We start from the raw sequence: 111,983 nt of genomic DNA on the forward strand, positions 1-111,983 counted from the left end.
GCTCTTCGGCCCCATCGGCAACATTCCACCTGCCGAGGCAGAAGCCGCTTACTATGCAAATCTCGCTGAGTCTGTCACTGTGGCATGACGCAAGCAAAACGGTCTCCGGAAAACCCGGGGCGCTTCACAATCTTTGTTGGTCGATGGCCGTTGCCGAGGATTCCGCTTCGCCCTCGCAGCGGAGCGACTACCTGTCGAAAAGTCCCTGCAGTCACTTGCCATCAGGAATTGGACGCGCAGCGTTTCGTCTGCGCCGCTTTATCGCATGTCACGCAAACGATTGAGCCGGGAAGAAACCCGCAAGCAGACCCGCAGGCGCCTGCTCGACGCAGCGGCCTCGAGCATTGCCAGGAAGGGGCTGGCCGCAACGAGCGTAGAGGATATCGCCGCCCGGGCCGGCTATACCCGTGGTGCGTTCTACTCGAACTTCGACAGCAAAAGCGACCTGTTCGTCGAACTGCTCCGTCGCGATCACCAGAACACCCGGGAAAACTTGCGGAAGCTGTTAGAGGACGGCTCGTCCAGCCAGGACCTGCGAAAGCAGCTCACCATGTTGTACGCGCAGCGCTATCGCGACGACGACAACTATGTCATGTGGGCCGAGGCCCGCCTGCATGCCATACGTGATGCGAAGTTTCGACAACAGATGAACGTCCTTTGGCTAGAAGAGCGCGATATGATCGCCTCCCTCATCGAGCAGTTCTGCAAGCACGTCAATATGCAAGTCCCAGGCGCGTGTGCCGCCCAGGCACTTGCCACGATCGCATTGATGGACGGCGTCCTCTATTTCACCATTACCATGCCCAACGAGCTGCCGAAGACTTCAGCCGAAGCGGTCGTGAGCAAGATCCTGACGAGAATGTTCACAAGTTCATCACCCTGAGTGAACCTTGCTTGGCGCAAGGTCCGTTCTAGCGGGCTGATCAATCCGTACCCGACGACGACGCGAAGCAGCGGTCTACGCGTACGAGATCGAGTTGGATTTCAGTAACCTCTTCCGCACGTTGGGTGCGAATCGCATCGTCGATGCGTTCGTCGGCCCCATAACGACGTGTCTTGTGGCCACTACCCGTTCATCGCAGAGACGCGCCGATTTAGCACGTGGCGGCGCAAGGTGGAAAGCGCAAAGATCTTTGCGCCCCGTAGCCAGCAAAAGCCTCCCGCGCAAACGTCCCCATTTTCGAGGCAGGCAGCGAATCCGCGCACGCGTGTGGGCCGTTAACCGCGTCTTTCGGACAGGCATAGGCAAACCTCCGAGGCACATGGACTGCTTGGGAAACATGCATCGAAGCGTAGAAGCCAGAGAGGATCGAGTGCACCGTCTGGGCGCTAATGGCTCATGGTCGAACGTATCAACCCGGTTACGCGGTTTGCGCCGCGTAGAAGACCCACTTACTACGGAGATTGGTCGCACCCGGCAAACGGGGAGGCGTCCATATAACTCAGAATGACCGACGTATCATTGCAGGTGACGCATCGGGAGTGGGTGATTCGTTCGTCACCGGACAAGAGAGGCTTTCACTACCACGCTCGCGTGGAGGTTGAGCGCCGCCCTCAGGACTACGTGGACAATCGCCAGGTCTTTCGCTTCATCGACATCGGCTATTTCGACACCGAGGCCTCCGCAAATGAGCGCGGTGTGGCCTGGGCGAAGGCATGGCTCGACGTCAACTTCTAAGCGTTGGCGATTCCCCTCACATCACGCAAGTCTCTGGATGCGTGCCGCTCGGTCTCGGGCATATTCGTTGCGCCAGTGAGGGCTCCGAACAACCTTTTAGGAGCTCACAAATGTCACAGCGAAAGACGGTCGATGATCTGTTCGTGCACATGCTTTCCGATATCTATAGCGCGGAGAAGCAACTGACACGAGCGCTGGCGAAACTCTCCCGCGCCGCTTCCGACCCGGCGCTAAGCGACGCATTCAAGACTCATCTTGAAGAAACGCAAGGACAGGTTGAACGGATCGACAAGGTGGTGGAAACCTGTGACATCCGCCTGAAGAGAATGAAGTGCATCGCGATGGAGGGATTGATAGAAGAAGGACAGGAACTGATCGACGAGATTGAAAAAGGGCCGGTCCTGGATGCGGGCCTCGTGGCTGCCGCGCAGAAGGTCGAACACTACGAGATCGCCACCTACGGTAGTCTCTGCGCCATCGGCAAGCAACTAGGTTTCACCGAAGCCGTGAAACTGCTGACAAAGACGCTGGACGAAGAAAAGGCGACGGACCTCAAGCTTACCGAGTTTGCGGAAAGGGCCGGTAACAAGAAGGCGACGCAACAGTAAACCATGAGGACACAGCGCAGGCGTACCGGTCGAAATGGTCTGCCTGCGCTTGCCATCTTGTGATTTACCTTCGATTTATGCCAACCACATTCGTCCGTGGGTGTGATGCTTCCATGCATCACTGGCCGTTTTGCTGCTTGCCATCCGTATTGTCGTTCGTGCCGTGGCCGGTGTTGGGACGGGTGCTATTGTTCATCCCGCTCGACCGATCCCTCGACGGGTTGTCAGGCGCAGCGCCAGTTCCGGTTCCTGTCGCACCCGTTGCCATCCCTCCAGCGCCCCCAGCATTGCCGCCGTCAGCGGCCACACCGTTACCGGTTCCGCCGCCGCCACCGGCCCCGCCCGCTCCGCCTCCGCCGCCACCCTGCGCGTAGGCGCCGCCCGACAGTGCCGTCACCAGCGCAGAAGCCAGCATCGCTTTAGTCATGAACTTCATGGTTCGCCTCCATTCCATTGGATCGATGTCGCCAGCTGTCGGGCGCAACGCCGTAGTCGCTTCGTCACTTTCGACAGCCCGCTACTGCCGAAGGTCAGTCCCGCGGCAGCATCAACTGGAATGAGCAGGGGTTATTCCCGGGATTGCAGCAAAGAAATCCGAATGGGGTATGCCCTTGTGTCGTGCCGTGGCATGCCGAATGCGCGATCGCGATACATTCGTCGGCATTGAACGAGTCATGTCGCGGATTGCTCACTGCGCGAGCATTGGAAAGATCGACCGGCCGATGCCGCCGGGAGGAAGGGAGCCCCTTCCCCGTGGCAAGCGAACAGGTGAACCTGCTAATCCACATGACGATTCGCCTCGCGGACAGGTCAGGCCTTCTGCTGCTATTCCGGGCGTTGCACGACGGCGATGCGCAACTTGCGGGGGACGTCAGGCAGTTCGACGACCAGACCGTTGAACTGTGCATTTTCGCCACATGCTCGTCCGACGTGACATGGTTATGCGGAGAACTCGTCAACAGACAGCTTGTGGAAACCGTGCTGGTGCGACGACTCGACATCGACGCGACAAGCGGAATCTGATGAGCGCAAGCAGCCGCTTTGCGAGTACCCCCCATGCGTCAAGATACCCACGGATTCGACGGGCGCGAATGCCGGGGGCTTTCGTGAAGCCACGTTGCTTGTCGATCTCGCAAAGACCGCCACTGCTCTACCAATTGAGCTAACGGCCTGGCCAGCCAGAAAGTCGCCCGCCGCCGGGCAATTCTGGCGGCGGTGCTAACCGATATCGATGGTTCGAGTAGCGGACCGTGCCGGCTCCGTTTTTGGCACGGTCAATGTAAGAATGCCGTTGTCGAACTTTGCCAATGCATGGTCTGGGTCGGCATTGTCCGGCATCGGAATTCTGCGCACGAAGCTTCCATAGGCGCGCTCCAACCGATAGCATCCGTCTTCCTCGCTGCGCACGTCCTGCTTCTTTTCGCCACGCAGCACGATTGCCCCTTCCTCGACGCTCACGTTCAAGTCCTCGCGTACCATCCCGGGCAGTTCCGCAGTTACGCGAAGCACCGGCCCTTCGTCCACGACGTCGATGCGCGGCTGGAAGCGCGAGGAACTGAAGTCGCCAAACCATCGTTCAAACGGACCACCGCCTGCAAATGGGTCACGAAAGAATTCCTCCACGGCGCGCCACGGTTCGCGAAGAGATAGTCGTGGAATGTCAGGCCATGCGGCCCGCCACTCATCCGCGCGCCGACCGTCTGAGTCGTCCGCATCGGATTTGCGGGCGGTTCCGCGAAGGAACTTGAAGGGGTTCCATTTTTTCGGATCAGTGTTCATCGTGTGCTCCTTTCCTATCATCGACAAAACGGGATTCCGGTCTCCGCGCCACGACTGCTTCGACTCGACAGCCGAAAGGCGGTGGCTGGAGGACAGCATCCAGCTTCTTGCTACTGCTGTCCCCCTCCCCCGGCCGACTTCAGTCGGTACGCACCTCGATGAGGCGAGGTCGCGCTTCGTCATGGCGCGGTATCGTCAGCTTCAATACGCCGTCCTTCAGATTGGCTTCGATTTTCGACGCATCGAAGTCGGCGCTCATCGAGAACGCCCGCGCGAAGTGAGGCTCACGGATCTCCGCATGCTGCAGACGCAGTTCCGCCGGGGTCGGCACCATCGCCTCGGCTTCGATGTACAGGTTGCCATCGTGGACCTTGACCTCCAGCCGCTCCCTCGTCACGCCCGGCAGATCCGCCCACAGCGTGATGCCGTGGCTGTCCTCGAAGATGTCGACCGGCGGCGTCAATGTGATCCGGCGTTGCGATGCCTCACCGTCGCGCTGGGTCACCGCCGTTTGCTCCTTTCTGGCGAGTTCAGTCGTGTCGTTCATGATGTCCTCCGTAGTTCTGTCGGTGCTCACTGAACGGTAATCGCGCGCGGCTTCGACGCCTCGCTTTTGCCGATGCTCACCATCAGGCATCCATTGGTGTACCGCGCGCTCACCTTGCCAGGGTCCGCGTTTTGCGGAAGCTCGACCACGCGCCGGAAACTGCCGGCGAATCGCTCCTGTGCATAGGTGCGCGCATCGTCGCCGCGGGTTTCCGGTTGCGAGCTCGCGCGCTCGCCGCTGATGGTCAGCAAGCCCTTGTCTAGCGATACTTCGAGCCTGGCCGGATCGACCCCCGGCGCGAACGCGACGACCTCGATCGAGTCGTCGGTCGAACCGATGTTGATCTGCGGGAAGGCGCCCACGCGGCCCGAACGGATACTGGAAGGGAAGCCGCCGAAGAGGCTCGCCATCTGCCGTTGCAGACGGTCGAACTCACTGAACAGATCGGCCCCGAAGTAAAGGTCACTCATGATCGTTTCCTCCTTGGATGCAGCACGGAAACGAACCGGCCTACGCGCTCCAGTCCGTCTGCCGGGCTGCGGCAAACAAATCGAAACACGCAGCGCGCCGCATGGCGGGCGCGACTGCCTGAGCGGAATTTAGAATAGTATGCACGGTGAAAATTTCAAGGTGGGTGGCGTGAGTTGCTGTTCTGGAATTCGGCTCGCGTGCTGAGCGCTCCGGCCGGCATTCGCCGAAGGCTCGGGCGCTGCCCCTCGCCTCGATGCACTCCCGGCACAGTATCGGCCCGGAGGCGCCCTGCATCGTCCTTCACCGATCGGGAACCCGGACTCTCTGTTCCTAACTCGACATTTACGGACGGCTCAGCGCAATCGCGAACCGACATGCACCGGGCCCGACAAGCTCGCAATCGCCAACAAGCGGCATTCGTGGCACGCCGGTTGCACACCCACGATGCCGCGCATCGCGCGCGGGCATGGTGGCAGTGCCCGGTCGCAACAGTGCGTTGGAGAGACCGCTGCAAACTAGCTCAATCTGCCACCATCGCACCAAGGATGACGGATGAGTCAACGTCGGGCCAACACAAGCAGCACACGGGCCGCGAACCCGGGCGCCCGTTCTCGCGACGATCACTGCGATGTCGACCGCACGGAAGCGGGCCACCCGCGTATGCATCCCAAGATCGCGCTGGTTGCCAGCGCCATCGCCGGGAGTGCCGCCGCCGTCGCGCTGCTGCACTACTGGGGCCGCCTGCGTCAAACGCCGGCGCTTACTGAAGGAAGCCGGCTCGCTGGAATTCGAGGGCGCTGGGTGCAGGCGGGTCCGTACCGGATGTTCGCTCGGACCGCAAGCCCGACCGACGCCACCGCCACGAATACATTGGCCGCTCGCCCGCCAGTGATACTCGTCCATGGTCTCGTCGTCTCCAGCCGCTACATGGAACCGCTTGCGCTAGCGCTAGCCAGGTGGTTTCCAGTGTTTGCTCCCGATCTACCTGGCTTCGGTGAAAGCGCATTGCGCGGCCGCTGGCTCGATCTGCCCGGTCTCGCCGATGCTTTGCACCTGTGGCTGGTTGCCACCGGCCTCCGACCCGCCATTCTGGTGGGCAACTCGTTCGGCTGCCAGATCCTGACCGAGCTCGCCGCGCGTCATCCCGGCGACGTCAAGGCATTGGTGCTGCAAGGGCCCACCGCGGATCGCGGGGCCCGGCATCTGCCGGTCCAAATGTGGCGCGCCTTGGTCAACGGCCGCCGCGAGCGGCCTCATTCGCCGGCCGCGCCAGCGCGCATCGACTACGCCAAGGCCGGACTGCTGCGCGCACTGGCCACGATGCGCATCATGATTCGTGACCGCATCGAGAACCGGCTGCCGGTCGTTCGCGCGCCGGTCCTCGTGGTGTGCGGCTCACGGGACCCTGTGTCGCCGCGCGAGTGGGCCATCGAGGTGACCGCGCGGCTGCGCGCTGCGCAACTGGTCGTCATCGACGGCGGCACACACACCCTGAACTATGTGTATCCGCACAGTCTTGCGCTGGCGATCCGTCAGTTCGTCGACACGTTACCCGGCGAACCTTCCGGGCGAATGGAGCAGCCATGAGCGGCGCACCGCGAGGAATTGCGCGATTCGATTCGGCCGCCGCGATGGTCGGTGCACTGGGCGCCTGCCTGCATGGCAAGCCTTTTAGCAGCCCGAGCGGGTCACCACTGCTCGACCGCAGCATGCCGCTGATCAATCTCCTGCCTCGCTTCGCTCGCGAATGGGCGTACTCCATCGGCGGCGCAACCGAGGCGATAGGTGAGCGCGCGGCGCGGCGTCTCGACGTCGAGACCATAGCGACGTGGCTTGCCGATCGTTATCCGCGCCGCCAGTACCCGGCCGCCTTCGTTGGCTCGTCCAACGGCGCGCTCGTGCATCTGGCCGCCGCCATGGGCGTGCCCTGGCTGCCACAGACTTTTCTCTGCCCCGTCCGTGCGCCCGGCAGCGATCCCGATGATGCCGCAGCAGGCCTGCGCGACGGCAGACGTGCGCGCGAGGCGCTACTCGCAGCAGACGGACGAATCGCCGTTCACCACATGCACGATCCGAATCAGGACCGGCTCATGTTGCGCACGATGCGCTACTACCGCATCAAGCAGCGCGCGCTGGCGCTCGGGTTTCGCGAGTTCCTGCTACGCAGTCTGCCCGCCGGCGCGACGCTGTATGTAGACATATGCACGTTGCAGTGGCCCGTCACGCGTATCGGCGAGCGCGCCTTCTTTCAGTTTGGCGCGGCGGGTGGCGCGACACGCGACGAATACTTCGGTGGCGGCCCGCGCGTGCGGGAATACCTGGCCCGTTATGGCAGCGCCCGCACTTGCTGGGAGCCGCCCTCGCCGGATGCGCTCGCGCCTGAAGCCGAATGGGGCTTCGACATGAACCTGCTCGACTCTCTGCGTGCCCTCGCCCGGCAGGCCGACTGGCGTCTAGTCGAGTTTCGCTTCGAGGAACCCGAATCGCTGAGCTTTTTCGCGTTCGACACGCTGCGCGAATGGTACGGATTTGAAGGTATCGAGCCGCAGCATCTCGTCGTCGATAGCTTCGTCCTGCTCGATCCATACACGACGATGCATCTTGGCGCGTTGCCGTTCTGGCTGGTGTTCTGCACCGAGCCATCGGCACACAACCTCGCGCGGCTGCTTCAACGGGAAGGCCGTTTCGAACATATTGACCTGATGCTGTTTTCGCACGGCACCGAAGGCGTCGGCGTGGTGCCCGCGCGCGAGTGGCAAACGATCATCGCGGCGGCCTCGCCCGACGCGCGTCTGTGCGGCGTCGACGCGCAACGTTTTCCTCTCGACTTTGCCACCTTTGTGCGCTTCGACGAAGCACTCGCTCAACGCGGCAGCGAAAGGCCACGCATGCCCTCACCGGCGCCGCTGACCGTGCAAGCATTCGACGCCGCCCTGCTGCGTCACGGGAGCCGGTATGGCGTCGCCGCGACGCTGCCGGGTGCCGAGCAGGTGTCATGACCGGCGCCACCGCGCTGCTGGCCTGGTTTTGCGGGGCCTGCGCCGCGACATATGGCGCGGCGGCCGCCACACTATTCTGGATACAGGGACGCCTGATTTATCCGGGGGAATGGCGGCGGCGTGAGCCGAACGAAGCGGGACTCGCCGACATGTCGGTCGTGACCGCCACCACAGCGGACGGACTCGATCTGCGTGGCTGGTACAAAGCGCCGGCATCGTCTCGACGCTTGACCGTCGTGCTTTTTCACGGCAACGGCGAAGACCTCTCGCAACGCGGGCATATCGCGCGCGCACTGCTCGACTGCGGCTACGGAGTCTACCTCGCCGAGTATCGCGGCTACGGAGGCAATTCGGGCATACCTCACGAAGCGGGCCTTTACGAGGATGGGCGCGCAGCACTTCGCTTCGTCGAGCGTACGAATGCGCGCATCGTTCTGCACGGCTATTCGCTCGGCTCCGGCGTGGCGGTGCAACTCGCCGCCGAAGCACAGTCTCAAGGGCAGATCGAAGGCCTGATCCTCGAAGCGCCCTTTACACGGATCGCAGATGTCGCGGCACAGGTCTTCTGGTTCATGCCAGTGGGCCTGCTGGTTCGCGATCAGTATGACAATCTCGCGAAGATCGCGCGGGTGCGGGTGCCCGTCGTGATCTATGGCGGCACCAATGACAACGTGATCCCACCGCAGCATTTCGCCCACCTATATGCGCACACTGCCGCGCCGCGGCGACTATTCATGCTGGAGGGTGCGGATCACACCAATTGCTGGGAACGCGGCGGCGGCGAAACCGTACTGAGACTTCTCGAGGATATCGAAAAGGCTTCCGGGACAGGCCGATAGCAGCACAGGACAGGAGCTTGTGCGCCCCTAGGCGGCCGTGCGCAAGGCGCCGATCGAAGGGCGCGACTCGCCCGGTGGGAAGATGTACCAAGCGCCATCGTCGTGACGGAAGAAGAACATCCCCACTTCGCCCATGGCGCCGGCCGCGCTAACGTAGACGCACGACCCCCGCCAGCGTCGGCCATGCGCTAACCGCTTTGCGCGTACCTGCTTCTCTGGCTGCAAGCCGAGCCATTTGTCCGCCATGGCATGCAGCGACCGCGGCTTCCTCTCCATCATCGTCTCCTTCACCGCGCGGTGCAAAGATGGGGCGGGTCGACGGTATCGTCGCCGAATTACGGCCGGGGCGCCCGCCCGAATTGGTTGCGCTCGAGACCGGATCAGTCGCGATGGCGCGACGCATTGGCGAGCACGCCGGGCGTCGGGTAGCGCGACTCGCTGGCAAAATCGGCGGCGCGCGTTACGTCGAACCGTACCGGATTCCGTGGAGTCGGGTCCGTCGCATGGAGGTCGACATCGAGGTGGACCTGGATGCGCGCGATACCCCGCTTGGCAACTGGCAGCGCTGGCTACGCGAGCACATCGTCGAGCGTATTCCGGGATCGCGATAATGGCGCAGATCAACATCGATCTGATCGTCGGTCGGCAAGTGCTGACGCGAGACGGCTCATCACTAGGCCGCATAGAGGCGATCAAGGTGGTTCGCGACCACGACGCCTGGATGATCAGCGAATTTCACATCGGTCCCAGTGCATTGGTCGAGCGGCTCGCCGTCCGCTGGCTGCCAAGGCTGTTGCGTGAAGTGGCACAGCGCAAGGGGCGCTGGCGGTATCATCGGATTGCGTGGAACCAGATCGACGTCTCCGATCCTAGGCACCCGCGCCTGCTGTGCGATGTGGCTGAGGTTCACGGACTGGCGTAGCCGCTGAAATCTCGACCGGAGGCCGGAACGCGGCACAGAGCGTGCTTCCCGCTTAAGCGATAGAAAAAAGGACGGGGCGCCAAATGGCCGAGTATCTGAGCGCAATCTTTCGCTCGTATCGCGATGCTTCCGACGCACGCCAGGCTCTCGCTGAGTCCGGTTTATGTGAGCTGGACGTGTTCGTTTTCTCACTCGCGGCTTCGCCTGGCGCCGCGAAATGGGTGCTCCCGACGCACGAAATGGATCATGCGGAATATGCGGCTCACGGGGAATGGGGGTTGAACGCCGTCAACCGGTTCGTCGAGCCGCAAGCCGACTGTTTCGTGGCGAGCCTGCGTGAGGACAGCCGTGCCGCCCACGCATTGCTGGTCGCCGCCGATCCGCCGCCGGCACTGCTGGTACAGATTTGCGCAAGGCTGAAAGACTGCGGGGCGTTCGCCCTGAGGCCGCCGGGCTCCCGCTGGCGACTTTGCAACTCGCACTGACGTCCCGGGGCCAGCCGCCCTTCTGCTGAAACACATGAAGGGTCGGCTGCGCGCCTTTGTTGTCGCCGCCGATACGAAATGAAGAAAGTGCCTGGAAGTTCTACGGTTTCATCACCACCTTGATGCAGCCGTCTTCCTTCTCCCGAAACACGCGGTACATGTCGGGCCCTTGTTCGAGTGGAACCGTATGGGTGATCACGAACGACGGATCGATATGCCCATCCTGGATCCGCTTCAGCAGATCGTCGGTCCAGCGATTCACGTGCGTCTGCCCCATGCGAAACGTCAAGCCCTTGTTCATCGCGGCGCCGAACGGGATCTTGTCGATCAGGCCGCCGTACACGCCCGGAATCGACAGCACGCCCGCCGGCCGGCATACGTAGATCATTTCGCGCAGCACATGCGGACGGTCCGTTTCGAGCATCACCGCCTGCTTTGCGCGGTCGTAAAGCGCATCGAACGAGCGCGTCGCATGCGATTCCATACCGACCGCGTCGATGCATTTTTCCGGACCCTTGCCCTGCGTTAGTTCCTTCAACCGGTCGAGCACGCTCTCGTCCTCGAAGTTGATCGTGATCGCGCCGACGGCGCGCGCCATGTCGAGGCGCTCGGGAACGCGGTCGATCACGATCACCTGCTTTGCGCCGAGCAGGATCGCACTGCGGATCGCGAACTGGCCGACCGGGCCAGCGCCCCAGATCGCGACAGTGTCGGTCGGCTGTATTTCGCATTGCACCGCGGCCTGCCAGCCGGTCGGCAAAATATCGCCAAGAAACAACACCTGTTCGTCGGTCAGGCCGTCGGGAATCTTGACCGGCGTGACGTCCGCGAACGGCACGCGCACGTATTCGGCTTGCCCGCCCGGATAGCCGCCCGTCAGATGCGAGTAGCCGAAAAGGCCAGCGGTGGTATGGCCGAACACCTTGTCGGCCATCTCCTTGTTGCGGTTCGAACGCTCACACACCGAAAAGAAGCCACGCCGGCACTGATCGCACTCGCCGCACGCGATCGTAAACGGCACGACGACGCGCTCGCCCACTTTCAGCCTCGCGTTGCCGGAGCCGACTTCAACGACCTCCCCCATGAACTCATGGCCGAGGATGTCGCCCGACTTCATCGACGGCATAAAGCCATCGAACAGATGCAGGTCCGAGCCGCAGATGGCGCAACTGGACACCTTGATGATCGCATCGCGCGGATGCTCGATGACCGGGTCCGGGACGTTGTCGACGCGGACGTCTTTCTTGCCGTGCCAGCAAAGGGCTCTCATGTCGTGCCTCGTAGTCGATGGGCCCGTCGCGCGGGCCAACAGGGTCGGGATTCGCGGATACGCGTGCGACGATGCGGCGTGTCGATCGCGCCGACGCCATCGCAAGCGCCACCGTGTAGGAGCAACGGACGTGCCGTCGTCAAACGGGTGTCCGAACCTATCGCACCACCGCGACGGAAATCATCAACATCCCCATGGGCGCGCGTGGTACAGCCATTGCTGAACCGGTTTATTCATCAACGGAGGAGTCAACATGGCAGGCGATAACTCTTTCAAGCCGGGCGAGATCGTCAAAACGTCCGGCATCTATTCGGTCGTCCATGACGATGGCAAGGGGACTTTCGAAGTAACGTGCGTGGAGGGAGAGCATTTTCCCCCGACACGCAGCGGCAAAGGAGCTCACTACGAGCTCAAGTACGCAGCGACGCATTCGCACCGGCACGCTGAGCTGAAAGGCACCGAGCAGCGCGGCAGCTAGCGCTTCATGCCCACGGCGCGGCGCATTGCGGCGGTGATTCCCTGCCGCGTGCGCCAGTAGTCTTCCCATGGATCGAACTGCAGCGAACGCTGACGTTCGATCGCCTTGCGCATGGTCCATTCGTCGCCTCGGCCGACCCGCCGCAATTCGTCCCACGACACCGGCATCGAAACCGCCATTCCGGAACGCGCCCTGACCGAGAAAGGGGCAACGGTGCTCGCGCCGCGGCCATTGCGAAGATAGTCGATAAAGATTTTGTCGATGCGATTTTTAGGACCAAGGACCGCCGAAAAGCGGTCCGGTACCACCCGCGACATGTGACGGGCAACCGCCTGCGAGAACCCCTTCGCTTCACTCCAGGCCTGTCGTCGCGTCAACGGCACGACGACGTGGAATCCTTTGCCTCCGCTGGTTTTTGGGAATGACCGCAGACCTATCTCGTCGAGTACCACCTTCAGCAGCTCGGCCGCTTCCAGCATTGCACTCCATGGCAGGTTCGGGTCGGGATCGAGGTCGAAGATGATCCTGTCGGGATGCTCGAGGTCCGGTGCCGCGGCGTTCCAGCAGTGCAGTTCGACAACGCCCATCTGGGCGAGACCGACCAGCGCCTCCGGTTTGTTGGCAACCAGCAGCGGCGGATGCCTCGGATGCAATTCCGGCGGCAGTTCTTCCACGCCGGGAATCTGGAACTTTTCGCTGTGTTTCTGGAAGAACAACTCGCCTTTAATTCCGTTTGGCGCGCGAACCAACGCCAACGGCCGATTATGCAGATGCGGCAACGCCCATTCGGATATCGCAGCGTAGTACTCGACCATGTCGCGCTTGGTGTGCCCGGTCACCTCATCCATGACCCGCTCCGGGTTGGATATCCGGATGCCGCCGATCGTCACCGCACCTTTCGGCCCTGGACGCTGGCGAGTCGAACCCGCATCGGCCTCGAGCGGTTCGTCCGACTCGACGGCGATCATCGGTTCTTCGGTGATCGAGCCAGCGGCCTTGTCTTCCCGGATCGCGTGAAAAACCGGATGTCGGACTTCGCCCGCGGGCGTCCATTCGAGGAACGAACACTCGACGACGAGCACCGGCTCCAACCAGAGGTAGTCGCGGTTTTTTTCCGGTTTGGGAGGGTTGTAGAACGCTGTTTTACTAGCGGTGACCGTGCCGGCACGCCGCAGGAAAGCGTTCGTGGCGCGACTGGACAGGTATGGCTTGACGTTGCCCGCGTAGCGCAGCGACCCATCCTGTTCGTACACGCCGAGCAGCAGGGAATGAACACCTGAGCGCGCACCTTTTGTCCGCGTGAAGCCGCCGACCACGAATTCCTGGCGCAAATTGCATTTGAGCTTGATCCACTCGGTAGACCGTCCGGAGCGGTATGGCGCATCGCCGCGCTTGCCGATGATCCCTTCGAGCTTCATGCGGCAAGCTGAAGCGACCAGCGACACCGGGTCTTTCGCGAAGTCTTCCGACAATCGCAACACATCGGCGTCCGTTTCATGCATCAATGCGCGAAGAAGCTTGCGACGCGCACGCAACGGGTGTTCACGCAGATCGGTGCCGTTCAGCCAGAGGATATCGAAGACGAACAGGACGATGTCCGCGGTGCTGCGCCGGTCGAAGGCATTCTGAAGCGCATTGAAGTCGGGGCGACCCTCCGCGTCCAACACGACCACCTCGCCGTCGAGCCACACCTCCTCGACTGGCAAAGCCGTGAGTGCGTCGGTCAGACTGGGCAAACGCGAAGTCCAATCATGTCCGTTGCGGGTAAAGATCTGGACGGTGCCACGCTCGATCCGGACCATCATCCGATAGCCGTCGAACTTGATTTCGTAGGACCAGTCGCCGCCCGCCGGTGCGCGATCGACCAGCGTAGCGAGCTGTGGCTCGATCAGAACGGGGAACGTCCCTGGCTCACCCACAGGAGCATGGGCGCGACGGGTCCGCGAGGAGTTCCACCGGCTGCTCATGTCATGGACCCACCTATTCGGCTTCGTTAGCGACGGTCAATTCGATCGGCATCGCCACATCGATCTGCGCCGCCTTGCCTGCCGGTCGGCCAACCAGCCTCTTCACCTCCCGCGGCAACGAGCATCTTTTCGAAGCAGCACGCATCGCACTGTTCTATATAGGAACCGTACCGTTGAACGGCCCTGAAGCCGTTGCGCTCATAAAATCGGATCGCGCGCCGGTTCACCGCGCGAGTCTCGAGGACCAGCCTTTTATAACCGGCTGCCGCCGCGTTGACTTCAAGCTGCTGCAGAATCACTTTGCCGACACCTGAATAATGCGGCCTGCTGTAGATTCTCTTGAGTTCCGCCGTGCGCGAGTCGAAATGCCAGAATGCGCCGCACCCAACCGGTTCACCGGCAAGGGTGCGGGCAACAAAAAACCGTCCGTGCGATGAGTGAAAATCGGCGAGACAAAACCTCGACTGCCCGCCATCGCCTGAAAATACCGCCAGCGTGGCGCTGAGTTCATCAAGCAGGATTTGTCCATCAAGCGAGGCAGGGTCCTCGCGGCGGACAGTTATGGCAATGCATGACTGAGTCATTGGTCCTCCGTTGGCGCGGCTTCGGCTTCAGCCTGTTTTCGTTGCATCAGTGGTCATTCCTTGAACCCCCATGCGTCCGCCGTCGGGATGCAAAGATGCGACTGACAGAACGAGTACACGAGTAAGCAGCTCATCGGACATCGCCTCGCTGTGCCTGTTTACTGCGCACCTGATGCAGCCGTGTCCGACGCGCCTTTAGCGTGTGAGCCTTTCTGTGGGAGTCGGGTCGGCGAGCTCGCCGTCGAACCTTTCGACATGGATGTCGAACCACTGGTCGCGCCTGTGTTCGGCGCACTGATTCCCGCACCACCCTGGCCCGCTCCGTTGGCTCCTCCCGCCACGCCAGCACCAGCGCTCGTCCCGCCGCCTCCACCGCCTCCACCGCCCTGCCCATAGGCCGCGCCGACCGACGCTAGCGCCAATGCAACACATACGGTTGCTGTCTTCGTTGCTTTCATGATTGCCTCCCTTCAGTGACCGCAATCTCGCGGCAACGACGTGGGACGAAACTGCGCTATACCCGGTGGGGTGCCAGATTTCGCACGCCGGCATTTCCCGAAGCGCAACGACTATGCCAGACACGCGTCATGAGTAGCCGCACCTCAGGTGCTGCCCAACCGGAAGCTCCCATCGACGCCCACCGCGCGGTCAGTATGGCGTCCTTGACGCGAGGTTGACGACGATATGGAAACATTGACCGCGTGGGGCGCCCTCTGCGCCGCCGACGGGTTTGAAGTAAGACGCGCTCGCGACGGCCGATCGGCACCACGAATATTTATCGACTTTCAGTTGATGTGGTTGTCGCCGACTGACGGATGTCAGCCTTGGCCCGGCTCAGTGTCTAAGATGAACCATTGTCCTCAAACGCGGGCCCAAGAGACTTAAGAAGTTTTGCAAGCCTTGCTCGCTGCTCCGGAGCCAGCCCCGGTGTCGCGCTTACCTGTTCAAGCCGCGCACGCCAGTAGGTCCGGCCGAATAGCGAGTTTGCGCCATCGGCTGACAGGATCCGTTCGAGATGGGTTATCGCCGCTTCGGCAGTATGTGGGGTATAAGGACTCGTCCTTTCCGCAGGCCCTTTCCTGAATGTTTTTGTTTTCATCCATCTTTCTCTTGTGCTAGCCGACTGAGTCCGGTCATACCTCGGCTCTCTCGTCGAGACCGATTCTCTCAACCAACTCATGACGGTGCTCTCCGTTGTTATCTTTAGACGCTCGTCGCGTTTCCACGCGCGACGGTGCAATCACATTCGCCGATGCGTTTGATGCCACCATTCATGATGATTCAGATGTCGTAGCATTCTTGACCGCGACCGCTCACGCCGATAGTGGCCAACCACCATGAGCGCGGCGATGCCAAGGGAGGAGCCTCCGATAATGAGGCCCATGCAGGTTTCACTCATGACTTATTCCCCTGATGGAAGCGCGAGGGTATGCGTGAGCCGGCTCACTTAACCGGGTTTGAAAATGGTCGATCCATTTCCGTTTGCCTGCAAACGACATTAACTCACGGCGTGTGAATACCGCTCACACTCGCAGACGAGCTGTCGGCAGCCGCGTTGCCGACGGTTGCAGGATGCGATCGATGAGCTCGATGCGCTTCCACCGCCAAGCACACTCAGCCGGAAACGACGCTGGCTGGCCAGCCGGCCGACGCAGCCCAGGCTGCGATCGACTGTTCAGTGTCCTGGCCTTCCTTCAATAGCCATTCGTAAAAGCTTTCCGTCACAGGGTTCATGTGGCTCGCGCACGCAAAGTACTTCCGGTACCGCGCTGCGCGCGGACCAAAAGGAACGCATAATCGGTTCGAAACGATCTCGTCGATGGCGAGAAAAAGCGGCACCAGGGCGATGCCTAGCCCCTCGGCGGCCGCGTGCAACGCAAAGTACATCTGTTCGAACTTCAGTTGGCCGATTGGCTTCAGACCTGGCACACCGGCCTCATCAAGCCATTCCTCCCATGGGTACGGCTCCGTCACATAGTGGATGAGCGTGTGGCCCGCGAGGTCACCGGGTTCGCGCAGACATCCTCCCTCAAGCAGATCACAGTGGCAAAGCGGCACGATCACCTCGGTCATGAACGGCAATGACACGCAGCCCTGGATCGGCTCGCACGCACCGCGAATCGCAATATCGTAGGCATTTTCATGGAAATTGACCGGTGCGATCGACGTCGTGAAGCGGATCTCGACGTCGGGCCGCCTGCGCTGGAAACTCGAGATGCGCGCAATGAGCCAGCGCATCGTAAAAGTGGGTGGCGCATTGATGGTTAGCGCGCTGGGTACCACCTGGTCCACGAGATGCATCGACGCGACGGCAAGGCGGTCTAGCACCGCGGTCGCCTCGGCGAGATAGCACCGGCCTGCTTCTGTCAGCACCAGCTGCGAGGCAGTGCGCATGAATAGCGGCACGCCGAGCCATTCCTCCAGCGACGCAACCTGTCGGCTGACGGCGCCATGGGTCACGTTTAGCTCCGTGGCGGCCCTCGTAAAGCTCACATGCCTGCCCGCTGCTTCGAAGGCTCTCACAGCGTTGAGCGGAGGGAGTTTTCTTGTCATCTCGGGAAGTCGCCGATTTAGCGTCGCTAACGATCCTTGCCGCGGGTGCGCAACGAGCATTCCCGCGCAGCCTGTAGCGGAAGCGAACCGGCAGATCGAGGCCGATAGAAGTTCCGAGGCTTAAACGGAGAGGTTTTCTGCGCTTGAGAGGTCGAAGCCGCCGGCCGCGATGAATGAACCGGAGGGTCATTCGTCGGACCAAATCCATGAATGGAAGGGCCTGCCACTCGGCAATCCCGGAGCACTGCGATCGCTGGCTGATTTCGTTCGCCTGGCGTTGATTTGCCTGCGCCACCCGGCGGGGAACGGGAATTGCTGCCATGAAGGCGTCATGCGTGCACCTGAGACGAACTGCCCCCGATGGAAGGAGGACACATCATGTTGTATTACGCCCTTGTATTTTTCATCATTGCGATCATTGCCGCAGCGTTCGGCTTTGGCGGCATCGCCGCAGGCGCAGCCAGCATCGCAAAAATACTTTTCGTCATATTCGTCGTGATTTTCCTTGTTACGCTCGTGATGGGCCTCATGCGGCGGTGACACACGAGTCGTTGCAAACGCGGGCGCCGCCAGGTGCGGCGCCTGCGAGCTTGTCTGTCGCACGCATACGTTTTGATCACGTCCGTATGGGTCGCAACACGGCGAGTTATCCCGTTGCCGATCGACTTCAATTCGCAACTGCCAGCGTCATGGCGCTTGCCAACGCCTTTGGCGAGTGGACGCCCGACAGCTAGTAGCGCGTGTTGAACACGAAATGCGGCACACCGCTCGCCTGCGTGTCGCCGAACGAGCTTCGCTGGCCGGGGAGGTCCGCGGCACGCTTTGACGCCGCCTGGTGTGCCGTCAGACTCGTGTACTCGAGGCCGCATTCGAGGCTAAGACGCGCGAGAACCTCGGCACGTCTCGCCGCAACAGCTTGCGCACTCCCAAGACGATCGCGATAGAACGCCTGGTACGGCAAACCCTCGACAGGTATCCCGGGCAGCAACTGGTGAGAACGCCACTGCACCGATACTCCCACATTGGGCCGCGAGCTTGCGAAACGCGACACCGCCGCATCCATTTCGATCTCGAGGACGGATCGCTCGCCACTTTCATCGCAGGGTTGCCCATTCAGGGTTTGGTCAGACGTGTCATCGCGGAGTATCCTCGCAACCGGCCTGCACCAGCAGGCCGCTGCGTGTGAAAGACAAAATCCTTTCGTATGGTTTGCCAGACTCGTTAGTACCGCGCATCTCCGATAATGCCGGCTCGCTTCATCTGCATACCCAGTACTCAGGAATACCACGGCTCTACCGTGGTGGTGCCAGAGCGTGAGGGGCGATCGAACGTCCATTCGTGCCCTCGCCGTTATCACACCAGCGAACCACTTGTTGCCGACTTCGGTGTGTGAGTCGATTGCGCGGTCACCGACGACATCTGTTCGCAGTACACGTGTTATCGCCGCGGGCAGTTCGACCCTCAACAGATCTTCGCAGCTCTCCAAAACGGACACTCAGAGACTCGGTGTATGTGGCTTCACATTAGAGTATCGGTCGTGACACTGCAGTGCGCGACCAATGGCCGGCCGTGTCTCGCACAACGTTGCAGACCTGCATCTGGCGCAAAGACACTCAGCAGCCCAAGGTCGGTGCCCTGGCAAGTCTGCTTCAGGAAATCCAACGAAAATGAATAAAGGCGTTTCGGACAATTTCGATAAGGCCGACCATTGTCACTAATCAGTTCTCGCTACAGATCGTCGGCGATCTGGATGTGGGCATCGACTTGCGCAATTTGGCCGATTGTCCCCTGACGCTATTGGCAGAGCGGTAGTCAGCACTCAGCTCGCGGACCCCGCTTCCATAAGCTTGCTGACGACCTGCTTAAAGCTTGGCAGCAGAAGCCTGTTCGCATAGCCGCTGAGGTGATCGCCATCGAAGACGAGCGGCCGGCCGTCGGCGGTGTGCGTTGAGCAGACCGAATCTGGGCACAGTGGTGGCAACGGGTCCCATACGCTAACTTCAGGGACCGCCTGCACGATGTGAGCATACGATTCGAGCACCGGCGCCCGCAAGGCTTCCAGATCCTCACGCGCGATGCTGTCGCCGCCGGAACAGATCGGATTGTCGCGATTGAACCAGTCCGAGCATCGGAACGGCTGGCTCCGAAACTCGGGTGTGGGTCCCTCCAGGATGACCTTCGCCCCTTTGGCTGCCAGTTTCTGCAAGATTGGAATGGCCTCTCGCACGCCGTCTACCCGGCTTTTCACGGCCTCTGGACCAAACATGTAGTCCCGGGCGCTCGAGTCGTCGAAGCGGGCCCACTCGTCGGAGAAACGTGGCAGTCGCAGCGAAGGCAGGAAGATCACGTCACCTGGCCTGACCTGTGCCTCGATTTGAGCGAGTGCCGCATCTGTCTCCGGCGCACAGCTCTCCACCTCATCCTGTTTGCGCGGCAGCAAAACCATGAACGGACAGCCGCCATTGTTGTACGCGAAGACCTTCACGCCAGTATCCCGGGCGAATTCGCGCAACATCCTGTTGTAGGCCATCGCATGCGAATCGCCGATCACGTACAGGCGCCCGCGATAGGTCGCCGGAAGCGAACATCCCGCACGTGAATACGTCCATAAGCGCCCCCCGTTGAGCTTGGTCCTATCCCACGTGTCCAGACATCCGTCAGTGCTGGCCTCAAGGGGGCGGCTCGGATACCAGTCGTCGGCACGTTGTGACACCACGCTCAGCGACAGATTCAGCTGGGCTACCTGAATGCCTGCCCACAACAGCGCTCCGCACATCAACGCAGCTACGCCCGCACCTACGACAGCGGGACGCCGCATGCCTTTGAGGACCGCCGAGCGCCGCACCGGATTCTCGACGTAGTACCAGGACGCTGTCGCCAGTGCGAAGGTCAGTACGGCCGCAAGCACCCGCCAGACTGGCGCATCGAGCCCCGTCGTCCACCGCAGCAGCACGATCACAGGCCAGTGCCAGAGATAAAGCGAATATGAGATCTTGCCGACGAAAGTCACCGCTGGTGAAATGAGCAGCTTGTGCAGCCAATCCCGCGGCTCTCTTCCGTGCAGCGCATACAGTACGCCAAGCGTGCCGGCAACCGGCAGCAGCGCACCCGGAAAAGGAAGCTGCTGCGGGCGCAAGCCGTTGAAACCGGCCGCAAGCAGCACCAGCGAACCGCCGAGCAACGCCATCGAAACCAGCGTCCCATTGCGGTCGATCACGCCGAGCGGGCGCTTCGCGAGCGCGAGCAACTGGTATAGCAGGATACCGGATGCCAATTCCCAAAAACGCCCTGGAATCAGGTAAAAGTCGATCCCTTCATTCCGTCTCGAAAGCCACCATGCGCTCAACACGGACAGAGCGAACCCGCCGGCGAACAGAACAACGCAAAGCGATTTTCTCGGACGTTTGCTCACCCACATGAAGAAAAGCAACGGAAAGATCAGGTAAAACTGCTCTTCTACCCCAAGCGACCAGGTATGCAGGTATGGGTTGAATTCGGCGCGTGGTGAAAAATAGTCATCACCGATGAACGCGAGCACCAGATTGCTCAACCCAAAGAAAGCAAAGAAGCCGGTGTATTTGTTGGTATCGCTCAGCCATGCGTTTGGAATGAACAGTGCTGAAAACAAGCCGGTCACCAGCAGGCACACCACCAGCGCTGGCACGATCCGCTGCACTCGACGCGAATAGAAATAGAACACGAAGCGCGAAAATTGCATCGATTCGAGATTTCCAATCGTGCCGCGTAAAACTGCTGCTTGTCGACTCCGGACGCGCGCAATAGTGTTCGAGGTCCTCGTGGATCGGCAAGCGCGTTGCTCCCCGTTGCAGTTCTAAAGTTCATAGCAGTGATGCCGATAAACGGTTTGCCGGTTCCTGATTTCCCGGGATGGTCATTATTCAAAGGCGCTGGGCGTCGACGCTCTCAATCCACAGATACAGAATCATGAAGACCAAAGCACTTTCAAAGTTCTTACTCGCCGCGGGGTTTGTCGTCACAACACTGCTCACCGGTTGCGCTTCGCTTCCGAAAACCGACCTTGCCGCCAGCAATCGACAAAAGCTCCATACGATCGCCATGTTGGACGTCAAGGAACCGCGCGGAGAGAGCGTGGTGAACTTCGGTGGCGCTGCCGGAGCATTTGGACTGATTGGTGGATTGGTGCAAGCAGGGGTCAACGCCAATCATACGAGTACGTACACGCAGCGTGTCGCGAGCGAAAAAATCGTTTTCGCTCCCGTTGTTGACAATGGGCTTACAGAGCGACTTTCCAATGCCGGCTATCAGATCGTTGCGTTGCATGGCCAGAGCGTCAAGCTCGCAAGCGATGGCAAGTCAGACGACTTCTCAGATATCAAGACCGACGCGGATGCCATCCTGAATGTATGGATTACTTCGTTTGGCTATGCATCCCCACCGAATACGAGCGACTTCATTCCGTGGGTCGTTATCCGTGCGCGCCTGCTCGATTCGAAGTCCATGCAGGACATGTACTTTAAGACATTCGCTTGCGGCTGGGACATCAAGGCCAATTCGATTCATATCGAAGCAGACGCCAAATATCGTTTTGGCAGCTTCGGCACGCTGACCGACCAGTTCGACCAGTCGGTAGCAGGCCTCAAGGATTGCGAACAGGCGGTCGTCGCAGCAATCGGGCAGGATTTGACGAAGACGCAGTAAGCGGTTGATAGCCGAAGACGCCTGCCCAACCGCAATCAATGCGGCAGGCACTCGGTTTGGAACCAATAGTCGACCAGGCGCTGGGCCGCTTGCAGATCATCCGGATAGTACGGGTCGTCATTCCACGGCGACGGGTCGTAACCGGCTTTCCTCAGAGCCGCGAGTTCATTCTGGTGCTGTGCCAAGGTCGGAGGCGCGTTGGTTTTGAGCGCCGCCAGATCGCGGCACTCTGCCGGGCTGAGATGCCGCCCGGTATATGGCGTGCCGCCGACGACACAGCCAGCGAGCAAAAGCACCGCGGCAGGAAGTGTCAATCGTGTTTTAAGCGACTTGGTCATAGTGCGTGGACTTCCCTTCGATTGCATGATAGTACGTCGTCGCCAAGTGCGACCGCATGAAACCCCTGATTTACGTCGGACTGGCCCGTCTTCAACTCCCCGTTGAACGTGGTCTTGAATGACACCTTATCGTCGCCCGCGAGAGCAGGCGGGGAACCGGCTGTCGCCGAGGTGTTCAGCGCGCTGCTCAGGCTGGGTACGCATTGCGCGCTGAAACAGCCGGCGAGTAAGCCTTGTGCGAATCGAACTTTTCCGCCAGCAGTTGCAAGATCGAAGTATGGTCGAGGTCGCCCGAAAACACGCCGCCCGCCGACACGTAGGGCGACACGGGAATCGCGGGAACGCGTAGCCCTGTCGTTTCGAAAGCGAAGCCAGCGACGTTACAGGGAAGGCGAAGCGGCGAAACGTGGTCAAAAAAACCGCCATGCTCGCACCGTCTTCGGATTCTTGCTGATGAAGTCCTGCGTCGCGAATAGGCTGGACTCGGGGTAATCGGAGCCGAACACCTTGACGTTGCCCTCGGCCGTGCGCATGTTCTCGAGCGGCTTGAGGCTGCCGTCCTTCGTCAGGATCGTGGCGCTCGGATCGTTGACGATCAGCGCATCGAATTGCCCTGCCCGCACCGCCGCGACTGCGCCCGCCGCCTGGCCCACATCGATGATCGCAACGTCCGTCGGCTGCAGCCCCGCCTTATGCAGAATGTAGTTGACCGCCATGTGCGTGCTCGAACCCGGCGCGCTCACGCCGATACGCATGCCCTTCAGGTCTTTCGCCGACTTGACTTCGCCCTGGCGCTTCTGGGACACGCCGAAGATCCGGCCCGGACAGATCTTGTCGCAAAGCGTCCGCGGACCAGCCGTCGCCTGGTCTGGTTGCATTGCTTCGTCGCGCTCCATCAATGTGGTTGATGCAGATGTGCGAGCATCATGCCCGAGGCCAGACGGGTTGGACGTGGTCTTTTGGCAAGGCACCATCACCGATCGCGATGACGCAGATCTCTTCGATCGACTCTCCGAATTCAGAGTCGATGAATGTGAAGACCTCCATCGATATGCAAAGCGTCTCCGGTGCTAAACGGCAAACAGCCCAACGCCAACGACGCGACGGCCTTGCCGATCTCGTCCACTGTCCCCCATCGCGCGATTGGCGAAAATCCTCGTCGAATCTTCTCGTCGTAGTCGGCCTGTGCGACTTCCGTCATTCTGGTTCGAAAGATTCACGGCCGTACCTCGTACACCGGTACGCCAAGCTCGCCGAGTCCGGCGGCGAAAAGTTTCGTTACCGTGGTCAATGCCTACTTCGAGATGCAGTACTCCGCTCTGTTGGGAGCGATCAAGCGATCAGAAATGCGTCGCCGAGGAGATATTGATGATCGAACGGGCGTGTCCCCCGACATCGGCGCTCCCGACTAAACGGCGCGCCAGCCGTTGCGGCAGAAAGAATGTGCCACGCATTCGATCGAGGGAAATCCCTTATTCAGCGAAAGTCGATCCCGCACGTATCCGGCTCGACCTGAAATCTGATGGGAGTATTCGATCCTGTCATGACCGGGAGGTATGTCACGCGGGCCGCAGAAAGGCTTGAGATTACGCAGTCGTCCGTCAGCGATGCTCTGAATCGACTGCGCGAGCCATTTGAGGATGAGCTATTTGAGAAGTCCGCCAGTTGTAGCCATGATGGCCGTCGCCCGGCTTATCGAAGCAGGTTGTCAACGAAGAGACGCGACCCAGAATCCAAAGTCATTCAACCAGGCCACCGTGAACTTCCTTGACGACAGCTAGCTAGCTAGTCGCGATTTGCCTGCAACACCGTGAGCGCGGCCATATTGATGATTCGACGAACCGTCGAACTGGACGTCAGTATGTTGACGGGCGCGTTGACGCCGAGCAGGAACGGCCCCACGGCGACATTACTTCCTGCCTCGGTCTTCAGCAGGTTATACGCAATATTTGCCGAGTCGACATTCGGACAGACCAGCAGATTGGCCGCGCCCTTCAGTCGCGACGTGGGCAAAACACGCTGACGCAGCGCTTCATCCAGCGCGCAATCTCCGTGCATTTCGCCGTCGATCTCGAGGTCGGGTGCCTTTTCGCTGACGAGTGCGAGTACTTTGCGCATCTTCTCGCCCGACGCGGAACTGCCCGAGCCAAAGTTCGAACGCGATAACAACGCAACTTTGGGCGACAGATTCAACCATGCCATTTGCGCTGAGGCCGCAATGGTGAACTCCGCGATCTGTTCGGCAGTCGGGTTGTCGTTGACGTGTGTATCGACGAGTGCCAGCGTGCGCTTGTCGAGCAGCAGGATATTCATGGCCGCATAAGTTTGTGCGTCGGGTTTCCTGCCGATCACTTCGTCGATGAAGCGCAGATGCTTGTGATAAGCACCGACGGTGCCACATATCATCCCGTCCGCGTCGCCCAGTCGTACCATCATGGCGCCGATCAGCGTCAGGCGGCGGCGCATTTCAACCCGCGCCATTTCCTTCGTGATCCCATCGCGGCACCGCAGTTCCCAATACGTCGTCCAGTATTGATGAAAGCGTTCGTCGTTTTCTGGATTCGTGACCTCGACGTCCTCGCCCAGCTTCAGCCGCAGCCCGAATTTCTCTATTCTCGACAGCAGCACTTCCGGCCGGCCGACAAGAATCGGCCGCGCCAGCTTCTCGTCGACGATCACCTGAACCGCCCTCAGAACACGCTCCTCCTCGCCCTCGGTGAAGACAATGCGCGAGTTTCCACCCTCGCGCACGAATTGCTTCGCGGCCGAGAACAGCGGTTTCATGAACGCGCCGGAGTGATAGACGAACTGCTGAAGCTGATCCGCGTAAGCGTCGAAATCGGCAATCGGGCGCGTAGCCACGCCGTCCTCCATCGCGGCCTTTGCGACCGCGGGTGCGATGCGCACGATAAGCCGCGAATCGAACGGCTTTGGAATCAGATACTGCGGCCCGAAGGAAAGATCGTACGCACCATAGGCGGCGGCGACGGAGTCGTTCGGTTCCTCTTGCGCGAGGCCGGCAATCGCTTGAACGGCGGCCACTTCCATGTTCCGCGTGATGGTGGTCGCACCAACGTCGAGCGCACCGCGGAACACATAGGGAAAGCACAGGACATTGTTGACCTGATTCGGATAGTCCGAACGGCCCGTCGCGATCACCGCGTCATCACGGGCCTCGCGCACTTTCTCGGGAAAGATCTCCGGCGTCGGATTGGCGAGCGCGAGAATCAGCGGACGCGGCCCCATCTGCTTCACCATCTCCGCGGTCAGCACGCCACCCACCGAAAGACCAAGGAACACGTCGGCGCCTTCGATGACATCGGACAGCAGCCGCGCCGACGTGGCCTGTGCAAAGCGCGCCTTGTCGGGGTCCATCGCTGCCTTGCGTCCTTGATAGACCACACCTTCGATGTCGGTCACCCAGACGTTTTCGCGCGGCAGCCCGAGATCGACCATCAGTTCGAGACACGCGAGCGCCGCGGCACCTGCGCCTGAAGTGACGACCTTCACCTTCGAGATGTCCTTGCCCACCACTTTCAGACCGTTGAGAAACGCAGCGGACACGGTGATCGCAGTACCGTGCTGGTCGTCATGGAAAACGGGAATCTTCATACGGTCGCGCAGCTTTTGCTCGACGATAAAGCAATCGGGCGCCTTGATGTCCTCCAGATTGATCCCGCCAAATGTTGCTTCGAGACTCGCGATAATATCCACGAGCTTGTTGGGATCGCTCTCGGTAATTTCGATGTCGAAGACGTCAATGCCCGCGAACTTCTTGAACAGGACCGCCTTGCCCTCCATCACCGGCTTGGACGCAAGCGCACCGATGTTGCCGAGACCCAGCACCGCCGAGCCGTTCGTGATCACGCCGACCAGGTTCCCTCGGCTCGTGTAGCGAAACGACTCGCGCGGGTCCGCCGCGATTTCCTCGCATGCGACGGCGACGCCGGGCGTATAGGCGAGTGCGAGATCCCGCTGCGTGACGAGCGGTTTGCTTGCGCTCACCGATATCTTCCCCCGCGTAGGAAACTCGTGATACTGCAGGGCTGCCTCGCGTTCGGTCCTGTCCATTTGTGCCGTGCTCCTATGTGTGCGCCGGGCCCATCCCGGCTGATCGTCATGAAACACATTCTAGGAACGAGGCATGCGAGGTTTATTTTGTTTTATTATCGGGGCATCACCTTTTGGTTATGTCTGGATTCGCCCTATCGTGTCATTCAACACGGACGAAGTGATAAGGCGCTTGAGTGCACGCCTGAAAATGCGCCATCTCATGTTGCTGCTGCAAATACGGCAACATGGCTCTCTCACACGCGTAGCCGAGCACATGGCGAGCAGCCAGCCTGCCATCACGAATGCGCTCGCTGAACTGGAAGATATGTTCGGTGGTTCGCTGTTCGAGCGTTCGTCACGCGGCATGATTCCGACCGCGCTCGGCACGACCGTCCTCTCACGCGCTGAGTCGATGCTGCACGATCTCGACCACCTCGCATCCGATGTCGGCGCGCTGATCTCCGGTCACGCGACGCGGTTTCACATCGGCGTGATTTCCTTCATTTCAGGAAAGACTCTGGCGGCGGCAATCCGTCATACGCAGTCGCAGATTACGCAGCGGCTCACTTTTTCCATCCACGAAGGCACGAGCGAAGGGCTAATGTCCCAATTGCGCGACCATACACTCGACATTGTGATCGGACGTGCATCGTCGAGCGTCGATCTCGATGATCTTCATTTCGAAGTGATTCATCAGCAAAAACCCCGTTTGATCGCTTCCCGGCGCCTCGCTGCCAGACTCTCACGCAGCGCAATGAACTGGCGAAAACTCGCCGAACTCGACTGGATTCTCGGTGCATCGCAAACCCCGATGCGCGACCAGATATCCGATCTGTTCCTGCACGCCGGCGTCACACCGCCCTTTCCTGTTGTCGAAAGCCTATCGCCGCGGCTGATTGGCGAGACGGTCGCATTGAACGAGAACGCCGTGTCCATCATGCCGGCAGACATCGCGGAAGAACTCGTACGGATTGCGGGCGTGGCGATTGTCCCCTATGCGTTCGACTGGACCTTGCCACCCGTTGCGCTGTTCACCCGCCCGGGTATTCCGCGCGACATAGACACGATTTTCGCTGCATCATTGCGTGCGCAATATCAGACCAAGGTAGTGAGCGACCCAGCGTCGCTCGGGTAACGTTGGTCGCAAGTCGCTGCTCGACAAACGTGACCGGTTTCTATTGCGCCCGCATGGTCGTATGCCTAAACCTCCGGAACGAACCATATGAAACTCGACGAAAGTGCAAAAGCAGCCGGACTGACCCCGACCGCTGAACTGCTGCAGGACGCCGGGCAACGTGCGCTCGCTTATGTTCAGTCTGTGCATGACAGGCCGGTCAACGTTTCTACTCAGGCATTGCAAGGCCTGAATGACTTCCGGCACACATTGCCAGACGCCGGGCTGGATGCACGTGAAGTCTTGCGCCGCCTCGACGAGGCTGGGTCCCCCGCTACCGTCGCGACAACGGGCGGACGGTACTTCGGTTTGGTGATCGGCGGCGCGCTGCCCGCAACCATCGCAGCGAACTGGCTCGCGACTGCCTGGGATCAAAACGCGTGCTTTCGATGGACTTCGCCGATCGCGGCAACGCTCGAAGACGTTGCGCTACGCTGGATCGGCGATCTGTTCGGCTTGCCGGACGACGTCGGAGGAGCCTTCGTTACGGGTGCGTCGATGGCCAACTTTGCGGCGCTGGCAGCAGCACGCCACTCCCTGCTATCCCGCCTGGGCTGGGACGTGGAGGCGAAGGGACTCTACGGCGCTCCGGAACTCCGTGTAGTCGTCAGTAAAGAGACTCACGTGACCGTTTCCAAGGCGTTGTCGATGTTAGGACTCGGACGCGAGCGGGTCATCGTAGTGCCAACAGATCACCAGGGCCGGATGCGAGTCAGCGAACTTCCGGAACTGGATGAGCAAACGATCGTGTGCATCCAGGCTGGCAACGTCAATACCGGCGATTTCGATCCGGCGCGCGAGATATGCCGCCTCGCGAAGAAAGCCGGTGCCTGGGTCCATGTTGATGGTGCATTCGGGCTATGGGCGCTTGCAAATCGTCAGTTCGACAGTCTGACGGATGGCGTGGCCGAAGCCGACTCCTGGGCGACGGATGGGCATAAATGGCTCAACGTACCGTATGACAATGGCATCGTTCTAGTGCGCAGAGCCGCCACTCTGCGTGCGGCAATGTCGTTGAATGCCGCGTACCTGGCAGAGGGCGACGCGACTGAGCGGGAACCGTCGCACTACACGCCGGAATCCTCGAGACGAGCGCGCGGTGTGGATATCTGGGCCGCGCTTCTTAACCTGGGCAAAGATGGCGTTGCGGGGCTAGTCGAACGTACCTGCCGGTATGCCCGAATTTTTGCCCAAGGTCTCGAGGCCAGTGGCTTTGAAATCCTGAATCGTGTCGTACTCAACCAGGTGCTCGTCTCATTTGGTACGCCGGAGGTGACGCGCGCCGTGATCAACCGTCTTCAGGCCGAGGGCATTTGCTGGTGTGGCGGCACAGTATGGCAGGGCCGCGTCGCCATGCGAATCAGTGTCTCCAGTTGGGCCACCACTGACGCGGATGTGCAAACGAGCCTTCGGGCAATGATTCGCGCCGCGCAAGCCTGCGTGCCGTGACGAAACGCGAACCACCGTAGAGCGTGCATGCTCATACAGATGAGCTTTGCAAATCTTCATTGACTTTTCTGGACTGCGCGGTTTATAAATTGAGCATGCGTAACGTAAACTCCATCACCGACCGGCAGCGAGGACGTCCCCGCGAGTTCGACGTCGACCACACTATCGAGCGTGCAATGCAGGTCTTCTGGACGCTCGGCTATCAAGGCACGTCTTTGCCGGACCTGATGCAAGCGACCGGGCTCTCCCGAGGGAGTCTGTACGCAGCCTTTGGCGACAAACACGGTCTTTTCCTGCTCGCCCTCGATCACTACATCGTGCAGGCGCTCAAACGTCTCGACTTTGAGCTTGCCTCAGGGCAGAAAGCTCTGGCGGGGCTAAAGGCGTGTATGGACGGCTACGTCGAGCGTACCAATGGTGCTGCCGGCAAGCGCGGCTGCCTGGTTGTGGCTACAGCGATGGAATTGGCGGCGCATGATCACGAGGTTTCGAACCGGATCGCCTATTTCTTTAGGGCGATGGAGGCCCGGTTGGTCAAAGCGTTGAAGCACGCCCAGAAGGAAGGCGATCTGGGCAGGAACGTTAGCCCCGAGGCGGCGGCTCACGTGCTGGTTTGCTTTCTCGAAGGGCTTCGTGTCGTTCGCAAGACAGGAATCGAATCTGACAGGGCAAGGGATGCCGTGCAGACACTGATCAGCAGTCTGGCACGTTGACTGCTGACGATGAGGCGCGACGCATTTCCCGCGTCTATTTATGGACTGATTGGTTTAGTTATCAATGGAAGCTATTCATATAGCAGCGGCGCTGCTTGTTCCTTTGCTGTGGGGATTTCAGTTTGTCGTCGTAAAAGCGGGGCTCACGGTGCTGCCACCGCTCTTCTTCGCGGGCCTGCGATTTGCCGTGATTGCCGCGATTCTTATTCCGTTCGTGGCACGAATTCGGGGCCCGGAGATTTGGCCGATCTTCCTGATTTCCTGTTTCATGGGAGGGGTGAATTTCGCGTGTTCATTCATAGGATTGACGCAATCGCCGGCGGGAATCGCCGGGATTGCCAATCAGCTTTGGACGCCCTTTACCCTGATGCTTGCCTGGCCAATGCTTGGAGAGAGGCCCTCTGCCCGAATGGTGATCGGCGTCGGCTTCGCGCTATGCGGTGTGGTCCTGTCAATCGCCGATCCGGGGTTGAAGGTCTCGACCATTCCGACTCTATTCGTGATCGCGTCTGCCTTCGGGTTGGCGATGGGCAACGTACTCGCAAAGAAATTCGGCCCTTTCGATCCTGTGATGCTCTTCGCCTGGGTATCGCTCTTCACGGCATTCCAGCTTCTTGGACTTTCGATGATCGTGGAAGGTGGGCAGATCGACGCGCTTCAGAGGGCGTCAAGTTCAGAGTGGCTGGCTTTCGCCTTTACCGTGATGCTCGGCGGAATCGTCGCATTTACGATCTGGTTCTGGCTTATAGCCCGATTCTCGATGGCTCGGGTTGCCCCCTACGCGTTGCTTCAATCATTCTTCGCGATTGGCGCTGGCGTCGCCTTCAGGCATGAACCCATTACCCCTACGCTGATTTTGGGCGCCATTATCTGCGTTTTCGGAGTCGCGCTCAGCCAGTGGCCGATCTCCACCAAGCCGCGTACCGGAGACAGGGCGCAGTGAATCGCTCACAAGGAAACAGAAGGAACAATCGTCATGGCGAAATTCGTGCTAGTTCATGGTGCTTTTCAGGGCGGCTGGGTGTACGCAAGAGTCGCCCGCCACCTTCGCGAGGCCGGACATGATGTCTACACTCCCACGCTGACCGGCCTCGGCGAACGCTCTCACCTGGCCGACCGGGCGATCAACCTGGACACTCACATTCAGGACATTGTTAATGTCTTCAAGTACGAGGACATCACCGACGCAATCTTGTGCGGTCACTCGTATGGCGGCCTCGTCATAACTGGTGTAGCGCATGAAATCGGGGAGCGCATCCGCAGGCTTTTCTATCTCGATGCCTACGCGCCAGCCGATGGGCAGTCACTTGTCGATATTACCGGCGCCGAGACCGCGCTGGCTTTCCTCACGCAGGCGGGCCAATCCGGCGGAATGATTCCGCCTATTCCAGCAGCCCTATTCAATGTAAATGAAGCAGACGCCGCCTGGGTCGACAGGATGTCGGTGCCGCAGCCGCTGGCCACGTTCGTTCAAGGCGTCCGCGCAGGAGTGGATTCGGCACCCGTTGCTAACCGCACCTATGTATTCGCGAGCGATAACGGAGGCGATTGGTTTGTCGAGACGTATGCCCGATTGAAGGACGCCCCCCGATGGAAGGTCCACGATATTCCGTGTGGTCACTCCATCATGCTGGATCGTCCGGCGGACCTGGCTGCGCTACTGCTGGCGGAAGCGACGCATTGAGGTCTCGCGGTTCAGATTGCCCCAACGTCTTAAGGACGGCGCTATCGCCGGCGAAACATGAACCCGGTACCCGCATCGAGCAGTCAACTTTCCGAATCGCCACACACGGATAAGCCAACCCGCTATATGTTGTTTACCGGTGCGAGTCGCGGAATCGGACATGCGACCGTAAAACTGTTCCAGAAGCATAGCTGGAAGGTTTTCACTATTTCGCGGCAACCCATCTCCGAAGACTGCAAGTGGCCGGCCGCGCGGGATTCGCATATCCAGGCAGACCTTGCCAATTCCGGACCCATCCACTCACGCAACCGGTTTCCTGCGACGAGGTTGAGGTTGAGGTTGAGGTTGAGGTTGAGGCCATGCCGACAGCGCAATATCAGCCAGTCGCTTCAATATTGCCCTGCATGCCCCGTCGCAGGCTTGCGCCGACATGCCTTGCACGACCGCCTCGTAAAAGCGGGCGAGAGCTTCAGTGTCGGTCTCCGGGGCAAGCTCACCCTCGGCGACGGCACGGTCAAAGCGTGCCTTGACGGCCTGGAACCAGGACTCCCGCCGCTCGGCGACCGCCCGTGCGACGGATTCGCTCTTTTCGGCATATTGAAGAACAGCCGTCGAAATCATGCAGCCGCGCGGCCTTCCGGGGTCGGTAAAGCGTGCCGCGGCGTCGTGCAGGTAGAACGCTATCGCATCGTAGGCGGGCATGTCTCCTTGCAGCGCTTCCAGCCACTTCCCGTTCTCACGCTTGCTAATGTGGTCGACCGCCTGTCTATAAAGCTCCTCCTTTGAGCCGAACGTTGCGTAGAGGGACGGCGGCGGAATACCCATGGCCTCGGTCAGATCGGCTATCGAGGTGCCCTCGTATCCATGCTCCCAGAACAGCCGCGCGGCGACATCAAGCCCCACGTCGCGCTCCAGTAACCTCGGTCTGCCACGTTTTCGGGCGGGGTGACTCATTTTGTAGCGATTCCTATAAAAAACATTGACAGCGTGTTTTCAGCGTTATTAATATAACGATCACTATTCAATTCGAAAAGGAATGAATGATGTCTGGAAAACTTTCAGGTAAAACGGCCATCATAACGGGAAGCTCGCGGGGTATCGGCCGTGCTGTGGCGCTGGCCTTCGCGCGAGAAGGAGCCGCGCTCATCGGCGTGCATTACGGCAGCAACGCGGATGCTGCTCACGCCACCGTTCGCGAGATCGAGGCCCTCGGAGCAAAAGCCGTCGCCATCAAAGCGGACTTGAGCCGCGGGAAACAAGCAACGGACAGTATCTGGGAGCAGTTCAAGGCAGCCGCGATTGCCGCCACCGGTGAGCCTCGGCTTGACATTCTGGTCAACAACGCCGGCATTGCACCGGGGATTCCCTTGTCTGAAACCAGTGAGGCGACCTTCGACGAGGTGCTGACGGTCAACTTCAAGGCACCGTTCTTTCTGATCCAGGCCGTTTCCGATCACATTCGCGACAATGGACGAATCATCAACGTTTCGACGGGCTTTACGCGTGTCGCCGCTCCAACGCATCCCGCGTACGCCGCATCGAAAGGTGCCGTTGAGACCCTGACGCTGGCGCTTGCCCCTGAGTTCGGGCGTCGCGGCATCACGGTCAATACGGTCATGCCGGGCGTGACGGACACGGACATGAATGCGGAGTGGCTCACCGTACCGGAGGCGCGCGCCGGCGCGGAGGCGATGTCGGTATTCTCGCGAGTAGGTCGAGCTGACGACGTCGCTGACGTCATCACCTTCCTGGCTTCGAATGACGCACGCTGGACTACGGGACAGGTGATCGACGCGACAGGCGGCGCCCGGCTCTAAGCATTGCGCCCGGTAAATCCACCGAGCGCACTAGTTCCAACTGCTGTGCTCCAATCGGTGCCATCTGCTGCTTCGTTTTCATCGCCGCGAGATCAACAATGGCATCAACGTGGTCCGGGATCTCCAGTGTACGACTTCAACGACCGGACCATGTTGGGCATGCTGCATTGATCCCGGGATTAAGCACCCCGAAGTGCAGAGCTTGCGGCGACTTCGCAGCGCGCGGCAAGTACGACCCCGGCGGTTCGCTGCCGGGGTCTCCTTTTCAAGCCACATCGCTGAGGTCTGCGAGCCCCGCTCTCGCGTCCGGGTCTACCGCGATCCCGGCGTCTCCGACGCGAGCCGCCACGTGAGATTCCCGCGAGCACGCATCTCGCATCTCGCGTGGAAATAGTCCGTGAAATAGATGCGAGGTCGTGCAAGCAGGCTGCCGAGGAACTTTCGTTCCTGCAAGTCATACGCGAGGTCGTCGAGGTCGGAGCGCTCTCTGCGCACGCGCACTCCTTCCGCCAGAAACCGGGATCTCGCGGCGCCTAGCACAGCGAGGTCGATGTCGCACGTAAAGCGTTCATCGAGTTCTTCCGGCGCGCCGATATGACGGGTAGCGAGGACCATTTCGCAGATGCGCTGACACATCGCAATGCGATCGCCGGCCGAGCGTCGAAGCCAGTCCGCGCTGCGCTGTTCGTTGTCGCTTGCGCCTGGAACATAGATGATGTCGTGGCACCACAGCGCAAGTTCCACGAGATCAGGATGCGGAATCGCGCTGCGCGCCACATCGAAATAGCGCAGACAGCGGCGAACGTGACGCAGCGTGTGATAGTGACGAATGGGTTCGCCGTAACGTTGCGCGAGGTCGGCATAGACCGCCTCAGCGCGTGCGCCGCCGCAGCGCGTCCACAACTCGACGAAGCGTTCCTGCAAGTGGGTCATCTCTGCTCCTTCGCGCACTTCAGCTCACTACGACTGCCAGACGCTTTAGTCAGCAGGCTGCTCAGAGAAACTCCGCGCGAATGTCGATGCTGGAGCGTCGACAGATATCCGCGTAGTGCCGCGCGAGTTTCGCCTCTTGCTTCCATCGCGACGTGCTCGGCACGGATACGCTCGGCAAGATGATGGGGCGTGTAGTTGACCGGTGCAGGCGGTGGTTGCTGGACGGAGCTCGCCGGCTCCGGCGTTTCGCTGAGCGGCGCCCCGCACTTGCTACAGAATCGGGCGGTTGCGGCGGACCCGCGCCCGCAACGGGGACACACGCACGTCAGCATGGTCACGCAGGCTTCGCAGACCCTGGCCCTGCTGAGATTATCGAATCCGCAGTTTGTGCAGCGCATACAACCTCGCCGCGGCACGACCAGTAGGAATTCATTATGCGCCGGATGCACCACGGTAGCAGTCCGGCTATTCACCTGGTATTTCGGCCGCCGAATCCCCGGAAAGCTATACTCCCGAAAAGTATTGCCCTATACTGCCCCCTAGTATCCACACATCGTCGCTGTCATGCCTCATTCCGTCGAAGAAAAGAAACGCGTCCTGACACGCGTGCGCAGGGTCCGCGGCCAGCTGGACGCGCTCGAGCGCGCGCTGCAGGATGGCGCCGATTGCGCGCCGGTGCTCCAGCAACTGGCTGCCATCCGCGGCGCGATCAACGGGGTGATGGCCGGTGTGCTCGAAAGTCATCTGCGCGAGGAGTTCACGCACCTTGCGGGATCCGCGGATGCCCCATCGGGGTCGATCGACGATGTCGTGACCCTCGTTCGAACCTATCTACGCTAGTTGAATGCGGGATTTCCAACCCGCAATTGGCCGCCCCTTTCTTAACAGGACCACTATGAAATCGCGTGCTGCAGTTGCGTTTGCGCCAGGTAAGCCCCTCGAGATCGTCGAGATCGACGTCGAACCGCCTCGCAAGGGCGAGGTGCTGATCAAGATTACGCATACCGGTGTTTGCCATACCGATGCCTTCACCCTCTCGGGGGACGATCCCGAAGGCCTCTTCCCCGTCGTGCTCGGTCACGAGGGCGCCGGCATCGTCGTGGAAGTGGGTGAAGGCGTGACGAGCGTAAAACCCGGCGATCACGTGATCCCGCTCTACACCGCGGAGTGTGGCGAGTGTCTGTTCTGCAAGAGCGGCAAGACCAATCTGTGCGTGTCCGTGCGCGCCACGCAGGGCAAGGGCGTGATGCCGGACGGCACGACCCGCTTCAGCTACAACGGCCAGCCTCTCTATCACTACATGGGCTGCTCCACGTTCAGCGAGTACACCGTGGTGGCCGAGGTGTCGCTCGCCAAAATCAACCCGCAGGCCAATCCCGAGCAGGTGTGCCTACTCGGCTGCGGCGTGACCACGGGTCTGGGCGCGGTGAAGAACACCGCCAAGGTTCAGGAAGGCGATACCGTCGCCGTATTCGGGCTGGGCGGCATTGGCCTCGCCGTGATCCAGGGCGCCAAGCTCGCCAAGGCTGGCCGCATCATCGCCATCGACACCAATCCGGGCAAGTTCGACCTTGCGCGCGCCTTCGGGGCGACCGATTGCGTCAACCCCAATGATCACGAAAAGCCGATCCAGCAGGTCATCGTCGAAATGACGGGCTGGGGTGTGGACCACAGCTTCGAATGCATCGGCAACGTCAACGTGATGCGGGCGGCGCTCGAATGCGCGCACCGTGGCTGGGGCCAGTCGGTCGTCATTGGCGTGGCCGGTGCGGGCCAGGAAATCTCCACCCGTCCGTTCCAGCTCGTGACCGGCCGCCGCTGGCTGGGCACGGCCTTTGGCGGCGTGAAGGGCCGCTCGGAACTGCCCGGCATGGTGGAAGACGCGATGGAGGGCAAGATCCAGCTCGCGCCGTTCGTCACCCACACGAGGCCGCTGTCCGGCATCAATGAAGCGTTCGATTTGATGCACGAGGGCAAATCGATCCGGACCGTGGTTCACTACTGACACCGAAGGACGGAGAGAGGCCTGGGTCTCGGCAATTCGTCCGTCCGTTGACCACGCCAACTGCTCGTACGCGAGGCGCCGACGCGTCGCTCGACAATTTGCCCATGGTCCCGGCACCGATCAGGTATTGCGTTCGCCGGCGCTGCATGGGCAATCGAGGATGCTCCGGGCCGAGGGCTCCCCGGAATCGGAAAAGCTACAGATCGAGAATCAGATCCGAAGTCGGCCGGCTGCAGCACATCAAGCGCATGCCCTTGTCGATTTCACGCGGGCGGATGCCTCCGTTGTGCTTCATGTCCACCGAGCCTTCGAGGACTTTCGTCTTGCAGGTCCCGCATATGCCCTGGCTGCATGACGATGGCAAGGGCACACCGTCCTTGCGCGCGGCGACGAGCACCGTCTGCGAACCGTCCATCATGAACGTGCGACCCGAGCGCGCCAGCTGCACCGTATAGCCTATCTGCCCGCTCGCTTCTGCGGTGGACTGCGCGCCCGGCCCTTCGGCGCACTCCACAGTCTCCGCGAAGTTGAAGCTTTCCTGATGATATCCGGAGGGATCGTGCCCACCTTCCTCGAGCATCTTTCGGAAGCGTCCATATAGCCGCCCGGGCCGCAGATGAACACTTCATGATCGCGGTAGTCCGGCACATGCCGGCTCAACAGTTCAAGATCAAGACGCCCCACGGGACCCGACCAATCCGGCTCGTTCCCGGTCGCCTCGCATACGTGCACGACCCGGAGCTTGTCCGAGAGTGCGCACAAGCACGCAAGCTCGTTGCGAAAGATGATGTCTGCCGGCGTCCGGGCGCTATGAATAAACACGATGTCGCGATTCAGGCCGAGGTCGAGCGCCGCCCGCGTCATTGACAGCAACGGTGTCACTCCCGATCCCGCCGCAAGATACAGAAGCCTTGCAGCGGGGTCCGAAGAAGGTGTGAATACGCCCGAGGGTCCGAAGGCTTTCAGCTCGTGTTTAGCGCCCGGGACGGCCGGCTCTTCAACTTTGAGCCGGGCCAGTTCATTACGGTGTCCGCCGAGATCGCCGGCAAGGAGGTCAGCCGTTGCTACACGATCTCTTCGCCGCCGACACGCCCCCATACGCTTTCCATTACGGTCAAGCGCACGCCGGGCGGCATCATGTCGAACTGGCTGCACGAGAACATGAGGGAGGGTGTCGAGCCGATGTAAACCGAAATACGACTACCACGCCTTGTTCTTTGTCTCCGTGGCCCAGTCGTCGTGTCCTATTGCCACTTCGCGTGCTTATGACGATTGCGAGCGACTACGTCCCACTGCTTTCTCGCTTCCTTTTGCGCCGACTTGCCGTGATCATGCTGATGTTCTCCGTCGGCTGCCTGACCAGCCTTGGGGCTCCGCCTTGCGAACCTGAACATTTCGGCGAATTTCATCTCGATCTCCTTGTGCGGTAACGACGCCGCAAATCCAGTTTACTCCGGCTGCCAGGCCAGGAAACGCAATGATCGACGCGTCAATTCAAATGATCGTTCTCGTTCTTGTCGTCTCGAACGCTGTCGCGCCCGGGCGGGAATTTTTCTCAATCTCAGCGTTGCAGCGCGTGGCGTAGATGAATGTCAGATCCGAAGCGTCTCGATGCGGCACCTGGAAAGTACCCCAATCCTCGCCTGGTTCGCTGAGGCGGTCACATAACAGTTCGATCACTGCATCGGGAGCGGGTGCGCAGTTCATGAACGGCTTGTGCGACATCAGAAACGTCCGCATTGTCTCTGGTTGTTCCAGGTCGAGCGGAACGTGCCACGGCAGCCGGCCAGATGTTCCGTCAAACTGCACATACAACACCGGCGGAGCCTTGAAGTGCATGTGGAACAGCCCATGCACATGGATCGCGAAACGCTCGAAATAGTCCTCCATGCGCGACTGCAGGCTCGAGTGGGAATAAAGGAGGGTCGCGCTCGCGGTAGCTTCCAGACGAAAGGTGACAAACCTCGCTTCGCCTTCCTGTGAAACCACCCCGACTCCGTACTGCCCTATCACCTGGAACGGGGTCGCGCGAGGCGGAGTGTAAAAGTACCGATCGACGTAAGAGATGGGTTCCCCATCGTCGTCATCGTCGCGGAAGTTGCCCGCTCGGGAACTCGCGGAGGCTGGATTGCCGGGATTCAATCGGGTGGATCTGGTGTCCCTATCGCTTTTGCTCGACATAGTGGTGCCTCCGCATCCGGTTCTGGGAGAAGCAGCATATGCGTCCAATCCGACGGGTTCGGCCTTGCGTCTGCCTTGCGAAAATTACCCCTTCGGATCTTTACGTACCAGGGAGTTTTGCGGTCCGTGAGTCGTGCGCCTCCAGGCCTCGTCCGCTCTTTGCTGAGCCGATTTCACGGTATGTTCGATCCGACGCTTACTGGTGGGCGCATGCGTAATCGCCGAAGTCAGACTGGAAAGTGTCCGTCGGACAGTCCTCGTGACCATAACTCGCTCCGCGTTCTAGTCCATATCCACATGTTAAGTCTAGGCCGTTACATGAAGTGCGCGCTACTGTACGTTTGAACAGCACCTTGGTGAGTCCACGATGCACATCGTCCCGTTTCATCGGAGCAATGAACCTCCGGTTAAGGCAGCGCTTGATTTACAACCGCCCTGAAGGAACCGCGCAGTTCAGCCGGGGCTTCATGTGTCTGGCTTGGGGCCCCTGACCGCAGCGAAGCGGCGTTGTATCGCGACGAGTTGGTCGTCCGTGGTCGCTACCAGCCACAAGCGTGCGTGCTCCTCGATTTTCCGGTTGTGGTCCTTCAGCGGCCCCATCGAGGTCGCAGCCTTCCAGACCACCGGGCCCACCCGGGTACTCCTGCCGGACGGCGCGCCTACCAGCAGGCAGTAAGGTCCAAGCGGAAGCGATACGAACGGTACCGCTGGACTCCCTCGCGTGCGCCAGTCGATGAAGGGCGTCTCGCTGATAAGCAGCGGCATGGCCAGACCGTAAAGCACGCTGAAATCGTACAGCGCCAGTTGCTTGCGCAGGCCCGCGTAACCGCGCCGGATGTCAGCGATGACTGCCGCGCGGATTTCATCCTCGAACATCGGCTCGTTCGCATAGCGCGCGAATGCCTCCCGCGCGTCCGACTGATATGCGCTGAACACCCCGAGCTCCACGCAGTCCTGAACCGCGCGGTGGATCTCCGCTACCGAGCCGGCCTCATCTGGCTTGCCCAATTGCGCTGCCCGCAAAAACCGGGCAAGTCCCGCTTCCTGGATCGGCGGGCCATCCGCAGATGTGTCGTCGTCAGCGTCCGGATCGAGCGGCACGTAGATATATTTTTCGGCCGCAAAGCGCGATTTCTTGCCTTCATCAAACTTGATTTCGCCATCGATACAGTCCAGATAGCGAGTCCCGATTCGTCCATGCTCCCAGATCCAGTTCTTCAGGAGCGGGCGGAGTGGATGCAACGTGTCGTGCTCAGCAGCCATTCAAGCCTCCCAATGCTCTCGGATAGTTCCGCGCGGTCGCCTGTTTCGTCGAGGATCCCCATCAGCGATGGTAACGGAGACACGGCCTCCAGCTTCCGTCAACTCAAAGTGTGCGAGTGACGCCAACAGGTATCGCGTGTCTGTTGGGCGATGGGCGTCAAGGGGCGTTTGCGGCGCCCGAACCGCAAAGCCAATTTCCTTGTAAATCAATGAGGTAGAGAAATATGACGAATTGGCACGTCGCGTGCAGTGTTGGGTCCAGCCAGCGTTGCCCTGCGCTGAATGGCGTAAGACGCCATCCCAGGGACTTCGAAAACACTGTCGCGCATCGGCGTCCGGTGTGGCTTCCTGGAGTCTACCTATGCCACTCGCTCGACTGCTCCTCTGCTTTCTCCAGTGCTCGCTCGCAGCCGCGGTACTGTTGCCGGTCGTCGCCGGCGCCGCGATCCTGCCAGACGCATCGCAACGCTATGCGTCCGGCACGCTCGACGCGAGCCCCAGCGATTCGGCGACGCCTCACGAGCTGAAAGCCGGCATCGAGCGCCTACGCACCGGGACGTGGTGGGAAGCCAACCGCAAAATACGCCCGGAACTCGCGCAAGTCGGCGACCTGATGTTCCTGCTGCCGCTTGCCGACAGGCAGCTCGAACCATCGTCGGATGCGATCGGCCGCGTGCAGCGCCTGCGCGAGGCGCTGCGCGGACACCTGATGCGCGAACCCGCCGGCTGGACCCGTCTCGTTACGCAGGTGCGGGCAGAGCGCGCGAAGGCCGGCGATGCGTCAGCCGTGCTGCTCGCTGACGCGCTCGTCAACGAGGTCCGCTACCGCGACGGAACCGACGGCAGCTACTACACGCCGGCACGATTCTTTGCCGAAAGCGGCGTATGCAAGGATTTCGCCGTCGCCAAATACCTGCTGCTGCGCGACGCGGGTTTCGAGATCGAGCGGCTGCGTCTCGTGTCGCTCGCGCCGCGCTACAACAACACGCCGGACGACTGGCACGTGATCCTCGTCGTGCGGATCGATGGCGCGAGCGAACCGCTCGCACTGGATTCACCGAACGCGAAGCGCGCCGCCGATGCGTCCAACGAGACATCGGCTTCGAGCGGTCCGTCCACGCTGCTCGGTGCAATCCTCGCCGGCCGCGAGCGCGCCGACGCGGTGCTGCGTGCGCCCGCCGGACCGCTTGCCGCACCGCTCAGCCGGTCTGGCCAGGCGCGGCGGCCGCTGGCGACAGTGTTCAACGAACTGGGCAGCCGGTCGTTCGAACGCGCTGCGCCGGGCGCGCTGCGGCGCGCGTCGGCGGCCGGGCGAAGCCCGAACGCGATGTATGTCGACGAAATGGGCGAGTCGTGGACAGTCGACGGCTCCGGCACGTTTCCGAAGTGGCGCGTCGCCGTTGACCAGGCAGACGCGCTGGCGAAGCCGGGTCCGGCGGCAAGATTGATACGCGTGGCGGCACGTTGACCGAGGTGGGCATGGCGCGCCACCTGCACAGTGGAATCCCGCCGCCCCGGAACATCCGGTATTGCCCTTCGCCTCGCAGTACGGTGAACAACTCGCTCTCGTCCGCTAGCTCCTCGCATAGCGAACGGGCCCGCGTATAGGCGTCGAGCACTTCTTTGGCAGCCCAGCCCTTCGCCGCCATCATCGTCACGCCCATGACCTTTTAATAATCGAGTTCATGCCTGAGCAGCGCCGGCGTGCGAGGTAAGGTCCGGACGATGTCGAGTCCCCGGTTCAGATACCGGTGGCAATACATCATTTCTGGTGTGCAGGAACCGCGCTTTAGTCATGCCCTCGGCAGCATGATTACCGCGAACCAGGTGTCCCGGATCGAAACTGCGATGGCACCAATCATGAGTTAGCGCGCGCGACGGGCCGCTGCGGAAATTCGCGCGGTCCGTCCCATTGCCCGCCCTCGATCTTCTGACGCAGGTCCCTCATCCAAACCGGACACAATAGACAGGCGGCAAATGCGCCGAAATCAATTGCCAGTTTTCGCCACCGTCGTCGGACGTCCAGAGCGAACCGGTGGTCGACCCCATCGCGAGGCGCATGCCAGTGTCATCTACCGCGAGCCCGTGCCGATACACAAGGTCATACGCCGGTGTTTGCGGCAACCCGCTCGAGAAGCGTTCGAACGTGCGGCCGCCGTCGCGTGTGCGCGTGACGACGAATTGGCCGTCCACCGGAATGCGGCACTGGTCTTTCACGGCAGGCACGAACCACGCGGTGTCCGGGTCGCGCGGATGGACGGCAACCGCGAAGCCGAAGCTCGACGGCTGCGCTTCGATCCGCTGCCAGTGAGCCGCACCGTCGATCGAGCGGAAGATGGCGCAGTGATGCTGAGTCCACAGCGCATCCGGGTTTGCCGGACATTGCACGACGCGGTGCGGGTCTTGCACGTTGGCTTCGCCGCGCCGCTCCGGCGGCATGTAGTCGGCTTCCATGCCCTCGGCACTCACGCGCCAGCTCGCGCCGCCGTCGTCGGTTTGCCAGACGCCGCCGCACGACACACCGATCGTCACGTGCCGGCTGTCGCGCGGATCGACCATCACGGAATGGATTCCCGCCGCGTCGTAGCCGCCTCCGAACCATTCACGGCGCTCCGGGCGATCCCACAGCGCGCGGTTGAGCACCCATGTGTCGCCGCCATCGCCGGAACGGAAAAGCCCGCCCGGAATCGTGCCGGCCCACAAGACACCCGGCTCGTCCGGGCCGCCTGTTTCGAGCGACCAGATCTGCTGAAGCGTCCAGGGAGTGGCCGGCCGGCTGGGCGCGGCTTCGTCATCGCTGTCGGCGCCTGCGCTCGCGTGCGCGCCGTCTGCGGCAGGCGTCTCGTCGGCAGGCTGCGGCGGGTAGACCGGAACCGCGCACTCTTCCCAATCCGTCATGCCCGCGCGCCGGCGATGCAGCTTCACGCCGAAGTGGCCAAGATTGAGCGCCGCATACAGCGAGCTGTCGCGGGGATCGGGCAGCACCATACTCACTGGCTCGCCGGCGAAATGCAGATCGCCGACGTGCCAGCCGCGCTCACCGTCGGCTCTGACATCGAACAGGCCCTTGCGGGTCGCGACAAGCAATCGATCGCTCATATCGAGTGACTCCTCGAGTACTGATGGCCCTCTCACCCGCCCGACAGCGCCTGAACCACGTAAACCCGGCTTTGCTCGCCGAGCGCGTCGGACAGATGTTCCCGGTCGTGGACCCGCCGGCCGTCGACGAACACCGCGAGATGCGGTCGCAGCGAGCCCTGATCGTCAAGGATGTAGCCGCGCAGTCGAGGCTGCGCGACGAACACGGCTTCGAGCGCTTCGCCGAGTGTGCGCGCGTCGATCTCGCGCTCGGGCGTTGCGATATGCCGCTGAATCGAAGCTGCGAAAAAGATATGCGCCATGGCCGGATAGAGTCGCGGGGACGACAGCGTCCGTCGGTTCTGTAGTCTAGGCGATTCCCCGCTTTCGGTTGAGTTGCGCGATGACCGCTATTAACGCCGCGCTGCACGCCGCATGCCGGATCGTCTCAGCCAAGGCGGTGCCTCGCTCACCGCCAGCTTGAGACCCATGACGACGATCGCTATCGAAACGAGTAACGGCATCGACGGCGGCCGCCGCGCGATGAACAGTTCGATGGCCGCAGCCGTGACCGGCCCGAGCGCCTGAAACGCGACGACGCGGCTCGCATCGATACGCGCGAGCGCCCACAGCAGACAAAAATATCCGATGCCGCTCGATAAGCCAATGACGCCGACGTTCGCCCATTGCGTTGCGCTCAAGCCGGGCACGAGCGGCTGCGAGGCCAAAGCGCACCATACCGCGAGAAAGACGACCGCGGCGGTCATCGCCAATGTGCTGGTGGGCAGCGCCGGATAGCGTTGCACATACGGCCGGTACATGATGCTGCACACCGCGCCGATCAACGTCGCGCCGAACAAAGCAGCGAATGCGGGGGCCGTGCTCGGATGCGCGCCGGTAGGTGAAGCGGACGCAGCCAACAGCAACGCGATGCCGCAAACCGCAAGCGCCAGGCCGGCGAGCTTGGTCCAGCGAAAGACCTCGCGGCCGATCACGATTGCGAAAATCATCGTAAAAAGCGGCATGGTCGAGAACACGAGCGCGCAGCTAGCGGCGGACAATGTTTGCAACGCATCATTGATCAGCACGATCAGCAGCGCGAACTGAAAAACGCCAAGCACGGCGATCGCGACCGCGTCTTTCAGCGCGAAGCGCGGCCGCGGGCCGCACAGCACCGGGATGGCGAGTACCAGCGTGCCGATCAGGTACCGAAGAAAAGCGAGCGTTGGCGGCGATGCATCGCTCGACACCGCGCGCGTCGACACCATTGCGACACCGACCAGCACACCTGTGATCGCAGCGGCCGACGACGCCTTGCCATCCACCTTCACAGATCGAGCGCCCAGTTCTGACCGATCAGGTCCTTGCCGAAGCTGTGATGCGGCTCCTCCTCTACCAGCGTGAAACCCGCCCTTTCATAAATGCGGCGAGCGTCGGTGAGGACACTGTTGGTCCACAGTACGAGTTTCCGGTAACCGGCGTAGCGCGCGAAGCGGATGCACTCGTCGACCAGACGCTGGCCGATGCCGAGGCCACGCGCGCTTGCTTCGACGGCAAGCAGCCGCAGCTTCGCGGTCGTGTCGTCCTGCCGTACCACGAACACCGAGCCGACCGGCTTGCCGTCTTTCTCGGCGATCCAGCAGCGTTCGCGCTTCGGATCGAATTCGCGGACGAACTTCGCGACGATTTCAGCGACCAGCGCCTCGTACTCTGCGTTCCAGCCGAACTCCCGCGCGTACAGCACGGCTTGCCGATGCACGATCCAGCCCATGTCGCCCGGTTGCGGCTCGCGCAGAATGAAGCCCGGCTCCGGATCGCTCAGCAGCGTGCGGATCTGTTCCATCGCGTCGACCAGTTGCTGCTGGGCGGTTTGCGGCAGCCGCTCGAGCATCGCGATGACCTCGCGCTGCGATGCTTGATCGAGCGGCGCAAAGGTCGCGCGGCCCTGCTCCGTCAGTTCCAGATGCGCAACGCGCGCATCCGCCGCCGAGCGCGATTTGACGACGAGGCCTTTCTTTTCGAAGCCCGAGATCACGCGGCTCAGATAGCCAGCATTGAGGCCCAGTTCGCGGCACAGGTCCGACGTCGTGAGGTCCGTGCGGTGCGCGAGCTCATACAGGATGCGGACCTCGGTCAGCGAAAACTCGCTTTCGAGCAGATGCTCGTGCAGCACGCCGATCTGGCGCGTATAGAAACGGTTGAAGCTGCGAACGGTTTGCGCACGCTGGTCGACGGTGACATCGGACATGATTGCACCTTTATATTTGCCTCAGGCAAATTATTATATGCCTCAGGCAAATATGTCAACGACCGAGCAACTGGGTGAACGATGCTTTCGACGGTAACGCGAGCCACGAAACTGAGAAAGTGAAACCGGGTGGCCTCGGCGTACAGGCAGGTCGCGGCGGCGTACATGCCGAGTGGGAAGACGCCCGACCATTCAGCCGCCGTATAGCGAATTGGCTCGCCGACGATCACGTGCTTTTCGATGAAAAGCGCGGCGAGCAGAGGAATCCAGAATGTCGCCATGAACCAGCACGCACTGGTCAGGACCCTCAGCACCAGGTAGTCGTCGCGGGGCCAACCCGCCAGGTTATGCCCTGCCAGAATGAGACGGCTGCCGGCCAACGTCGTAATGACCATCGCTCCCATGTTGATCCACCACGGCTCCGTGAGGTCGGCGGCCGTCACGGGACACGAAGCACCATCGGTAGAAAATCAGTGTGACGCCGTATACTCGACAAGCCGGACCGCTTCGTCCAGATGAAGTGAATGTACGAATGTTTCATTCAGAGCTTGTTCAGGAAATCGACTTCAATGCGAAACACGCCCTACATCCAAGGCCGGTTACTGATCGTCGCGATGTTCGCTCTGCCCGCGTTCGTGTTCACGAGCGGCTGTAAGTCGACGACCACAGCGAGACCGTCCGCGACCGCGCCGACGGCAGTCGCCACTGACGACGCCACGCTCGCCGGCCGCGTGAAGCAGGCGCTTGCCGCGGACTCCACGCTACGTTCGTTGCCGATCAGCGTGGCAACGTACCGAGGCGTCGTGCAGTTGTCGGGAGACGTGGATTCACAGGCTCAGATTCTGGAAGCCCTTGCGGTGACCCACAGCGTGCCGGGGGTGCAATCCGTGAGCAACGATCTGCACCTGAAGTCGCAATGACATGCGTTCGCCGGTGGACGGATAACTCGAGAGTCACGCGGGATCGCGCACGTACCACTTTGAATATATCTCAAAGTGATATGTCGACCGGCAGGCCGGCTGCGAAACCGGTGTTCAACAATCGAAAGGTATGCTGATTGCTCATGTGTTATGACGAGGCGGTTCGCGATTGACCGGTTCAGTGTCACTTTGCGGCCGTCTGATTGTGTCTCGAAAGGAGTTTCGATCGTGTCGCTCTCTCGCCGTCATTTCATGATACTTGCCGCATCCGTTGCCTCAACGACCGTTCTCTCGACGAAGTCAAACGCGGACGCGCCCGTGCTCGCCGAAAACGATCCGACCGCGCAGGCGCTCGGATACAAGATGGACGCGTCGAAGGTCGACAAGTCGAAATTCCCTCGGTACCAGACAGGGCAGACTTGCGCCAATTGCCAACTGTATCAGGGCAAACCCGGTTCCACGAATGGGCCGTGCCCGACCTATGGGGGCAAGCTGGTCGAAGCAAAAGGATGGTGTAACGCCTACGTGAAAAAGGCGTAATTTACAAACTGCGAGTGTTGAACGAGAACCGTCACGCACCGCAAGCAACAACAAGCCCGCCTTCCGTTCAGCACCATATCACCTGGTCATATCCAACCGTGCGCCGGTAGACGTGCGTGGCGTTCCAGTTGCACGTCGTGTATTCCATGTACGCATTGGTAAGAACAACGATCCAGTGTGACAGCGTTTGCATCACGATCTCCATAGGTCGGAAAATGCCCTTGAGGCTCCTGAGGCGCAACATTTCCATGATTTGTTGAGCTCATCATCGCCTTCTGCGGCAGCAACCGATTCTTCGAAGACCTGAATCGACCCAGAGCCAAAAACCGCCAATGAAAAAAATGGCGAACCGTTGTCGCGATGCAGCATTGAAGCGACCCCGGCAACGGAGAGCGATGCATGATGTGACTCATGCTGCCGGTTGTGTCCCGACGCGGCAATTGCGAAATCCGCCACCGCGATTGCTGATTCCTGCCGTCGTCGAAAATTGATCGCTCGCGCCTTCGTCAGACGGATCGTTTCGTACCAGGGGCTTTACTATGTCGACCACCTTTTACGTCACGCCTGGAACGTGCCGCGCGTCGCGTGTCCTGCATCGCGTCGACTAAATTCTCCAACTGCGTAGCGACACGATCCGCGCCTAAACCTTGCGCCGCGATCTGGGCACCCTCGAAGCACAGATGGAGGATCATCGCGCAATGTTCGGGATGTCCAAGCCCGGCCTCGCCGCACGAACACCACGTATTTGTCGTCGCTGCCTTTTACCTTGAACATATGAAGCGGGCGAGCGCGCCACGGCCGATCCCCTCTGTTCAGCGCTGAAAGTACGTCAAGCCCAACGCGCTTTTGACCTCTGACAAAGTTTCTCCCGCCACCTCCCGCGCGCGCATCGTCCCGCGACGCAGGATCGCAAGCACCTCGGCCGGGTCTTCCTCCAACTCGCGACGGCGTGTGCGAATCGGTTCAATGAGTGACTGGAGCCGCTCGTTCAGCACGCGCTTGATCACGCTATCGCCAAGTCCACCCCGCCGATAGTGGGATTTCAGTTCGTCGACTTTCTGCACGTCCGGCTCGAATGCATCGAGAAACGCGAACACGACATTGCCTTCCACCTGACCAGGATCGCTGACTCGCAAGTGGTTCTGGTCGGTGTACATGTTGTTGACTGCCTTGGTGATTTCGTCCGGCGTGGCGCCTAGTGCGATGGCGTTCCCGAGGGACTTGCTCATCTTGGCTTTGCCATCGATACCGGGTAATCGCGTGACCTGTGACAGCACCGCCTCGCATTCGACCAGCACGGGTCGGTCGACGGTGCTGTTAAAGCGCCGCACCAATTCGTTGGTCTGCTCGATCATCGGTAGCTGGTCATCGCCCACGGGTACGTGGGTTGCCTTGAACGCGGTGATATCAGCCGCCTGACTGACCGGATACGTGAGGAAGCCCGCCGGGATGTCGCGCTCGAAACCGCGCAGGCGAATCTCCTCCTTGATGGTCGGGTTTCGCTCGAGGCGCGCGACCGTCACGACGTTCAGCAGATACTGAAACAGCTCGGCCAGTTCTGGTACCTGGGACTGGATGAAGATGGTCGACTTCGCTGGGTCGATGCCCACCGCAAGATAGTCGAGCGCTACTTCGATGACGTTCTGGGTAACCTTCTGATGCCGGCCCACGTTGTCGGTTAACGCCTGCGTGTCAGCAAGAAGCAGGAACTGCTGCGCCTCATGCTGAAGTTGAACGCGCGCAAGCAGCGAGCCGATATAGTGGCCGAGGTGAAGCGGGCCGGTGGTGCGGTCACCGGTCAAGATCGTGGGGCGGTTGGTGTGTGTCATGGACAGGAGGCTCCTGGTTTGGATGCCACCAGCCACGAGCGCGCAGAAACGAAAATGCCGCCAGGACTGGCGGCATCATGTTTGCAAATATGCGTGTGTGTGTGGAAACGGGCCGCCGGATTCAGGCGTGCCACCAACGGTGCAGTTTCAGCGAGGTCGGTTTCGTATCCATGGCATCGAGTATAACGCAGCCTCAAACAAATTTGCCCGATGTCGGCGACGCGTACGAGAGTGACGCGCTACGTGCAGGCGCGAAAAAGGGAAAGTGATACGATTGTCGGGCGTCCGATCAGGAGACGAATATGCCCATCTATCAGATCACTCGCAGTGTTCTGGAGCGCGTCGCCCAGGCGGTATCGCGCGCCTTCCACGATGACGCTATCTACAGCGAAGAGGCTGCGGCGGACGGTCGGTTGAACGTGCTGCTAGTGCGCAACCCGGCCGGGCCCGATACCCCCTACATTTCGCTTCGCTTCCCCGGTGACCTGCTGGGTCGCCTCGAAACACTGGGGCCCAAGCAAACCGCGATAGTCGGCAATCACATTCGAAACATTGTTTCGGCCCGTCTTGCCGAGTACCGGAACGCGTCCGACGCCGGAACGCTGAGCCGGAACGCCCCCTTCCCGATCGAATTCGACGAGCGCATGTTCGACGACACCGCTGGGGCGGATGACCCTACTTGAGCTCGTCGGCAGGAAATGCCGTGAGGAAATCAAAGTCGCATCCTGCCGCGGCGGATAGCACGTGATCGTGATAAAGCCGCTGGTAACCGCGCGCATACATTCCTTCCGCCGGACGAAACTCACTGGCACGATGCGCCAGCTCGGTCTCGTCAACCAGTAGATCGATCCGCTTGTCGCGCGCCGACAGCCGGATCCGGTCGCCGTTGCGCACTAGCGCCAGCGGGCCGCCGAGCGCCGCCTCTGGCGTCACGTGAAGCACGATCGTCCCGTATGCAGTGCCCGACATGCGCGCATCGGAAATCCGCACCATGTCCTTCACCCCCGCCCGTGCAAGTTTCTGCGGAATCGGCAGATAGCCGGCTTCGGGCATGCCTGAAGCACTGCGCGGCCCCGCGTTCTGCAATACGAGGATGTCGTCCGCGCGAACGTCCAGATCAGGGGCGTCGATGCGCGCGGCCAGATCTTCGAGCGAGGTAAATACCACCGCGCGCCCTTCGTGTTCCAGCAGTTCGGGAGTCGCGGCGGCGCGCTTCAGCACCGCGCCGCCGGGGGCAAGACTACCGTTCAGAACGATCAGGCCGCCCTCGGCACTGATCGGTTGCTCGGTCGAGCGGATCACGGCCGTATCGATCGGATCGGCAAGCGGCTTGTTCAAACGCTCATCGAGGCTCTGCCCGGCGATGTCGCGACAGGTCAGATCGAGTTGGGGCATCAAGCCGCGCAGAACACCCTCCAGCCCGCCTGCAGCATGAAAATCCTCCATGTAGCCGTTGCCTACCGGCTTGAGATCCACGAGTACCGGCGTTTCATCCGACAGCCGGTTGAACTCGTCGTAATCGATCTTCAGTCCGATACGACCGGCGATCGCCGCCAGATGAATCACGGCGTTGGTCGAACCGGAGACCGCCAGCAGCACACGCAACGCGTTGCGCACCGATGCGGGCGTCACGATCTCGGCCGGTTTCGGTCCGCCATCGAGGGCCATGCGCGCAACCAGCGCTCCGGTCTCCTCGCAATTGCGCAGTCGATCCGCATGCACGGCCGGAATCGCCGCCGACCCGGGCAGCATCATGCCCAGCGTTTCCGCAATCAGCGCCATGGTCGACGCCGTACCCATGACCGCACACGTTCCCGAGGTGACGGCCAAACGCCCCTCCACCTGCCTGATCTCCTGCTCCGGGACTTTCCCCGCGCGGAAATTCGACCAGAAGCGGCGGCAGTCCGTGCAGGCGCCAAGCCGCTCGCCGCGATGCCGTCCGGTCATCATCGGACCGGCCACCACCATGGCCGCGGGCCGCCCTGCGGAGATCGCGCCCATCAACATTGCCGGTACGGTTTTGTCGCATCCGCCGAGCATTACCACCGCATCCATCGGCTGGGCGCGGATCATTTCCTCGACGGCCATCGCCATCAGATTGCGATAGACCAGCGAAGTCGGCGAAAGGAATACCTCGCCAAGCGAAATCACCGGAAACACCACCGGCAACGCGCCCGCCGCGAGCACGCCGCGTTCGACCGCCTTGATCATTTCGGGGAAGTGGCGATGGCAGTTGTTGAAACCACTCTCCGACGTGCAGATCCCGACGATCGGCTTGTCGAGCGATTCGCCGGTGTAGCCCATCGATTTGGCAAACGACCGGCGCAGATAGCGCGCGAAGTCGTGATCACCGTAGTTCGTCAGGCCATTGTTCAGGCCACGCGGTTTTTGGTTCATGTCCCATTCCTTACGATCAGGCGATGACGGATGTATTTGGGCGTCAGGTAGTCCAGTATGCCAAGGCTGCCGCCCTCGCGGCCAAAGCCCGATTCCTTGATACCACCGAAGGGCGCCTCGGCCGTCGCCAACAGCGTCTCATTGATGCCGACCATGCCTGCCTCGAGCGCTTCCGCGGTCATCGCGGCCAGTGCCGAGTTGTGCGTGAAGACGTAGGCCGCCAGACCAAATTCCGTTGCATTGGCGCGCGCGATCACGTCCGCGAGGTCGTGGAAAGCCGCAATCGGCGCAACGGGTGCAAACGGCTCCTCGCACATGATCCTCGCGTCGTCGGGAACGTCAACCAGCACGGTCGGCTCGATGAAATGTCCTCGTTCGAGATATGGCGGCCGTTGCCCGCCAGCCAATACTCGCGCACCACGGCCGCGGGCATCCTCGATCAGCGACAGTGCGCTCTCTACCGCGCGGGCGCGAATCATCGGACCAAGGGTGGTTTCGGGGTCACGCCCATCCCCTATCCTGAGTTCCCTCGCAACGGCCGCAAACGTCTCGGCAAACGGCGTCAGAATCGAGCGGTGCACATAGAAACGCGACGGCGAGATGCACACCTGACCACAATTGCGGAACTTGGTCGTTGCGAGCTTTTTCGCGCTTTCCACAGGGTCCGCGTCGGCATGGACGATCACGGGTGCATGTCCGCCCAACTCCATCGTAACCTTCTTCACGTGATCGGCGGCGAGCCGCAAGATCTCCTTGCCGACCGGCACCGACCCCGTCAGCGACACCTTGCGGATCACCGCGGATTGAACCAGCCGGGCCACCATCGGTTTGGCGTGACCGGTCAGGATGCCAAGCACCGCGGCCGGCAAGCCCGCATCGAGCAGAACCTGCCCGAGCGCCATGCAACTCCCCGGCGCTTCCGAAGCCGGACGCGCGATCACGCTACAGCCGGCCGCCAGCGCCGCGGCGATCTTGCGCGCCGGCAGCAACATCGGGAAATTCCATGCCGACAGCGCGAGGCACGGACCCACTGGCTGATACCCGACGGCAAGCCGCTCGTCGACATGGCGCCCGGCAATAGTGTGTCCGTAGATGCGCTTGGCCTCTTCCGCATACCACTCGAACTGATCCGCGCTCGCATTGATTTCGCCACGCGCCTCGAGCAATGGTTTGCCGGTCTCGCCGCTCATCAGGAACGCGTACGTGTCAATCCGGGCTCTCAGTAGGTCCGCTGCACGGCGCAGCACCGCGGCCCGCTCCCACGCCGACGTCTTCGACCACAGCGCGAACCCGCGCCCGGCTGCCGCAAGCGCAGCCGCTTCGTCGGCTTCGGTCGCTGCCGGCACGCTGCCAACCAGCTCGCCGGTCGCCGGACTTCTGACTTCGATACATGCGCCGTCGGACGCACCGCGCCACGCGCCATCGATTAGCAGGCCACCAGATTCGTACATGCTCGCCCCTTTCAGATTCGCGTCTTCGTATAAGCGTCCTGCACGCCGTCGGACCATGGGCCGACGTTCCACTGGCCATACGCACCCATCCCGCCCGCGGGGTCCGCACCGTAATAGACCGGCACGTGAATCAGACTCAGGCCCGGGTGAGCGTGCGCCTGCGCGAGCGCATCGCGCAGACCTCGCTCCGTATCACCCGCCGACAATGCCATCACGCCCGCCACGGCTCCCGCCATCGCCACATAATCGACGGCGACCGAATCGTTGGTGCGGTAATCGGTATCGAACTGCGCTTCCTGCAAGCTGCTGATCGCCGCCATGCGGCGGTTGTCGAGCAGCAGGATGGTGCCGTGCACGCCATGCTCGATACCGTCGATCAGGATCTGCGGATTCATCATGAACGAGCCGTCGCCGGTGAACGCGACGCCATAGCATCCTTTCCCCGCGATCGCCTGAGACAGCAGCGCGGAAACGGCGAAACCCATATACGACGCACCGGACTCGGTATACGTTTCGCCGGGCAAGTCGTCGCGGATCACCTGGAAGCCATTAGCCTGCACGTCGCCGGCATCGAAAAACTTCAGCGCACCGATCTCGCGGCAAAAACGCTCGGCGATGGCGATGGCCTGCGGTTGCGTCAGCACCTCGCGCCGCCAGACCGCATCGAAACATCGAGGGCCGCCGGCGCGCGCGTCGCGCAAGGCCAGCCACTCGGCTTTCTTGCGCGCGGCCTCTTTGAGCCACGCCGATTTCGCCGGCGTCAAAGAACCGGCCAGCGCCACCGCCAGCCGCTCGCAGATGGCCGCCGCATCTCCCAGCAACGCGGTGCTTTCGTTGTAGTGCTGGACGTCGGTCGGATCGGCGTTGATATTGACCACATGACGAACCTTGGGCCAGCCGATGCCCGAGCAGTCCGACTGGCACACCGCGCGGCTGCCGATCACGATCAGCAGCTCTGCCTCCTGCATGGCCCAGTTGCCGCTGATCGACCCTTTCGAGCCCGCCACGTGCAGGTTATGCGGATGGGCGTCGGGCAGCACACCAACCGTTCCGGGGCTCAGGACCGCGACCGCACCGCTGGCTTCGGCCAGCCGCCGCACCGCCGCCGCAGCATGACGCGCACCGGCGCCGACCTTGATGGCCACCCGGTCCGCGCCCGCGATCAGCTTCGCAGCCACGGCCAGGGACGCCTCGTCCGGTATCGGCAAACGCGGCCAAACGGGTCGGGCCGCAAGCGCATCGAGTCTCAGCGACACCCGCGCCAGTTGCGTGTTCAGCGGCAGATTCAGATAGAACGGCGCGGGCCGCCACGGATGAAACACGGCCGCACTGCCATTGCGCAACGCGTCGCGCAATGCAGCGGGCGTATGCAACGTATAGGACGCCCCCATCCGTTCTGTCAGGGACCCAAACAGTCCCTGCCCGGGGCGAGGAATCTGCTGCATGTTGTAGCCCTCGCCGTGCGTCGTCTCGTCGCCATACAGATGGTAGACGCCGACCCCGTTCGACGCAGCGGCCAGCGAGCCGGCGAGCGCTTGCAACGCGCCGGGCCCGATCGACGTGAGCACCGCGGCGACTTCGCCGTAGACCCAGGAAAGCGCGGTGGCCGCGTGCGCCATTTCCACTTCGTTGCGGAACTGCCAGCATTTCACGAGACCGTGCGCCTCGTAGATACGCAGAATCTCGGCAATCGCGGTATTGCCGTGTCCGAAGATCGCCAGATACTTGGTCACGCCCTGCTTCATCAAACCCAGCACGAGCGCTTCGGCCAAAGGCAGTTCGACGACATCGGAAAGCAGGCCGTCCGCCAACGCCTCGCTCAGCCCGCCCGCCTCGCGCAACCAGGCGGCGCGGCTTTCTGTCGTGACCGGAAGCTGCTTCGACGGAGTAACGAGATCAGACATGGTTGTGCCTCGCGGGATCAAAATGCCAGGCGAATCGCCTTGCCTTCACGAGCCGACTGCTCGGCCGCCGACGAGAAACGCAGCACCTCGCGGGCCTCCCTCGCCGTTAGCACCGGCGCCCCACCCGTTTGCAGCGCATTCAGGAAATGCCGGGTCGACAGCACGAAGCTCTGCTCCCACCCGCTCGGCACGTCGTAGGTCGTGAGCTGGCCGTCGCGGTACAGGGTCACGGGCGGCGTCGCCCCGAGCCGTCCATGGCCGCCGTTGATGAAGAGCACACCCGACGTGCCGGTGATCTCGACGCGATCGTCCTGCGCATAGTGGCGCGTCACGAGTTCCATGTCCGGCGAATAGACGATCTCCAGATTGCCGACACGATTGCCGGGAAACCGGAACGAGATGATCGACTGTGCATCGAAACGCATGCCGCCCGGACCTTCGGTATCGCCGATAAACGCATGCACCTCTTCCGGATCACCCATGAAATGCCAGGCGAGCGCGAACTTGTGATGTCCGTCGTCGAAAACGAGCGGCCCGCCGCCCGCGTGAGACTTCTCACTGCGCCATGCCGATGCGGACGGTGGCACTTCCCACGCCGTCGCGCTGCGCGCCGGGTTCGACTTGATGCGGATCGACAGCGGCGTGCCGATCGCGCCCTGATCGATCAGCTCGCGCGCCTTCAGCACCGGCGGATAGAAGATGAAATTCTCGAAGACCTTGAAAGGCCGGTCATAGGCCTCGGCGGCCGCCACGAGTTGGTCCGCCTCGGCGAGATCGACGCACATCGGCTTTTGCAGCGAGACGATCTTGCCCGCCGCCATCGCTTTCAGCGCCACCGGCAGATGCAGATGATGCGGCAACAGAATCTCGACCAGATCGATGTCCTCACGCGCGAGGAAGCGATCCACGTCCTCCTCGACCGCGACGTCGGGAATGCCCCAAGCAGCGAGCTTGCTGCGCGCCTGCGCCACATCCCGGTCACAGACGCCGACGATGCGTGCCAGCGGATTTTGCAGGTATTCGATGGCGTGCAGATCGGAGATGCGACCCGCACCGATGATCCCCACGCGAAAACGAGATCCCGTCATTTTTCTTCCTCTATTTGAATAGTCTCTGTTGGCGATGGTTTGCGTTCATCGCTTCGCGTGGCGTGATTCCCGATCGCGATTCCGTCCGGGTCGAAGCGATGCAGCTTTGAGCTTTCCACATTCAGTCCGACTTCGTCTCCGCGGCGCACCGCGTGCGCGAGCGGCGAGCGCACCGTGAGCGTCGGCAGGCCATTGCCGATGCCGAGGTAATACAGTGTCTCCGCGCCAAGCTGCTCGACGAGTTCGATGCGCCCGCCAACGCTCGCCTGCCCGCGCGCGCAAAGTGTGATGTGCTCGGGCCGGATACCGATACAGTCCACACCATCCGGCGCGCTGCGCGGACCGGCATCATCCCGGCTCATTAGATACGGCCAGGCCGACGCCGGTAGCACGTTCATCGCAGGCGCGCCGATAAAGCGCGCGACGAACAGATTCGCGGGCCGTTCATAGAGCTCCATCGGCGTGCCGACCTGCTCGATCTTGCCGCCGTTGAACACGACGATCCGGTCCGCCAGCGTCATCGCCTCGACCTGGTCGTGCGTGACGTACACCATCGTCGCCCGCAACCCGGCATGCAGTCGCGCGATCTCGAGGCGCATCTGCACCCGCAACGCGGCATCGAGATTCGAGAGCGGTTCGTCGAACAGAAAGATCTTCGGATGGCGAATGATGGCGCGCCCGATCGCCACGCGCTGCCGCTGCCCGCCCGACAATTCTCTCGGCGTGCGTTCCAGCAGATGATCGAGCTGCAGCGTCTTGCCGACCTCGCCCACCTGCCGCCTGATCTCGCGCTTGTCGACGCCCGCGAGCCGCAATCCGAAGCCGATGTTTTCAGCCACCGTCATGTGCGGAAACAACGCGTAGGACTGGAACACCATCGCTATTTCACGCTTCGACGGATGCACCTGCGTCACATCCCGGCCATCGATATGGATCGTCCCGCCCGACACGTCTTCGAGGCCGGCGATCATTCTCAGCATCGTCGATTTGCCGCAGCCCGACGGGCCGACGAACACCACGAACTCGCCGTCGGCGATGTTCAGATCGACGCCATGGATGACCTCATGGCCAGCGAACGATTTGCGTATGCCCTGCAGACTCAATTGCGCCATTCGATCACCCTTTTACCGCGCCCATGGTCATGCCCTTGATGAAGTAGCGCTGGAAGAACAGAAACACCAGCAGCGTCGGCAAGCTCGCCAGAATCGACAACGCGCCCTGCACGCCCCAGGCGACGGAATACTGGCCATTCAGATTCACGATGCCGAGCATGATGGTGCGTTTGTCGTCGGATTGCGTGAACACCAGCGGCCACAGAAAGTCATTCCAGATCCACGTGAACTGCAGCGTCGCCAGCACCGCGAGCGCCGGCAAACTGAGCGGTAGCACCACCGACAGCAGCACGCGCGGCTCCGATGCGCCTTCCATGATCGCGGCTTCACGCAGCGTGCTCGGCACCGTTGCGAAGAAGTTGCGCATCAGCAGCGAGCAGATCGGAATACCCAGCGCCGTATGCACGAGGAAGACCGGCCACAGTGTGTCGATCAGGCCGAAAAAATTGAAGAGCCGGAACAGCGGAATCAGAATCACCTGCGGCGGAAAGAACATGCCGGACACCAGCACCAGGAACAGGCCATTCGAGCCGCGAAAAGGCAACTTCGCGAATACGTAACCGGCGAGCACGCCGAGCGCGGTCGAGACGATCGTGGCGGGCACGGTGACGGTCAGCGTGTTCACGAAATACTGGTGTACCGCGGGCTTCGACAGCACTTCGATGAAATTGCCGAGGTACAGCCTGACCGGCAAGCTCCAGAGATCGCCCAGCGCAATGTCGCGCTGCTCCTTCACCGACGACAGCAAGACGCCGACAGTGGGTAACAGGAACAGCACCGCCAGCACCACGAGAATCGTGAAAGTGGCCGCTCTCGCCGGATTGAAGCGGGCATACAGACGCTCATCCATAGATGCGGTCCACCTTGCGCAACTGACGGAAATACAGGCCGATCACCGACACGGCGATCAGGAACAGCACCACGGAAATCGCACTGCCATAGCCCATGTGATATTTCTTGAAGCTCTCGTTGTACATGTGCATGGCCAGCGTATCGGAACTGTTGAACGGTCCACCGCCGGTCATGATGTAGAGAATGTCGAAACCCTTCAGTGAGTTGATCACCGACAGCGCCACCGCGACCACGGTGGACGGCGTCAACAACGGCAGAATCACGAGGCGGATGCGCTGCCAGCGGCTCGCGCCTTCGATATGGCATACCTCCTGCAAGTCTTCGGGAATCGCGGTGAGCCCGGCGAGATAGATCACCATCGACAGCCCGGTCTGTTGCCACGACCACGCGACGATCACGGACCACAGCGCCGTATTCGGTTTAGCGAGCCACGCAAAGTCGTGAGGGGTTCTTGTCGCGTGAGACAGAAACAGGTTGAGCAGCCCCCAGTCGGGCTGATAGATCCAGATCCAGATCTGGCCGACGATCACGGCCGACAGACAGATCGGCAGATAGAAGATGCTCTTGAACACCCGGGAACCGGGCACCTTCGAATCGAGCAGCAGCGCCAGACCTAAGCCCAACAGCGTCGGCAACGCGATAGCGGCAACGATCCACAGCGCGGTATTGAGCGCCGCATGCGAAAACAGATGATCGTCGCGAATCCGCGTGAAATTGGACAACCCGACAAAATCATAGTCGGACGAAAAGCCATTCCAGTCTGTAAAGCTGTAGTAGAACGACGACAGCAGGGGGCCCACCACCAGTATTCCGAAAAACCCCAGGGGCAGCGCGAGAAATACCACGCGCCATAGCCGATCGTGTTTCCTCATCTCGCGTCTCTACCGGAAAACAAGGCGGGCCGCCGCCGGGCGACCCGCCTTCGTGGAGGTGTTACTGCTTCTTGAACGCGGCCTGCGCATCCGTCTGGGTCTGACTCAGCAGGCCCTTGATATCGCCAGGCTGGTCGATGAACTTCGCGAACATCGACAGTCCGACTTCCGACACCGGCGGCGGCGTGGCGAGGTCATAGTTGAAGGCGAAGCTGTTGGACTTCTCGACCGCGGCGGCGGCTTTCTGCATCACCGGGCTGTAGTGGGACTGATCGACCTTCACGTTGGCCGACAGCGCGCCCTGGGACGACGTCCATGCCGACTGCACGTCGGTGTTGCTGACCATGTAGTCGAGCAGCTTTTCGCTACCCGCCACGTTCTTCGAGTTGGCGGAAATCACGAGGCCGTCCACCGGGCCCAGCGCGACGTTCGGCACACCCGCCTGCATCTGCGGGAACACCGCAACGTCATAGTCCTTGCCCGCCACCAGATGGTTGTTGTTCCAGTAGCCGGTGATCCACGTGCCCATCAGCGTCATCGCGGCATCGCCCTTCGCGACCTTGTCGGCGGCATCGGTCCAGTCGATTGCGTTGGCGTTATTGTTGAAATAGCCCGCATCGAGCATGGACTTCCATTGGCCCATCACCGAGCTCACCTGCGGATCGTCGTAGCGGGCATGCCCCGTCATCAGCTTCGCGCGATAGTCCGGCCCCGCGGTACGCAACAGCATGTAGTCGAACCAGAACTGCGCAGGCCAGCGATTCTTCGAACCCATCGCAATCGGCGTGATGCCTTGCGACTTGAGTTGCTTGCACATGGCGAGGAAGCCGTCCCACGTGGTCGGCATCGTCGTGATGCCCGCCTTGGCCATCACCTTCGGGTTATAGAAAACCCCGACGAAGTGATAGTCGACCGGCACCAGATAGCGATGCCCGCTGTAGCTCGTCGCCGCTGCCGCGATCGGTTTGGAGATCACGGAATCCAGCCCCGCGGACTTCCACATGCCGTCGATCGGATGCAGGCTCTTCGAATCGGCGATGAATTGCGTCTTGGCGCCCGCCCAGAAACTGAATACGTCGGGCAGGCTATGCCCGGCCGCGCGTACCAGGATCACCGACTTGAAATCCTCGTGTCCCACCGGGCTTTGCTTGATTGCGATCCCGGTCGCCGTGGTGAATTTGGCGAGTTGTTCGTTGAACGCCTTCTCCCCCATGTCGCCGGTGAAATAGTCGCTGATCGACACTTCGCCCGAATCCGCGAAGGCCGGGGTCGTGAATCCCGCGGCCGAGGCCAGTAGTGCAGCCAGCACAAGCGCGCGACGCTTTACTCCGTGTCTCCCCAACATGCCTGCCTCCGTAAAGTTGACGCATGCAAAACAACTTGGATTAAAAACTGAACTCACCCGACAGACCGACCCAATTCACCAGTACTGAATTTGCATAGGCACAACATTACTTCACATCTAGCGTAAAAAAATCCGTGTAATTCCCTACGTTGAGTGATTTTTCGGCTAGAGTTTTCCTATGTAAAACTTTTAATGTTTTGCACACGAAAACTTTTATTGGTGTGGAGGGATATTTCATGCGACTGCTCCAGTCCCTGACTCGAGGCCTCGAAGCACTGACGTATCTGCGGACTCATCACGGCCCCGTCCGGCTAACGGAACTCGCGAGCGAACTCGAGATGGACAAATCCATGGCCGCCCATCTCCTGAAGACGCTGGTTGCCGCCGGCTATGCGGCGCAGGATTCCAACCGGCGCTATCTGGCCTCGAACGGCAGTCAGCCGGGCAAGCCGGTACAACGCACGCTGGAGGAAGTCGTCGCGATCAAGGAAGCATGGCGCCCGGCGCTGGAAAGACTCGCCGCGTCCACCGGGGAATGCACGCATCTGGCGGTGCTGGTCGGCTCGCGCGTCTGGTATATCGACAAGGTCGACTCGACCTTGCCGCTCAAGGTCGATCATCCGATCGGCGCGCTGTCGCCGCTGCACTGCACGGCGCTCGGCAAAGCGTTCCTGGCCTTCGGCCACGCCGAAACGCCCGCCGAATTGGCCGCGTACACGTTGCGCACCCTGACCTCGGAGCTGGCTCTCGCGCAGGAGTTGGAACTAACGCGCCAGCGCGGCTATGCCATCGATGACGAGGAATTCACCGATGGCATCCGCTGCGTGGCTCGCCCCATCTACGACGGGCACGACGAGATGATCGCCGCGATGGGCATCTCGTGCCCGAGCGTGCGCGTCGACGCGGCTCGCCTCGCCGAATTGGGCGACATCGTGCTGCGCGAGTCGGGTAGTTGAACGGGGGGATATCGTCGGCGGCGATTTCAGTCGCGACGCCCGCAAGCGACGATGCGTTGACGCGAGCCGAGCCACGCGACACGGGTTGAGCCAGCAGCCTGCTGGCTACAACTTATGAGGTCCAGTGTATTTCGACGGTCGAAACGGCAAACTTCAAATCGTCCGCCTCAAGACAACAGGTTTTCCACCCATCGTCTGTTTGGTCATCCATGCGGCAAGCGCCGAATCCAGGTAGTCGGCGTGTCCGGGAAACCAGTTGTACAGATGCATGCCGATGTCATGCACCAGCGCGCAACCGGCCTGCCCCGCTTCGACCGCTGCTTTAACGTCGCGGACTGACTTCAGCACGGCTTCGTGCTCTTCGATGTGGCAGTCGCGCGGGGGAAAGTTGGTGGTGCGCATCCATTCGTCTTCCTGCTCGAAATGGCTGACCGCATGCTTCTCGAATTCCTCGATCGCGGCAAGGGCGCTCGCATCGGTGCAGGTCACGAGCCGTAGCGCGACTTCATAGAATTCCTTATGCACGTCATCCATCGGCGTGAAGCCGAGGAGCCGTGCGTCTGACCACACAAGGCTGTTGTCACTCTCCCGCACAGGGGCTTCGACATCTTTCAATACAGGGGCTGTCATGTCCGTTCAATCCGGCTTTATCAAGAGTTCTATGATAGCCGTCAAACATGGAACGCCGCGAATTTCCCAGCATTCCATCATCAGCGTGGCTTAAATCCTTCCGTCTTTCGAGACTAGCTGGCTCGAACACCAGCGCCTCGCAGATCGAATATTCCTGACTCGGCTGGCCACGGCATATTGCTCCCTCGCTCAACACGACTTGCAGGAGCGCGATCGCTACGTCATCGCGGTCAAGCGTGACAGCAACGGACGCGGCGGTTCGATGAGCTTCATCGACGACACCGCCGAGGGCGACGCCGTGGACGTCTCCTTGCCCCGCAACGAGTTTCCGCGTGCTGGTTCTGATTCAGGAAATCCTGACGGCTGAAATCAGTGCTTCCTGAGACGACATTCCGCCGGCGCCGATTGGACGCACGCACCGATCTCCATAGCATCGACTCATCGTCTATCGAAGGGAAAATCATGGCGGGCAATCGGTCACTGCGTTCGGAGGTCGAAAAACTCGTTGGCCCGACACGGGGCCGCGGGGCGTGCGTGCGTCTGCTCGACCGCTCCCGCTCGGGCGAAACATGCCGCGTGTGCATTCAGATCGATCGGCCCTCCGGGACGTTTTCACTCTTCTTCTTTCGCCATGCCGACGGCACATGGCACGTGTTCCCGCCGGGCCTGCGCCGTCCGGAAATGGGGATAGGCCGCCTGGCGGCCTGATCGTTCATCAATCGATGAAACGTCACATCGTCGGGCGCTATCGCGGATTCGTTATCGAAGCACACATGGAGCCACGCACGGCCCGTTTGTCCGATGGAATCGCGCTGACCTATCACGTCACGTGGTCGTTACGCAGAAGGACACGAAAACAACACCTCACCGGTGATTTCGCCGATCCGGTTACATACGAGTCGGAGAGCGTTGCCCTCGTGTGCATCGACCGCGAGGCTCGCGCTCTTATCGATACGATGCTGGCGAATCACGCCAGGCACACGCTAACCGCTACCACGCGTTCTGCAGATCCGCGATCGTCGCCGCCAGGAAGCGCGCCGCCTCGCCGCCTGTCACGACGCGATGATCGAACGTCAGACTGAGCGGCAAGATCCGGTGCACGGCAGGCGCACCGTCTGCCGCGACCACCTGTTCATGGATGCGCCCCGCGCCGAGGATCGCGACGGTGGGCGGCACGACGATGGGCGCCGCGTACTTCCCCGAAATCATTCCGAAGTTCGACAGCGTGATCGTGTTGCCGCGCATTTCTTCCGGCGGAATCTTGCGCGCGCGGATATCGGCGCGCATCCGGTCGAGACCGCCGCGCAGATCCGCCGCATCGCGATGCGCGACGTCGCGCAGCACCGGCACGAAAAGCCCATCGGGCAGATCGACGGCAATGCCGAGATCGATCTTCTCAAGGACATGGCGTCGCCCCGTATGTCCGTCGAACCATGCGTTCAGTGGCGGCTCGGCGCGGCAGCCCGCGACCAGCGCGCGGATCAGGCGGATCGTCACGTCGGTGTGCGGCGGCCACGCATGAATATCGGCGTCGTCGATCACGGTCGCGGCGGCCACTTCGCTTTGCGCGCGCGCCATGTTGTGCGCCATCGCACGCCGCACGCCGCGCAGCACTTCGGCCGGACCGACTTCGCCAAGTATCTTCGCGACGCGCTGCACGTCAGCCGCCGTGATCACGCCTTCCGGGCCGGACGGCGTCACCATCGAGAGATCGACATCCAGTTTGCGCGCAAGCGCGCGCGCCGCCGGAATCGCCTTGATCACACCACCGGCCGCGCTGACGCCACCGCCCGTGCCAGGCGACGCAGGCGCTTCCTGCACGACATGCTGGCCAACTTCCATATGGCCGACGACAGTGCCCGCGTCTGCATCATCGGCCTCGCCCTCGAACGCGACGAGCGGCGCGCCCAGGTGCACGATATCGCCGGTCCGTCCGAACAGCTTCGTGATGCGGCCGGATTGCGGCGACGGAATCTCGACGATCGCCTTCGCCGTTTCGACCGACAGCAACGGTTGATCCGCGCGTACTTCGTCGCCATCTTTCACATGCCATTCGACGATTTCCGCTTCCTGCAAGCCTTCGCCGAGGTCCGGCAGTTTGAAGATTTTCATGGCTTTACGACGCCTCCATAGCTTGCCGCACCGCCGCGACGATGCGCGAGGCACCCGGCATGTATTGATTCTCGAGCCGGTACAGCGGCACCACCACGTCATAGCCGGTCACGCGCTGCACAGGCGCGAGCAGCGAATAAAGCCCGCGCTCGGCGATATTGGCGGCGATCTCCGCGCCGATGCCGCCCGTGCGCGAACCCTCGTGCACGATCACGCAGCGGCCCGTCTTCGCCACCGAGGCCAGGATCGTGTTCATGTCGATCGGCTTGAGCGTCGCGACGTCGATCACTTCGGCCATCACGCCTTCCTGCGCGAGCAGATCGGCGGCGCCCTGTGCGTCCTGCACGGCGCCGCCCCAGCACACCAGCGTCACATCCGAGCCGTCGCGCAGCGTAAAGCAGGTGTCGAGCGGCAGCCCTTCGCCGTTGTCTTCCACTGTCTGCCGGAACAGCCGATAAAGGCGAGTCGGCTCGAAGAAGATCACCGGGTCGGGATCGCGAATCGCGGCCAGCAACAACCCGTACGCGCGCGCCGGCGACGAAGGCGTGACGACGCGCAAGCCAGGAATGTGCGCGAACAGGGCTTCGGGGTTTTCCGAGTGATGCTCCGGGGCATGGATGCCTGCGCCGCACGGCGCGCGGATCACCAGCGGACAGGTGAGGCGTCCGCGAGTCCGATGCCGCAGACGCGACGCATGATTGAGCACGTGATCGATCGCCGGATACAGAAACCCGCTGAACTGGATCTCGGCGACGGGCTTCAGTCCCATCGCTGCCATGCCGATCGCGGTGCCCGCGATCGCTGACTCGGCGAGCGGCGTGTCGAGCACGCGCTGCGCGCCGAAGCGTGCCTGCAAGCCGGCCGTCGCGCGAAACACGCCGCCGTTCACGCCGATGTCCTCGCCGAGCAGCACGACGGCGGGATCGTGTTCGAGTTCGTATGCGAGCGCCAGGTTGATCGCATCGATCATGTTCAGATCAGCCATGGCCGTTGCCTCCGTTCTGACCATGCCGACCATTGCCCGCTATCGGTGCGAATCGCTGCGCGTTTTCCAGTTGCTCACGCATGGCATGCGGCAGCGTCTCGTACAAGTGATCGAACATTGCCGAGGTATCGGGGGGCGGCACAGCCAGATACGCCTCGACGGCTGCCTCGACCTGCGCGTGACACGCCCGGCCGAGTTGCTCGTCCTGCGCTTTGTCCCAGAAGTTCATCCGCATCAGATACTTGCGCAAACGCAGCAGCGGCTCGTATTCCCATTGCTTCCGAATCTCATCCGGGTCGCGATAACGCGTTGCATCGTCGGCCGTCGTGTGATCGCCGAGTCGATAGCTGAGCGCTTCGATCAGCGTGGGGCCATCGCCTCGGCGCGCTTTCGCGAGCGCCGCATGCATCACCTGATGCACGGCGATGACATCGTTGCCGTCGACCTGCAAACCGTCGATGCCCGCCGCGATTGCCTTCTGCGCGAGCGTTTGCGCCGCGCTCTGCGTGCTGCGCGGCACCGAAATCGCCCACTGGTTGTTGTTGACGACGAGCACGAGCGGCGCCTGCCAGACGCCCGCCATGTTCATCGCTTCGTAGAAGTCGCCCTTCGATGTGCTGCCATCGCCGCAAATCGTCACGGCGACGCGCGGTTCGCCGCGCAGCTTGAACGCGTAGGCCGCGCCGGCGGCATGACAGACCTGTGTGCCGATGGGAACGCAATTTGGAAAGTCGAGCCGCGGTACGCTGAAGTCGCTGCCGCGTTCGTCACCGCCCCAATACAAGAGGCTTTCCGTCATCGTGACGCCGCGCAGCAATTGCGCCGCATGATCGCGATACGAAGGAAACAGCACGTCATCGGCCTGCATCGCGCTCGCGACGCCCACTCCGATCGCCTCCTGCCCCACCGACGAAGCAAACGTGCCGAGCTTGCCAGTGCGCTGCAGCGCGACCGCTTTGGTATCGAATGCGCGGGTCAGCACCATCGCGCGATAGAGGGAGATCAGCGCCTCGGGTTCCCGCGCAAAGGCCGGCAATGGCTGTACGGGCTCGCCTTCGGGACCGAGATATCGCGTGTACCCGATGTGAAAACTGGCAGTCGTGGTCATGACCGCCCTCCTTATTCTTCCGATGTGGAATGCGTGCAGGAGATCACGTGCACAACCCGTGCCTGTAGGCGCGGAAGTGCCGGCGCCCTGAACGGCGGTTCGGGCGGCTTATCGTTTGACACGGAAAGCGGGGATAAGGTGCGAAATTTTTCTGCGTAGTGCGTGTCAGTGCAGGAGCCGCATCTTTACGGCAGCACGACGCTGAAGGACATCGAACAGAACTGCCTCGTGCTGGCCGACGGCTACTTGCTGGCGGTCCGCGCAATTGACGATCTGTGGGCCAACCAGACCTGAGCCGCCTCTTCGGTCAAAGAAGCACGCGGGCTCCGCGATGGAGCCCGCTTCGGCCGAATGCTTCGGATTACTTTGCGACGCTATCCAGCGCGGTGGCCCGAATGAGCCGTGTCTCCTGTGCCGTGATCAGATGGCCGGATGCCTTCAGATAGGCGGGGAAGTCCGGGTGCGTATCGCGTGCCAGGCACCGTCGTTCGTAGTCGGCCAGATCGTCATACCCCCACAGGTGAGTGAACTGGTTCTGCGGTCCGACCATACTCGTCCAAAAACCGAGCGGATGTCCAAGCGTCTCGAGCAGGATTGGCATCGCGAGCCTGTCGAACACGTCGAGAAACTCGGGCATCTTGCGTAGCGCGATCGTGTAGACCCGGAAATCGACGAGGGGCTTGGCCAGAAACATTGGTTGGGTATTCATGCGTATGCCTTCTCTTTGCGAGTCATCGCTTTGGTGGCGATCGCATTTCCGGTGACGAACCCGAACGTCATATTCGGCCCGTGGGTGATACCGGCGCCCGGGTAGTTGCCGCCCATCACGCTGCGCCGGTCATTGCCGACCGCGTAAAGGCCCTCGATCTCGCTGCCGTCGGCCCGCAGCACCTCGCCAGTGACGCTGGTCTTGAGGCCGTCGAACGTGCCCAGATCGCCCATCACCACCTTCACCGCATAGAAGGGGCCGGTCGCCACAGGCGCAACGCAAGGATTGGGCTTGTGGTCCGGATCGGCGAGATAACGGTTGAACGAGGTGCGGCCGCGTTGGAAGGCCGGGTCTTCTCCGCGCTCGGCATCGCGATTGTAGGCATGGACCGTCATTTCGAGCGCATCGGGAGCGATGCCGCAATTGCGCGCCAGCTCGCCGATCGTGTCGCCCTTGATCAGGTAGCCTTTGCGCAGCAACGGCCCCACCGGCATCGGCGCGGGCTTCGCATAGCCCAGTCCATATTTGCCGAGCGCCACCTTATCGCAGATCAGCCACATCGCCGTCTCCCGTTCACCCTCGCAGGCGCGCATCAACGCGGCGCCAACGTCGTGGTAGGAGTTCGATTCATTGGTGAAGCGCTGACCGTTGCGCAGCACGCCGATCACGCCGGGTTTATACCGGTCGAGCAGATGCGGAAATACGCCGGTGCGGCCCTTGCCAAACGGCACCTTCGAGACAGGCATCCAGGCCGCCGCATCGGCGAAGCCGAGCTTCACGGCACCGCCCACCTTCTCCGCCATCGTCAACCCGTCGCCGGTATTGCCGACGGGCGTGGGCGACAGATGCTCACCGCCACGCTTCACATGCGGATAGACCTGCGCAATGCGCTTGAGATCGTGCGGGAAGCCGCCACAAGCCAGCACGACGCCGTGCCGGGCGGTGATTCGAAGCTCACCGTCCGCTGCGCTCGCGCGCACGCCGATCACCTTGCCGCTCTTGCTCAGCAGTTCCTTCACAGGCGTCGAAGTGAGGATCGGAATGTCGATCGCCAGCGCCGACTTCGCGAGTCTCGCGGCGAGCGCGTTGCCGCTCGTGACGTTGATGCCCCGCCGGTAGAGCGCAAGCTCCTTGATGTGCGTAGCCAGACGGCGGGCCACATACATGAACGAAATGATGGACTTGGTCGCGCGGAAGAAATGCTTGAGGTCCGCGTTCGAGGAATTGAACATCATCCCCATGAACGTGATCGTCTCGAGCGGCTGCTTGAGGCGGCGCATGTCCTTGCCCAGCCCGCGAATGTCATATGGCGCGGCGAGGATCGAGCGACCGATGTCGACGCCGCCGGGCGCATCCGGGTGATAGTCCGGATAGAGCGTGGGCACGAACTTCATCTCGGTCTCGCGCTCGAAGAACTCGACCATTTTCGGCCCGTTCTCGACAAAGCACTCGACCGCGGCGGCATCGTAGTTATTGCCCGTCTCGCTCATCATGTATTCGCGCACGCGCTCGACGGTGTCAGCCGGGTTCTGCTGTCGGCCGTATTTGCTCAGCGGAATCCATAAGACGCCGCCCGACAGCGCGGTCGTACCACCGAACACGGGCTCCTTCTCGAGCACGATGACATCGAGGCCGCGCTTGCGTGCCGTGATCGCAGTGGCGAGGCCCGCGGCGCCCGATCCGACCACGACCAGATCGCAGGTGATCTCCTTGGTCATATCCAATCTCCTTGTCGTTGTGGTGTGACGGCGCTCACGCGGCCGCAGTAGCGTTGAAACCGGGGCGCGGAACCATGTCCATCAGCATGCAATCGAGCCCGCCGTCGACGAGCACCTCCGCGCCATTGACGTAGGCAGCCATATCAGAGGCGAGGAACAGCGCCGGGCCGGCGAGGTCTTCCGGCTCGCCGATGCGGCGGCTCGCGGTGGCGGCGGCGCGGCGAGCCTCGAAGCCGGGCTCCTCGTAGAACTTCGCGGACAGCGCGGTGCGGATCATGCCGGGCAGCACACAGTTGCTGCGCACGCCGCGTGGGCCCCACTCCGCCGCCAACTGCCGCGATAGCAGCAGCACGCCCGCTTTGCTCGGGCTATAGGAACCGCTATTGGTCTGCGGATTGAGCGACGCAATCGACGCAACGTGGACGATACTGCCTTTGCCCGCCGCCAGCATGTCGCGCCCGAAAGCCCGGGCACACAGCAGATAGCCGGTCAGATTGACGGCGATGGCCTGGTTCCAGTCCTCGATCGAGACTGTCTCGAGCGCTCCAGCGCGCAGCAGCCCTGCATTGTTGACGAGCGCGCCGACCGGCCCGAGCTCCGCGCGAACCTTGTCGGCAGCAGCGGCAACCGAGGCTTCGTCCGACACGTCGCAGCCGATCGCTCGCGCCACCGCACCGGCCTTCCGAAGTTCGGCGGCGACAGCTTCAGCACCGGCAAGGTTCCGATCCACGAGCGCGACGTGTGCGCCGATAGCGGCGAACGCGCGCGCGATGCCGGCACCAATGCCACTGCCGGCACCCGTCACCACGCAGACCTTTCCGTTCAAGTTCAGCGCGTACGGGGTCGAGGCCGCTGCGCGATTTTCAAGTTCCTGTCTCATGTAATTACCTTCCTGAAATATGTATGCGATTACGCTTCCTGATATCCGTATCGACATTGAACGCCCCGAGCGCCTGTGGAACAATGGACAGAGTCGACATAGAGCAGGACATAACGTGCATCATGGCCTCTGACCAGCAGCGCCGCCGGACCGTGCTGCATTTCGCGCTCTATGGCGCGGAAGCCGACCAGCCTTGGGTCGACATGGTCCATTACGAGCGCATTCCGCTGCGTGCCGGGCGTTTCGATTTCGACATCGAACCGCACGTCCACGATGCGCTGATCCAGGTGCTCTACGTGACCGCCGGCGGCGGCGAGACTTTCATCGACGGCAAAACCTGGGCCGTCCAGGCGCCATGCCTCGTGGTCGTGCCGGCGCGCTCGGTCCACGGCTTTCACTTCCGCAGCGACGTCGACGGTCACGTGATCACCGCCGCGCAGTCCGCGCTGGAATCGCTGGCGATGACGGCCGCACCCGAGCTGCTCGAATTCATCCGCACGCCGACGGTGTTGTCGATCGATCCCGCCGTGGAGCGCGGCACATCTCTGGACACGCTGTTCCAGTCGATCGGGCACGAGGCGGAGAGCCACGAGCGCTGGCAGTTCACCGCGGGCGCCGCACTCACTATCACCCTGTTCGTCAAGATCGGGCGTCTCAGCGAGAGCGCCCGGCTCTCAGCCAGTTCCGAGCAGCGCACGATGGCCGCGCGAATCGAGCGGTTCCGCGCCCTGCTCGACCGCCATTGCCGTGAGCGGCGCCCGGTCGCCAGCTATGCCGGCGAGATGGGCGTCACCACCGGCCAACTTTCGCGGATCTGCCGCGCTACGTTCGGGGTCTCGGCCATCGAGGCGATCGATGCACGCTCGATTCATGAGGCCAAGCGGCTGCTCGGCTATTCGACGCTCAGCGTGAAGCAGATCGCCAGCGAACTGGGCTTCCAGGACGAGGCGTATTTCGGACGCTTCTTCCGCAAGCAGACGGGACTGCGGCCAACCGAATACCGCTCCGCAGCGCACGACCGATCCTTGCCGCCTGAAAAGGCAAGAGCGAACTGACTCGCTCTCGCCCCTTGATCCGCTTCAGGCCGACAACGCCCCCAGCTTCACGAACAGATGCTCGGGCCCGGAGTTGGTCAGATTGTTGCCCCGCACATACTGGATCGGCCTTGCCGGATCGAGCGCAATCTCGCCGATCTTGCGGGCCAGAGCCTTCGTCGCGATCAGCGTCTCCAGCTTGGCGAGCGGCGCACCGAGGCATTTGTGCATGCCGTTGCCGAAGCCCAGATGACCGCTGGAATCGCGGTCGATGTCGAAGGTCTCGCCATCGGCAAACTTGCGGCTGTCGCGGTTCGCGGCCGACAGCAGCAATCGCACCACCGCGCCCTTCGGCAGATCGACGCCCGCGACGGTGGTCGCCTCGGTGGTGATACGGCTCACGCGCTGGACCGTGCCACGGTAGCGCGCCACCTCCTCGACGTAACGCTCGGCGTCGGCGGGGTTTTCGCGGATACGTGCCAGCAGGTTCGGCTGTTCAGCGAACATGCGAAACGCGTTGGCAACGAGGATGGTCGTCGTGTCGTGCCCGGCGATGAAGACGAACGCGCACAGCTCTTTCGCTTCCTTTTCCGAAAGGAGCCCGTCTTTCCACATGCGCGCGATATGTCCGCCGATCGACTGGCTGTCGGTCAAAGCGAGCCGCTCCATCGCTTCCTTCAGGTAAGCGAAGAAGGCCTGCGCGCTCTGCTCGTCGGTGCCGGTCCCCGGCGCATTGCGGGCCAGGCGCCCGAAATAGCTAAAGGTCTCGTCCGACCAGAACTTCATTTTTTCCTCATCCTCGTTCGGCACGTCGATCATCGCGGAGATCGTCGAGATGCTGAGCGGGATCGCGAAATCGTCGACGACGTCACCGCCGCCCTTGGCGATCATCACATCGAGCAAATCCTCCGCCCTTTGCGCGATCTGATCGATAAAGGGATCGAGCGCCAGCGGCAGGAACGACGGCTGGACGACCTTGCGCAAGCGCGAATGCGCGGGCGCATCGAACAGCGTCAGGAACGTCAGCGGCGGCGGGCTGACGACCTCGGAGGAAAACAGCTTCGGATTGCGGATCGCCTGGTAGACATCGTCATAGCGCGACAGGAACCACACGTCTGAAGTCGCCGATTGGCAACGCAGCACCGGCGCATGCTCCCGCATCCAGCGGTAGTGCTCGTAAGGGTCGCCTTGCGAGCCGTCATCGACCACCTTGAATGGTTCCAGCCCCTCGGGCCAGTCCAGCTCGTGTGAATAAGCCGGAAGCGTGCTGCCCGAGAATGGACACACCTGCGGCGCGCTCTGCGGCACGGCAGGCGGGAGAGCGGGAGCCGCTGCGGCCGCCGGTGCCGTCTTGCCCGTCGCCATGCGCTCCAGCGCCCGGCTCATCGTGGCCTTGGAATGGAGCGCATGCAGCGCAATCACGTCCCGCGCCGCGTTCAGGTCGCCCAGTTCGAAGGCGGCGACGATGTCCCGATGCTGCTGGACGATATCGCCGACGATCTCGATCTGGTCGGTCAGCGCGCGAGCGATGTAGTCCTGCACGGCCAGCTGCCGGTACAGCGCGATCAGCTGCGCATTCCCGGAAGCTTCGATCGTGAACAGGTGGAACGCGTGATTCGCCTCGATGTAGCGTGGCACGTCGGTAAAGTGCCGCCCTCGCACGAACGGCGCCGTCGCCTCGGCGAGCTGGCGGAAGGTGATCAGTTGCTCGCTCGACAGCCGGCCCATGGTCAGTTGAGCCGCCCCCAGTTCGAGCGCCATGCGCAGGTCGAAGGCTTCATCGACATCGACAGGAGCGAGGCGCTCCTCGCCGGTCTGGACCACGAGGCCCGTGCCGGCAAACTTCTCATAGTAGAAATTGCGCGGCGTCAGCCCCTCTGACGACAGAAAATCGCGCACCGCATCGACCATCGGCGGCGGGCCGCAGAGATAGACATCCGCTTCGCCACCATTGAGCTGGGACGCGTTGATGTGGTGGGTCACATAGCCCTTGTTGGGATAGGCACTGTCAGGGTTGGAAACGGTGCAGGCATAGGTGAAGTTCGGCAGGCGCTGCGCATAGGTTTCGAGCCGGTCGATGCCGACCAGATCCTCATCGGTGTTCACACCGAGGATCATGTGGATCGGATACGGACTGCCGCCGTCCTCCACGATCTTGTCGAGCATCGACAGGAACGGCGCGAGACCCGTGCCACCCGCCAGAAACAGCACCGGCCGCTCGATGGCGCGCAGATAGAAGCTTCCCATCGGGCCGCGAAATTCGATCGCGTCGCCGACTTTGGCGGTTTCGCAGAGCCAGCTCGACATCACCCCTTGACGCACATTGCGCACAAGGAACGACACGTGCGGCTCGGACGGCCCCGAGCTGAACGAATAGGACCGGGTCTGATCGGTGCCGGGCACCTGGACATTGACGTACTGCCCGGGAAGAAAACTGAGATCCGCGCGGTTCTCGAGCTCGACCGAGAAGGCGATCGTAGTGTCCGACGCTCGTTGGCAGGCGACGATCCGCCCCTTGTGGGAGGACGGGCCGGTTCCCGAGACATCGGAGTTCGTGGCGATCTGGATCACGCAGTCGGAGCGCGGGCTCATCTGGCAGGTGAGAACCTTGCGGGCGCTCACCTCGTCCGGGCTCAGCGCATCTTCCACGCAGTCGCCCAGAACGTACTCACCGGACTCGCAGACCGCCTTGCAGGTGCCGCACACGCCATCACGGCAATCGAGCGGGATATTGATCCTGGCGCGGATGGCGGCATCGGTGACGCGCTCGCCCTCCTCGCAGTGGATGAAGCGGGTCACTCCGTCCTCAAAACGGAGGGTTATCTGGTGGGCCATGCCGGTGTCTCCTCTAGAGCCGCCCGAACAGTCCGCTTCGCTGTCGGTATGTTCGGGCGGGTGGCGCGCGAGGTAATCTTGTTTCTCTCGCAAGCGCCAGGTGGGCTTAGTGGCGCCAATTTAGAGCCTGGGCCGCGTTCGCCTCAATGGACAGAGACGACGTTTGCCCGGACAAAACGTGCATCTAGATGGATACCCGATGGCGTTCGTAGTCTGCCCCTCACTGCTTCGGAGCCGAACTCAATAACGCCAAACGGCGCCTATCATCCAAGTACCGCCCGGCGGCGCATGCGCCACAGCACCGGGGTGGATTCACGCACCAAACGTGTTCGGCAGTCGATCCCGGATTGGGAGGTCACATGTCATCGCTACGCGCAAACGATCTGCTCCGTTCGAAGGAAGGAAGCCGTCTGCATGGCCCGGACCTCGGTTGCTGGCGCCGCTGGGGCCCTTATCTGAGCGACCGGCAGTGGGGCACGGTTCGCGAGGACTACAGCGACTACGGCACCGCCTGGGAGTATTTCCCCCACGATCAGGCGCGCAGCCGCATGTACCGCTGGGGCGAGGACGGCATTGCCGGATTCGGCAACGACCCACTCGACTGGTGCGTGTCGCTCGCGCTCTGGAACGGGCGCGACGCCATCCTGAAGGAACGGCTGTTTGGCTTGACCAATGCGCAGGGCAATCACGGCGAGGACGTGAAAGAGCTTTACTTTTATGTCGATGGCACGCCGACGCACTCGTACATGAAGATGCTCTACAAGTACCCGCACGATGCGTATCCGTATCAGGACCTGATCGACGAAAACGGCCGGCGCGGCGCCGATCAGCCCGAATACGAAATCCTCGATACCGGCGTGTTCGACAACGATCGCTATTTCGACGTCTGGGTCGAGTACGCGAAGCACACACCCGACGACATCGTGATGCGCGTCAGCGTCGAAAATCGCGCGGATCAGCACGCGCCACTGCATGTGCTGCCGCTCTTCTGGGCGCGCAACCGCTGGGCGTGGTCAGGCAAGCCCGGCAGGCCGTCGCTGACGCTCGAGACGGAGTCCGCCGAAGGCGCGCGGGTGATCGCGCACAATCCCGCGCTGGGCACGATGATCGTCACGGCCTCGGCGCAGCAGCCGATCGAATGGCTGTTCTGCGAAAACGAAACCAATGTGCGCCGCATTTTCGGCATCGCCGGCGCGGGCCCGTTCAAGGATGGCTTCAACGATTACCTCGTCGATGGCGACGAGCAGGCGATACGCCGCGACGCGGGCACCCGCGCCGCCGCGCATGTGGCGCTGTCGCTCGCGCCGCACGAACGCGCGGTGCTGTATCTGCGCTGGCGTCCGGCGGCACTGCCGGGCATCACGCGCGACGACGCGCCGCTCGACTTCGAAGCGCTGTTCGCGCGCCGGATCGCGGAGGCCGATGAGTTCTACGCGGCGCTCCAGCACGATATCGCCGACGCCGATGCACGGCTCGTGCAACGCCAGGCGCTCGCCGGCATGCTATGGACGAAGCAGTACTACCAGTTCGACGTGACGCGCTGGCACGACGGCGACCCCGGTCAGCCGAAACCGCCGAAAGGACGCCGGCACGGCCGCAACGCCGACTGGCGGCATATGTGCAACGGCGATGTCGTCTCGATGCCGGACAAGTGGGAGTACCCGTGGTACGCGTCGTGGGATCTCGCGTTTCATGCGGCCGCGTTCGCGATGATCGATCCCGACTTCGCGAAGAAACAGTTGCTGCTGCTCGTGAAAGAACGGTACATGCATCCGAACGGGCAGTTACCCGCCTACGAATGGGCTTTCGGCGACGCGAACCCGCCCGTTCATGCATGGGCGACCTGGCGCGTGTACGAACTCGACCGTGAAGTCACGGGCGTCGGTGACCACCAGTTTCTCGAAGTGATGTTCCACAAGCTGCTGCTGAACTTTTCGTGGTGGGTCAACCGCAAGGATGCGGATGACCGCAACATCTTCCAGGGCGGCTTTCTCGGGCTCGACAACGTCGGGATCTTCGACCGCTCTTCCCCGCTGCCGACGGGCGGCCGCATCGACCAGGCCGACGGCACCGCGTGGATGGCCTCGTATGCGCTCGACCTGATGCAGATCGGACTCGAGCTCGCGATGACGAACAACGCGTATGTCGAAATCGCGGTGAAGTTTTTCGAGCATTTCCTGTATATCGCGGAAGCCGTCGGTTGCAGCGAGGGCTGCAGAACAGGGTTGTGGGACGGCCGCGACGAGTTCTTCTATGACGTACTGCATCTTCCGGACGGAACCCGTGTGCCGATGCGCGTTCGCTCGATCGTCGGTCTGATTCCGCTGTTCGCCGTGCATGTGCTCGAAGAGCGGATATACGGTCACCTGCCCGGCCTGCGAGAACGGCTCGCGTGGTTTCTCGATCACCGGCCGAATCTGGCCAAGCTGGTGTCGCGCTGGACCGAACCCGGCAAGGGCAATACCACGCTTCTGTCGCTGCTGCGCGGATACCGGATGACGGCGCTGCTGCGCCGCGCGCTCGACGAAGATGAATTCCTGTCCGATCACGGCGTGCGTGCGTTGTCACGCGTGCATCGCGATACACCGTACGAGTTCGATCATGGCGGCGCGCATGTCTGCATCGAGTATCAGCCGGCCGAATCGGATTCGCGCGTATTCGGCGGCAATTCGAACTGGCGCGGACCCGTGTGGATGCCCGTCAACTATCTGCTGATCGAATCGCTGTATGAATTCCATCGCTACTACGGCGACGAGTTCCGCATCGAGTATCCGACGGGGTCAGGCAACCGGTGCTCGCTCAGCGAGATCGCCGACGGTCTCGCACGGCGTGTCACCACCCTCTTTTTGAAGGACGAGCACGGCATGCGGCCGGTGATGGCGGCTTATCCGCAATTGCAGGCCGACCCGCGTTCGTCTGATCTCGTGCTTTTCCACGAGTATTTTCACGGCGACAGCGGACGTGGCGTCGGCGCTTCGCATCAGACGGGCTGGAGCGGTCTCGTCGCGCTGCTGCTGCAGCCGCGTCTGATGAAGCTGGCCCATGTGGCGTCCGATATCGCCGCCGCTGCCGAAGATGTGCAGGCAGGCGCGCCAGTCGCCGAAGACGCACTCCCCACGATGGCGCGTTAGACGACGCTCGCCTGCGGCAATCTTCATAACGCCTGTCGGACCAAGGTCTCATTGACCGACCGCAAGGTCGCGTGTCTTATTGGCTGGGGAGACTCCACGTGCCCGAGGAGTCTCCATTTCATCGTCCGAGGCGAACCGCGAAGCAGGAAGAGCGCAAACATGGACTGGAACCGCTGGTACAGCTTGAAGAGTTACCTCAGATCTTCCCTGTGGACGGTACCGCTCGTCGCAGTAGCGATCTATGCGGTGGTGAAGCCGCTCACTGAAATGCTGGGAAGGTGGTTGATCGGACACGACATCCTCGACCCGAAAACCGGCCTTTTCGGGCTGTCCATGACTGGCGCGCGGTCACTTGTCGGCGACATCGTTTCCGCAGACCTGGCGTTTCTGGTATTTACCTTCGGTTCGCTGCTCGTCGCGATCCAGGTCGCTGGCGGTCAATACACCCCGCGGATCATCGCGACGACCTTGCTGCGCGATAACGTGATCCGCAACATCTCGGGATTGTTCGTTTTCACACTTCTATTCGCCAACAGGACCTTGGGCTGGATGGGTGACAGCGAGGTGCACCAGCTTCAGGTATTCATTGCAGCGCTATTCGGATTCGCTTCCGTCGTCGCATTCCTTTTCCTGATCGACTATGCGGCGAAATTTCTGCGTCCAGTGAGCCTCGTGGCGCGCGTTGGAGAGCACGGCATCGCGGTCATCGAGAGCGTTTATCCCGCGCCGGCGACGGGCCGGATCGCCCCGCCGTGCGTTGACCGCAAGCGAGGCGTGCCTGATCGCATCGTTCGCCACAGCGGTACATCCGGCATCGTTCTGGCCGTGAATCTGGAAAGACTGGTCGCCAAGGCGAGGCGCACGAACTCGGTTATCGAATTCGTGCCGCAAGTCGGCGATTTCGTCGCAGTCGACGAACCCTTGTTTTATCTGTACGGGGACGCTGGCGCAATCGATGAAAACCGGCTGCGTACACTGGTCGCCTTTGGGACCGAACGCACGATGGAACAGGATCCGATGTTCGCGTTCCGCATCCTTGTTGATATTGCGCTCAAGGCGTTATCGGCCGCGATCAACGATCCCACAACGGCCGTGCTGGCCATCGATCAACTACAGCGGCTATTGCGCGTAGTCGGAAAACGGTCTTTGTACACCGAAGAGATCAGGGATAAGTCTGGCCGTGTGTGCGTGATCTTTCGAACGCCGAACTGGGAAGATTTCGTGCATATCAGTTTTCGCGAGATACGTCAGTATGGCGCCGGCAGCATCCAGATCGCGCGGCGTCAGCGCGCGGCGATAGAGAATCTCCTCCAGTGCTTGCCGGAGCATCGTCACGACGCATTGCGTGTCGAGCTGACCCTGCTGGACCGAGAGATCGGCGCGCGGCATCCATTTCCGGAGGACCTGGCGTTGGCGCGTATCCCGGACTCGCAAGGGCTTGGAGGGTCGGAGACGTCGGCGGCAAGGCAACCGGTCGTTTGAGAGGCGATCATGCGAAAACTCATCATGGGCATCGTCGAGTTCCGGGAGAAGATGCTGCCGCAATACGCGCAGCAGTTCAGCAAACTGGCGCTCGCGCAGACTCCCGATGCGCTCTTCATCACCTGCTCGGACAGCCGCGTCGTGCCGGACCTGCTGGCATCGACCCATCCCGGCGATCTCTTTACGATGCGCAACGTGGGCAATCTGATCCCGCCGGCGACTGCGGAGGGCGTCTCTACCGGAGATCTTTCCGAGGCAAGCGCAATCGAATATGCGGTGCTGGTGTTGAAAGTCGCGAATATCGTCGTGTGCGGGCATTCCGAGTGCGGCGCGATGAAGGCCGTGTTCTCACGCAACGCCAAGCTGAAGTCGCCAAACCTCGATAAATGGCTATGCCACGCCAACAACGCGGCGTTTCGGCTCGAACAGGAAGGTCCGCTCGATGACCGCTTGAAAGCGCACGATCAATTGTCGCAACTCAACGTGCTGGTGCAGCTCGAACACCTGATGACCTACCCGATCGTCCGCCAGCAAGTCAGCGCCGGGGCACTCGTATTGAGCGGCTGGTGGTTCGATATCGCGACTGGCGCCATGTATGCCTATGAGCGCACGAGCCGTTCATTCGAAGTCATCGACCGCGCGATGGCTGAGCGGATCATTGCGCGCCTTGCGGCGCGGGCGAGGTGACGGTTTCCGAAGCTTCGCAACGGCACCGAATTGGCGCGCATGAAGTTAAACGACAGATATCAGAGTCAATCAGTGGCTCGGCACCGCCGCTCGATAACCAAAGTTAGACGCTTCTCTCTAATCTGCCAATAACCCCGGTATTGCACCACGCGGGTAAGTCCGAATATTACATATAGATTAGCAAATCCATACTGCGTCACGACAGGCGCTCAGGCTCCCTGAGAACGTCCAGTCGGCGTGCATGGAAGCCGCTTCCAGGCTCTGTGCAAAAAAAGACATGCTACGGAGACAGTATGGGAATTCGCTTGAAGAGCGTCGTGAGTGCGCTCGCGTTGTGTGCCCTCATTGACGTCAGTTACGCCGCCGACCCGATCAAGATCGGTGTCGACGGACCTTTCACCGGCGGTTCGTCTTCGATGGGCGTGAGCATGCGCGACGGCGTGCGGCTCGCCACCGCGGAAATCAATAAGGCCGGTGGCGTGCTTGGCCGTCAGATCGTGCTGGTCGAGCGCGACGACGAGGCGAAAAATGAACGCGGCGTACAGATCGCGCAAGAGCTGATCAACAAGGAAAAAGTGGCTGCGGTGGTGGGCTACATCAATACCGGCGTGGCGCTCGCGTCTCAACGCTTCTTCCAGGAAGCCAGGATTCCGGTGTTCAACAACGTCGCGACTGGCAGCGTCCTGACGAAGCAATTCACCGATCAACCGGATAACTACGTCTTCCGCAACGCCGCCGCCGACCGCATTCAGGCGCCGATGATCGTTGAAGAAGCGATCGCGAAACGTGGCTTCAAGAAGGTCGCGATTCTCGCGGACTCCACCAATTACGGTCAGCTCGGCCGCGAAGACCTCGAAAAGGCGCTGGCCACGAAAGGCGTGAAGCCGGTTGCGGTAGAAAAATTCAATATCAAGGACGTCGACATGACCGCGCAGCTGCTCAAGGCCAAGGAGGCCGGCGCTGAAGCGGTGCTGACCTATGGCATTGGGCCGGAACTCGCGCAGATCGCCAACGGCATGGCCAAGCTCGGCTGGAAAGTGCCGCTGATCGGCAGTTGGACCCTGTCGATGGCGAACTACATCGACAACGCGAGCACCAACGGCGAAGGCGCCCGGATGCCGCAGACCTTCATTCAGGAAGCGAACACGCCCAAGCGCAAGGCGTTCATCGACGCGTACCTCAAGGAGTTCAAGCCGAAGAACAACCGCATCGAATCGGCGGTGTCCGCCGCCCAGGGCTACGACTCGGTCTATTTGCTGGCCGCGGCGATGACCCAGGCGGGTTCGACCGAAGGTCCGAAGGTGCGCGCCGCGCTGGAAAACCTCAACGGCAAGGTGGAAGGCGTCGTGATGGTGTACGACAAGCCGTTCACGCACGACGACCACGAGGCGATCAGCCCGAACGTGCCGGTGTTTGGCGAGGTCAAGGGCGGCCGCGTGATCTATGCGTACGACGCTGATCGCAAGGACGGCAGCCAGTTGCGCGCCAAGCAGGCGTCGACGAACTAAGCGCGGATACAAGCGCAAATCCAGCGCGGCAGCATGCTCCAAAGCCGCACCCGCCCGCCAGCGGGGGCGGCTTTGTTTTATAGATGGTGAACTCTAAGGCGCTCGACGATGACCATTCTTTTACAGCTCATCTATAGCGGGATCGCACTCGGCATGATCTACGCCGTGATCGCATTCGGCTATCAACTCACATTCGCGACCTCCGGCACGCTGAACTTCGGCCAGGGCGACGCGCTGATGCTCGGCGCGCTGGTCGGCCTCACGCTGGTCTCGCTCGGCGTCAACTACTGGCTGATGATCCCGCTCGTCTGCGCGTTCGGTCTGTTGCAGGGCGCGTTCGTCGAACGGATCGGGGTGCGGCCCGCGATCAGGATCAAATCCGAATTCGGCTGGATCATGTCGACGATCGCGCTGGGCATCATCTTCAAGAACGTCGCGGAAAACGTCTGGGGCCGCGACGATCTGCGCTTCCCGTCGCCGCTGCCCGAAGCGCCGCTCAAGGTGTTCGGCGCGAACGTTCTGCCGATGGAACTTCTGGTGGTCGGCGGCGCGCTCGCGATGATGCTCGCCGTCGAGTTCTTCAACCGCAAGACGATCTTCGGCAAGGCCGTCGTGGCCACGGCGAACGACCGCGACGCCGCCGCGCTGATGGGCATCAACACCGGCCTCGTGATCACGTTTTCGTATGCCCTCTCGTCGCTGACCGCCGCGTTCGCCGGCGTGCTGATCGCGCCGCTCACGCTGACCGGCGCGACGATGGGCGCGGTGCTCGGCCTCAAGGCGTTCGCGGTGGCGATCATCGGCGGTCTCACGAGCGGTTTGGGCATCCTCGTCGGCGGCGTGATTCTCGGCATCGCCGAGACCACTACCGGCTTCTATCTCTCCACCGGCTATAAGGACGTGCCGGGGCTGGTCCTGCTGCTCATCGTGCTCGCGATGAAACCCGCCGGGCTGTTCGGCAAGACTTCAATCAAGAAAGTGTGAGGGCCGCCGTGAATCTGAAGAAACTCGTTGCGACGGCACTTGTGCTGATCGCGCTTGCGGTGTTCCCGGTGCTGTCGGGCAATCCGTACTATATCCATCTGGTCGAGACCATCATGATCTACGCGATCCTGCTGTTCGGTCTCGACATCGTGGTCGGCTACACCGGCCAGGTTTCGCTCGGACATGCGGGGCTGTTCGGGGTCGGCGCCTACACGGCCGGCGTGCTGTTCATGAAGCTCGGCTTGCCGATTTTCGTGACCGCGCCGCTCGCGATTCTCGTCACGGCCGGCTTCGGCGCGATCCTCGCGCTGCCCGCGCTACGCGTGTCCGGCCCCTACCTCGCGATGGTGACGCTCGCGTTCGGCACGATCCTTCAGATTCTCATCAACGAGATGGATTTTCTGACCAACGGGCCGATGGGCGTCAAGATTCCGAAGCCGTCGCTCGGCGCGCGGCCGATGAACGAAGTCGAATACTACTGGCTCGTCGCGGCCCTGCTGGTGGCCTCGCTGATCGTCGTGCACCGGGTGCTCAAGTCGCATCTGGGCCGGGCCTTCGAAGCCCTGCGAGACAGTCCGATCGCGTCGGACTGTATGGGCGTATCCGTGTACCGTTACAAGGTCTACGCGTTCGTTATCAGCGCGGGCTTCGCCGGTCTGGCCGGCTGCCTGTACTCGTATTCGGAGCAGTACATCTCACCGAATACCTACAACTTCGAGCTGACCATCCTGTTCCTGCTCGCGATCATCATGGGCGGGCGCAAGACGCGCACTGGCGCGGTGCTCGGCTCGGCGATCATCGTGCTGTTACCCAAGCTGCTCGATGACATCGATATGTTCCGCATCGTCGCATCGGTGCTGGCGGTCGCGGTCGTGATCGGCGCAGGCGTAGCGCTCGCGCGCAAGGTGTCGACGGCACGCAAGGTGGCGATTCCGGTGCTCGGTACGGTGGGGCTCGCCGCGTTTTCATACTGCATCGATACGCTCGCCGACTGGCGGCTGAGCATCTTCGGCCTGATGATCCTGCTCGTCGTGTACTACCTGCAGGACGGCGTGATCGGATTCGTGCGCAAGAGCATGATGGGCGGCGCGGTGCGCGCGAGCACCGTCGACGCTCATCAAGCCGCGACGATCGGCGCAGACGCGGTCGCCGCCGTGCACGCGGGCGACACGGAAGAGATCCTGCAGCTACGCGGCATCCTGATGCAGTTCAGCGGGCTCAAGGCGCTCAACCAGGTCGACCTGAGCGTGCGGCGCGGCACGGTTCACGGACTGATCGGCCCGAATGGCTCCGGTAAGAGCACGATGATGAACGTGTTGACCGGCATCTACGTGCCGACCGCAGGTTCGATCGAGTACCGTGGCATGTCGATCGCGGGTAAGACTTCGTCGCAGATCGCGTTGGCGGGCATCGCGCGCACCTTCCAGAACGTGCAGTTGTTCGGCGAGATGACCGCGCTCGAAAACGTGCTGGTCGGCTTGCATCACACGTTTCGGGCACATATCGCGGACGTCGGACTGATGTCCCCGCGTTACCGGCGCGAGGAGCGCGCCGCCCGTGAACGTGCGTTGGGCATGCTGCGCTTCGTCGGGCTTGAACATGCGGCCGGCGAAGAAGCGCGCAACCTGCCCTACGGCAAGCAACGGCTGCTGGAGATCGCGCGGGCGCTCGCGCTCGACCCGCAAGTGCTGCTGCTCGACGAACCGGCGGCCGGCCTGACCGCGCCCGACATCAAGGAGCTGGTCGCAATCATCCGCAAGGTGCGCGATCACGGCATCACCGTCGTGCTGATCGAACATCACATGGATGTCGTGATGAGCGTGTGCGATCGCGTGTCGGTGCTCGACTTCGGGCAGAAGATCGCGGAAGGCAATCCGGCCGACATCCAGTCGAACGAAAAAGTCATCGAGGCTTATCTCGGCGGCGAGGCGGCGGGGCAAGCGGCCTGAGCCGCGCTCCCCTACCTCGACTCACGAGATACACAGGAACACTCAGGAACACACATGCTATCGGTCAAGAATCTGCATGCAGGATACGGCAAGGTCAAAGTGCTGCACGGCATTTCGATCGACGTGCCCAAGGGCTCGGTCGTCACGCTGATCGGCTCGAACGGCGCGGGCAAAACCACCACGATGCGCGCGATCTCCGGCATGATCCGTGCGAGCGACGGCGAGATCACGATGGGCGTGGGCGCGAGCGCGAAGCGGATCGACGCGCTCGACTCGCATCGCATCGCGCGTCTCGGACTCGCGCATTCGCCGGAAGGACGGCGCGTGTTCGCGACGATGAGCGTGCACGACAACCTGATCCTCGGCGCCTTTCCACGCCTCACGTGGGCGCGGCCGCGCGGCGATGTGAACGCCGATCTGGAACGCGCGATCGAACTCTTTCCGCGTCTGAAAGAGCGGCGCCATCAACTCGCCGGCACCCTCTCCGGGGGCGAGCAGCAGATGCTCGCGATGGCGCGCGCGATCATGCTGAACCCGGAACTCGTGCTGCTCGACGAACCTTCGATGGGGCTCGCACCGATACTCGTCGAAGAGGTCTTTCGCATCATCGAAAATCTGAAGGGCCAGGGCGTGACGATGCTGCTCGTCGAGCAGTTCGCCGCGGCGGCGCTCAACGTGGCGGATTACGGTTACGTATTGGAGAACGGCCGGATCGCCGCGCATGGGCCGGCGCTGCAGTTGCGCAACGATCCGTCGGTGAAGGCCGCTTATCTGGGCACGAGTCATTGATGTAGTGCAGGCATCCCTGGGTCTCTAACACCCCGGGTGGCTTCTTTGAATCCAAGCCCGCCCTCTTTCGAGGGCGGGCTTTTTTTGGGTTGTCGATCTCAAACGCCACGATTCTGCAGCGGATACATTCTTCGACCGCGATGTGTGATCCGCTGCAATCACCATGCCATGCCAGCAATGCTGGGGATATCAAGTGTTGAAATGGCATACGCCAAGATTTATTCACACAAATCTGGCCACCGCGACCTAGTGTGTTTCGGTAGATACGTGCCTTGCTGCATGTCTTCGGCGGACGGCAAGCAAGCATCGTTTCTGCGCTGGGAAAAGACGTTTTCACATATATCAGAAGGTCGGAAGTGATCGCGCCGGCGAAGGAAAGCCGGCAACTCACAGGCGTTTTCCCTTTTTCGCGAGGCCCAGAATGAAAATCAATTTCAGTTGCCTATCCCGGTCTGTTTTGCAGGGCATTGCAGGTGGTGGCGTCGTCGCGCTCGCATGCTCGATCGCCACGGGCGCGCACGCGCAAACGCTGGGATCGCTCGTCCAGGTGGCCGCGGGCGACCCATTTAGCGGTTGCACCGCTGACCAGCTGAACGCGCAGGAGTCGGCATTCGGCAGCGTCCTGTTTCCCGCCACCTCGATCGAACCCTGGGTCGCGGTGGACCCGACGGACTCGTCTCGCCTCCTCGCCGGCCACCAGCAGGATCGCTGGAGCGACGGCGGCTCACGCGGGCTCGTCGGCGTCGTCTCCAAAGATGCGGGCAGCACCTGGTCCAACTCGATTCCGTCCGGCGTGACTAACTGCACTGGCGGCAAATTCCGCCGCGCTTCCGATCCCTGGGTGGACTTTGCGCAAGACGGAACGGCCTTCTTCTTCTCTCTGGTGCTGGACCCCGCGCAACCGACCACGCCGTTTGGCGCGCGCAATAGCGGAATGCTGGTCAGCCGCTCCAGCGACCATGGCGTAACGTGGCAGACTCCCGTTACGCTGATCCGCAGCAACTCGCCGCACGTGCTCAACGACAAGAACTCGCTCACTGCGGACCCGACCGCGACGAACTACGTCTATGCAGTTTGGGACCAGTTGAGCGTGTTCCCTCCAACGAAGGAAGGCGCCAGGTTGCTCGCGGAAAACGATGGCGTTCTGATCGCGCGGCAATTGCGCAACGGTGCAGCATCCGCGGCGGGCGGCGCTCCCGTATTCAAGTTCAACTTCACCGGCCCGAGCTTCTTCTCGCGATCCACTGATAAGGGCGTGACATGGAGCACCGCCGCCCCGATCTACCAGCCCGGGACGAACGCACAGACAATCGACAACATGGTGCGCGTTTTGCATGATGGAACCCTGCTCGATTTCTTCACGGCGATCAATGCCACGCCGTCGGGCCTGAGCATCGGCTATATCAAGTCTGCGGATAAAGGCGCGAGCTGGTCGGCGCCGACATTCACCAACGACATTCAGGCGGTCGGAGTGGTCTCGCCTGACAGCGGCCAGTCGATACGCGATGCGTCCATTCTGTACAGCGTCGCTGTGAACCCGACGTCGGGGGCAATCTATCTCACCTGGCAGGACGACCGCTTTTCGTCCGCGACCTGCACCACGCCCACTGGATCGATTCCGATCGACGGGATCGCCTTCAGTGAATCGACGGATGGCGGTGCTACCTGGTCAACGCCGGTAAAGATCAACAAGACGCCGCCAAACGCAACCAACCCCTGCCGTCAGCAGGCGTTCATTCCGGCGGTGGTGCCGTCGGGCGACGGCAATACGATCGTGGTGGCCTACTACGACTTTCGTAACGACACGAACACTCCCGCCGGCTTCGAGGGAACCGACTATTTCGCGGTGTTCTGCTCGACTGCTACTGCGTGTACCAATCCGGCGAATTGGAGTAATGAACGCAAGCTCACCGACACCTCGTTCAACATCCTTAACGCGCCCGTGGCGGGCGGCCACTTCCTCGGCGACTACATGGGCCTGGCTGCTAGCGGCTCGAAAACTGTCTACCCGGTATTCGGTGTAGCCACGGGACCCAACGTGACGGCCGAATTCACACGCAAGATCACTTTGCCGTAAGCGCAAATGGCGGCGACGGGAGGGTCGCCGCCCAGCCCTCCTTCACCGCTCGTAGGCTTTAATTTTCAGGCACTTTCGCGGCGCTCCAACTCTGATAGTGCGGGCTATGCCACCGATTCACCGCCCCCCTTCACTTCGACGGCATCCCCGACACGTACACCAAGCTGCGTCGCGGCGCTGCCGCGATTCACGGCGATCTCGACGAGCCCGATCGAGTTCTCATACCAGAAAGCTTGACCGGCCGTTACATCGGAAAAGACCCGCGCGTATTCGACATCGGCATCTCCGATGCGAAGCCGTGCAGACCTCGGCACCGTTCCAGCCCGCAGCCCCGTCAGCGCATTGCCGTAGTGATCGACGTAAATGACCTCGGCGAAATCGCCCGCATCCAGTTGCACGCTCAAGCCTGTCCTCTCAACGAGCTTGTCGGAAGGCAACTCGCCGCGGCTGAGCCATGCCGCCATCGGCGCGAACAGATCGCGGCCATGAAATGAGGCGGAAAGCGCGCCCGGACGCCATGTAATCCGCCAGGTCCGGGTATGCGCCGCGCGCGCCGCCACGACCGAGAGCAGCCCGTTGTCCGGTCCGACGAACCGCTGCCCGTCGGCTTGCAGCACGACGGCATCCCGCTCGCTACCCACGCCGGGATCGACCACGGCAAGGAACACACAGTCCGGCGGATACCAATGCGATAGCGCGGCGAGCAGATGCGCGCCTGCCTTCGCGTCGTAGTTCGGCGCAGTGTGCAGCACATCGACAACGGGAGTGCCGGCTGCCGCGTGTCGTAGCAAGGCGACCCTCACCTGCCCGACATAGATGTCGTCGGCCCCGAAATCGGTAAAGAGTGCGAGCATCGCATAGCCTCCTTGAGTCCTGTGCCGCCTCGCCGGTCAGCGTTCGTTAAATATCTGAAATCCCCGCTCCTCGCCTTCTCCGCACACATCAGCGCGACCGGGAACGCGAACGCCTCGATGGGGATCGGCTCCGCTTTGCTTGCGCCGAGGCCGCAGATCCATTCGGCGTGATCTGCGCATCAACGCAGAACGCGATGAACGCCTGCACCTTTGCGGCCAGATGCCGACGCGACGGGTAGAGCGCATATAGAGGGAAACGTTCATCCGGCCAGTCCGGAAACAGATCGACAAGCTCTCGCTGTGCGATCAGTGCTTCCGTTCCGATCGACATGACCTGGGCGATTCCTGCGCCCGCTACACAAGCGTTCAGCATCGTGCCGACATCGGAGACCAGCAGCCGCCCGGAAACCGGAATGCTGACGACTTCCTTGCCCCGATGGAACTCCCATTCAAAGGGGCGTCCCGATAACGGATTGTAGAAAAGTACGCGTTCGTGATCGACGACGTCATCTGGACGATTGGGTCTGCCGTTGCTTTCAAGGTAAGCCGGAGACGCGACCGTGATGATCCGCGCTTCCAGCAGCTTGCGAGCAACCAGAGTACCAACGGGTGGCGGCCCGAAACGTATCGCGAGGTCGAAGCCATCCGCAACGAGATCGCCCACGTCATCGCGCATGATCAATTCCACCGAAAGCTCTGGAAACTGCTGCAGAAATGCCGGCAGCTTCGACGCGAGGACGGTCCGCGAAAAGAACGGGTCCACGTTGACGCGTAACTTGCCCTGGACCACGCCGGCAGAACCCGATGCCGTACTTGCCGCGCACTCGATGCCGACCAGATGCGGGCTGACGGTCTCGTAGAGACGCCTTCCTTCGTCGGTCAAGGTTTGCGATCGGGTCGTACGGTCGAGCAAGCGGACGCCGATCTGCTTTTCCAGCCGGCTTATCGCTCTGCTTACGCCGGACGCTGACACGCCGAGCGCCTCCGCGGCGCGAACGAAACTTCCGCTTTCCGCGACAGCGGCAAGCACCGTTATCCCCGCGAACAATCGACCGTCGAAGGTCATGATGCGCCTCGAGCAATGATGGATTCGTGATTTTAATCATTTCAGATTTGATTGAACCATACTTTATTCATCAATTGGCGCGTGAGACATTGGACGCCTCACCCACACGGAGGAACAGCATGGAAACGATCAAACGCGCAGAGCTCGCAATACCACGCCTGGGCTTCGGCACGTTCCGCATGCCCGGCAACGACTGTCGGCCGGTCGTCGAAAGCGCGCTGGAAGTTGGCTATCGGCATATCGATACCGCCGAGATGTATCAGAACGAGGAATCGGTGGGCGCCGCCATCGCCGGCTCGGGGATCGCGCGGGACGAGCTATTCGTGACGACCAAGGTATGGCACGAGAACCTCGAACCCGATGCCCTGCGCCGCGCATTTGCCAGCAGTCTCGAGAAGCTGCGGCTTGATTTCGTCGACCTGTACATGATCCATTGGCCGTCCCGCGACATGAATCTTGCGGCTGCTTTGGAGACGCTCATGGAGCTCAAGGAGGCGGGGCTTACCCGCGGCATTGGCGTGTGCAACTTCAATATGCCGCTGATCAAAGCGGCCGTTGAGGACATTGGCGCGCCGATCGCCTGTCATCAACTCGAATATCACCCGTTCCTGGATCAGTCCGCGATGCTCGCCTATCTGCGTTCGAAAAACATCCCGTTGGTGGCGTATGCGCCGCTCGCACAGGGACGTGCGGCAAGCGATACGACTTTGGCGCGGATCGGCAGCAAGCACGGTGCGACTGCCGCACAGATTGCCATTGCCTGGCTGCTCGATCAGGACAGCGTTATTGCGATCCCCAAGGCACAGCGGCGCGAAAGCCAGCAAGCCAATCTCAATGCGCTAGCGGTTCGACTCGACGACGATGACCGCAAAGCAATCGCAGCGCTTCGCAAGGACCAGCGTTACGTCACTCCCCCCTTCGCTCCCCAGTGGGACGCGTGATTCAGCAGGCTTAGGTGCTCGGGCGACGGGCACACTCATCCAGTGCAGAGTTCGGACGATGCGCTTGCGTGCCCAGTCCGAACGCGACGACGCTGAGCAGCGCCAAAGCCCATACACAGATCACGCCGTACAGCATCACGAGACCAAAGCCGTGGACGAGCGCCGCATGAGCGATCACGCCATGCGGATCGGCGCTTGCGAGTTTCGCGCTGTCCTGCGTGAGATCCGCAAAATTGCCTGCGGCCACCTTTTGCGCGAGAAAACGCAGCGACGATGCTTCGGAAAGGCCGGCAAGCGCGCGAGAAAGATAAGAAAGCACGCCTTCGAAGAGTATGTAACCCATCAGCGCGATATTGATGGCCAGGCTGATCAGTCTCGCGCTCATATCGATACCCGAGGCCATGCCTGCGCGGTTCGGCGAGACCGAGCCGGTCGCGGTATTGGTGACCGGCGTGTTGGTCATCCCCAGCCCGGTTCCGCACAACAGGCATCCCGGCAGCATCGTGAGCCAACTCGCCTGCTCCACGCCAGCGCCGAACCTCATCACGATGAAGCCGAGACCGATAATGAACAGTCCGAGCGGAATGACCCTGCGCGCATCGAAGCGCAGCGCAAGCCGCTCGGCAAATGGCGGCACGATCAGTGTCGGTAGCGTATAGGCGAGCAGCGACAGTCCGGACTTCACGTTCGAGTAGCCGAGCGCGCCCTGAAAATAGATCGGCAGGTAGATCATGAACGGCCAGTAGCTGAAGTTCATGCCCATCGATCCGCATATCGCACCTGAAAACCGGCGGGTCCGGAACACGAAAAAATCGAACATCGGCCGACGACTACGCTTCTCGACGACGATGAACGCGATAAAACTCAACCCCGTCGCCGCGACGATGCCTCGCGCGACGGGGCTGTCCAGGCCGAGATCCGGTCCTTGCGTAATGAAATAAACGAGGCCGAAACATGACGCGGAAAGCGTGAGGATGCCGGCAAGGTCCAGGTGTTGCGCATGTGGGTCACGGGACTCCTGCACACCCGCGTAGACGAGACCTAGTGCCACGATCGAGATCAACGCGTGGACGAGGAACACCCACTGCCAGTTGGCGACTGCGACGATCATGCCGCCGATGATCGGACCGAACCCAAGGCCGATGCCGAAGATGATTCCCCAAGCGCCAAACGCTTTGCTGCGCTCGCGCCCCTCCTGGAACTGATGCGACAGCACCGCCACCTGGCAGATCAGCATCGCTCCGCCGCCCATCCCTTGAAAAAAACGGCTGACGATCAGGACCGGCGCACTCTGTGCGAGCCCGCAGATGAGCGAGGTGATCCCGAACATCACGATGCTGACCACATAGACGCGTTTGCGTCCGAAACGATCTGCCAGCGCGCCCGTGCCCATAAGCACGGTGGTACACGCGAGCGTGTAGGCGTTCATGATCCATTGAATCTCCTTGAAATTTGCGTGCAGCACGCTTTCAAGGGTGGAAAGCACCGTCGGCACACTGGAAATTTCGAGGCCGAACATCAGCGAGGTCAGGCATACCGCGGCGAGCGCCACGGCATTTTTCGGAGGGGTGGCGAGTGTCATGAGATATCGCAGGGAAAAGGTGCGTTTGCGCGTACACGTCGGCGTACACAGGGGAGCTAATCGATCAGCAGCATCACGTCCGATGTACTATAACGGGAACAAACGTCCCTATTGAGGCAGTTTTTCCCACAACTTATTCCCACAAGGACCCAATTCGATGGATCAACTCGATGGCGTAGCGGTCTTTGTCAAGGTGATCGAAGCCGGCAGCTTTACGGTTGCGGCCGAACGCATGCACCTTACGCGGTCGGCCGTCGGCAAAGTGATAGCGAAGCTCGAGGCTCGCCTCGGCGTACGTCTGCTTCAGCGCACGACGCGTAGCCAGACACTGACGGAGGCGGGGCGCAGCTACTACGATCGATGCGTCCGGGCGCTTGCCGAGTTGGACGCCGCCGAAGCCGAACTGGAGACCGGATACAGCGAGCCACGCGGGCGCCTGCGGGTCAGCGCGCCGCTCGCATTCGGCCACCATTGCGTCGCTCCGGTGTTGTTCGGACTGGCACGCAAGCACCCCACACTACAGATCGACATCTCGTTTACAGACCGGGCAGTCGATCTCGTCGAGGAAAACATCGATCTTGCGGTGCGCATCGGCGATTTGCGCGACAGCACGAGCCTCGCCGCACGGCATCTCGGCGTTCAGGAAACGAGCATCGGAGCGGCCCCGGCCTATCTTGCGCGGCATGGGACGCCCGTCGATATCGACGATTTCGCGAAGCATGCGGGCATCGCCTACTCGCGCGCCGGTGCGATGTCGCCGTGGCGCGTACTCGACACGGACGGGATTGAACGCGAATTGCTGATCAAGCCGCAACTGAGCCTGGACGATATCCAGGCGATTGCCGGAGCAGGCGTCGCCGGTCTGGGGCTCGTGCAGTTGCCATGCTGGTTGCTGACACGATATGTGATGACGGGCGAACTCGTCGCGGTGAGGGAGCGTTGCGGCGTGCGACCACAGGACATCCACGCGGTGTGGCCGAACACGCGATATCTTCCGTCGAAGACTCGTTGCGCCATCGATGCACTGGTTGCGGAGATCCCACCAATGATTCTCCGTTGAGGTGCGTCAAGCATCCAGGACCGATTCAGTCATGCAGCCAGACTGCCAACGAATTGTCTGATGCTGGTCAGCACGGCTGCCTGGTCGCCCGCGAAAACCCAGTGATCCGCGCCGTCGAGTTCGACGTATCGTGCGTGCGCGATGTGGCTGGCAAGATGCCGGCCAGCGCCGATCCGAACGGCGTGGTCGTCGTGACGGTGCAGCACCAGAGTCGGAGCCGCAATCCGGCCCAGCAGATCCCGCACATCCATATCGCGCAACGCCTCGAGCACGCCCTTGAGCGCTCCCGGGCTCGACGCGGCCCGCAGCAAACCTGCCCACCAAGCTCGCGCCTGGGGGTCACGAGACAGGCTCGGCGCGAACGTTTCGATGCCCGCGGGGCCGCCCCACGCCGCGACGAGTTGCTGGAGCCACGCGTCGTACTGGCTAGCCCGCAGCGCGTGCGGATAGTCGGGTGCCGCGCTTCCCTTCGCCAGCGAGCCAAACAGGACGAGACCGATGACTCGATCGGGATGATCGGCGGCAAATTTGATGCACGCCGGACCACCCTCGGACGCACCGAACAACACCACCCGGCGGCTTCCGGCGGCGTCGAGCACCGTGCCGATGTCCTGCGCGGTTGCGTCGACGCCGGGGTTGAAGCCGACACGATCGGAAAGCCCGATACCGCGACGATCGAGCAGGATGAGCCGGCCCATCTCAGCGAGAGAGGACAGGAACGCCCGGCACCGTGGCTCCTCCCAGATCCGTTCGACGTGGGACACGAAACCAGGCAGCAGCAACACATCGATGCGGCCGGCGCCGTAGGTCTGGAACGCGAGATGGACGCCGCCGCCGAGGACATAACGGGTCGGCGGCGGCGCCTCGATCGGCAATGCGATGACGGCGTTCAGCAGCGCACGGGTCTCGGTTTCGGGCGCCACATCGAGCGTGTCGCGAAGGCGCTGGGTCAGCGCATCGAAGTGGCGCTCGGCCGTAGCCCGATCACCGGCGAGCAGCAGATTGCGAATCAGATGCCGCGCGTACGCTTCGCTGAGCGGGTCCAGCGCAACGAGACGGCCCGCGTGCGCTGCCGCAGCCGCGTAGTCGCCTGCCGCATGCCTGTCTTGCACCACCCGCTCAAGCGCGTTGATCGCCCTGCCCCGCAAGGCCTCACGGCGAAAGAAAGCCCACTCGTCGAACTGCGGGCAATCGCCGGGTGAAAAACCTTCGAGAAAGTCGCCCGAATATTGACGGCATGCCCGCTCGAACTCTCCTACATCGCAGGCTTGCTCGAACAGTTGCGAATCGATATGCAGGTCGATCGCCGATGACCATCGAAGCGTCGACCGGTCGGTGGTGAGGACGTCGCCGCCCAGCGTCAGCTGGAGGCGGTACATCAGGCGCCGCAGCCGCACCCGTACGACATCTTCGCTGCTATCCGGCCACAACATGGTCGCGACGACGTCGCGTCCGACCGGCCCCTTCGCTTCGGCCAGATAGATCAGCAGGGCCAGGCCTTTGCGCAAGCCTATCGGACACGGCTGGTCGTCCCGACGAATCTCCGGAAAACCAAGCGTCCGCACGTTGAACAGAGCCATCGTCATGCAAGCCTCCATGACGGCGTCGAGGGGACGCTCAGGGGACGCGTCGATCCTACCATGCACGCCAGACGATCATCGCTGCACTCATTGCGGCGGATCGCACCGGAGGATTTGCCATGAAGAACCTGGGTAAGCATGCGATCGTGATAGGCGCCGGAATGGGTGGGCTGCTGGCCGCGCGCGCGCTGTCGGATTTCTATTCCACCGTGACCGTGCTCGAACGCGATGCGTTTCCGGCAGAGGACAGCTGGCGCAAAGGCGTCCCGCAGGGCCGTCACACACATGGGCTGCTTGCCCGCGGCAGCGCGGTGCTCGAGGAGTTCTTTCCCGGATACAACAACGAGGTCGTCACGCAAAGCGGCGGGTTGCTCGGCGATGTCGTGAACGACCTGCTCTGGATCGGCCGCAACGTCACGCTTGCCAATGGCAACAGCGATTTGACCGGCCTTCTCGCGAGCCGTCCGGTGCTCGAAGGCCATCTGCGACGGCGGCTTCTGGCACTGCCGAATGTGCGCGCCATCGAGAACTGCGCGGTGCGAGGGCTCGCCAGCGACTCCGCCCGCGAGCGCGTGACGGGTGTGCGCATACGCGCCGAAGGCAAGCCCGAAGAGACCCTCGACGCGGATCTCGTCGTCGATGCGAGTGGACGCGGTTCGTCCAGCGCGACGTGGCTCGCGGTGCTCGGCTACCCGGCTCCCGTCAGCGAGAAGGTCGAGGTCGGCATCGGCTACACGACCCGCACCTATCGACGTCGGCCGACCGATCTCGACGGCAAGCTCGGCATCATCGTCGCCGGTAGTGCGCCGAACTGGCGAAACGGCGTGATCCTCGCACAGGAGAACGACAGTTGGATCGTCAGTACCGGCGGCTTTCTCGGCGACGAGGCGCCCGATAACGATGAGGGCTTTCTCGCGTATCTGGCGACGCTGCCGACCATGGAAATTCATGACATCGTCGCCGCAGCCCAGCCGTTGAGCGGCTACAGGCGCTACCGCTACGTCCACAGCTTGCGACGTCGCTACGAGAAGCTTGCACGCTTTCCCGGCAACTACCTGGTGTTCGGTGACGCAATCTGCAGCTTCAACCCGGTCTACGGACAGGGCATGACGGTCGCGGCGCAGGAGGCGCTGACGCTGCAACGGTGCCTGCTGCGCGCAGGCGCGCACGATCTTGCGCGGCGATTCTTCACGGAGGCCGCGAAAATCGTCGACGTTGCATGGGATATCGCGGTCGGCAACGACCTTCGCAATCCGCTCATCGAGGGCCGGCGGCCGCCGATGCTACGTTTCATCAACCGGTATATCGGCTGGCTTCACGTTGCCGCGACCCGCGACAGCGCATTGGCAACCGCGTTTCTGAAGGTCGTCAACCTGATGGTTCCACCGCCGTCGCTGCTGAGGCCGGCCATTGCCTGGCGCGTCTGGCGAGGCAACCGAAGCTCTGCGTCACCGCTTTCTCGCTCGCAATCGAGCGAGCCGCCCGCTAACGAGCGAATTGAACTAACGTAGATCAGGCAAGCCCAGCCATACCTGCATGCGCGAGTCCGCGCGGGTGCAGTTCCTGCCAAGACGGCCCCTTCCGTCGAAGCTTCCATTGATGATTGCGTCGAAAGGAGTACGACATGATCGGTGTATTCGTTACGTTTCGCTACGGCGACAATTTCGATGAACGAGCTGTGCGGACGATTGCCGAGACCGCACGTGGGGGGTTCGAGGGAATGCCGGGGCTACGTTCAAAGGCTTTCACGCTCAATTCCGCAAAGCGTGAAGCCACGAACTTCTACGTTTGGGACTCGGAGGACGCAGCCAAAGCGTTCTTCACCGATGAGCTCCGCGATCGGGTAACCGGTCTTTACGGTGTACGCCCCGACGTCGAATTCGTGCAGATTGCCGCGCTCGTGGAAAACGCTCGAACATGACATCGTGCAGCGTCGCGGGTAGACCAACACGAGATTGTCTACACCATGATGAATCCGTGCCGCATGCCGAGCATCACCGCCTCGGTGCGGTTGGTCGCACCGAGTTTGCCGAAGATGGACGACAGGTGGAATTTCACCGTGTTATCCGAGATGTCGAGTTGCCGCGCGATCTCCTTGTTGCCGAGTCCGTCGGCGAGCATCGCCAGCACTTCGATCTCTCGTAACGTCAACGCTTCGAACGTGTCGCCGGGTGCCTTCTGGCGCGACGGTCTCGTTTCGGCGAGCAGCCTTGCGAGGATGTCGGGCGTCAGCACGCAAAGGCCCGCGGCGACGGCTTCGATGGACGCGACGATTTCGGCTGGCATCGCGTTGCGCGGCAGGATGGCCGCCGCGTCGGCGAGCAGCGCATCGAGCATCCAGTCGCTGTCCGGGTCGTCGCTCAACAGCACGAGCGACGGCGACGCGTGCGAGAGTTCGAGCAGAGTCTTGAGCGCGTCGCTTGCCTCCGGCGCGATGTCGGTGACGATCACATCCGGCACCGAACCGGCGAGGCAATCGACGAGCTTTTCGGCGTCGGCTGCGCTACCCAGGAACTTGAGTGCCGGGTTCGCCTCGACAAGCGCTTGCAGGCTCGCGCGCTCTTGCCACGATGCCGCAATCACGGCGACCCGCAAAGGCGCTGTCTGTCCTGTCTGTCCATCCGACATTTCGTCCCTTCCCGGACCTCATCTGCACGAATTCCGTTGGGGCCGTTCGCCCACCGTGACCGAACACGCGTGGCGTTCGCCACCTCGAATCAAGGCGATCTGCAACTGCTGCCCAACGCTTGCCGAACCCAGCGCGGCACTGACGTCGCCCATGTCGCGGCAAGCCTTGCCGTCCAGTTCGATCAGTACATCGCCTATCAGCACGCCCGCCTGCTCCGCAGGGCCGCCCGGCGCAAGCGAGTTGATCAACAGGCCACTGCCGAACGACAGGTTCATTTCCTTGACCCAGGCTTCCGGCAGGCCGACCCGCTGCGTGCCGACACCAAGGTAGCCCCGCGACACGCGCCCTTTCGCCAGCAGTTCATCGGCGACGCGCTCCACGGTCGTCCCCGGAATCACGATGCCGGCGCCGCGCATCAGCGCCGACGTGCAGATGCCGACGACCTGCCCGCGCATATCCGCGAGGGCCGCCCCGGAGAAACCAGGGCGCAGGCCGCCGTCCAGTCGCACGAACGCATCGAGTTGTCCGCCTCTCCACGTGCGCCAGGCTCCCCCTACGCCGCCGATCACGCCAAAATCAGCGCTAACGCCGGAATCGTCCGCACGGGCGACGGCGAGCGCAAGATGACCCGGCTTCAGTGAGTGGGCATCGCCAGAATCGATCGGGTCGAGATCGACGCCGTCCAGTTTCAGCACGCCGACGTCGGAGCCCGGGTCCAGGCCCGCGAGGACCGCGGCGACCGTGCGGCCGTCGGTCAATGTGACTTCGATTCCTTCCTCACGCCTGATCGTGTGTGCGGCCGTCACGACGACGCCACGTCGCCAGATTACGCCGCTCGACGGCATGCGATGCCGGCCGTGTACCGCCACGACACTCCGCCCTACACGCGCGACGATGTCCGCCAGATTGTCCGAGAGATCCATCAAAGGATTGCCGCTCGAGGATGTGGTTTCCATTTCAAGCCCCCTGCCCATTGCGTGATGACGACGGATTCACAATGACAGAACCACGGGGGGCGCACACCACCCGAATGGGTAGCCGGGTAGATGCAGTTCGGACCTATTTCAACCCGCGCCTAGCGTCGCCCGCTACGGCCCCATACATAGCGCACCCATCGCTGCCAGCGGCTTTGCGGAGGAGCGGGCGCGTGGCGTGCAGTCTGCGCTTCGCGGTCGCGCTGGGCGGACTTCCGCACCTGTTCGTGGATCTGCCTCAAGCTCATGCCGCCTGGGCCTTTCAGCTCGTCGGGATCGGTAGCGGGATCGTCATCGGGATCGTCTGTCATCAGAGTCGCCTGTTGGTGAAGAGGCGACTTGATCTTGATACAGATGCCCAGCAGGAGCAAGTTGGACGCGGATCGCCGACCGGTGCGCCGTCCAACGGGCCTTGCCCGCCTGCCGTTCGTGAAGTAGATTTTTCTAATGAGGTTCGAGCCGGGAGGGACGGCCATGGAACTGAGTGTGGAACATGTCGAGGTTTGGGCAGCTACCATCGACGACAAACCGGGAGGTCTTGCGAAAGTCTTAAGCGTCTTGCGGGATGCTGGTGCCGACTTGCAGTTCATCGTGGCGCGTCGCACGCCAGAGGCATCGGGTAAGGGAGTCGTGTTCGTCGCTCCGCTACAGGGAGACAGTGTGACCCGCGCCGCCACCCAGGCGGGGTTCAGCGTCACGCCGAGCCTTCACTCCATCCGTGTAATGGGTCTGGACCAGTTGGGCATCATCGCGCAATTGAGCCAGATGCTGGCGGATGGCGGGATCAATCTCCGCGGCGTGTCGGCCGCTGTACTTGGCACGCAGTTCATCGCTTATCTCGCGCTCGACTCGCTGGACGACGCCGAAAAGGCGATTGACCTTCTACAAAGGGCCTGAAGTACCCGTACCGGACTGCGGACCGGCTTGGCTCTTGCTGGCAGCGAATCGCGATGCCGGTACCGAGGTCGGCAGGGATGAAGACACCGACGACCACAAGGCGGGTGCTTTGGGCGCTCTCGCTTTGCATTGTTGCGACTTGCATCGCAATTGGCGGGGTATTGCTGTTCGAGCTGTTGGTGGTCGGCCGTGCCGTCAGCGATTTCCGTCGGGACGCGGATCTCGCGCAGGTGGGCATCGCACGTGGCGAGCCGGCTACGCTCGAGGAGCGCATCAACCCGCCCTATCTGAAGCGGTACGGCCTGGACCGCAACCTGTATAAGGACATTCACGGAAACTTTTCGCCGACCGGCGCCGACTGGCGGCAATGGGGGCTGCGAACCAAGGTCGCGGCCACCGTGATGTGGCTGGGTCACGATCCACCGGGAACGTGGTGGACCTACGTTCAGATCAGGTGCGTTGATCGGTTTCCGGAAGCTCACACCGACAGCGAGCCGATCGTCGATGTTGCCGACGCTTGCCTCGGCGAGCCGCATTGATCGACGCACAGGCATTCAACGGCCTGTTCCCTGTCCCGCTGGTGATTTTTGATCATCGGAACGGCCAGCACCGAGCGCCTCGAGCAACGGCCGCAGCGCATTCAGTTCCGCGCCGAAGCCGCTCCAGTCTTCCGCCTTCAATCGCTCGATGGCGCGGTCGTAGTGAGCAAGTGCCTCTCGCGCGCGAGCATCCACCGTGCCCCGGGACGGCGATGACGCTCGCGCGGTCTGCTGGAATAGCGCCGCCAGCGCTTGATCCAGCGTATCCTCCATCACCACACGGTCGCCATAGGCGGCAATCACTCTCTTCATCTCCGGCAACTGACCGGACGCCGCGCGCAAATAGAGCGGAGAAACGTAGAGGATCGAGTTCTCGATCGGCACGACTACAAGATGACCGCGAATGACGCGTGAGCCCATCTGGTTCCACAGCGAGATCTGCTGCGAGATCTCGGTATTCTGCTGAATGCGCGCTTCGATCTGAAACGGCCCGTAGACCAGCTTGTCCTTCGGAAACGTATACACGATGAGCTTGCCGTACCCGGGCTGATCGCAGCGCGCCGCGAGCCACGCAATCATGTTCTCCCGCTGGCTCGGCACCATCGGCAGCATCAGAATGAACTCGGCGCGCGGATCGCCGGGGAGTCGCATGATCGTGTAATACGGCGGCATGGTACTGGCGGAGCTTCCGCCATCCATGCCGACCAGTTCCTGAGGAAACTGCCACAGGTCCTCGCGGTTGTAGAACACTTCCGGCGCATCCATGTGATACGCGCGGTAGAGCTGCGCCTGGATCAGGAACAGATCTTCGGGGTAGCGGATATGCTGCCGTTGACCCGCTGGCATCGCGTCCAAAGGCTTGAACATACCGGGGAAGATGCGCTCGTATGTGCGCAAGAGCGGGTCGGCGGGATCGCTGGCGTAGAAATCGACCGTGCCGTCATACGCATCGACCACGACCTTGACCGCGTTTCGAATGTAATTGGCGTTTTCGCCGAAACCGGGCCGGGAGTACGGAAACCACCGGCTGACGGTGTAGGCGTCCTGGATCCAGAACAGCCGCCCATCGCTCGCGACGACATAGGGGTCATGGTCGAGAGTCAGGAACGGCGCGATCGTCCGCACGCGGTCCTGAATGTTGCGGTGAAGCAGTATCCGGCTCTGGTCAGTGATATAGCCGCTCAGCAAAATGTTCGGATCGTCGAGCTGCCAGGCGAAGAGACTGCGGCGCCCCACACCGCCGAGCGTGACGCCGTCGCGCCCGCTATACCTCGTGTATGCATTGGTCGGCCTGCGCGGATAGTCGAACTCAGCTACGTTGCCGTTTACGATCACATAGTCCTGGCGGCCTTCACTGAAATACAGACGTGGTTCGCGAATGGCCGGGCCGCCGCTGGAGACGGGCGGAATATCGTGCAGATAGAAAGACGGTAAGCCTTCAGTGGACTTCTCGGTGACTGGCGACATCACGACGCCGATGCCGTGAGTAAAGATAAGGTGCAGGTTCACCCAGGTTTGGGCGTTGGATGGAAGCATCGCCGGGTCGAGTTCGCGCGCCGACAGCACCACCTGTCTGTATCCGCTATCGAGCTGATAGCGGTCGATGTCCACCGAAAGAAACTTGTAGTAAGTCCTGATCTCCTGCAACTGTGCGTAAGTGTCCATCAGCGGTGGCACATCCCATAGCCGGATGTTGTCGATGGTCGCCCGATTGGCCTGCAGCGAGTCGAGCGTCAATCCCTGCTCGGCCTCGAACGGTTTGACCTCGATGTTTGCGAGGCCGTATGCCTGTCGCGTTAGCGCGATCGTATGCTCGATATAGGGTGTTTCCAGTTTCAGCTCGCTCGGCTTGACATAGAAGCGCTGAAACAGCGATGGGTAGATCTCGGCGAACACAATCGAACTGCCGAATACGAGCAATGCGAGAACGACGGGCTGCAGATGGCTGCGCCGGCGCATGTTGATGCACAGGGCAACGGACGAGGCGGCTCCAAGGCCGATAAGCATCCACAGGACCGGCAACTCGACGTGGACATCGGTATAGCTCGCGCCGACCACGACGCCGTTGTCGCCATAGAGCAGCAGAAAGCGGTCGAGCCACCACGACCACGCCTTCACCGCAAAGAACAACCCGAGCAATGCGGAGCCATGAGTGATAGCGGCGGCCGACAGCGTGCGTGGTGGCCGCTCCAGCGCAATGTCGCCGCGCAACGCGTAGACCGCACCTGCCACGGCCGCGCTCCAGAACACTAGCTGCAGCAGCCAGTTCTTCAGAGCGACATACGCGGGGAGCGAGAAAAGATAAAAGCCGATGTCCCTGTCGAAGATCGGATCGCGCGCGCCAACAGGCACCTGATAAATGAAGCGAAGCGCGATGTCCCAGCTCGAAGCTTCGCTAGCGGCGACAACCAGCCCCAGGACGATCGCGGCGCAGGCAATACTGGCGCGCCAGGGAACGTGCGGCGCGATCAGTTCCGACAGTTCGACCGCAACCTCGCTCGCATGCGACGGATCGGCCGCTTGCGCTCGCAAGACATCGACGCGCCTCGCGTAACGATGCGCCAACATCCCCGACAGCCAGATCGCGCACGCCGAGATTACGAACACAGCCGCAAACAGCAGCACCCGCGCGGAAAGGAGGGTCCAGAAAACGCCACCATAGCCGACCGAGGAGAACCACAGCCAGTCGACGAGGACGCCGGTGATGCGGCCGACGACGATCAGCGCAACGACCACGGCCGCCACCGCGATTGCATAACGTCTCAGACGCACGCCGGACTTCACTTCCGACCGCATAGTCCCTCCTGTGCGTTGGCCGTCGCCGATGCCGTGCTGCGGTTGTGATCCTGGTTCGGATGGGCCGGGTCAGACAGCTTGAATTATTGTAGGAGCCATAGTCAGAATACTAGTGACCCTAGTTTCTACATGCTATCGAGTCCGCCGGACGGTTTCTCTGGCGGCGGCACACCCTTTGCTGCGATGAAACGGTCGAGTTCATTTCAAGAAAGGGGGACCCCTACCATGAAGCTCTACTATTCGCCTGGTGCCTGCAGCCTCGCCGACCATATCGCAATGCATGAGGCCGACCTCACTTTCGACAGGGTTCGCGTCGATTTGAAGTCGAAGCAGACCGAAACGGGGGAGCAGTTCAATCAGATCAATCCAAAAAGCTACGTCCCAACCCTCGAGATGGATGATGGTCAGCGGCTTACCGAGAATGTCGCGATTCTTTCGTGGGTCGCACAGCGCAAGCCTGCGCTTGCGCCCAATAGCGAACCTGGCAACCTGCGCCTGCTCGAGATGCTCGCGTTCATTTCGACAGAAATCCACAAGCAGTTCGGCCGTGTTTTCAAGCCCACTTCGGATGCTGAAGCAACGGCAGCGCGTGAGAAGCTCGGTCAACGCTTTCAGTTGATCGCCACCATGTTCAGGGGTGACTACCTGTTCGGCAGCGAAGCGAGTGTGGCTGATGCCTATTTGTTCACCATGCTGCTCTGGGCTAAAAAGATGGGTATCGAAGTGCCCGAGAAACTGGCAACCTTTGCCGAACTCATGCGCGCGCGTCCGGCCGTCCAGCTTGCGATGAAGCACGAGGGACTGGAATGATGAAGCACCGACCGTCGCCGCGCCCGCCAATGATTGTCTTCACCGCCTCGTAAGGTCCACGCCAGGCAAACGCGGCGCGGCGAAAACCATCCGGTCCTCGCCGCGCGCGTCACGCCTTGCCATTCACTCGACGACGAACGTCGCTTTCAACGCAACCGCATTCGCCAGGTTGTAGACGTTCGGAGACGTCGCCATCACCGCGTCGTGCACTTCCGCGAATTGCTCCCTGGTGCCGTTGCCCTTGATACGAACGGTGTAACGCAAACTCTCGTAGCCGTTCGCGACCTGCGGATCGAGCCCGAGAAACCCCCTCAGGTCGATGTCGCCTTCCGTTTCGATTTCGAGCGATTGCAGCGTGATCCCGCGAACCGCGCATTGCGCGACGTAGCCCACCGTCATGCACGCGTTCAACGCCGCGATCAGATGTTCCTGGGGATTCGCAAACCGGTTCGATCCGCCGAGTTCGCAAGGCTCGTCGATATCTATCGTGAATCGGCGCGGCACACGCTGGCCGCCGATCGAGAACCCGTCGACCTCCGCGCGACTATGCGTCTGGCCCTGCCAGACGGTCGCGACGCGCCAGCTGGACGCGGCTTTCGACACATCGCGCCTGACGTCGTCGATCAGCGCGAGCAGATCGTCGACGTTGAGTCCGTTGACGATATGCGCTTCGGTAGGCTGTACATTGGCATTCATATTTCTCTCCTTTAGCTGGATGAGTCGTGTGCGTCCGCGCGCTCAATGCATCGTGGCGAGGACCGCCCGGATGCGCGTCCCCTGCTCTTCGGAGACGAGCCCATCGAGCACTTCCGCGAAATGAGGATGATGCATACCGGAATGGAGGTACTGCCACCGGTAAGCGTGATGGAAATTCGCTTCGATCGACATGGCTTCGGCCTCGACTACGGCACGCCCGCAGTTCGCGATGAAATAGCGCGAGTCCGCTGCCGCCTGCACGCGCAAAATGCCGTCGAACGCGGTCAGCAGTTCGATGAACTCGTTGACCGCGTGATCGCGCGCCGCATCCGTCAGCGTAGCGTCGTGGCGTTTCCATTCGAGCTCGTCGAGAATCGCGTGCTGACTTTCTTCCTTCCAGTGGTAGAGAAATACATCTTTGAACAGCTCGGATAGCTGATCGTCAGGATGAATGCTCTGGCGGTAGTGAATCTGCGAGAACAGTTCGATATGCAGCGTCATGGCCAGCACCGCCCACGTGCTCTTGCCGAGGACCACGGCGGCAAGCGCATCGGGATCGACGTCGAAGCGATAACCGGCGGGCAGCGTTTCGCCGATCATTCGTTCGATGCGCCGAAACAGCGCCTGGTGTTTGAGCTCTTCGTCGCTGAAGCGCACCAGCGCTTCGAGCGCGACCTGATCGCCGAGCCAGTAGTCTCGGCTCACTTCCAGCACCTTGGCATTGATGAAGCGCTCGACCAGCCCGAATACGTTCGCGTAGGTGCGCCCCTGAATCTGGCTAACGAACCGCTTTTCCGCGTCCGACAGCGTGATGAAATCCGGCACCAGCGAGAGTCCGTCCGGCAAATACTTCTGGGACATATCGAAGGTACGGCCTCCGATCACATCACGGTCGATATCCCAATTGACCAATTTCGAAGCGCGAATGCATCGGGCGTAGCGATCGCGATCGGACAGCCGCAATACTGCGTTCATAGAAGTTCTCCCAATGTGGACCGCTGCGCGGTCCGGCGTTGAGCGTCGGTTCGCCGGGCGGAGCCAGTCGAATGGTCTGGCTTTCCGGCACGCTCAATTTACGATTGGGAGTCTGGAGGTTCTATGATCGAGTCGCCGCGCGATATGACTGAAACGCCGTTTCTTCTCGCTGCTTGCACGGATCGACAGACGAGGTCGTCGAGCCGGCACGGCGCCTCCTGGCAGACATCACCGGTCCGGCATTGCGGCGAGGCCACCCGGATGTTGCGAGGGCTGCGCTGATGTTGCCGCGCCGTTGGGCTGTCCCTTGCTCTTGCGCCAGCCGGCAGGCGGCATGCCGAATTCGCGTCTGAACGCGCGACTGAACGCGGCTTCCGACTCATAGCCGATCTGTTCCGCCACAGCGTTGAGCGGCTTGCTACCGGTCAGAAGTTCGTGCGCCGCAATCTGCATGCGCCATCTGGCGAGGTATTGCATCGGCGGCTGCCCCAGTAGATCGGTAAAGCGTTGCGCCAACGCGGAACGCGACAGGCCCACTTTGCGCGCAAGCTCCTCGACGGTCCACGCATGCGCCGACTGCGCATGAAGCAGCGAAAGCGCGCGCCCAACGTAGCGGTCACGCACGCCGGCCAGCCACCCGGTATGGTTCTCAGGCAGCGCTTCGATACAGCTGCGGATCGCTTCGACGAAAAGCAGTTCCGATAGCCTGGCAAGCACGATCGTGCCGCCCGCGCGCGACTCGGCCGCTTCGGCGGCAGCAAGTTTGAGAGACGACTCGAGCCATGCCGCGCGCGGATCCTGGCGCATGTCGATCTTGAAGAGTCGTGGCAGCGCCGAGAGCAGCGGATTGTTCAAAGTATCGTCGCAGGCCAGAAAGCCGCACACGATGCGCGTCACAGCGCCCCCGCCGCCATGGGACAGCGTCATCACTTCACCGGGTGCTGTCGCCATCTGCCCGGCCAGCAGCGAGTCCGACGGCACCGGAGATAAGCCGATCGCGCTGCCCATGATGTGCGTTTCCCCTTGGGGCACCACGATCAGTTCGCCGGCATGGACGTGAATGGCCGAACCGGGATCGCCGGCCAGCTTCGCCCAGCAACTCCCCTCTGTGATCAGATGATAGGAAACGACGCGCTCGGAAGGCGGCAAATAAGCGCCGCAGAGCGATGCATCGGTGCGGCCGATCAGACACCACGGCGCGGTGAATGTCCCGTTCAGAAACACGGCGCCGCTCAGACGAACGGCGCGCAGAACATCAGAGACTGCATCCATGGATAGCTCGCGTGAAATGCGATTTCCCGGGCGAGAAACCTGGCCGTCGCGCAATCGCGAGGACGGCCAAGGGCTACATGTTATACCCGCTATCTCACGCGATGACAAATTCCTTACCGATGTTTTCGCGAAGCTTATGAAGCATTTTGCGGGTCGGCTGGAGACTCGCGCAATGCGTCGGCGAGAAGTGGACGATCGGTCAAGAAACATCGACTCACGGGCAGGACGGCAGCGGCATGTCGCAGGCAGAGTTCACGACAGGAAGGAACATCACGGATCGACGTCATCCGTACTTCGGCAGTCAAGCCTTCCTCGGACTTTTAGAACCTGGCGCGTCGCTGAACTGACTGCTTCGCGCGAACACTACAGCGTGAGATACCGATGAAAAGCCTGATAAGCCGTGCGATCTACCACCCGATCATTGCGCTTTCCGTTTTCTATCTGGTCGACGTTATGCATCACGTCGACTACAGCGTCGCCGGCGCGTTGCTGGTGCTGACCACCAAGACGGTCTCGCGTGTTTTAAGTCTTTTCGACAAGGGATAGACCTGGGATACGAAGCGGCGCCGTAATTCAGCGGTGACATAAAAGGTGCTGGCTGCGATCGGCAAATCAGCGAAAAGAGGCCAGAAAAATGGCCTTTTCGCGATGCAAATGCGCGGAGATGATCGATAGAATTTTCTGTAGCGCGTTACGCACCATGACGCGTCCGATATCTGTGGGATCGCGTTCCCACAGCGGATTTCCGGTTAATTCAGCATGACACGGCTCGCACGGCACTACGTCCCCGAACAACCGCAACACGTTATCTTGCAGGGAATCGCGGGCCCTGCATTCCTGGACGAGGGAGACTACCTGTACTTCCTCGCCTGTCTGGCAGACGCCGCGCGCGTCGCCGATCTGGCAGTCCACGCGTGGGTGCTCATGCCTGACGCGGTCCAGTTCCTCGTCACGCCTTCATACGAATCGAGCGTGGCCATGGCGATGCAGGCAGTGTGCCGCCGCTATGTCGAGACCTTCAACCGCCGCCATGGACGCCGCGGTGCGGTGTGGCGCGGCGGGTACCGGGCGACGGTGATCGAGCCCGAGCGGTATTTCCTGCTCACGAGCCAGGTCATCGATCAGGCGCCGGTGCGCAAGCGTCTTGTTGCCGACCCGGCAAACTACCAGTGGTCGAGTTGCGCGCACCACATTGGGTCGCGTGTGGATAGCTTCATCAAGGATCACGCGCTGTACCGGGCGCTCGGCAATACGCCGTTCGAGCGCCAACAGGCTTACCGCGATCTGGGCGCGCAGCCGCTCGACGAATGCGAGGTCGATAACCTGATGCAGGCGACGCTCAACGGCTGGGTGCTCGGCAGCGCCGCGTATTGCGAGTGGGCGGCGCGGACAGCCAATCGGCGTTTGATGCCACTACTGCTGCGCGACCGCCCGTCCACGGTTCGCACGGCACGCGCGCTCGCACACGTGGGCTAAGCAAAGGAGAAACGAAACGGAATTCAGTCTTTCTGCTGTCCGGCCATTTCCGTGGCCACTTGAATTCCGTTGTCCAACGCGGTTTCCTCCAGAGCGTAAGCGATACCCGGTTGATGGCGCACTTCCTTGATCACGTTCCGAGAACGGTCGATGTGGATGATTTCAAATGTGTAGCCACCTTCCGCTACCCCAATGGTTACGATCCGGTATGTATGGTTGCCTTTAGTGATCGTTCTAGTGGGCATCGATACCTCGCGTCCGCGTCATGTTTCTCCTCCATCCGATAAGCCATTTCATTCCGAACTCGATTTGCTCGAAAAGCCTTCGACCAAACTCAGCTCGGCCAGCGTTCAATCTATGAAGTGCGGATTAAGGCAGGCTTAAAGTTTCGATTCGCAAATTGCGCGATTCGACGCATGTCGACGCAATACCCGTGCTGCCCCTTACATACAATAGCGAGGTCATCTTCTACGATCAGGTGGTGACTGAATGCACGGCTTATTCGTTCAAGGCGACAGGCAGTCGGTCCCGCAGCAGTCAACGCAATTGGCAAGTGTCGGTGGAATATATTCCTTCAACCATTGCAGCATCACGGGTCCGACCGTGAACCACGATGGAGGCAGCATGCGCAGAAGAAGCTTCTTACAAACAGGTGCCGCGGTTCTGGCAGTCGCGGGTGTGGCGCTGAGCGGGTCTGCGGTCACGTTGAGTGACGCCGTTGCCGCCGAATCCAACGCATCGAAGCGGCAGGTCATCGATGCGAAGGTCAACGAGACCCTGACGCGGCTGTTCGAGACGGTCAAAGGTTCAAGAGAACTCGTCGACAAGGCGAACGGCGTACTCGTGTTCCCGTCCGTGCTCAAGGTCGGCTTCATCGCGGGTGGCCAATACGGTGAAGGCGCTTTGCGGGTGCACGGGAAATCGGTCGGCTACTTCAAGACGATATCGGGATCGTTCGGGTTGCAGGCGGGCGCGCAGTCGAAGGCCATGATCTTTCTGTTCATGACGCAAGAGGCGCTCGACAGCTTTCGCAAATCCAATGGATGGTCGGTCGGTGGCGAAGGTTCGGTCGCGCTCGTGAAGGTCGGAGCGAACGGCACGATCGATACGACAACGGCCACCGAACCCGTTCAGGCGATCGTGCTGACGAATTCAGGTCTGATGGCTGACGTGTCGCTGGCCGGCACGAAGGTTTCTCGACTGAAAATCTGACGGCATTGCTTGCGGCGTTTGTCTGACAGGGCTTTGCGCTCGTCGCGCAGGGCCCCGGATTTCACGCGCAACACATCGCAACTCGCATCTGTGCGAACCCCTCGCGGTAGCGCGCGGCGAGGTGTGTGGCCGTCCGCCCCAGCAACGCCCGGTCGATCGTCAGCGCATCGAGCATTGCTTCCGAAAGCGCCTCGATCCCGACGCTGCCCGGCACGCCCGCTGGCTCCCACGTCGCGGCAAACGCGGACTGTTTCGTCGCGTCATGCGCGCGCGCCGGATGAACGAAATTCACCCGCGGCACGCCGAACGCCATCGCGACGATCCGTCCGTGCAGGCTGCTTCCCGCATAGGCCGCGGCATCGGCGATCAGTGCGCAGATGTCCCATATCTCCAGCGAACGGAAGAGTTGAGTACGTGAGACCTTCATCCGTGCTGCAATCCGTTCGTAGCACGCCATATCGTCATGCCAGGGCGCGGCACCCGCTCGGAAAAAGACGCTACCAAGCCCGCTCTCGTTCGACACGCGATCGAGCTCGCTCGCTAGCACACCGAGCGTTCTATCGTCGCCGAAGTCCGCACTGAACTGCACGGCGACATATCCGTCCGGAAACGCCCGCAGCAAATTCGCCACGCCGCTCCGCTCTTTGCGAGCGCGAATGGTCGCGCCGAACAACTCGGCCACCATCACCGCCGGGTCCGGCACGAGCCGCGCGACAATGCCCGCCGCGGCGAGCCCGTTCTGCGTGTGGACGTCGCGCACGCTGACGTCGTCGGCTTGCGTGAGCTTCGCGAGGACTTCTGCTCGCATGCAGGGGTCCAGCCGCTCGACATCGACGCCGCCAACCGCTTGATAAATGACGCTCGACGCAAAGGGAAACATCTCACGGGACGCCATGTAGGGAGCAAGCGCATCGAGACCCGTCAGCGCACGTGCCCATGCGCGTCGCTCATCGTGATGTGCATCCAGTCGCGCGATGATCTTCCGTGCCTCGTCCCGCGGCAGCAGCATCACCGCCGCCTCCCAGTCGCCGCAAGTCAGGATCTCGCCGCCTGCGTGCACGATATGCACGCGGTCCTTGCCGCGTTCGGCGGCCAATTGCGCGAGCGCCTGTACAGCGTGACCGCCGTGGACGCGCAGGTCGCGCTGCGCGAGGCCGGCGAAGATCACGTCATCGCGCGCAAGCAGTCTTGCGACGACGTGAGGGAACAGCAGATCACCCAGGTTGTGGCGATCGAAGGCGCCGAACAGCACTACCGCATCATGTTTTCCAGTGTCTCGCATCATGATTTGCGACCGACCCTCTGCGAAGGGCGGCTACGGTGCTCACCGGGATCCTCTGCGGCGCCACCTGCCGCCGCACCGGCTGGAGCCCGCCGCTTGTCGCGCCATTCCTCCACCTGCCACGCAATCAGCCCCGGCAGAAAGACGATGATGTCACGAAAACGGCGCGCACCCGCGAGCGCCAGGCATAGCTGCGGAGGAAAACCAAGCACCGTACCGATTAGCAGAAACCCACCTTCCTGAACGCCGAGCGCGCCAGGCACAAAGAACGCGATGCTGCTGAGCGCCTGGATCAGCGACTCGAGCACGAGTGCCTGCAGGAAACCTGCTTTGGCCGACAGAAAATAGAGCGCGAGCCATAGCTCGAGCGCGGTCGCGATGCATTGGAGTGATTGCCAGATGAGCAGGTAACGGATGATCACGCCAGGCTGATGCCAGAGCTCGCTGATCGACTGATCGATGCGGACCGACTCGCCGACGAGCGAGCGGAATTTGCCGCTGGTGATGCGATTGAACAGCTTCGTCAGACGGGCGAACGGACTCGCGCGCTGCACGAACGAAAACGCCAGAAGCAGAACCGCCAGAATGGCGATGCCGCCTCCGAGCCTGGCCGCAAGGTGCAACGCCGCGGCGCCCGCATGGGCGATCAGATAGCCGATTGCCGCAATGGCGAACAGCATTTCGCTGATCAGCGTCAGTTGCAGATCGACGACGAGGCTCGCCATGGCGGGGGCCGGCTCCATGCCCCATTTGCGCATCATGCGAAAGGTCACGACTTCGCCGCCCACTCGGGCGACGGGCAACATGCCGTTCACGGACTCCCGAATCCAGACGAGGCGCAGTACGGCGAACAGATTCGGGCGTATCGGGCCGCGCATCAGCATCTGCCAATTCCTCGCGTTGGCGAGCATCGGCAGAACATGGACCATCCCTGCAAGCGCGAGCCCGGCGCCGGCCGCGCGCATCAAACCGAGCACCTTCTGCGCGTCGACGTGCCACACGAGCCAGACGGCAATAGCCAGGCCGGCAAGTGCGGCAACCCGGGCGAGATATTTCATAAGCTGGTGGCAGCATCCTGTCGGATGTTTTCAGGTATCGAACCGCGAGCCTCGGTTCGAGCTGCCGCATAATTCGTTCCCCGCGCCGGGAGAATGCTGTGTTATTTGCTGTCTTGCACGAGTCAACGGACCCTTGCGAACGCCCGTAGCACAGCGTCGCCACGCGGCGTCACGTGAGGAAGCCGGAATCCCGAGCCAGCTGGCTCATTCGCGATCAATTGCAGTTCGCGCAGCGCGCCAAGTTCTACCCGATCCGAATCGATTCGTTCAGGCGCATCCTTCAACAGCAGCAGCGTGGCCACTTCGTGCGGGCTCAACATATCGCTTACCTCGCGGCAGGAAGAAACAACGGGTGACCAGATCCGGCCACGGCTGCATCGGCAGCACGCGAGAACCAGACCCGGCAGAATTTGTGGAAGCCTGTCGCCTATCGTGTCGACGAGCGGCGTGCGCGAGGCGGACTTCGGCGTTCCGGCGTGTCGGGGGTTGGCTTTGCAACGCGCTCGAGAATGGCACGGACCATTTCCTCTACGTCTGCTTCGGCGACGGACTCGCCGTCCCGCTGCTCCTGCGGCGGCACGAGGTCCTCGCTCAGCGTCGCGTCGATGCTCGTTGCGCAGGCCGGCTGCTCAGCGCACAGGGTGCCCTCGTGGAGCTGATGCCCGTCGTCGTGATTGCTGCCGGCGCGGCACGGCGCGATGGTTTCCGACGCGATGTCCATCCAGCCGCGCGTGTAACCGGTGAACTGCAGGACGAGCCAAGGCATCACATCGGCCTGGCGTCTGATCAGCTGTTCAGGTGTCTGGGCGCGCAATAGGCTTTCCCAGTGCAGCGCGGCACCTGTGACCGCGGACCTGCACGCATCGACGTTCAACCTCATCAGCGCGCAAAAGCCGGCGACGAACTGGTTCGGCAGTTGCGACACGTCGGTCGAAACGGATAGGGCAAATGGCATCTGTTTTGGGCTGCTCACGGGATATCTCTCAGGTTCTCGCGGACACGGTGATCGCTGCCACTGCGATTCGTGAAGGTTGTTCCCACGCCGGGCCGTCGGTCGGGCAGACGGTCTGAAGCCGTCTTAGAGCAGTCATTCTAACTTTGTTAAGTCGAATTCCAATTTTCGAGAGCCAGGGAGTTTCCCCGATATGTGGGAAATGCGCGCTTATGATGAGCGGGCGAGACGTGCGCGAGGCAACCGCAATGGCGAGCGCCGGGCGACCGGGCGGGTGCCAGGTACTTGCGCCTGGCACCGTGCTTCGAGAGGGAGTTTGCGGTCGATGAACCGCCAGGAGCGGCGAGACTTAATGCACGGTTCCGAAGAACAGCTGCGCAGCCTCCTCCGGCGTCAACCCCGCGGCGAAATAGGCCTCGAGGCGTGTGGCCTTTGCATCGTCGAGCAGAAACGGCGGCCGTACGAGGCCCACTGCGACGGCATGGTCATACCATCGGCTTATCCACGCTCGCAATTCGATTTCACGCGCCGATAGCACTTCCATGCGATGTTCTCCCATCAGGTGTACCCGCGCGACGGGTTCGTTCGAAAGCAATGGTCCAGCTTCATCGACTACTCGCTGATCAAGCCGTGCCTGATCGCGTAACGGATCACCTCCGCGTTGTTCGAAAGACCCAGCTTTTGCATTAGCCGCATCTTGTGCGTGCTGATCGTCTTGGCGCTGAGCGAGCACGCTTGCGCGATGTCATTGATGCTCCGGCCGCTGGCGAGCAGCTGCAGCACCTGAAACTCCCGATCCGTCAGGACTTCGTGCGGCGGCACGTCTCCCGCGTGCTTTTCAAAGACCATCGCGTCGACCAGTTTCGGGTCGATGAAACGTCCGCCGTCGGCGAGCTTACGGATTGCCGCCAGCAATACCTCCGGATCGCTGTCCTTGGTCACGTAACCGGTCGCGCCTGCCCTCAGCGCGCGCGACGCCACCTGCGCCTCGTTGTGAATGCTGAGCACGAGAAGCGGCAACCCGGGCCGGTCCGAGCGCACGCGTCGGATCAGATCGACGCCGCTGATGCCGGGCATCGTCATGTCGAGCAACAGCAGATCGATGTCACAGCTGCGAAGTTTGTCGATCACCTCGGAGCCGTGGCCAGCCTCCTCCACCACGATCATGTCGGCGGTAGTTGCGATGATCTGCTTGAGGCCGCCGCGCACGATCGCGTGATCGTCGGCGATGAGGATCTTGATCATGTCCCGAATCCGAACTCGTGCGTGAGGCGCCCGATTGGTGAAGCCTTGCTCCGTTCATCTCGCAGGATTCGCGGCGGGCAAGTTCCGCCCGGCTAGGTGACCAGCGAAAGCGTCACCGGGATTTCTGCCCGATCGATCAATTCGTCGAGACGGTCGACGAGCTGATCGAGCGCCACGAACGTGCCGGCATCGAAACCTTCCGCATGATCGCGGCGCAGTTCCTTCAACGTCTGCTGCAAACGTCGTATCGCGACAGGACGAGTGTCGCGCAACGGCCAGCAAAACAGCAGGTATGTCAGCGGTGTCAGGCTGCGCGCCTCGCACCACGTTTCGAACAGGCGCTGGCAGATTCTGTCGATCTCTTGCAAGCGCCTGCGTCGGTCCAGAAAATCCGCAATCATTTTGCACATCGCCTTTCGATCTTCGCAAGCCCCACCGATGATGGATGAACGGGCGATTGCATGCAGTCGTCGGCGGCTGCAAATGACTACGGCAAAGCCTGATCCGGAGGTCAGGAAATCCTGAAGCCCGCAACTGCGGGGTCGGCCGTGCGCCTGCTGTTGCACGAGCCGGCGACGGTCGGGAAGGATTTTCAGACGCTCCGGCGCCGCTTGGGCCCGACCCGCCGCGGACGTACGCGGCCGCTGAAATGTCGCCCGCGCAGCCTATTACAATGGTTGCTATCCAAAAGACGAATGCGACCGCCATGCACCTTCCTTCGAGCCGCCGAGCGCAAAAACGAACCGCACTGCCAGCCTGGATCGCCGCATGTGTCGCGCTCGTGCTGTTGCCGCTCCCCGTTCTTGCCCAGGACGAAAAACCCGGTATCGCCTTTTCCACGAGCGAGCCCGGCGCATCGCTGCCCGCCGGCTGGAAGAACCTGCCGGTGGTGCGAGGCAAGCCCATCACGCAATACACGCTGGTTCACGACGACCACACCACGGTGCTGCAGGCGGACGCGAACCGCTCCGCTTCTGCGTTGATGCACGAAGGGAATATCGACCTCGCGCGCACACCCGTCGTGGCATGGCGCTGGAAAGCAGAGGGGCCGACCGAGGGCGCCGATAACCGCGTCGCGTCGAAGGAAGACGCGCCAGCGCGGCTGATGTTCATGTTCGACGGCGACAAGAGCAAGCTGTCGATGTTCGACCGGGCGAAGATGGGGCTGGCCAAACAGCTGAGCGGCGAAGATCTGCCCTATGCGACGTTGATGTACGTCTGGTCGACCAACGCCGCGCCGGGCACCGTCATTGCGAACCCTCGCACGAACCGCGTACAGATGATCGTGGTTTCCGGTCAGCCCGGCGATGCGGGTCAATGGCAAAGTCTGCGTCGCAATATCGTGCAAGACTACGAGCGGGTCTTTCACGAACCGCCAGGGAGAATAACCGGCTACGGGCTGCTGAC

The 111,983-nt window shown here is 61.8% G+C and carries 111 protein-coding genes and 3 pseudogenes (1 of these 114 running past the window's edge); 51 read left to right on the top strand and 63 right to left on the bottom strand.

The features are described 5' to 3' along the window. Positions 1–265: 265 nt before the first annotated feature. The 3 genes from VSR82_RS22765 (at position 266) to VSR82_RS22775 (ending at position 2,286) form a co-directional block, all read left to right on the top strand. Positions 266–883: a TetR/AcrR family transcriptional regulator gene (locus VSR82_RS22765; RefSeq protein ID WP_429463406.1), complete on the top strand. Its 618-nt coding sequence runs from the start codon at positions 266–268 to the stop codon at positions 881–883. A 564-nt stretch (positions 884–1,447) separates the two neighbouring features. Then, the gene (locus VSR82_RS22770) at positions 1,448–1,678 is read left to right on the top strand and encodes a hypothetical protein (RefSeq protein WP_429463404.1); all 231 of its coding nucleotides are present in this window, start codon (positions 1,448–1,450) and stop codon (positions 1,676–1,678) included. Between the two features lie 110 nt (positions 1,679–1,788). Next, a complete protein-coding gene (locus tag VSR82_RS22775) occupies positions 1,789–2,286 on the top strand; it encodes a YciE/YciF ferroxidase family protein (protein WP_429463402.1) in 498 nt (165 codons plus the stop codon). Positions 2,287–2,404: 118 nt separating this feature from the next. Here VSR82_RS22775 and VSR82_RS22780 read toward each other — a convergent pair whose 3' ends face one another. Continuing rightward, positions 2,405–2,722 carry a hypothetical protein gene (locus tag VSR82_RS22780; RefSeq protein ID WP_368581468.1) on the bottom strand — a complete coding sequence of 106 codons (318 nt, stop codon included), beginning with the start codon at positions 2,720–2,722 and terminating at the stop codon, positions 2,405–2,407. Between the two features lie 317 nt (positions 2,723–3,039). Between VSR82_RS22780 and VSR82_RS22785 the strand changes: the two genes are divergently transcribed. Next, the gene (locus VSR82_RS22785) at positions 3,040–3,309 is read left to right on the top strand and encodes a hypothetical protein (protein ID WP_429463398.1); all 270 of its coding nucleotides are present in this window, start codon (positions 3,040–3,042) and stop codon (positions 3,307–3,309) included. Between the two features lie 195 nt (positions 3,310–3,504). On the opposite strand, the gene VSR82_RS22790 is transcribed toward VSR82_RS22785, so the two are convergent. The 3 genes from VSR82_RS22790 to VSR82_RS22800 all read right to left on the bottom strand — a co-directional run bounded on the left by VSR82_RS22790 (position 3,505) and on the right by VSR82_RS22800 (position 5,082). Continuing rightward, positions 3,505–4,065 (bottom strand): Hsp20/alpha crystallin family protein, encoded by a 561-nt coding sequence (locus tag VSR82_RS22790; protein ID WP_410848384.1) that lies wholly within the window; start codon positions 4,063–4,065, stop codon positions 3,505–3,507. 139 nt (positions 4,066–4,204) lie between these two features. Continuing rightward, entirely contained in the window at positions 4,205–4,612 is a 408-nt protein-coding gene (locus tag VSR82_RS22795; protein ID WP_429463395.1) for an Hsp20/alpha crystallin family protein, read from the bottom strand. 26 nt (positions 4,613–4,638) lie between these two features. Then, entirely contained in the window at positions 4,639–5,082 is a 444-nt protein-coding gene (locus VSR82_RS22800) for an Hsp20/alpha crystallin family protein (RefSeq protein ID WP_368581464.1), read from the bottom strand. Between the two features lie 661 nt (positions 5,083–5,743). Between VSR82_RS22800 and VSR82_RS22805 the strand changes: the two genes are divergently transcribed. The 6 genes from VSR82_RS22805 to VSR82_RS22830 all read left to right on the top strand — a co-directional run bounded on the left by VSR82_RS22805 (position 5,744) and on the right by VSR82_RS22830 (position 10,328). Further along, a complete protein-coding gene (locus VSR82_RS22805) occupies positions 5,744–6,670 on the top strand; it encodes an alpha/beta fold hydrolase (RefSeq protein ID WP_498858090.1) in 927 nt (308 codons plus the stop codon). Further along, positions 6,667–8,082, top strand: a complete 1,416-nt coding sequence (locus tag VSR82_RS22810) for a hypothetical protein (protein ID WP_429463391.1) — start codon at positions 6,667–6,669, stop codon at positions 8,080–8,082. The genes VSR82_RS22805 and VSR82_RS22810 overlap by 4 nt, the downstream gene beginning before the upstream one ends. Beyond that, a complete protein-coding gene (locus VSR82_RS22815; protein ID WP_429463389.1) occupies positions 8,079–8,921 on the top strand; it encodes an alpha/beta hydrolase in 843 nt (280 codons plus the stop codon). The genes VSR82_RS22810 and VSR82_RS22815 overlap by 4 nt, the downstream gene beginning before the upstream one ends. Before the next feature lie 305 nt (positions 8,922–9,226). Beyond that, complete coding sequence (locus VSR82_RS22820) at positions 9,227–9,532, top strand: hypothetical protein (RefSeq protein ID WP_368581460.1); 306 nt, start codon at positions 9,227–9,229, stop codon at positions 9,530–9,532. Then, the gene (locus VSR82_RS22825; protein WP_498858091.1) at positions 9,532–9,843 is read left to right on the top strand and encodes a hypothetical protein; all 312 of its coding nucleotides are present in this window, start codon (positions 9,532–9,534) and stop codon (positions 9,841–9,843) included. The genes VSR82_RS22820 and VSR82_RS22825 overlap by 1 nt, the downstream gene beginning before the upstream one ends. Before the next feature lie 83 nt (positions 9,844–9,926). Further along, the gene (locus VSR82_RS22830; protein WP_368581458.1) at positions 9,927–10,328 is read left to right on the top strand and encodes a hypothetical protein; all 402 of its coding nucleotides are present in this window, start codon (positions 9,927–9,929) and stop codon (positions 10,326–10,328) included. A 100-nt stretch (positions 10,329–10,428) separates the two neighbouring features. On the opposite strand, the gene VSR82_RS22835 is transcribed toward VSR82_RS22830, so the two are convergent. Then, entirely contained in the window at positions 10,429–11,598 is a 1,170-nt protein-coding gene (locus tag VSR82_RS22835; protein WP_368581457.1) for a zinc-dependent alcohol dehydrogenase, read from the bottom strand. Between the two features lie 253 nt (positions 11,599–11,851). Between VSR82_RS22835 and VSR82_RS22840 the strand changes: the two genes are divergently transcribed. After that, positions 11,852–12,076 (top strand): hypothetical protein, encoded by a 225-nt coding sequence (locus VSR82_RS22840; protein WP_368581456.1) that lies wholly within the window; start codon positions 11,852–11,854, stop codon positions 12,074–12,076. On the opposite strand, the gene ligD is transcribed toward VSR82_RS22840, so the two are convergent. The 3 genes from ligD to VSR82_RS22855 all read right to left on the bottom strand — a co-directional run bounded on the left by ligD (position 12,073) and on the right by VSR82_RS22855 (position 17,240). Beyond that, on the bottom strand, positions 12,073–14,043 hold the full coding sequence (ligD, locus tag VSR82_RS22845; RefSeq protein ID WP_429463385.1) for a DNA ligase D: 1,971 nt from the start codon (positions 14,041–14,043) through the stop codon (positions 12,073–12,075). The two genes, VSR82_RS22840 and ligD, sit on opposite strands and share 4 nt — an antisense overlap. A gap of 26 nt (positions 14,044–14,069) precedes the next feature. Continuing rightward, positions 14,070–14,627: a GNAT family N-acetyltransferase gene (locus VSR82_RS22850; protein WP_429463383.1), complete on the bottom strand. Its 558-nt coding sequence runs from the start codon at positions 14,625–14,627 to the stop codon at positions 14,070–14,072. 1,614 nt (positions 14,628–16,241) lie between these two features. Beyond that, positions 16,242–17,240 (bottom strand): LysR substrate-binding domain-containing protein, encoded by a 999-nt coding sequence (locus VSR82_RS22855; RefSeq protein ID WP_429463381.1) that lies wholly within the window; start codon positions 17,238–17,240, stop codon positions 16,242–16,244. A gap of 318 nt (positions 17,241–17,558) precedes the next feature. Here VSR82_RS22855 and VSR82_RS22860 point away from each other — a divergent pair, with 318 nt between their 5' ends. After that, positions 17,559–17,720, top strand: coding sequence for a DUF1328 family protein (locus tag VSR82_RS22860; protein ID WP_176122082.1), 162 nt, complete (start codon positions 17,559–17,561; stop codon positions 17,718–17,720). A gap of 190 nt (positions 17,721–17,910) precedes the next feature. On the opposite strand, the gene VSR82_RS22865 is transcribed toward VSR82_RS22860, so the two are convergent. Beyond that, positions 17,911–18,243, bottom strand: a complete 333-nt coding sequence (locus tag VSR82_RS22865) for a thioredoxin domain-containing protein (RefSeq protein ID WP_368581452.1) — start codon at positions 18,241–18,243, stop codon at positions 17,911–17,913. A gap of 756 nt (positions 18,244–18,999) precedes the next feature. After that, positions 19,000–20,898: an acyltransferase family protein gene (locus tag VSR82_RS22870; RefSeq protein ID WP_429463377.1), complete on the bottom strand. Its 1,899-nt coding sequence runs from the start codon at positions 20,896–20,898 to the stop codon at positions 19,000–19,002. Positions 20,899–21,125: 227 nt separating this feature from the next. Between VSR82_RS22870 and VSR82_RS22875 the strand changes: the two genes are divergently transcribed. Continuing rightward, positions 21,126–21,860, top strand: coding sequence for a hypothetical protein (locus VSR82_RS22875; protein WP_410848372.1), 735 nt, complete (start codon positions 21,126–21,128; stop codon positions 21,858–21,860). A gap of 35 nt (positions 21,861–21,895) precedes the next feature. Here the strand turns inward: VSR82_RS22875 and VSR82_RS22880 are convergent, their stop codons facing one another. The 4 genes from VSR82_RS22880 to VSR82_RS22895 all read right to left on the bottom strand — a co-directional run bounded on the left by VSR82_RS22880 (position 21,896) and on the right by VSR82_RS22895 (position 23,399). After that, the gene (locus VSR82_RS22880) at positions 21,896–22,198 is read right to left on the bottom strand and encodes a DUF4148 domain-containing protein (RefSeq protein WP_429463375.1); all 303 of its coding nucleotides are present in this window, start codon (positions 22,196–22,198) and stop codon (positions 21,896–21,898) included. A gap of 187 nt (positions 22,199–22,385) precedes the next feature. Beyond that, positions 22,386–22,691, bottom strand: coding sequence for an alkaline phosphatase family protein (locus tag VSR82_RS22885; protein WP_498858124.1), 306 nt, complete (start codon positions 22,689–22,691; stop codon positions 22,386–22,388). Then, positions 22,609–23,004 (bottom strand): ABC transporter substrate-binding protein, encoded by a 396-nt coding sequence (locus tag VSR82_RS22890; RefSeq protein WP_429463373.1) that lies wholly within the window; start codon positions 23,002–23,004, stop codon positions 22,609–22,611. The genes VSR82_RS22885 and VSR82_RS22890 overlap by 83 nt, the downstream gene beginning before the upstream one ends. 212 nt (positions 23,005–23,216) lie before the next feature. Beyond that, complete coding sequence (locus tag VSR82_RS22895) at positions 23,217–23,399, bottom strand: hypothetical protein (RefSeq protein ID WP_429463371.1); 183 nt, start codon at positions 23,397–23,399, stop codon at positions 23,217–23,219. Between the two features lie 321 nt (positions 23,400–23,720). On the opposite strand from VSR82_RS22895, the gene VSR82_RS22900 reads away from it, so the two are divergent. Beyond that, positions 23,721–23,969, top strand: a complete 249-nt coding sequence (locus VSR82_RS22900) for a LysR family transcriptional regulator (protein WP_429463369.1) — start codon at positions 23,721–23,723, stop codon at positions 23,967–23,969. A gap of 14 nt (positions 23,970–23,983) precedes the next feature. Here the strand turns inward: VSR82_RS22900 and VSR82_RS22905 are convergent, their stop codons facing one another. Then, positions 23,984–26,269, bottom strand: coding sequence for an NADP-dependent malic enzyme (locus tag VSR82_RS22905; RefSeq protein WP_368581446.1), 2,286 nt, complete (start codon positions 26,267–26,269; stop codon positions 23,984–23,986). Between the two features lie 190 nt (positions 26,270–26,459). Between VSR82_RS22905 and VSR82_RS22910 the strand changes: the two genes are divergently transcribed. The 5 genes from VSR82_RS22910 to VSR82_RS22930 all read left to right on the top strand — a co-directional run bounded on the left by VSR82_RS22910 (position 26,460) and on the right by VSR82_RS22930 (position 31,271). Next, a complete protein-coding gene (locus tag VSR82_RS22910; RefSeq protein WP_429463687.1) occupies positions 26,460–27,386 on the top strand; it encodes a LysR family transcriptional regulator in 927 nt (308 codons plus the stop codon). Between the two features lie 87 nt (positions 27,387–27,473). After that, complete coding sequence (locus tag VSR82_RS22915; protein ID WP_429463367.1) at positions 27,474–28,874, top strand: pyridoxal phosphate-dependent decarboxylase family protein; 1,401 nt, start codon at positions 27,474–27,476, stop codon at positions 28,872–28,874. Positions 28,875–28,969: 95 nt separating this feature from the next. Then, positions 28,970–29,587 carry a TetR/AcrR family transcriptional regulator gene (locus tag VSR82_RS22920; RefSeq protein WP_410842392.1) on the top strand — a complete coding sequence of 206 codons (618 nt, stop codon included), beginning with the start codon at positions 28,970–28,972 and terminating at the stop codon, positions 29,585–29,587. Positions 29,588–29,651: 64 nt separating this feature from the next. Continuing rightward, a complete protein-coding gene (locus VSR82_RS22925) occupies positions 29,652–30,530 on the top strand; it encodes a DMT family transporter (RefSeq protein ID WP_429463365.1) in 879 nt (292 codons plus the stop codon). Between the two features lie 33 nt (positions 30,531–30,563). Further along, positions 30,564–31,271, top strand: a complete 708-nt coding sequence (locus VSR82_RS22930) for an alpha/beta fold hydrolase (RefSeq protein ID WP_429463363.1) — start codon at positions 30,564–30,566, stop codon at positions 31,269–31,271. Between the two features lie 300 nt (positions 31,272–31,571). On the opposite strand, the gene VSR82_RS22935 is transcribed toward VSR82_RS22930, so the two are convergent. Next, positions 31,572–32,174 carry a TetR/AcrR family transcriptional regulator gene (locus VSR82_RS22935; RefSeq protein ID WP_498858092.1) on the bottom strand — a complete coding sequence of 201 codons (603 nt, stop codon included), beginning with the start codon at positions 32,172–32,174 and terminating at the stop codon, positions 31,572–31,574. 140 nt (positions 32,175–32,314) lie between these two features. Here VSR82_RS22935 and VSR82_RS22940 point away from each other — a divergent pair, with 140 nt between their 5' ends. After that, on the top strand, positions 32,315–33,088 hold the full coding sequence (locus VSR82_RS22940; protein WP_429463359.1) for an SDR family oxidoreductase: 774 nt from the start codon (positions 32,315–32,317) through the stop codon (positions 33,086–33,088). Between the two features lie 312 nt (positions 33,089–33,400). Here the strand turns inward: VSR82_RS22940 and VSR82_RS22945 are convergent, their stop codons facing one another. Both VSR82_RS22945 and VSR82_RS22950 read right to left on the bottom strand, forming a co-directional pair. Next, the gene (locus VSR82_RS22945) at positions 33,401–34,021 is read right to left on the bottom strand and encodes an HD domain-containing protein (RefSeq protein WP_410848362.1); all 621 of its coding nucleotides are present in this window, start codon (positions 34,019–34,021) and stop codon (positions 33,401–33,403) included. After that, a complete protein-coding gene (locus VSR82_RS22950) occupies positions 34,018–34,419 on the bottom strand; it encodes a zinc ribbon domain-containing protein (RefSeq protein ID WP_498858093.1) in 402 nt (133 codons plus the stop codon). The genes VSR82_RS22945 and VSR82_RS22950 overlap by 4 nt, the downstream gene beginning before the upstream one ends. 166 nt (positions 34,420–34,585) lie before the next feature. Between VSR82_RS22950 and frmR the strand changes: the two genes are divergently transcribed. Together frmR and VSR82_RS22960 are read left to right on the top strand one after the other, a co-directional pair. Further along, on the top strand, positions 34,586–34,861 hold the full coding sequence (gene frmR, locus VSR82_RS22955; RefSeq protein WP_368581437.1) for a formaldehyde-responsive transcriptional repressor FrmR: 276 nt from the start codon (positions 34,586–34,588) through the stop codon (positions 34,859–34,861). Positions 34,862–34,916: 55 nt separating this feature from the next. Next, positions 34,917–36,026: an S-(hydroxymethyl)glutathione dehydrogenase/class III alcohol dehydrogenase gene (locus tag VSR82_RS22960; RefSeq protein ID WP_410848361.1), complete on the top strand. Its 1,110-nt coding sequence runs from the start codon at positions 34,917–34,919 to the stop codon at positions 36,024–36,026. Positions 36,027–36,222: 196 nt separating this feature from the next. Here the strand turns inward: VSR82_RS22960 and VSR82_RS22965 are convergent. After that, positions 36,223–36,995, bottom strand: a pseudogene (locus VSR82_RS22965) (flavin reductase family protein); the annotation flags it as partial. Here VSR82_RS22965 and VSR82_RS22970 point away from each other — a divergent pair. Continuing rightward, a pseudogene (locus VSR82_RS22970) lies at positions 36,996–37,205 on the top strand (FAD-binding oxidoreductase); the annotation flags it as partial. A 315-nt stretch (positions 37,206–37,520) separates the two neighbouring features. Here VSR82_RS22970 and VSR82_RS22975 read toward each other — a convergent pair. Together VSR82_RS22975 and VSR82_RS22980 are read right to left on the bottom strand one after the other, a co-directional pair. Further along, complete coding sequence (locus tag VSR82_RS22975) at positions 37,521–38,015, bottom strand: hypothetical protein (protein ID WP_498858094.1); 495 nt, start codon at positions 38,013–38,015, stop codon at positions 37,521–37,523. A 657-nt stretch (positions 38,016–38,672) separates the two neighbouring features. Further along, positions 38,673–39,470 carry a hypothetical protein gene (locus tag VSR82_RS22980; RefSeq protein WP_429463354.1) on the bottom strand — a complete coding sequence of 266 codons (798 nt, stop codon included), beginning with the start codon at positions 39,468–39,470 and terminating at the stop codon, positions 38,673–38,675. A gap of 361 nt (positions 39,471–39,831) precedes the next feature. Here VSR82_RS22980 and VSR82_RS22985 point away from each other — a divergent pair, with 361 nt between their 5' ends. Further along, positions 39,832–40,938 carry a transglutaminase domain-containing protein gene (locus VSR82_RS22985; protein ID WP_429463352.1) on the top strand — a complete coding sequence of 369 codons (1,107 nt, stop codon included), beginning with the start codon at positions 39,832–39,834 and terminating at the stop codon, positions 40,936–40,938. A gap of 476 nt (positions 40,939–41,414) precedes the next feature. Here VSR82_RS22985 and VSR82_RS22990 read toward each other — a convergent pair whose 3' ends face one another. The 5 genes from VSR82_RS22990 to VSR82_RS23010 all read right to left on the bottom strand — a co-directional run bounded on the left by VSR82_RS22990 (position 41,415) and on the right by VSR82_RS23010 (position 45,239). Next, complete coding sequence (locus VSR82_RS22990; protein WP_498858095.1) at positions 41,415–42,569, bottom strand: WD40/YVTN/BNR-like repeat-containing protein; 1,155 nt, start codon at positions 42,567–42,569, stop codon at positions 41,415–41,417. A 32-nt stretch (positions 42,570–42,601) separates the two neighbouring features. Beyond that, positions 42,602–42,871: a MoaD/ThiS family protein gene (locus VSR82_RS22995; protein ID WP_013093592.1), complete on the bottom strand. Its 270-nt coding sequence runs from the start codon at positions 42,869–42,871 to the stop codon at positions 42,602–42,604. Between the two features lie 90 nt (positions 42,872–42,961). Beyond that, the gene (locus VSR82_RS23000; RefSeq protein ID WP_429463348.1) at positions 42,962–43,879 is read right to left on the bottom strand and encodes a DMT family transporter; all 918 of its coding nucleotides are present in this window, start codon (positions 43,877–43,879) and stop codon (positions 42,962–42,964) included. Next, positions 43,876–44,796: a bifunctional helix-turn-helix transcriptional regulator/GNAT family N-acetyltransferase gene (locus tag VSR82_RS23005; RefSeq protein ID WP_410848355.1), complete on the bottom strand. Its 921-nt coding sequence runs from the start codon at positions 44,794–44,796 to the stop codon at positions 43,876–43,878. Before VSR82_RS23005 ends, VSR82_RS23000 begins: the two co-directional genes overlap by 4 nt. Next, a complete protein-coding gene (locus tag VSR82_RS23010) occupies positions 44,682–45,239 on the bottom strand; it encodes an SLAC1 family transporter (protein WP_429463346.1) in 558 nt (185 codons plus the stop codon). The genes VSR82_RS23005 and VSR82_RS23010 overlap by 115 nt, the downstream gene beginning before the upstream one ends. 126 nt (positions 45,240–45,365) lie before the next feature. Here VSR82_RS23010 and VSR82_RS23015 point away from each other — a divergent pair, with 126 nt between their 5' ends. Together VSR82_RS23015 and VSR82_RS23020 are read left to right on the top strand one after the other, a co-directional pair. Beyond that, positions 45,366–45,716 carry a BON domain-containing protein gene (locus VSR82_RS23015; RefSeq protein WP_368581426.1) on the top strand — a complete coding sequence of 117 codons (351 nt, stop codon included), beginning with the start codon at positions 45,366–45,368 and terminating at the stop codon, positions 45,714–45,716. Between the two features lie 228 nt (positions 45,717–45,944). Then, entirely contained in the window at positions 45,945–46,256 is a 312-nt protein-coding gene (locus VSR82_RS23020) for a high-potential iron-sulfur protein (RefSeq protein ID WP_429463344.1), read from the top strand. A 67-nt stretch (positions 46,257–46,323) separates the two neighbouring features. Here the strand turns inward: VSR82_RS23020 and VSR82_RS23025 are convergent, their stop codons facing one another. Then, positions 46,324–46,449 carry a hypothetical protein gene (locus tag VSR82_RS23025; RefSeq protein ID WP_260332324.1) on the bottom strand — a complete coding sequence of 42 codons (126 nt, stop codon included), beginning with the start codon at positions 46,447–46,449 and terminating at the stop codon, positions 46,324–46,326. A 619-nt stretch (positions 46,450–47,068) separates the two neighbouring features. Continuing rightward, positions 47,069–48,085, bottom strand: a complete 1,017-nt coding sequence (trpS, locus tag VSR82_RS23030; RefSeq protein ID WP_429463684.1) for a tryptophan--tRNA ligase — start codon at positions 48,083–48,085, stop codon at positions 47,069–47,071. A 302-nt stretch (positions 48,086–48,387) separates the two neighbouring features. Between trpS and VSR82_RS23035 the strand changes: the two genes are divergently transcribed. Beyond that, entirely contained in the window at positions 48,388–48,768 is a 381-nt protein-coding gene (locus tag VSR82_RS23035) for a hypothetical protein (protein ID WP_429463340.1), read from the top strand. Here the strand turns inward: VSR82_RS23035 and VSR82_RS23040 are convergent. The 8 genes from VSR82_RS23040 to VSR82_RS23075 form a co-directional block, all read right to left on the bottom strand. Continuing rightward, complete coding sequence (locus tag VSR82_RS23040; RefSeq protein WP_429463339.1) at positions 48,761–50,482, bottom strand: dihydroxy-acid dehydratase; 1,722 nt, start codon at positions 50,480–50,482, stop codon at positions 48,761–48,763. The genes VSR82_RS23035 and VSR82_RS23040 overlap by 8 nt on opposite strands. Next, positions 50,479–51,933, bottom strand: a complete 1,455-nt coding sequence (locus VSR82_RS23045) for an NAD-dependent succinate-semialdehyde dehydrogenase (RefSeq protein WP_429463337.1) — start codon at positions 51,931–51,933, stop codon at positions 50,479–50,481. The genes VSR82_RS23040 and VSR82_RS23045 overlap by 4 nt, the downstream gene beginning before the upstream one ends. An 11-nt stretch (positions 51,934–51,944) precedes the next feature. Continuing rightward, on the bottom strand, positions 51,945–53,837 hold the full coding sequence (locus VSR82_RS23050) for a thiamine pyrophosphate-dependent enzyme (RefSeq protein WP_429463335.1): 1,893 nt from the start codon (positions 53,835–53,837) through the stop codon (positions 51,945–51,947). A gap of 17 nt (positions 53,838–53,854) precedes the next feature. After that, complete coding sequence (locus VSR82_RS23055; RefSeq protein ID WP_429463333.1) at positions 53,855–54,925, bottom strand: Gfo/Idh/MocA family protein; 1,071 nt, start codon at positions 54,923–54,925, stop codon at positions 53,855–53,857. Continuing rightward, positions 54,922–56,037, bottom strand: a complete 1,116-nt coding sequence (locus VSR82_RS23060; RefSeq protein ID WP_429463331.1) for an ABC transporter ATP-binding protein — start codon at positions 56,035–56,037, stop codon at positions 54,922–54,924. Before VSR82_RS23060 ends, VSR82_RS23055 begins: the two co-directional genes overlap by 4 nt. A gap of 4 nt (positions 56,038–56,041) precedes the next feature. Then, on the bottom strand, positions 56,042–56,887 hold the full coding sequence (locus VSR82_RS23065) for a carbohydrate ABC transporter permease (RefSeq protein WP_410848344.1): 846 nt from the start codon (positions 56,885–56,887) through the stop codon (positions 56,042–56,044). Then, complete coding sequence (locus VSR82_RS23070; protein ID WP_410848343.1) at positions 56,880–57,761, bottom strand: carbohydrate ABC transporter permease; 882 nt, start codon at positions 57,759–57,761, stop codon at positions 56,880–56,882. Before VSR82_RS23070 ends, VSR82_RS23065 begins: the two co-directional genes overlap by 8 nt. 61 nt (positions 57,762–57,822) lie before the next feature. Next, on the bottom strand, positions 57,823–59,106 hold the full coding sequence (locus VSR82_RS23075; RefSeq protein WP_429463329.1) for an extracellular solute-binding protein: 1,284 nt from the start codon (positions 59,104–59,106) through the stop codon (positions 57,823–57,825). Positions 59,107–59,342: 236 nt separating this feature from the next. Between VSR82_RS23075 and VSR82_RS23080 the strand changes: the two genes are divergently transcribed. Beyond that, positions 59,343–60,062, top strand: coding sequence for an IclR family transcriptional regulator (locus VSR82_RS23080; protein ID WP_368581414.1), 720 nt, complete (start codon positions 59,343–59,345; stop codon positions 60,060–60,062). A 153-nt stretch (positions 60,063–60,215) separates the two neighbouring features. Here the strand turns inward: VSR82_RS23080 and VSR82_RS23085 are convergent, their stop codons facing one another. Further along, on the bottom strand, positions 60,216–60,692 hold the full coding sequence (locus tag VSR82_RS23085; protein ID WP_410848340.1) for a bacteriohemerythrin: 477 nt from the start codon (positions 60,690–60,692) through the stop codon (positions 60,216–60,218). Between the two features lie 193 nt (positions 60,693–60,885). Here VSR82_RS23085 and VSR82_RS23090 point away from each other — a divergent pair. After that, positions 60,886–61,023: pseudogene (locus VSR82_RS23090) on the top strand (oxidoreductase); the annotation flags it as partial. A 131-nt stretch (positions 61,024–61,154) separates the two neighbouring features. Continuing rightward, the gene (locus VSR82_RS23095) at positions 61,155–61,400 is read left to right on the top strand and encodes a hypothetical protein (protein WP_368581683.1); all 246 of its coding nucleotides are present in this window, start codon (positions 61,155–61,157) and stop codon (positions 61,398–61,400) included. A 282-nt stretch (positions 61,401–61,682) separates the two neighbouring features. On the opposite strand, the gene VSR82_RS23100 is transcribed toward VSR82_RS23095, so the two are convergent. From VSR82_RS23100 to pdhA, 3 genes are read right to left on the bottom strand one after another with little or no spacing between them, the layout of a single operon-like run. Further along, a complete protein-coding gene (locus VSR82_RS23100; RefSeq protein WP_429463326.1) occupies positions 61,683–62,804 on the bottom strand; it encodes a dihydrolipoamide acetyltransferase family protein in 1,122 nt (373 codons plus the stop codon). A 4-nt stretch (positions 62,805–62,808) separates the two neighbouring features. Beyond that, entirely contained in the window at positions 62,809–63,789 is a 981-nt protein-coding gene (locus VSR82_RS23105) for an alpha-ketoacid dehydrogenase subunit beta (protein ID WP_410848338.1), read from the bottom strand. Further along, positions 63,782–64,897 carry a pyruvate dehydrogenase (acetyl-transferring) E1 component subunit alpha gene (gene pdhA / locus VSR82_RS23110; protein ID WP_429463322.1) on the bottom strand — a complete coding sequence of 372 codons (1,116 nt, stop codon included), beginning with the start codon at positions 64,895–64,897 and terminating at the stop codon, positions 63,782–63,784. Before pdhA ends, VSR82_RS23105 begins: the two co-directional genes overlap by 8 nt. A 162-nt stretch (positions 64,898–65,059) precedes the next feature. Between pdhA and VSR82_RS23115 the strand changes: the two genes are divergently transcribed. Continuing rightward, the gene (locus VSR82_RS23115) at positions 65,060–65,191 is read left to right on the top strand and encodes a hypothetical protein (protein ID WP_429463320.1); all 132 of its coding nucleotides are present in this window, start codon (positions 65,060–65,062) and stop codon (positions 65,189–65,191) included. Between the two features lie 67 nt (positions 65,192–65,258). Here VSR82_RS23115 and VSR82_RS23120 read toward each other — a convergent pair whose 3' ends face one another. From VSR82_RS23120 to VSR82_RS23130, 3 genes are read right to left on the bottom strand one after another with little or no spacing between them, the layout of a single operon-like run. Continuing rightward, positions 65,259–65,606, bottom strand: coding sequence for an NIPSNAP family protein (locus VSR82_RS23120; protein ID WP_410848335.1), 348 nt, complete (start codon positions 65,604–65,606; stop codon positions 65,259–65,261). After that, positions 65,603–67,330 (bottom strand): FAD-dependent oxidoreductase, encoded by a 1,728-nt coding sequence (locus VSR82_RS23125; protein WP_429463318.1) that lies wholly within the window; start codon positions 67,328–67,330, stop codon positions 65,603–65,605. The genes VSR82_RS23120 and VSR82_RS23125 overlap by 4 nt, the downstream gene beginning before the upstream one ends. Positions 67,331–67,358: 28 nt before the next feature. Further along, entirely contained in the window at positions 67,359–68,204 is an 846-nt protein-coding gene (locus tag VSR82_RS23130; protein ID WP_429463316.1) for an SDR family NAD(P)-dependent oxidoreductase, read from the bottom strand. Positions 68,205–68,326: 122 nt separating this feature from the next. Here VSR82_RS23130 and VSR82_RS23135 point away from each other — a divergent pair, with 122 nt between their 5' ends. Then, on the top strand, positions 68,327–69,259 hold the full coding sequence (locus VSR82_RS23135) for a helix-turn-helix domain-containing protein (protein ID WP_368581406.1): 933 nt from the start codon (positions 68,327–68,329) through the stop codon (positions 69,257–69,259). 24 nt (positions 69,260–69,283) lie between these two features. On the opposite strand, the gene benC is transcribed toward VSR82_RS23135, so the two are convergent. Then, on the bottom strand, positions 69,284–72,073 hold the full coding sequence (benC, locus tag VSR82_RS23140; RefSeq protein ID WP_429463312.1) for a benzoate 1,2-dioxygenase electron transfer component BenC: 2,790 nt from the start codon (positions 72,071–72,073) through the stop codon (positions 69,284–69,286). A 359-nt stretch (positions 72,074–72,432) separates the two neighbouring features. Here benC and VSR82_RS23145 point away from each other — a divergent pair, with 359 nt between their 5' ends. The 8 genes from VSR82_RS23145 to VSR82_RS23180 all read left to right on the top strand — a co-directional run bounded on the left by VSR82_RS23145 (position 72,433) and on the right by VSR82_RS23180 (position 84,680). Continuing rightward, positions 72,433–75,204: an MGH1-like glycoside hydrolase domain-containing protein gene (locus tag VSR82_RS23145; RefSeq protein WP_429463310.1), complete on the top strand. Its 2,772-nt coding sequence runs from the start codon at positions 72,433–72,435 to the stop codon at positions 75,202–75,204. A gap of 159 nt (positions 75,205–75,363) precedes the next feature. Further along, positions 75,364–76,686 carry a DUF2254 domain-containing protein gene (locus VSR82_RS23150; protein ID WP_368581404.1) on the top strand — a complete coding sequence of 441 codons (1,323 nt, stop codon included), beginning with the start codon at positions 75,364–75,366 and terminating at the stop codon, positions 76,684–76,686. A gap of 9 nt (positions 76,687–76,695) precedes the next feature. Further along, a complete protein-coding gene (locus tag VSR82_RS23155) occupies positions 76,696–77,373 on the top strand; it encodes a carbonic anhydrase (RefSeq protein WP_429463308.1) in 678 nt (225 codons plus the stop codon). A gap of 293 nt (positions 77,374–77,666) precedes the next feature. Beyond that, positions 77,667–78,881 carry an ABC transporter substrate-binding protein gene (locus VSR82_RS23160; RefSeq protein ID WP_368581402.1) on the top strand — a complete coding sequence of 405 codons (1,215 nt, stop codon included), beginning with the start codon at positions 77,667–77,669 and terminating at the stop codon, positions 78,879–78,881. Between the two features lie 108 nt (positions 78,882–78,989). After that, the gene (locus VSR82_RS23165; protein ID WP_176122035.1) at positions 78,990–79,865 is read left to right on the top strand and encodes a branched-chain amino acid ABC transporter permease; all 876 of its coding nucleotides are present in this window, start codon (positions 78,990–78,992) and stop codon (positions 79,863–79,865) included. 8 nt (positions 79,866–79,873) lie between these two features. Continuing rightward, positions 79,874–81,814 carry a branched-chain amino acid ABC transporter ATP-binding protein/permease gene (locus VSR82_RS23170; protein WP_498858096.1) on the top strand — a complete coding sequence of 647 codons (1,941 nt, stop codon included), beginning with the start codon at positions 79,874–79,876 and terminating at the stop codon, positions 81,812–81,814. A gap of 54 nt (positions 81,815–81,868) precedes the next feature. Beyond that, on the top strand, positions 81,869–82,603 hold the full coding sequence (locus tag VSR82_RS23175) for an ABC transporter ATP-binding protein (RefSeq protein WP_176111174.1): 735 nt from the start codon (positions 81,869–81,871) through the stop codon (positions 82,601–82,603). Positions 82,604–83,024: 421 nt separating this feature from the next. Then, entirely contained in the window at positions 83,025–84,680 is a 1,656-nt protein-coding gene (locus tag VSR82_RS23180; RefSeq protein ID WP_429463303.1) for a sialidase family protein, read from the top strand. A gap of 104 nt (positions 84,681–84,784) precedes the next feature. On the opposite strand, the gene VSR82_RS23185 is transcribed toward VSR82_RS23180, so the two are convergent. Together VSR82_RS23185 and VSR82_RS23190 are read right to left on the bottom strand one after the other, a co-directional pair. Further along, the gene (locus VSR82_RS23185) at positions 84,785–85,534 is read right to left on the bottom strand and encodes an SAM hydrolase/SAM-dependent halogenase family protein (protein WP_429463301.1); all 750 of its coding nucleotides are present in this window, start codon (positions 85,532–85,534) and stop codon (positions 84,785–84,787) included. Between the two features lie 88 nt (positions 85,535–85,622). Beyond that, positions 85,623–86,600, bottom strand: coding sequence for a LysR family transcriptional regulator (locus VSR82_RS23190; protein WP_368581398.1), 978 nt, complete (start codon positions 86,598–86,600; stop codon positions 85,623–85,625). A gap of 119 nt (positions 86,601–86,719) precedes the next feature. Between VSR82_RS23190 and VSR82_RS23195 the strand changes: the two genes are divergently transcribed. Then, complete coding sequence (locus VSR82_RS23195) at positions 86,720–87,541, top strand: aldo/keto reductase (RefSeq protein WP_429463299.1); 822 nt, start codon at positions 86,720–86,722, stop codon at positions 87,539–87,541. A gap of 10 nt (positions 87,542–87,551) precedes the next feature. Here the strand turns inward: VSR82_RS23195 and VSR82_RS23200 are convergent, their stop codons facing one another. Then, entirely contained in the window at positions 87,552–89,123 is a 1,572-nt protein-coding gene (locus VSR82_RS23200) for an MFS transporter (RefSeq protein ID WP_429463297.1), read from the bottom strand. 157 nt (positions 89,124–89,280) lie between these two features. On the opposite strand from VSR82_RS23200, the gene VSR82_RS23205 reads away from it, so the two are divergent. After that, entirely contained in the window at positions 89,281–90,183 is a 903-nt protein-coding gene (locus tag VSR82_RS23205) for a LysR family transcriptional regulator (RefSeq protein ID WP_429463295.1), read from the top strand. Positions 90,184–90,212: 29 nt separating this feature from the next. Here VSR82_RS23205 and VSR82_RS23210 read toward each other — a convergent pair whose 3' ends face one another. Then, entirely contained in the window at positions 90,213–91,763 is a 1,551-nt protein-coding gene (locus tag VSR82_RS23210; RefSeq protein ID WP_498858125.1) for a bifunctional AfsR/SARP family transcriptional regulator/alpha/beta hydrolase, read from the bottom strand. 119 nt (positions 91,764–91,882) lie between these two features. On the opposite strand from VSR82_RS23210, the gene VSR82_RS23215 reads away from it, so the two are divergent. After that, positions 91,883–93,274 (top strand): FAD-dependent oxidoreductase, encoded by a 1,392-nt coding sequence (locus VSR82_RS23215; RefSeq protein WP_429463291.1) that lies wholly within the window; start codon positions 91,883–91,885, stop codon positions 93,272–93,274. A 113-nt stretch (positions 93,275–93,387) separates the two neighbouring features. Continuing rightward, on the top strand, positions 93,388–93,684 hold the full coding sequence (locus VSR82_RS23220) for a hypothetical protein (protein WP_429463289.1): 297 nt from the start codon (positions 93,388–93,390) through the stop codon (positions 93,682–93,684). A gap of 38 nt (positions 93,685–93,722) precedes the next feature. Here the strand turns inward: VSR82_RS23220 and VSR82_RS23225 are convergent, their stop codons facing one another. The 3 genes from VSR82_RS23225 to VSR82_RS23235 all read right to left on the bottom strand — a co-directional run bounded on the left by VSR82_RS23225 (position 93,723) and on the right by VSR82_RS23235 (position 95,677). Beyond that, positions 93,723–94,391: a response regulator transcription factor gene (locus VSR82_RS23225; protein WP_410850875.1), complete on the bottom strand. Its 669-nt coding sequence runs from the start codon at positions 94,389–94,391 to the stop codon at positions 93,723–93,725. 18 nt (positions 94,392–94,409) lie between these two features. After that, on the bottom strand, positions 94,410–95,315 hold the full coding sequence (locus VSR82_RS23230; RefSeq protein ID WP_429463682.1) for a S1C family serine protease: 906 nt from the start codon (positions 95,313–95,315) through the stop codon (positions 94,410–94,412). A gap of 152 nt (positions 95,316–95,467) precedes the next feature. Continuing rightward, entirely contained in the window at positions 95,468–95,677 is a 210-nt protein-coding gene (locus VSR82_RS23235) for a hypothetical protein (RefSeq protein WP_410850876.1), read from the bottom strand. 163 nt (positions 95,678–95,840) lie between these two features. Between VSR82_RS23235 and VSR82_RS23240 the strand changes: the two genes are divergently transcribed. Together VSR82_RS23240 and VSR82_RS23245 are read left to right on the top strand one after the other, a co-directional pair. Beyond that, complete coding sequence (locus VSR82_RS23240) at positions 95,841–96,263, top strand: ACT domain-containing protein (RefSeq protein WP_368581389.1); 423 nt, start codon at positions 95,841–95,843, stop codon at positions 96,261–96,263. A 161-nt stretch (positions 96,264–96,424) separates the two neighbouring features. Next, entirely contained in the window at positions 96,425–96,802 is a 378-nt protein-coding gene (locus VSR82_RS23245; RefSeq protein WP_410850877.1) for a hypothetical protein, read from the top strand. Between the two features lie 15 nt (positions 96,803–96,817). On the opposite strand, the gene VSR82_RS23250 is transcribed toward VSR82_RS23245, so the two are convergent. Beyond that, positions 96,818–99,598: a UPF0182 family membrane protein gene (locus VSR82_RS23250; protein WP_429463284.1), complete on the bottom strand. Its 2,781-nt coding sequence runs from the start codon at positions 99,596–99,598 to the stop codon at positions 96,818–96,820. A 225-nt stretch (positions 99,599–99,823) separates the two neighbouring features. Between VSR82_RS23250 and VSR82_RS23255 the strand changes: the two genes are divergently transcribed. Beyond that, on the top strand, positions 99,824–100,408 hold the full coding sequence (locus tag VSR82_RS23255) for a glutathione binding-like protein (RefSeq protein ID WP_498858097.1): 585 nt from the start codon (positions 99,824–99,826) through the stop codon (positions 100,406–100,408). A 123-nt stretch (positions 100,409–100,531) separates the two neighbouring features. Here the strand turns inward: VSR82_RS23255 and VSR82_RS23260 are convergent, their stop codons facing one another. The 3 genes from VSR82_RS23260 to VSR82_RS23270 all read right to left on the bottom strand — a co-directional run bounded on the left by VSR82_RS23260 (position 100,532) and on the right by VSR82_RS23270 (position 103,351). Further along, on the bottom strand, positions 100,532–101,104 hold the full coding sequence (locus VSR82_RS23260) for an OsmC family protein (RefSeq protein ID WP_429463282.1): 573 nt from the start codon (positions 101,102–101,104) through the stop codon (positions 100,532–100,534). 42 nt (positions 101,105–101,146) lie between these two features. After that, positions 101,147–102,079: a hypothetical protein gene (locus tag VSR82_RS23265; protein WP_429463280.1), complete on the bottom strand. Its 933-nt coding sequence runs from the start codon at positions 102,077–102,079 to the stop codon at positions 101,147–101,149. Between the two features lie 228 nt (positions 102,080–102,307). Further along, a complete protein-coding gene (locus tag VSR82_RS23270; protein ID WP_498858098.1) occupies positions 102,308–103,351 on the bottom strand; it encodes an AraC family transcriptional regulator in 1,044 nt (347 codons plus the stop codon). Positions 103,352–103,732: 381 nt separating this feature from the next. On the opposite strand from VSR82_RS23270, the gene VSR82_RS23275 reads away from it, so the two are divergent. Then, positions 103,733–103,897 (top strand): hypothetical protein, encoded by a 165-nt coding sequence (locus VSR82_RS23275; RefSeq protein WP_429463275.1) that lies wholly within the window; start codon positions 103,733–103,735, stop codon positions 103,895–103,897. 213 nt (positions 103,898–104,110) lie between these two features. Further along, positions 104,111–104,827 carry a transposase gene (locus VSR82_RS23280; RefSeq protein WP_368581381.1) on the top strand — a complete coding sequence of 239 codons (717 nt, stop codon included), beginning with the start codon at positions 104,111–104,113 and terminating at the stop codon, positions 104,825–104,827. A gap of 23 nt (positions 104,828–104,850) precedes the next feature. Here VSR82_RS23280 and VSR82_RS23285 read toward each other — a convergent pair whose 3' ends face one another. Next, on the bottom strand, positions 104,851–105,072 hold the full coding sequence (locus tag VSR82_RS23285; RefSeq protein WP_368581380.1) for a hypothetical protein: 222 nt from the start codon (positions 105,070–105,072) through the stop codon (positions 104,851–104,853). 379 nt (positions 105,073–105,451) lie between these two features. On the opposite strand from VSR82_RS23285, the gene VSR82_RS23290 reads away from it, so the two are divergent. After that, on the top strand, positions 105,452–106,039 hold the full coding sequence (locus VSR82_RS23290) for a BPSL1445 family SYLF domain-containing lipoprotein (RefSeq protein ID WP_410850881.1): 588 nt from the start codon (positions 105,452–105,454) through the stop codon (positions 106,037–106,039). Positions 106,040–106,100: 61 nt separating this feature from the next. Here VSR82_RS23290 and VSR82_RS23295 read toward each other — a convergent pair whose 3' ends face one another. The 7 genes from VSR82_RS23295 to VSR82_RS23325 all read right to left on the bottom strand — a co-directional run bounded on the left by VSR82_RS23295 (position 106,101) and on the right by VSR82_RS23325 (position 111,142). Continuing rightward, complete coding sequence (locus VSR82_RS23295) at positions 106,101–107,324, bottom strand: polysaccharide pyruvyl transferase family protein (RefSeq protein ID WP_429463272.1); 1,224 nt, start codon at positions 107,322–107,324, stop codon at positions 106,101–106,103. Further along, positions 107,321–108,379, bottom strand: coding sequence for a lysylphosphatidylglycerol synthase domain-containing protein (locus VSR82_RS23300; protein WP_429463270.1), 1,059 nt, complete (start codon positions 108,377–108,379; stop codon positions 107,321–107,323). The genes VSR82_RS23295 and VSR82_RS23300 overlap by 4 nt, the downstream gene beginning before the upstream one ends. A 122-nt stretch (positions 108,380–108,501) precedes the next feature. Continuing rightward, on the bottom strand, positions 108,502–108,699 hold the full coding sequence (locus VSR82_RS23305; protein WP_410850884.1) for a hypothetical protein: 198 nt from the start codon (positions 108,697–108,699) through the stop codon (positions 108,502–108,504). Positions 108,700–108,806: 107 nt separating this feature from the next. Continuing rightward, positions 108,807–109,352, bottom strand: coding sequence for a phasin family protein (locus VSR82_RS23310; RefSeq protein WP_429463268.1), 546 nt, complete (start codon positions 109,350–109,352; stop codon positions 108,807–108,809). 328 nt (positions 109,353–109,680) lie between these two features. Further along, complete coding sequence (locus VSR82_RS23315; RefSeq protein WP_368581375.1) at positions 109,681–109,875, bottom strand: hypothetical protein; 195 nt, start codon at positions 109,873–109,875, stop codon at positions 109,681–109,683. A 68-nt stretch (positions 109,876–109,943) separates the two neighbouring features. Further along, positions 109,944–110,576 (bottom strand): response regulator, encoded by a 633-nt coding sequence (locus VSR82_RS23320; protein ID WP_368581374.1) that lies wholly within the window; start codon positions 110,574–110,576, stop codon positions 109,944–109,946. Positions 110,577–110,668: 92 nt separating this feature from the next. Continuing rightward, entirely contained in the window at positions 110,669–111,142 is a 474-nt protein-coding gene (locus tag VSR82_RS23325) for a hypothetical protein (RefSeq protein WP_498858099.1), read from the bottom strand. A gap of 140 nt (positions 111,143–111,282) precedes the next feature. Here VSR82_RS23325 and VSR82_RS23330 point away from each other — a divergent pair, with 140 nt between their 5' ends. Beyond that, positions 111,283–111,983, top strand: the 5' portion of a protein-coding gene (locus tag VSR82_RS23330) for a DUF3047 domain-containing protein (RefSeq protein ID WP_429463263.1). The gene runs 70 nt beyond the window's last position; only the first 701 of its 771 coding nucleotides appear in the window; its start codon is at positions 111,283–111,285; the stop codon falls past the right edge of the window.

It is taken from the genome of Burkholderia sp. JPY481, from assembly GCF_038900515.1.
GTDB lineage: Bacteria > Pseudomonadota > Gammaproteobacteria > Burkholderiales > Burkholderiaceae > Paraburkholderia > Paraburkholderia youngii.

Excerpts from the sequence above, each read along its gene's own strand:
- VSR82_RS22765 (WP_429463406.1), top strand. The coding sequence starts at position 266 with ATGTCACGCAAACGATTGAGCCGGGAAGAAACCCGCAAGCAGACCCGC.
- VSR82_RS22770 (WP_429463404.1), top strand. The coding sequence starts at position 1,448 with ATGACCGACGTATCATTGCAGGTGACGCATCGGGAGTGGGTGATTCGT.
- VSR82_RS22775 (WP_429463402.1), top strand. The coding sequence starts at position 1,789 with ATGTCACAGCGAAAGACGGTCGATGATCTGTTCGTGCACATGCTTTCC.
- VSR82_RS22780 (WP_368581468.1), bottom strand. The coding sequence starts at position 2,722 with ATGAAGTTCATGACTAAAGCGATGCTGGCTTCTGCGCTGGTGACGGCA.
- VSR82_RS22790 (WP_410848384.1), bottom strand. The coding sequence starts at position 4,065 with ATGAACACTGATCCGAAAAAATGGAACCCCTTCAAGTTCCTTCGCGGA.
- VSR82_RS22795 (WP_429463395.1), bottom strand. The coding sequence starts at position 4,612 with ATGAACGACACGACTGAACTCGCCAGAAAGGAGCAAACGGCGGTGACC.
- VSR82_RS22800 (WP_368581464.1), bottom strand. The coding sequence starts at position 5,082 with ATGAGTGACCTTTACTTCGGGGCCGATCTGTTCAGTGAGTTCGACCGT.
- VSR82_RS22805 (WP_498858090.1), top strand. The coding sequence starts at position 5,744 with ATGCATCCCAAGATCGCGCTGGTTGCCAGCGCCATCGCCGGGAGTGCC.
- VSR82_RS22810 (WP_429463391.1), top strand. The coding sequence starts at position 6,667 with ATGAGCGGCGCACCGCGAGGAATTGCGCGATTCGATTCGGCCGCCGCG.
- VSR82_RS22815 (WP_429463389.1), top strand. The coding sequence starts at position 8,079 with ATGACCGGCGCCACCGCGCTGCTGGCCTGGTTTTGCGGGGCCTGCGCC.
- VSR82_RS22820 (WP_368581460.1), top strand. The coding sequence starts at position 9,227 with ATGGGGCGGGTCGACGGTATCGTCGCCGAATTACGGCCGGGGCGCCCG.
- VSR82_RS22825 (WP_498858091.1), top strand. The coding sequence starts at position 9,532 with ATGGCGCAGATCAACATCGATCTGATCGTCGGTCGGCAAGTGCTGACG.
- VSR82_RS22830 (WP_368581458.1), top strand. The coding sequence starts at position 9,927 with ATGGCCGAGTATCTGAGCGCAATCTTTCGCTCGTATCGCGATGCTTCC.
- VSR82_RS22835 (WP_368581457.1), bottom strand. The coding sequence starts at position 11,598 with ATGAGAGCCCTTTGCTGGCACGGCAAGAAAGACGTCCGCGTCGACAAC.
- VSR82_RS22840 (WP_368581456.1), top strand. The coding sequence starts at position 11,852 with ATGGCAGGCGATAACTCTTTCAAGCCGGGCGAGATCGTCAAAACGTCC.
- ligD (WP_429463385.1), bottom strand. The coding sequence starts at position 14,043 with ATGAGCAGCCGGTGGAACTCCTCGCGGACCCGTCGCGCCCATGCTCCT.
- VSR82_RS22850 (WP_429463383.1), bottom strand. The coding sequence starts at position 14,627 with ATGACTCAGTCATGCATTGCCATAACTGTCCGCCGCGAGGACCCTGCC.
- VSR82_RS22855 (WP_429463381.1), bottom strand. The coding sequence starts at position 17,240 with ATGCTCGTTGCGCACCCGCGGCAAGGATCGTTAGCGACGCTAAATCGG.
- VSR82_RS22860 (WP_176122082.1), top strand. The coding sequence starts at position 17,559 with ATGTTGTATTACGCCCTTGTATTTTTCATCATTGCGATCATTGCCGCA.
- VSR82_RS22865 (WP_368581452.1), bottom strand. The coding sequence starts at position 18,243 with ATGGATGCGGCGGTGTCGCGTTTCGCAAGCTCGCGGCCCAATGTGGGA.
- VSR82_RS22870 (WP_429463377.1), bottom strand. The coding sequence starts at position 20,898 with ATGCAATTTTCGCGCTTCGTGTTCTATTTCTATTCGCGTCGAGTGCAG.
- VSR82_RS22875 (WP_410848372.1), top strand. The coding sequence starts at position 21,126 with ATGAAGACCAAAGCACTTTCAAAGTTCTTACTCGCCGCGGGGTTTGTC.
- VSR82_RS22880 (WP_429463375.1), bottom strand. The coding sequence starts at position 22,198 with ATGACCAAGTCGCTTAAAACACGATTGACACTTCCTGCCGCGGTGCTT.
- VSR82_RS22895 (WP_429463371.1), bottom strand. The coding sequence starts at position 23,399 with ATGACGGAAGTCGCACAGGCCGACTACGACGAGAAGATTCGACGAGGA.
- VSR82_RS22900 (WP_429463369.1), top strand. The coding sequence starts at position 23,721 with ATGGGAGTATTCGATCCTGTCATGACCGGGAGGTATGTCACGCGGGCC.
- VSR82_RS22905 (WP_368581446.1), bottom strand. The coding sequence starts at position 26,269 with ATGGACAGGACCGAACGCGAGGCAGCCCTGCAGTATCACGAGTTTCCT.
- VSR82_RS22910 (WP_429463687.1), top strand. The coding sequence starts at position 26,460 with ATGCGCCATCTCATGTTGCTGCTGCAAATACGGCAACATGGCTCTCTC.
- VSR82_RS22915 (WP_429463367.1), top strand. The coding sequence starts at position 27,474 with ATGAAACTCGACGAAAGTGCAAAAGCAGCCGGACTGACCCCGACCGCT.
- VSR82_RS22920 (WP_410842392.1), top strand. The coding sequence starts at position 28,970 with ATGCGTAACGTAAACTCCATCACCGACCGGCAGCGAGGACGTCCCCGC.
- VSR82_RS22925 (WP_429463365.1), top strand. The coding sequence starts at position 29,652 with ATGGAAGCTATTCATATAGCAGCGGCGCTGCTTGTTCCTTTGCTGTGG.
- VSR82_RS22930 (WP_429463363.1), top strand. The coding sequence starts at position 30,564 with ATGGCGAAATTCGTGCTAGTTCATGGTGCTTTTCAGGGCGGCTGGGTG.
- VSR82_RS22940 (WP_429463359.1), top strand. The coding sequence starts at position 32,315 with ATGTCTGGAAAACTTTCAGGTAAAACGGCCATCATAACGGGAAGCTCG.
- VSR82_RS22945 (WP_410848362.1), bottom strand. The coding sequence starts at position 34,021 with ATGACCCACTTGCAGGAACGCTTCGTCGAGTTGTGGACGCGCTGCGGC.
- VSR82_RS22950 (WP_498858093.1), bottom strand. The coding sequence starts at position 34,419 with ATGCGCTGCACAAACTGCGGATTCGATAATCTCAGCAGGGCCAGGGTC.
- frmR (WP_368581437.1), top strand. The coding sequence starts at position 34,586 with ATGCCTCATTCCGTCGAAGAAAAGAAACGCGTCCTGACACGCGTGCGC.
- VSR82_RS22960 (WP_410848361.1), top strand. The coding sequence starts at position 34,917 with ATGAAATCGCGTGCTGCAGTTGCGTTTGCGCCAGGTAAGCCCCTCGAG.
- VSR82_RS22980 (WP_429463354.1), bottom strand. The coding sequence starts at position 39,470 with ATGGCTGCTGAGCACGACACGTTGCATCCACTCCGCCCGCTCCTGAAG.
- VSR82_RS22985 (WP_429463352.1), top strand. The coding sequence starts at position 39,832 with ATGCCACTCGCTCGACTGCTCCTCTGCTTTCTCCAGTGCTCGCTCGCA.
- VSR82_RS22990 (WP_498858095.1), bottom strand. The coding sequence starts at position 42,569 with ATGAGCGATCGATTGCTTGTCGCGACCCGCAAGGGCCTGTTCGATGTC.
- VSR82_RS22995 (WP_013093592.1), bottom strand. The coding sequence starts at position 42,871 with ATGGCGCATATCTTTTTCGCAGCTTCGATTCAGCGGCATATCGCAACG.
- VSR82_RS23005 (WP_410848355.1), bottom strand. The coding sequence starts at position 44,796 with ATGTCCGATGTCACCGTCGACCAGCGTGCGCAAACCGTTCGCAGCTTC.
- VSR82_RS23015 (WP_368581426.1), top strand. The coding sequence starts at position 45,366 with ATGCGAAACACGCCCTACATCCAAGGCCGGTTACTGATCGTCGCGATG.
- VSR82_RS23025 (WP_260332324.1), bottom strand. The coding sequence starts at position 46,449 with ATGCAAACGCTGTCACACTGGATCGTTGTTCTTACCAATGCGTACATG.
- trpS (WP_429463684.1), bottom strand. The coding sequence starts at position 48,085 with ATGACACACACCAACCGCCCCACGATCTTGACCGGTGACCGCACCACC.
- VSR82_RS23035 (WP_429463340.1), top strand. The coding sequence starts at position 48,388 with ATGCCCATCTATCAGATCACTCGCAGTGTTCTGGAGCGCGTCGCCCAG.
- VSR82_RS23040 (WP_429463339.1), bottom strand. The coding sequence starts at position 50,482 with ATGAACCAAAAACCGCGTGGCCTGAACAATGGCCTGACGAACTACGGT.
- VSR82_RS23045 (WP_429463337.1), bottom strand. The coding sequence starts at position 51,933 with ATGTACGAATCTGGTGGCCTGCTAATCGATGGCGCGTGGCGCGGTGCG.
- VSR82_RS23050 (WP_429463335.1), bottom strand. The coding sequence starts at position 53,837 with ATGTCTGATCTCGTTACTCCGTCGAAGCAGCTTCCGGTCACGACAGAA.
- VSR82_RS23055 (WP_429463333.1), bottom strand. The coding sequence starts at position 54,925 with ATGACGGGATCTCGTTTTCGCGTGGGGATCATCGGTGCGGGTCGCATC.
- VSR82_RS23060 (WP_429463331.1), bottom strand. The coding sequence starts at position 56,037 with ATGGCGCAATTGAGTCTGCAGGGCATACGCAAATCGTTCGCTGGCCAT.
- VSR82_RS23065 (WP_410848344.1), bottom strand. The coding sequence starts at position 56,887 with ATGGATGAGCGTCTGTATGCCCGCTTCAATCCGGCGAGAGCGGCCACT.
- VSR82_RS23070 (WP_410848343.1), bottom strand. The coding sequence starts at position 57,761 with ATGAGGAAACACGATCGGCTATGGCGCGTGGTATTTCTCGCGCTGCCC.
- VSR82_RS23075 (WP_429463329.1), bottom strand. The coding sequence starts at position 59,106 with ATGTTGGGGAGACACGGAGTAAAGCGTCGCGCGCTTGTGCTGGCTGCA.
- VSR82_RS23080 (WP_368581414.1), top strand. The coding sequence starts at position 59,343 with ATGCGACTGCTCCAGTCCCTGACTCGAGGCCTCGAAGCACTGACGTAT.
- VSR82_RS23085 (WP_410848340.1), bottom strand. The coding sequence starts at position 60,692 with ATGACAGCCCCTGTATTGAAAGATGTCGAAGCCCCTGTGCGGGAGAGT.
- VSR82_RS23095 (WP_368581683.1), top strand. The coding sequence starts at position 61,155 with ATGGCGGGCAATCGGTCACTGCGTTCGGAGGTCGAAAAACTCGTTGGC.
- VSR82_RS23100 (WP_429463326.1), bottom strand. The coding sequence starts at position 62,804 with ATGAAAATCTTCAAACTGCCGGACCTCGGCGAAGGCTTGCAGGAAGCG.
- VSR82_RS23105 (WP_410848338.1), bottom strand. The coding sequence starts at position 63,789 with ATGGCTGATCTGAACATGATCGATGCGATCAACCTGGCGCTCGCATAC.
- pdhA (WP_429463322.1), bottom strand. The coding sequence starts at position 64,897 with ATGACCACGACTGCCAGTTTTCACATCGGGTACACGCGATATCTCGGT.
- VSR82_RS23120 (WP_410848335.1), bottom strand. The coding sequence starts at position 65,606 with ATGAATACCCAACCAATGTTTCTGGCCAAGCCCCTCGTCGATTTCCGG.
- VSR82_RS23130 (WP_429463316.1), bottom strand. The coding sequence starts at position 68,204 with ATGAGACAGGAACTTGAAAATCGCGCAGCGGCCTCGACCCCGTACGCG.
- VSR82_RS23135 (WP_368581406.1), top strand. The coding sequence starts at position 68,327 with ATGGCCTCTGACCAGCAGCGCCGCCGGACCGTGCTGCATTTCGCGCTC.
- benC (WP_429463312.1), bottom strand. The coding sequence starts at position 72,073 with ATGGCCCACCAGATAACCCTCCGTTTTGAGGACGGAGTGACCCGCTTC.
- VSR82_RS23145 (WP_429463310.1), top strand. The coding sequence starts at position 72,433 with ATGTCATCGCTACGCGCAAACGATCTGCTCCGTTCGAAGGAAGGAAGC.
- VSR82_RS23150 (WP_368581404.1), top strand. The coding sequence starts at position 75,364 with ATGGACTGGAACCGCTGGTACAGCTTGAAGAGTTACCTCAGATCTTCC.
- VSR82_RS23155 (WP_429463308.1), top strand. The coding sequence starts at position 76,696 with ATGCGAAAACTCATCATGGGCATCGTCGAGTTCCGGGAGAAGATGCTG.
- VSR82_RS23160 (WP_368581402.1), top strand. The coding sequence starts at position 77,667 with ATGGGAATTCGCTTGAAGAGCGTCGTGAGTGCGCTCGCGTTGTGTGCC.
- VSR82_RS23165 (WP_176122035.1), top strand. The coding sequence starts at position 78,990 with ATGACCATTCTTTTACAGCTCATCTATAGCGGGATCGCACTCGGCATG.
- VSR82_RS23175 (WP_176111174.1), top strand. The coding sequence starts at position 81,869 with ATGCTATCGGTCAAGAATCTGCATGCAGGATACGGCAAGGTCAAAGTG.
- VSR82_RS23180 (WP_429463303.1), top strand. The coding sequence starts at position 83,025 with ATGAAAATCAATTTCAGTTGCCTATCCCGGTCTGTTTTGCAGGGCATT.
- VSR82_RS23185 (WP_429463301.1), bottom strand. The coding sequence starts at position 85,534 with ATGCTCGCACTCTTTACCGATTTCGGGGCCGACGACATCTATGTCGGG.
- VSR82_RS23190 (WP_368581398.1), bottom strand. The coding sequence starts at position 86,600 with ATGACCTTCGACGGTCGATTGTTCGCGGGGATAACGGTGCTTGCCGCT.
- VSR82_RS23195 (WP_429463299.1), top strand. The coding sequence starts at position 86,720 with ATGGAAACGATCAAACGCGCAGAGCTCGCAATACCACGCCTGGGCTTC.
- VSR82_RS23200 (WP_429463297.1), bottom strand. The coding sequence starts at position 89,123 with ATGACACTCGCCACCCCTCCGAAAAATGCCGTGGCGCTCGCCGCGGTA.
- VSR82_RS23205 (WP_429463295.1), top strand. The coding sequence starts at position 89,281 with ATGGATCAACTCGATGGCGTAGCGGTCTTTGTCAAGGTGATCGAAGCC.
- VSR82_RS23210 (WP_498858125.1), bottom strand. The coding sequence starts at position 91,763 with ATGGCTCTGTTCAACGTGCGGACGCTTGGTTTTCCGGAGATTCGTCGG.
- VSR82_RS23215 (WP_429463291.1), top strand. The coding sequence starts at position 91,883 with ATGAAGAACCTGGGTAAGCATGCGATCGTGATAGGCGCCGGAATGGGT.
- VSR82_RS23220 (WP_429463289.1), top strand. The coding sequence starts at position 93,388 with ATGATCGGTGTATTCGTTACGTTTCGCTACGGCGACAATTTCGATGAA.
- VSR82_RS23225 (WP_410850875.1), bottom strand. The coding sequence starts at position 94,391 with ATGTCGGATGGACAGACAGGACAGACAGCGCCTTTGCGGGTCGCCGTG.
- VSR82_RS23230 (WP_429463682.1), bottom strand. The coding sequence starts at position 95,315 with ATGGATCTCTCGGACAATCTGGCGGACATCGTCGCGCGTGTAGGGCGG.
- VSR82_RS23235 (WP_410850876.1), bottom strand. The coding sequence starts at position 95,677 with ATGACAGACGATCCCGATGACGATCCCGCTACCGATCCCGACGAGCTG.
- VSR82_RS23240 (WP_368581389.1), top strand. The coding sequence starts at position 95,841 with ATGGAACTGAGTGTGGAACATGTCGAGGTTTGGGCAGCTACCATCGAC.
- VSR82_RS23250 (WP_429463284.1), bottom strand. The coding sequence starts at position 99,598 with ATGCGGTCGGAAGTGAAGTCCGGCGTGCGTCTGAGACGTTATGCAATC.
- VSR82_RS23255 (WP_498858097.1), top strand. The coding sequence starts at position 99,824 with ATGAAGCTCTACTATTCGCCTGGTGCCTGCAGCCTCGCCGACCATATC.
- VSR82_RS23260 (WP_429463282.1), bottom strand. The coding sequence starts at position 101,104 with ATGAATGCCAATGTACAGCCTACCGAAGCGCATATCGTCAACGGACTC.
- VSR82_RS23265 (WP_429463280.1), bottom strand. The coding sequence starts at position 102,079 with ATGAACGCAGTATTGCGGCTGTCCGATCGCGATCGCTACGCCCGATGC.
- VSR82_RS23270 (WP_498858098.1), bottom strand. The coding sequence starts at position 103,351 with ATGGATGCAGTCTCTGATGTTCTGCGCGCCGTTCGTCTGAGCGGCGCC.
- VSR82_RS23275 (WP_429463275.1), top strand. The coding sequence starts at position 103,733 with ATGAAAAGCCTGATAAGCCGTGCGATCTACCACCCGATCATTGCGCTT.
- VSR82_RS23280 (WP_368581381.1), top strand. The coding sequence starts at position 104,111 with ATGACACGGCTCGCACGGCACTACGTCCCCGAACAACCGCAACACGTT.
- VSR82_RS23285 (WP_368581380.1), bottom strand. The coding sequence starts at position 105,072 with ATGCCCACTAGAACGATCACTAAAGGCAACCATACATACCGGATCGTA.
- VSR82_RS23290 (WP_410850881.1), top strand. The coding sequence starts at position 105,452 with ATGCGCAGAAGAAGCTTCTTACAAACAGGTGCCGCGGTTCTGGCAGTC.
- VSR82_RS23295 (WP_429463272.1), bottom strand. The coding sequence starts at position 107,324 with ATGATGCGAGACACTGGAAAACATGATGCGGTAGTGCTGTTCGGCGCC.
- VSR82_RS23300 (WP_429463270.1), bottom strand. The coding sequence starts at position 108,379 with ATGAAATATCTCGCCCGGGTTGCCGCACTTGCCGGCCTGGCTATTGCC.
- VSR82_RS23305 (WP_410850884.1), bottom strand. The coding sequence starts at position 108,699 with ATGTTGAGCCCGCACGAAGTGGCCACGCTGCTGCTGTTGAAGGATGCG.
- VSR82_RS23315 (WP_368581375.1), bottom strand. The coding sequence starts at position 109,875 with ATGGAAGTGCTATCGGCGCGTGAAATCGAATTGCGAGCGTGGATAAGC.
- VSR82_RS23320 (WP_368581374.1), bottom strand. The coding sequence starts at position 110,576 with ATGATCAAGATCCTCATCGCCGACGATCACGCGATCGTGCGCGGCGGC.